This window comes from Porphyromonas sp. C0041D3, assembly GCF_056590575.1.
Genome location: NZ_JBWPWJ010000008.1, coordinates 1 through 81,011 on the forward strand (window position 1 = coordinate 1; position 81,011 = coordinate 81,011).

An 81,011-nucleotide genomic window follows, 5' to 3' on the forward strand; every position below is an offset into this window, starting at 1 on the left:
GTCGTAAAGGGCTCACATACAGATCTTCACAGATTTGACCCTCGCAGACCATATTCCATTAAAACAAGGATTAAGACTCCAGAAGCAGCCACTCTCCAAGATCTGGAGAGGGCTTCTCGCAGACCATATTCCATTAAAACAAGGATTAAGACAGCGATCGGCAATGTCGTTAGCCAACCACTCCATAACCTCGCAGACCATATTCCATTAAAACAAGGATTAAGACCCCACAACAGTATCAACAGAAGAGACCTGGATCTCCCTCTCGCAGACCATATTCCATTAAAACAAGGATTAAGACACATAGCGCACGTCTACTTCTGAACATATAGACTGTGCTCGCAGACCATATTCCATTAAAACAAGGATTAAGACTAAGTATGGTCTTCCATACTCAACATCATCTTTACACTCGCAGACCATATTCCATTAAAACAAGGATTAAGACGGAATGGAGGAAACAGGCTTCCCATCTAAGAGATGACCTCTCGCAGACCATATTCCATTAAAACAAGGATTAAGACCGGCTATATGCTTGACCATCTCGGCCGTCACGTCATAGCCTCGCAGACCATATTCCATTAAAACAAGGATTAAGACAACTTCTCCGCCTGCTCAAAGTCCTCAAAGCCTACGCTCGCAGACCATATTCCATTAAAACAAGGATTAAGACTAAATCTGTCCATCCATAGGACGGGAAAACTCACGGCTCGCAGACCATATTCCATTAAAACAAGGATTAAGACGCAATCTCAGCGATACGCTCATCGATTTCAGACTTCTCGCAGACCATATTCCATTAAAACAAGGATTAAGACGCTTGACGCCGTAGTAGTCTGTCAGGACCTTTATGGCCTCGCAGACCATATTCCATTAAAACAAGGATTAAGACTAGGTCTTCACCAGCCAAGATGGCCAGAAGGCCCTCTCAACCTCGCAGACCATACTCCATTAAAACAAGGATTTGGGAACGGGGGCAGGTCGTCCGACTTGTCCGACCCGTCCGACTTGTCCGACCTATCCCCGCAGAGCAAGATGTCACCTAATACCGGGATTAGCATTCTTTAATCTCAGAAAAAAGTGATATCTTAGTCGCAAGAAGAAACCGGTGGGGTGTCATCCCCACTCGGAGAAGAAACCCAAACCTATCGCCACAAGCTCCGGCAACGATCCTGATATGGACGAGGTGAATACACTACTAATGCGACTGGACACCCCTATCGAGAGATGGGAGATGCCTCTGCTCCGTGGGGCGGTCAACAGCCTGCTCTCTTGCCGGAGTACCCTCTTCCACAACCACACGACCGAGGGGCTTCGCTACAGCTATCCGCTGGTGCAGTACAAGCGTATCGGAGGTAAGGCGGCCCTCCTCTGCATCGGGCAGGGGGTGGACGCCCTCGGGGATCTCCTCAGCGTAGAGTCCCTCGACACCCACATCGGTCAGCGGCGTGTGGTCCTCAGGATCGAGTCGATCGATGCACTCGCCCACCCGGTGGAGGAGTGCACGCCCCCCGTCACCTACCGGCTGAGGGACTGGCTCCCGCTCAATGAGCGCAACCATCAGCTCTATCAGAGCGAGCCGAGCATGGCTGCCCGGCTCATCATGCTGGAGAGGATCCTGACCGGAAACATCCTGTCGATGCTCAAGGGGGTGGGCATCTTCATCCCCTTTCCGCTCCGGATCACCATCACCTCCGCCTCTCCCCTCCGGACGATAAAGTACAAAGGAGTGCCGCTGGCGGCGATGGACCTGCAATTTGAGTCCAATATCTCCCTCCCGGACCATATCGGCCTCGGGAAGCACGCCAGTGTGGGGTATGGGACGGTCACTAAAGTCAGAAATCACAATTCATCACGCCTATGAACTACTTATATGGTGCCTCAGTGCAGGGCATACAAGACTTTATCTTCCAGACAAATGAGCTGAAGGACATCGTGGGGGCCAGCGAGCTGGTGGCAGAGATCTGCACGAGGCTCTTCCGGGAGACCCTCGGGAGCTGCTATCGCGACGACCACCTATACATAGGTGCGGCGGGCAACGTGCGCTACCGCTTTGACGACAGAGAGTCCTGCCGGCGGGCGGTCCGGGACTTCCCCCGCAGGGTGATGACGGAGGCGCCGGGGATCACGATCAGCCAGGCAGTGGTGGAGCTCGACGGACGCGATGAGACGAGAGCCATCGATGACCTGGAGACGAAGCTCAAGGCGCAGCGCAATCGCCCGCAGCCCGACCTGATCATCGGCCCGCTCGGTGTGCGCCGATCGGGGAGGACAGGGCTGCCGCTTGTCTCGACCGAGGGCAAGGAGACCGACCTCACCACGGCAGCCAAGACGAGGTACAATAGATCCATCTACCTGGCACAGAATAGCTTCTACGGCAGGGAGAGCAAGGAGAGGGTGGAGGCGGAGCGCTTCCCCTTTGATGTCTCCCGCATGACCGAGGGCAACGACTGGCTGGCGATCATCCACGCCGACGGGAATGGTCTCGGGCAGGTGGTGCAGAGGGTGGGTCACGATCTCGAGCAGTACAGGACCTTCTCGCGAGAGCTTGACCGCGCCACGGAGCGGGCGGCGAATGATGCCTTCCGGGAGATTGAGGGGGAGATGGGCGGCACCTACCTCCTCCGACCGATCGTGCTGGGGGGCGACGACATGACGGCGATCATCAGCGGTCGGCTGGCGATAGACTATGCGACCGCCTTCATCCGGCGCTTTGAGTACCACACCGGTGAGGGAGTGCTCGGGCGGATCCTCCGACAGGAGACCGGCATGGATCGGCTGACTGCCTGTGCGGGGGTCGCCTTCATCAAGTCGTCCTACCCCTTCCACTACGGCTACCGGCTGGCGGAGGAGCTGTGCGGGGTGGCAAAGAATGAGGCGAAGCGCCTCAGGGGCGAGGGCGAGAGCGTCCCCGCCTGCCTGATGTACCATAAGGTGGAGGACAGCTACGTGCAGAGCTACGGCGAGATCGTCGATAGGGCTCTGACACCATCACCGGGCGTCTCACTGGTGTATGGCCCCTACTACCTCGATCCGCGCGAGGGCTACGCGACGATCGGTGAGCTGAGGGCGGCCTGCGACAGTCTGATGTCGACGGAGGGCGACGGCGTCAGGTCGGGGCTCCGTCAGTGGCTCTCTCTCCTCCATAGAGGGGAGGGAGCTGCGGCACAGCACCTGGAGCGGATGAGGATGGTCTATGGGGCTAAGGGCAGAGCTATGGTGGATCAGCTCACCCGGCCGACTGCAAGGAGGGTGACCTCGGCTGCCGGCAGGAGTGGCGTGAGGGCCTATCCCGCCTACGATGTGCTCTCCCTGTATGGGATACTCAACTTGGTCACAAAGAAGAGGTAAGAGATAGTATAAGAGATGAGGTACAAGATAGAATTCTTCTCCTACTGGCACTGCGGCTCCGGACAGACTGCAGGTGCCGATGTGGACGAATTAGTGGTCCGGGATGTGAGTGGTCTCCCCTTCGTCCCCGGCAGGACGCTGAAGGGACTTCTCCGCGAGGCTGTCACCAATATCCTACTCCTCCGCGGAGGCGAGGAGGGATCGGTGGAGGGGCTCTTCGGCAGCGAGAGCCGGCAGGGGCGGCTCTACTTCACCAACGCCTCACTGAGTGACGCCATGCGCCGGAGCCTCCTGACCACGCCGGACATCGACCCGGAGATGCTCTACCGCTCCCTCTCCTCCACCGCCATCGACGAGCGGGGGGTCGCCAAGGAGCACACCCTTCGCCGCATAGAGACAGCGATCCCCTGCACCCTCTACGGCGAGATCACCGGGATCGGCTCAGCGGAAGAGGAGGCGCTCCTCGAGGAGGCACTCAAGTATGTGAAGCGCCTGGGACTGGGCAGGAGCAGAGGCTATGGCCGCTGCGAAATATCAAGAATAGACGACTGACTATGGAGACCATAAAGCTCAAGTGTACACTCCTCTCCGACGTGGTGCTGCGGGACACCCCGACGACAGAGGGTAAGGCTCAGACGCTGACCTTCATCCCGGGGAATAACTTCCTCGGCGTGGTAGCGAGGAGCCTCTATGACAAGGAGGACGAGCGCACGCACCTCATCTTCCACAGCGGGAGCGTTCGCTTCGGCGACGCCCATCCCGGCATCAACGACATCCGGGGCGTGAAGGTCCCGGCCGCACTCTTTTACCCCAAGCTGAGCAGCATCGAGCAGGAGAGCTACGTCTACCACCTCATCCCTGACCTCTCAAGGCTGAGACAGAAGTCCCTCAAGCAGTGCCGCAGCGGGTACTACGCCCTTGACGGCAACAGGGGGACAAGGGTGAGCATCCGGAAAAACTTTGCCATCAAGTCCGCCTACGACTCGGAGAAGCGCCGCTCGCGTGACGAGCAGATGTACGGGCTGGAGTCTCTCTGCGAGGGACTGACACTCTACTTCTCCGTAGAGATAGATGACGTGGCGGCGCGCTACAGGGACGAGATCATGGAGGCGCTGGTGGGGGAGCACCACATAGGCCGCTCAAGGACGGCTCAGTATGGGCGGGTGGAGATCGCCCCCTGCGACTACAAGGAGCCGCTCAGCGGCGACCACGCCGTAGAGGTGCGAGGAGGGCGCTGCGTGGTGGTCTATGCCGACTCTCGGCTGATTTTCCTCGATGCCGAGGGGTACCCCACCTTTCGCCCCACGGCAGCAGACCTGGGGCTGGGGTCGGGCGAGATCCTGTGGGACCTTAGTCAGGTGCGCACCTTCCGCTACGCCCCGTGGAACTATACCCTCCACGCCTACGACACCGATCGGTGCGGGATCGAGAAGGGGAGCGTCCTCGTCGTCAGGACCGACGCCCGCGACCTCCGCACATCCTATGTGGGGTACTACCAGAGTGAGGGCTTTGGGCGGGTGATCTACAATCCTGACTTCCTCTCCGCCGACACCTCGGAGGGGAGGAGCCGCTACACCTTTACCCGCGAGAGGGAGGAGACAGAGCCGGGCGAGAGCAGGGCGGCGAAGCCGTCGGTGCTGACCGAAAGCGACCGGCAGCTGCTGACGGTGCTCCGGAGGAAGAGCAGTCACAGCAGGAGGATGCACCGGGTCTACGACTTAGTCAACAACTTTGCCAGGGAGCATGCGAGGCTCTTCATGGGAGACCAATTCGCCTCCCAGTGGGGCTCCATACGCAGTCTCGCCATGGTACACAAGGATGCAGATGCGCTGATCGAGGCGATCGAGGGCTACCTCAATCACGGGGTGGCCAAGGAGAAGTGGGAGAAAAACGGACGCCGGAGCATACTGATCGACTTCCTGAGCAGGGAGGCGGCAGTGCCGGAGTCAGAGAGCAGCTTCCAGGACCTGGTTATCAACCTCGCCTCCACGATGGGCAAGAAGAGCTCTAAGGACAACTAAGCAAACTCTCCAGAAATTATGGCATATACACTCTACCCGATCCGAAACATTGCACGGATCACCATAGAAGCAGACAGCCCGCTATCCATCAGCAGTGGAGAGAAGAGTCCCCTGACTGATGCGCCGGTACTGCGGGATGTCCACAGACTGCCCTTCATCCCCGGCACCTCACTCGCCGGGGTGATACGCCACGCGCTCCCCTCTGAGGAGCTGCAGCAGACCCTGATGGGCTGGCAGTCCCCCACGAGTGGCGAGGGATCGCGGCTCATCATCAGCGAGGCGAAGATCCTCGACAGCAGGGGCAGGGCGGTCGATGGCATTGCCCCGATAGAGGAGGATCCGCTCTTAGAGGCGTACAGCACCCTGCCGATACGTCAGCATGCGCGCATCGGGCACAGAGGCGCCACGGAGATGAGGGGAAAATTTGACGAGGAGGTGGTGCTGAAGGGGACACGCTTCTGCTTCGATATGGAGCTGATCTCCTCGGCCGAGGAGGCGGACTCGTCAGACGAGGTACTCCTCCGGATCATCGACACGATCGACTCGGACCTCTTCCGCATAGGCGGGGGGAGCCGCAAGGGCTTCGGCAAGGTACGGGTCGTGCGGGCACTACACCGCCGGCTCGACCTCCGGCAGCCGGAGGAGCTGTCACTCTACCTCGCCAAGTCCTCCTGCCTGAGCGCAGAGTGGGAGGGCTTCGCACCCTACACTCCGAGGGAGATCGAGGAGAGGGAGAGCGACAGGTACCTCCTCACACTCCGCCCGGTGGACTTCATCTTCTTCGGCTCCGGTCTCGGGGATAGTGATGCGGACAAGCGGTATGTGACCGAGCAGCAGATCGTGTGGGAGGGAGATCGCGCCACGATCATCGATGCGGAGCAGATGATCCTGATACCGAGCTCGTCGGTCAAGGGGGCACTCTCTCACCGCACCGCCTTCCACTACAATAAGCAGCAGGGCATAGCCGCCGACAATCTGCCTGAGGGAGCCGCCATCGAGGACTACATCGGGCAGAAAAACGGCGCCGTTGCCCTACTCTTCGGCACCGCCGGGGAGGAGAGCGGAGAGGGATGCAGCAGAGGGCACGTACTCTTCTCAGACGTGCTGCTCAAGCGCCCGGAGGCGGCCGAGGACCATGTATTCAATCACGTGCGGATCGACCGCTTCACAGGCGGGGCAGTCAGTGGAGCCCTTTTCTCCGAGAAATCCGTCTATGCTGCGGAGGAGGAGATCACCATGGAGATCACGATCGATAAGCACGCGCTGGAGAGTGAGGATCGGGATCGGGTCCATGACGCACTCTCGGCCCTTGAGAGTGCGATGAAGGATCTCTGTGGTGGCATGCTGCCACTGGGAGGCTCAGTGATGAAGGGGAACGGACGCTTCTATGGGTCCATCACCAAGAATGGAGAGACAATCTATGAGTACGATAGAGCTTAAGGAGATCGACACGACGATCGCCTACGAGGGATACCTCTGGATGAGCAATGCAGACAGGGCCGTCGAGTACCACTACGACAGGCCGTTGGATACCGCCCTGCTGAGCAGCGTCAACCCCTTTGTCAAGGAGGGCTACCTCTACAGCAGGGAGGAGGGGATCTCGATCAGCATCAAGTACATCGACGGACGCTATCTGGTGAGTAAGCACCGGGTGGATGAGAGCGACTATGAGGATCCGGAGGTGGAGAGCCTGCAATTGGTTGCGCTGAGGATGTCGAGGCCGCATCTAAAGTTTCTCCGCTACTGGAGAGAGGAGAAGGACCCGGCCTGCCTCGGTATGGGGGTGCTGGTCTTTGACCACATCGCTTTTGTCGGATTTGAGGATTAAAGAGCACAGAGTATAGGCTATGGCAGTAGAAGCACCTTTCAATTTCGTACCCCTGTCCGACCGGGTCTATCTCCCCGACTGGGCAGATCAGATCTCGCACGACATCCCTTTCTCAGACGGGGTGAGCGGGGTCATCAAGCTTACGATCACGACAGAGTCTGATCTCTTCATCCGCAACGGTCAGACCAAGGAGGCAGAGGACAATCGCTTCAGCCGAGTCAAGGGGCGGAGCTTCATCCCCGCCACCTCGATCAAGGGCGAGGTGCGCAGCCTGCTCGAGATCATGAGCTTCGGCAAGATGAGCGTAGACCCGAGGACAAAGTTTGCTCAGCGCGAGTGGGACAATGAGAAGCTCTATACGCTAAAAAAGGAGCAGCTGAGATTTCAGTGCGGCTACCTCAGGATGCGCGACGGGAGATATGAGATCGAGGACCACGGACAGCCCTTCCGCATCAGCCACAAGGAGATAGACGACCTGCTTGGCGAGGCGGTGATGGAGGAGCACTTCTCAGAGCATAGCAAGATCAACCTCAATAAGGAGGTGACCGAGGAGGTCGAGGGGCGCAAAAAAACGTACGACCCCAAGACCGCCGCCTACAAGTACCACCTCCTGGAGGGGTGGAGACTGGACGGCCACTTCTTCACATCTGTGGAGGGCGGCAACGGGAGGAGGGTGGTCCACGATGAGGAGGGCCCGATACGGGGGGATATCGTCCTGACCGGTCAGCCGGATAAGTGGAAGGAGGAGCGGGCAAAGAACGCAGGGAAGTACTACGAATTTGTCTTCCCCTCCGAGTCGACCGCGGCCTATCCCCTCACCACGGAGGAGCTGGAGCACTACGAATTTATCTACCAAGACTCGGACGACTGGACCCACTGGAAGCCTCAGCTGAGAGAGGGAGCGAAGGGGATCCCCGTCTTCTTCCGCACAGACGGACGGCAGATCAAGGACTTCGGTCTCGCCCTTCTCTACAAGCTTCCGTACGACAATACGCCCGCCGACCTCCTGCCCGCCGAGCACAGGGAGACAAAGCCCGACCTGGCGGAGTGCCTCTTTGGCTACACCCGCCAGACGGATAGTCTCAAGGGACGGGTACACTTCGGCAACGCCTTCTCCGACGATGCTCAGTCCGGAGACGAGGTGACATTAGTGCTGGCCTCCCCCAAGGCCTCCTATTACCCGATCTATATCGAGCAGCAGGGAGCGCAGGGCAAGACCCTCGACTACAAGACCTACAACGACGGGCGGCTCGCCGGATGGAAGCGGTACCACGTGAGAGATGGCCTCTGGCAGGCCAAGACGGGTAGTGCCGACACCGACTCCACACTGACCCCGATCCGTAAGGGTGCCACCTTCTGTGGGGATGTGGTCTTCCACAACCTCCGCCCCATAGAGCTGGGCGCCCTGCTCTCCGCCCTCACCTTCCACGGCAGTGACGGCTGCTATCACCAGCTGGGGCAGGGGAAGTCCTACGGCTACGGACGATGCCGCTACGAGGTACAACTGACGGGCGAGGAGCTCCGGGAGGCGGGTTACTATATGGGGCTATTTGAGCTGGAGATGGACAAGAGTCTCGGGTCCTGGATCAGCACACAGCAGATGCGGGAGCTCTTTGCCATCTCCGGGAACCCCGTCTCGAGGGACAGTCACCACTATATGAAGCTCTCCGTCTCACCTAATGTCAACGACTTTGCCGACGCCAAGAAGAGCAAGTCCTACCTCCGTCGCTACAGCGAGGAGGTGACTCCAGCCATGCCGGAGTCCCTCTCGGAGGGAGTCAGAGAGCAAGAGGAGCGGAAGCGGCTCGACCGGCTCACGGAGCAGTGCGAGACTCTCCTGCAGGAGGCAGACACGCTCGACCCCGCAGCGGGCGAAGAGAAGCTCACCGAGGTCATCAAGAGCCTCCGCGACGATCTTGACCACCCCGCAGTGCAGGCCCTCTCGGAGAGGATGCAAGCCAAGTGCGAGGATCTGAGGCAGCGACAGGAGCAACAGGCGAGAGAGGAGAGAGCATCGGCCGCCTATACCGAGGGACTGGGTGCCACTCTAAGCGCCGACAAGTCTTGGAAGGCCAATCTCCATGCAATCAAGAAGTGGCTCATTCTCACTGCCGAGAGAGAGGGACGAGACACACTCAACAGCGAGGAGCTGAGGCTGGTGATCGATACCTTCCAGCAGATCTACGATGGCGCCAAGAAAAGAGACAAGAAGGAGTGGCACGGCAAGGGCATCCGGAGGGAAGTCGCGAAGGAGCTCGGCAAGACCCAGATGCAGCAGATCTTTGACTCCCTAAGGATAGAGTGACCCATGAGCAAGACAATCGTATCGATCCTGAGCGAGCACCTGGTCCCCAACCTTATCTTCATCAGGGAGATGGAGGGGACCTACTCCGACCTCCTCTTCATCACCACGCCACTTATGGAGCAGCGCCGTAGCGGCATCCACCTTGAGACGGCGCTGGGGCTGGAGCCGGAGAGCGTCAGGCGAGTGGTGGTCCCCAATGACAACTACAGGGCGATCCTCAGGGAGCTCGAGGCGGCGGACCTGCCCGAGGGGCAGGAGTACTTAGTCAATATCACCGGCGGGACCAAGATGATGTCCCTCGCCGTGGCGCGATACTTCGACCGGTACGACTCACACCTCGTCTACGTCCCTCTCGGCACCAACGTCTACTACGACCTCTCCTCCGAGGAGCCATACGCCATCACCTACCGAGTGACCCTCGAGGAGTACCTCACCCTCTACGGCCTGCGCTACGAGTGCAACAACAGCCTCATCCACGGGCAGCACGAGCCCTTCAGCACCTTTAACTATATGCGTCAGAAGGACTTCGTCATACCGTGGCGCTACACCCATGCCAATGAAAATGACAGGCTGGAGCCCACCGAGCGACGCTATATGGCGGGAGAGTGGCTCGAGGAGTACACCTACCTGCGGATCAAGAGAGACTTCCACCTGAGAGACGAGGACATCGCCAAGTCGGTCAAGATCTATCGGGACGACTCCGCACATAACGACAACGAGCTCGACGTCACCTTCGTCAGAGACAACGCCCTCTACGTGATCGAGTGTAAGGTGACGATGTATGGGTATGGCAAAAAGCAAAAGGGGATGGTGGAGGAGTACCTCTACAAGCTGGCCGCCATCAGCAAGGACTTCGGGCTCCGGGTGAATTCCTACCTCTTCACCCTCCACAAGATCGGGGAGATGCCCCAGGAGACGCAGGATAATATCAAGAAGCGCATGCGCATACTCGGCATCCGGGGCATCGTGGACGGACAAAGACTGGCGGATAAGAACGTAGACCTATAGAGCAATGGATAGCAGCAGATCACGTAAGGTATTCATCTCCATATTGGGGACCGGCAACTACAACCTCTGCAGTTACCGGCAGGGCGACTTCACCAGCACCGAGACACGCTTCATACAGGAGGCAACGCTCGACCTCCTCAGGGAGCGTAGCGAGTGGAGCGCGGACGATGCCGCCTACATCTTCCTCACCCCCACGGCCAGGATCGCCAATTGGCAGGCAGTGCCGATCGACAGCAGAACCGACTCCCCCAAGGACTACGCCGGCCTCGAGCCGACGCTCAGTCAGATGGGTCTTCCCTTCCCCGTGGAGCCGGTCGATATCTCAGAGGGAGGAGACGAGGAGGCGATCTGGTCCGTCTTCCGCTCCATCTACGACCAGATCCACGAGGGCGACAGGCTCTACATCGACATCACCCACAGCTTCCGCTACCTGCCGATGCTCCTCCTCGTGCTCACCAACTACGCCAAGGAGCTGAAGGGTGCCGAGGTGGTCAGCATCACCTACGGTAATCTGGATGCCAAGCAATTAGTCGACCTGGGTGCACTCATCGAGCTGCAGGACTGGACCGTGGCGGCAGGCGAGTTTCTCCGCAATGGTCGCGCCTCCGGGCTGGCAGAGCTGACAAAGGAGAGAGTTACCCCCATCCTGAAAGCGACAAAGGGCAAGAGCGAGGCAGCCAAGGGTCTCCGCGACTTGGTTAATAAGCTGACGACAGTATCGCAGAGCCTCATCACCATCAGGGGCAAAGAGATCCTGAGCGGGGAGATATTTAAGGAGCTGGACGAGTGCACCCACGGGCTGGATGCCGGTCTCATCACACCGATGGTCCCGCTCATCGACAAGATCAAGGACTCCTTCGGAGACTTTGACACCAAGCCCTCTGTGAGCAACGGCTTTGCCGCTGCCCGCTGGTGCTATCGGATGCAGCTCTATCAGCAGAGCATCACCATACTGCAGGAGACGATGAAGGCCTACGTGGCCGCGAGCCACGGCTACCCTACCGACGAGGAGCACTACACGGAGCTCGCCGCTAAGGCCTTTCACATAACTAAGGGAAGCATTGCCGAAGACAAGTGGCAGCTGGGCGAGAGCGACCCCACCGATAGAGAGAAGAGGGCGGAGGTCGTCAGGCAATACCTCGCCGGCTCAGCCGTGAGAGAGCTACATCCGCTATATACCGAGATCGGTCAGTTGCGCAACGACTTCAATCACGCAGGGTTCCGACGCAATGCAGTCAATGGGAGAGACATCCCCGGCAGGATAGAGATGCTGATCAAGCGCACGGAGGAGGTGCTGAGGGGTAAGCAAGCCATCGAACCACTCCCGACACAGTCCCCCAGCGCTCCGCTGCTCATCAATCTCTCCAACCACCCCTCCACCGGCTGGGGAGCACGGCAGAGAGAGGCAGCGGAGATGTACGGGGAGATAGAGGATATGGACTTCCCCGCCATCCCGCCGGTGGCCGGAGAGAGAGAGATCACCGACCTCGCCGAGGAGTATGTCGCCCGGATCGAGGAGAGAGCCGAGACGAGAGACGTCACGGTACACATTATGGGAGAGATGACCTTCTGCTACGCCGTCATCACGAGGCTTCAGCCGCTCGGCATACCCTGCATCGCCTCCACCACGAGGCGACAGGTCACGGAGACAGCAGATGGTGTGAAGGAGGTCCGCTTTGACTTCGAGACCTTCCGCAAGTATCCCGGGGCATAAGAGTAGAGAGTGCGAGTGAGATGAGTATAGAGGAAGACTTCGTCCTGACAGAGGACCAGAGCAAGGCACTCCGGCAGATCCGCAACTTCGTCACCGACGACTCAGCCAGGGTGCTGATCCTCTCCGGCTACGCCGGCACCGGCAAGACCACGCTGGTACGGATGGTGGTAGACCGGCTTATGGAGGAGGAGAGCCTCCCATTCGTCCTCCTCGCCTCCACCGGCAGGGCAGCCAAGGTACTCAGCGACAAGGTGGGCGCCAGCCGTCACATAGAGGACCAACCCACTGACAGCCAGACGCTCAACACGAGGTTTGCCACCACGATCCACCACTTCATCTACAGCTTCTCCGGCTTTGACAAGGACATTGACAAGATGCTGGAGGAGATCGAGAGAGGTGGCGGAGAGGTGGATCATACAGGCGACCTGCTCCTGCAATTTGGGCTACGTGCGGGAGAGGATATGCATTGCCCCCTACTCTACATCATCGATGAGGCCTCTATGGTCTCCGATGTCCCTCCGAGAGATCCCACTCAGGCCACCTTCGGCAGTGGACGACTACTACAGGATCTGCTCAACTGCAACCCCCTCGGGAAGTTTATCTTCGTCGGTGACAAGGGCCAGCTGCCTCCCATCGGTCAGGTAGACTCCCCCGCCCTCTCTACGAAGTACTTCCGGGAGACCTTTGGTATAGAGGCGGAGAGTGTCGAGCTGACAGAGATAGTCCGCCAGGCCAAGGACAATGACATCATCGTGGCGGCGGAGAAGGTCCGGCGACTCTACGAGAGCCCTCCCGCCGTCAAGTGGGGCTCGCTCCCCCTCAGGCACCACAAGGACATCGAGCTGGTCGGCAACCAGATCGAGCTCGTGAATAGGTACATCGCCGAGATCCGGGACAGAGACTACGCCGGGGCGACTATGATCTGCAGGGCCAATAAGCGGTGCAGTCAGGTCTCCGGTCTCGTCAGACCCGCCCTGGGATTTACCGACCCGCGTCTGATGGTGGATGAGCTGCTGCTGGTGACGCAGAATAACCTACCCAGCGGGCTGAGGAATGGAGACCTCGTCAGGGTCACCGGCATCGGTCGGCGCGAGCAGCGAGCCTGCCTCACCTTCCTCACCATCGAGGTCTCGGAGCTCACCTCCGGGCAGGTCTTCAGGCTATTCCTGATCGAGGATATCCTCTACTCCGGGCTCAGCAACCTCGGCAAGCAGGCACAGAAGGACCTCTTCATCGACTTCCATAAGAGGATGCGAAAGAGAGGCATACTTCAGGGATCAGATGAGTACAAGGAGCAGATGTTCACCGACCCCTACCTCAATGCCCTCCGTGCGGTCTACGGGTATGCGATCACCTGCCACAAGTCGCAGGGCGGTGAGTGGCCCCACGTCTATGTGGATATGCCGCGCAACATCACCCTCGAGGCCACCCCCGCCAGCTACCAGTGGGTCTACACCGCCATAACACGCGCCGGCGAGCGGCTCTTCCTTACCGACGACTTCTTCATCAAGTAAGGGGAGATGGAGAAAAAAGCCCTAAAAGCGCAAAATTGTAAGGTGGAGATGGCACGTTGTACAATCAATTCAAAAAACCTTTGTATATTTGCACTCAGAGGTACATGTTTTCCCTCAAAATTTTAGGGTTCTGCGGTTTTTTGGTCGTAAAGGGCTCACATACAGATCTTCACAGATTTGACCCTCGCAGACCATATTCCATTAAAACAAGGATTAAGACACCCGTGGTGGTTGCTATCAGCTCAAGGTTGTACTCTCTCGCAGACCATATTCCATTAAAACAAGGATTAAGACGATTCCTGTTCTAACCAATTGAGCTACTTGCGAATATCTCGCAGACCATATTCCATTAAAACAAGGATTTGAGATCCGAGGCAGGTTGTCCGACTTGTCCGACTTATCCCCGCAGACCAAGGCATCACCTAATACCGGTAAAAGAATTCTCTAATACCGATATTAGTGATCTCTAATATCGGTATTAGATTTCGCCCCTATCCGCCAAGGGCAAAAGCCCTCAGCGATAGCTTCCTGCGGGGGAGCACTCTCGGGGGACTATTAGACCGGAGTGGGCACCCCTTTACGGGTGCCCGCTTCATAGGCACAGGTCGAGGGACGCAGCCCCGGCGACCCGTGGAACGACCTCGACCCCGCCAGGGTGTCGCACTATCAAGCCTCTCCGGGGAGTGTGACACCCTGGCGGGGTCTGTCTGGAAAGGGAATATCTGCTCGGCGACCCGCAAGGGGTCGAGGGGGAGGGGCGGGTCTTGGCACATCGGTCACCGCTTCGCGGATGACCGATGCCTATGGAGCGAGCACCCTTCGGGTGCCTCTCGGATGAGTCCACCTTGGTATATGACTACCCTAATGCTCAAGTGCGTCACCCTGGGTAGAGATAGCACGTTGTACAATCAATTCAAAAATCCTTTGTGTATTTGCACTCAGAGGTACATGTTTTCCCTCAAAAATTTAGGGTTCTGCGTTTTTTGGTCATAAAGGGCTCACATACAGATCTTCACGGATTTGACCCTCGCAGACAATATTCCATTAAAACAAGGATTAAGACCCCTACTTTGCGAGTATATCCTCGCTTGAGATGGCGTCAGGCTCGCAGACTATGCTCCATTAAAATATGGAGATGGTTAGTTCACCCGTTGAAGCCCTTTCACGCTTATACAGAGGGCTTCTGTTGTACTCCTTGCATTCCCTCCACGGGTATCTATGCCGGACGTTTTGAATAGCTCTACGCTATATGTGAGACGGTCGATCTCATCGAGCAGATTGTCCACCCTGATGGGAGAGACCAAATCACCCTCGGTCAAGGGATGGTATGGTCTTCAAAAGCGCTTGGATCTGTTTTAACAGCTCCTTCCTTATGCTCTCTTCTTGGATGATCCCTAAAGCTGCCAGACCTCTATCTAAAATAGGAAATACAATCCTTGGGTTCTGCAATTGAGCGTTTCGGGATGTCTCTATAATCTCGCCTGGCTTCTCGTTGATTGACCATTCCCCATTTACTCTTTTATAGTCAGCGATTAGGTCGATGCCAAAAATAGAATATAGGCGTATCCTGTCGATGTCCTTGTCCTCATACGCATCGTCCAAAGTCTTGGGTATGCCTATGCAAGCTTGGCGGTGACTCTCAAAGTCCGCCAACCTGCCATTACCTATAGACTGCACCTCACCTGCAAATCTTGAGAAGAGATTGATAGCCGTAAGTTAAGGGGCGGAGATGCATATAAGCTCTACCTTGTAGCCGGCTTTCTTGAATTGTTTTGCTGTATTAGCAACAACATCACTTCTCCTCATTGTCCCTTCTACCGAGACAGACAGCCTATTTCTGATTGCCTCGGCTATCAATCCCTCTGTGAACACATTGGAGAAGATCTGCGTCTCGCTAGAAAAAGCTATAGGGTCTGAAAGTAATTCATCGTACCTTGGGTGATGCACCCTATACTCATCACCATTTATGAGTAATAGATTAGGTTCTTCTGTTTGTGCTATTTTTGCCAGACTGCTTTTCCCTGATGATGGCTGCCCACCAAGTATATAGGCTGTTGGGGTTGAGTGCCCGGGCTTGGCACTTAAAAGTTGGTCTTTAAGCTGCTCGAAAAGGGCTAATACGCTATTTCTGTCCATACTTTGCTTTGAGCATCGGAGCGTATAGGCGAGTGACTTTGTCCTGAATGCTCTTGGCTATTTCATCGTCTCCCAATACTGCCATCTTTTCGTATTCCAGTAGCAACTGCCTTTCCTCCAGAGCCTTTCTTTCCTTATCGTCTGTTGTCTTTAGGAGTTCATTGAGTGTGAGTCCTCGAAGCGTTGCTATAGCATTAGACATTATCTCTTTGTCGGTAAACGTCCTGACCTGCTCTAATTGTCTGTCTGTCATAATAATTGCTTTTAGTCTAAATATTATAGTCTACGTAAATGTACGCATTTTTGTGTCTCGCAGACCTTATTCCATCAGGGGTGACGCATTTGAGCGGTACAGAAGCCTATCCACTCATTGTGAAGAGTGGTGAACGATGCACCCCGACAGGGGTGCTCGCTCCATAGGCATCGGTCATCCGCGAAGCGGTGACCGATGTACGGAGCCCCCGCCTTAATCCCCTCGACCCCTTGCGGGTCGCCGAGCACACATCTCCAATGCCGGCGACCCGCAAGGGGTCGAGGGATGATGTGTACGCTTATACTGAGATGCATAATAGTTCAACCTTGTAACCTGAGGATTTGAACTTTTTTGCAGTGTTTGCGATCACCTCCGAGCGCCTCATTGTCCCTTCTATGGAAACGGACAATCAACGTTTGATCGCTTCTGCAATCAGTCCTTCTGTGAATACGTTAGAAAAAATTCAAGTCTCAGAAGAGAATGTGAGAGGATCCTTTCTCAGTTCAATGTATTGCGGATGACATAGTCTATAATTGTCGCCATTGATGACAATGTCTATTGCCTCTTGGCACTCCTCTTCGATAATTTTGTTGAGGCTACTCTTGCCCGCAGATGGTTGTCCTCCTAATATGTATGCGATAGGTTGATTTCGGGAGGTGTGACTATCAATGTATAAGTCCTTTTTCTCCTCGAAAATTCGGACTACCTCATTCCTGTTCTTTGTATCTTTTCAAAATAGGGCTATATAGCCGAAGTACCTTGTCTTGTACGCTTTGTGCAATCTCATCATCGCCCAAGACGGCATTTGCTTCAAATGCGAGAAGTCTTTGTTGTTTCATAAGCTCCTGCCTCCTATCATCGTCCGTGACGGATGAGAGGTTCCTTATTATGTAACCTCGGAGCTCATTGATAGCACTAGACATCACTTCTTTCTTAGTAAACGTTCTGATCTGCTCTAGCTGTCTGTCTGTCATAATAATTGCCTTGAATCAAAGTGTTATAGTCTAAGCAAATGTACGCATTTTTGTGTCTCGCAGACCTTATTCCATTAAGGCAAGGATTTGGGATCGGGGGCAGATCGTCCGACTTGTCCGACCCGTCGGGATCCATCCCGCCGGGGGGATGAGATCGTTGACTCCGGTTTCCGGTCCACCGATGACACTCTCGGGTAACCCCGTTTGTCATCCGGGGGTGGTGCTTTTTGTGCAAATTGCAGTTTTTACGATAAAAAGGGGGCGAAATAGGGCTCTTTTGGTGGCTAATATTTGTATTTATTGGCAAGAGTGGCTAATATTACAGACGCAAAGGAGTGAAACGACAGAGCAGAGTACCATCATGACCGACAAGAAGCCTACCACCATACAGCCTGCATCGCCGAGCGAAGCGACCCTCGTGCGGGGAAATATCCTCCACCGCTGGTGGGTGATCGTCCGCGACGGCTTCCGGGGCATGACCTGGGGCAAGCCGCTGATCTGGCTGATCCTGATCAAGCTCTTCATCATGTTTGCGATCCTGCGTGCCTTCTTCTTCCCCGACTTCCTTGCCTCCAAGGGCGACACAGAGGAGGAGCAGCAGGACTATATCGTTGAGCAATTTGTCGAGCGATCTATCCCGTAGACCACCCGAGCAGCTGTTATATAAAAAATTCACAAAACCTCATCTACATTATCTTATGTTACTCAGTTCACTTGTTGACTGGTCTCGGATCATGTTTGCCATGACGGCGATGTACCACTGGCTTTTTGTCCCGCTGACGCTGGGTATGGGCTTGGTGATGGCGATCGCTGAGTCGAAGTATCTCCGCACGAAGGAGGACTTCTGGCGCGAGACGGCCAAGTTTTGGCAAAAGATCTTTGGGATCAACTTTGCCATCGGTGTCGCCACCGGTCTGATCCTCGAGTTTGAGTTCGGCACCAATTGGTCCAATTACTCCCACTTCGTCGGTGATATCTTCGGTGCGCCGCTGGCGATCGAGGGCATCTTAGCCTTCTTCCTGGAGGCGACCTTCTTCGTGGTGATGTTCTTCGGCTGGGGCAAGGTCTCCGACCGCTTCCACCACTTCGCCACCTGGATGACGATCCTCGGTGCCACCATCTCCGCATGGTGGATCCTCGTCGCCAATGGCTGGATGCAGAATCCTGCCGGCATGCACTTCAATCCCGACACCGTCCGCAATGAGATGATTGACTTCGCTGCCGTGGCGCTCAACCCCATGGCTGTGGCAAAGTTTTTCCACTCCGTCATCTCCAGCTGGCTCCTCGGGGCGATCGTCGCCATGGGTATCTGTGGCTACTATCTGCTGAAGGATAAGCGCAATCGCTTTGCGCTCGAGAGCATCAAGCTCGCCTCCACCCTCGGCATCGTCGCTTCTGTGCTCACCATCGCCACCGGTCACCTCTCCGCCAATCAGGTGGCTGAGTACCAGCCGATGAAGCTCGCCGCCATGGAGAACCTCCAGCGCGGTCAGCAGGGTGCGCCACTCTCCATCATCGGTATGCCCAATAAGGATGCCCACCCCGTGCTGGCTCCGGAAGAGGACGCCTGGAACTTCAATCTCGAGCTGCCCAATGTGCTGAGCTTCCTCGCCTTCAATGACTTCAATGCCTATGTCCCCGGTATGCGCGACATCATCGAGGGAGGCTACACGAAGCGTGACGGCACCATCGCCATGTCCGTCGATGACCGCATCGCCTCCGGTAAGGTGGCGATCCAGGCTCTCGCTGACTACAAGGCGGCGAAGAAAGCGGGCGACGAGGCTGCTGCTGCCGGCTACCGTCAGGTGCTGGACGACAACTTCGCCAACTTTGGCTACGGCTTCATCGAGAATAAGGCCGACCTGGTGCCCAATGTCAGTATGCTCTACTACACCTTCCGCATCATGGTCTACCTCTCCGTCTTCTTCCTCCTCGTCACGATCCTCGGATACATCTTCTCCAAGCGGACGATCACCAAGCCGGCGGAGTACGACATGAGGCGCCAGGGATGGTTCTCCTGGGTGATGCTCATCAGCATCCCGCTCGTCTACATCTGCTCTCAGTGCGGCTGGGTAGTCGCTGAGGTAGGTCGTCAGCCGTGGGCGATCCAGGAGGTGCTTCCTGTGGGAGCCGCCATCTCGGATCTCAATGCCGGCAGCGTGCAGGTGACCTTCTGGATCTTTGTCTGCTTCTTCACCGCCATGCTGATCGCTGACATCTGCATCATGGTCCATGCGGTCAAGAAGGGCCCCCGGACCGATGAGGAGCTGCCCGCAGCCCCTGAGCGCTAATGTATCACCACAGATAGATAAGAGACACTACTTACTATGGCATCATACGATTTCTTACAGAACTATTGGTGGTTTATCATCTCGCTCCTCGCCGGGCTGCTGGTCTTCCTGATGTTTGTCCAGGGCGGACAGTCACTCATCTTCAGCCTCGGTAAGGACCCGAAGTACCGCCGTATGCTGATCAACTCGACCGGCCGCAAGTGGGACCTCACCTTCACCACCCTCGTCACCTTTGGTGGCGCCTTCTTCGCCTCCTTCCCCCTCTTCTACTCCACCTCCTTCCCCGGTGCGTACTGGGTATGGATGCTGATCCTGCTCCTCTTCGTGATGCAGGCGGTCTCCTACGAGTATCAGCACAAGCAGGGAAATGTGTGGGGTTCAAAGACCTACCAGGTCGCTCTGCTCCTCAATGGCATCCTCGCCCCGATCCTGATCGGTACGGCGGTGGCCACTTTCTTCACCGGAGCCAATTTCAGCGTCAATCCTGAGGCGCTCACCAATCTCGATGGTGGCAGCCAAAACGTCTCCACCTGGCTCCCCTACGACGTCCCCGGCGTCGGCCCCGTGCAGCTGCGCGGCCTTGAGGCGGTGCTCAATCCGATGAACCTTGTCTTCGGTCTCGCCGTCTTCTTCCTCACCCGCGTCACCGCACTCCTCTACTTCATCAATAACATCACCGACCCTGAGGTGAGCCGTGTCGCCCGGAAGCGTGTCCCCGCCAATGCGATCTGCTTCCTCGTCACCTTCCTCGCCTTCCTCATCTACGCCCTCCTCGGCAAGGGCTTTGCCGTCGATCCGCAGACGTCGGAGGTCTATATGGAGCCGTATAAGTACTGGCACAACCTGATCCAGCAGCCCGCCCTCCTCGTCGCCCTCCTTATCGGCGTCGTCCTGGTGCTCTACGGCATCGGCGTGACGGTCTTCAAGAAAGACTCCACCAAGGGCATCTGGTACCACGGTGTGGGTGTCGTGGTGACGGTGACGGTGCTCTTCCTCCTCGCCGGGTGGAATAATACCTCCTACTACCCCTCCTTCGGAGACCTGCAGAGCTCGCTGACGATCCGCAACTCCTCCTCCTCGCAGTACACCCTCAATACGATGATGTACGTCTCCTTCCTGATCCCCTTTGTCCTCGGCTACATCATCTACGTGTGGCGCAAGATGGACTTCCATAAGATCAATGAGTCGGAGATGGCGAAGGACGAGAAATACTGATCCCGCGACCTCCCGATAAAGAGAGAGAGGGTGCAGCCTGATCGCCAGGCTGCACCCTCTCTCTATATACCTCTCAGTGAAGAGTTGGGGGGACGACGCACCCCTGCGGGATCGTTAGGCGGGGCGGACCTTATAGGCGAATACCGGGTGACTGTTGCGCTGTCCGACTCGTCCGATATGACAGTGCGCTCGGTTGCGTGGCACCCCGACAGGGGTGCTCGTTTCATAGCCTCGGGTCGAAGGGCGTAGCCCCGATGACCCGTGGCGTGGATCAGCCATTACAATCGATCACGACCCCGCCAGGGGGTCGCACCGGCAGCCTAATCTCCTGAGTGCGACACCCTATCGGGGTCGTGGGGATTAAGGGGATCCGTTGGTAACCCGGAGTCTTCGGGGCTGCACCCCTCGACATCCGGGCTAAAAAGCGATGATCCCTCCGGGGCTGCCCCCCTGCGGGATCGGCAGGCGAGATGACACCCCATCAAGGGTGCTTTCTTCTTAGTTGTAATGCTCAAAGGCGTCACTAATCGATGCGATGCGCGCACGGCTTAGGGATTGAGTGACAAAAAGGCTACATTTGTAGAGAGTATAACCAGTACCGTAATATAATGAAGCGGCTTTTTGACTTTGTCGTCGTCGGCGGCGGCCTTGCAGGCCTATACTCTGCCTACCATCTCTCCCGACGCGGCTCCGTAGCCTTGATCGCTCAGGGAGCGGTCGAGGACAGCAATTCGTACCACGCTCAGGGCGGCATAGCCGCTGTCAGTGCGCCGGGCGATACCACCGATGAGCACTATGACGACACCATCGTTGCCGGTGTCTACCTCAACGACCCCGATGCCGTCCGCGTCCTCACGGAGGAGGCACCGGCACGGATAAGTGAGGTGGTCGGCATGGGGATGACCTTTGACAAGACCCCCGATGGTCAGACCGCTCTCGGGCTGGAGGGTGGACATCACCACCATCGGATCCTCCACGCCGGGGGAGACGACACCGGGCATCGGATCTCTGACTTCATGATCCGTCAGGTGAGGGCGCAGGAGGCGATCACCCTCTTTGAGCACCACGAGGCGCTGGAGCTGATCGTCCGTGAGGGACGCTGCCGTGGCATCCTCGTGTACGACAAGGAGGCACACCGCATCGAGCCCTTCCTCGCCGGCAGCGTGATCCTCGCCACGGGGGGCTGCGGGGCGCTCTTCAGCCCCACGACCAATCCTCCCACCGCCCTCGGGGACGGCTGCGCACTCGCTCATGAGGGCGGTGCGGAGCTGCGGGATATGGAGTTTATCCAGTTTCACCCCACGGGACTATACACGGAGACGGACCACGCCTTCCTCATCAGCGAGGCGGTCCGCGGGGAGGGCGCGATCCTGCTCAATGATCACGACGAGCCCTTTATGAAAGGGCGTCACCCCCTGGCCGACCTCGCCCCGAGGGACGTGGTGGCGAGGGAGATCTTCCGAGAGATGAAGAAGAGCGGTGCCTCGCACGTGCGCCTCTCACTGAGCCACCTGGACCCGGAGCGCATCCGCCACCGCTTCCCCACCATCACCGCCTACCTCGACTCCCTCGGCATAGACATCACCCGTGAGATTCCCGTGGCGCCTGCCGCCCACTATACCGTCGGTGGTATAGCGACAGACCTGGAGGGACACACCTCCCTACCCGGGCTGTACGCCGTCGGGGAGGCGGCGAGCACCGGTGTCATGGGCGCCAATCGCCTCGCCTCCAACTCCCTCATCGAGTGCCTCGTCTACGGCAAGCGCGTGGCGGAGAGGGCCGAGGGAGACCCCGTCGACCTCACCAACCTGCCGGAGGAGAGCGTGCCGAGCCTCGGTCGGGAGCAGTCGGAGGAGTGGTACCGGAGGGAGGGAAAGCCGATCGAGGAGAAGTGCGCCCGACTGATGACTGCCTACTGTGGCATCATCCGTCGCGGGGACGAGCTACGGCGACTGATCGTGCAGCTGGGCATCGAGGAGGAGCGCGTGCGACCGCTGAGCCGGGACAACGTCTACGCCCTGATGACCCTCCGGAGGCTACACCTCTCCACACTGATCGCCCGCTCCGCCCTCTCCCGAGAGGAGTCGCGCGGCTGCCACTATAGGGAGGACTTCACTGCGACAAAGCCACAGGGCAGCGTCTTCCACACGCTCATCGACCGGGACGATACCATTCGTCAAGAGCCGGTCGCAGAGGAGTAAGAGCGAGTCATTTTTTTCATCACCATACTTTAGCACAATCATGCATACATACGACATAGAGGAGGAGAACTTAGATCGTCTCATTGACCTCGCCCTCGACGAGGATGGGGTCTCGCACGACCTCGCCACCCTCTCGATCATCCCGAGGGAGGAGCTCCAGACCGCCTTCATCACTGCCAAGGCGGACGGCATCATCTCCGGCATCGAGGTGGCCCGCCGACTGATAGAGGCGGTAGCCGACATCGACGAGGAGGTGGACTATGAGCCGCTCGTCGCCGATGGAGACCACATCACCAAGGGGCAGGACCTGATCCGGATCCGCTGCACCTACCACACCCTCCTCGGTGCGGAGCGGACGATGCTCAATTTCCTCCAGCGCATGAGCGGCATCGCCACGGCGACAGCACAGCTCGTCAAGCTCTGCGAGGGCACCCGGGCGCACGTCCTCGACACGCGCAAGACGCTGCCGGGGCACCGACTGACGGATAAGATGGCGGTACGCCACGGCGGAGGGTACAACCACCGCCTCGGCCTCAGCGACATGTGCCTCCTGAAGGACAATCACATCAAGCTCGCCGGCAGCATCACCGCCGCCGTAGAGTCAGCGCGTCGCTCCCTCCCGCTCTCCATCAAGATCGAGGTGGAGACGGAGACCCTCGAGCAGGTGGAGGAGGCCGCACGTGTCGGCGCCGACATCATCATGCTGGACAATATGTCCACCGAGATGATGACCGAGGCGGTACGCCTCATCGATGGTCGGGCCAGGACCGAGGCCTCCGGCAACGTCTCCGCAGAGACCATCCGCGCCATCGCCGAGTGTGGCGTCGACTACATCAGCGTCGGCGCCCTGACCCACTCCGTGAGGGCGCTCGACATCAGTATGAACTTTGGACACAAGGAAAAGGGAACCTCAGACCGGAAATGATGACTCAGGAACAGCTCTACAGCGAGATCAAGCGACTTAAGGAGGAGAGAAATGCGGTGATCCTATCGCACTTCTACCAGACGGCAGAGGTGCAGCGCGCCGCGGACCTGCTCGGAGACTCCCTCCAGCTCTCTCAGGAGGCGGGGCGGACCGATGCGGAGGTAATCGTCTTCTGCGGCGTAAAGTTTATGGCCGAGACCGCCTCGATCATCTCGCCGGAGAAGCGGGTGCTCCTCCCCGTCCGCTACGCCGGCTGCACCCTCGCCTCAGCGATCAAGGGCTCTGACCTGAGGGCGTGGAAGGAGCAGCACCCTGACGGCATCGTCGTCAGCTACGTCAATACCACCGCCGACGTCAAGGCTGAGACCGACTACTGCGTCACCTCCTCCAATGCCCTCGACATCATCCGCAAGCTCCCTAAGGACTGCCCGATGCTCTTCTGCCCCGACCGCAACTTAGGCAACTACATCCGCTCCAAGACCGGGCGCGAGATGGACATCTGGGACGGCTGCTGCGTGGTCCACGAGGTGGTCAATCGCATCGCCGTAGAGCGTTTCCTCACGGAGTACACCGATGCCGAGCTGCTGATCCACCCCGAGTCCCCCGTCGCCCGAGAGAGAGACTATCAGGACAATCCGCGGATCCTCTTCGGCTCCACGGCGGCGATCCTCAAGCGTCCCGCCGCCTTTGCCGAGCCGCATACCTTCTGCATAGGGACAGAGATCGGCATCATGACGGAGCTGGAGCGGCGCTATCCGCAGCACACCTTCGTCAGTATGATCCCCGAGAAGCACTGCCGCACGATGAAGCTCATCAGCCTCCAGGACGTGTACGAGAGTCTCCTCCACGACCAGTATGAGGTGAAGGTGCCCGATGATGTCCGTGAGCGGGCGATCGTCCCGATCCGCCGTATGCTCGAGATGAGCAAGTAGGGGTGACGCATTTGATCTTTACATAAGTCATCCAACTCATCGTGAAGAGTGGGGTACGAAGCACCCCGACAGGGGTGCCCGTTTTTTAGCCCGGATGTCGAGGGGCGCAGCCCCGAAGACTCCGGGTTACGATGGGGCTCTATCCCAGCGACCCCGCTAGGGTGTCGCACTGATTGCCTGACTGGTAAGTGCGACACCCTAGCGGGGTCGTGCATCTTAAAGAACGTCTTCTTACCCGGGGTCTTCGGCACTTCGTGCCTCGACCACCGGGCTAAAAAGCGATGATCCCTCCGGGGCTGCGCCCCTTCGGGATCGGCAGGCGGAATGGCACCCCGTCAGAGGTGCTTTCTTTTTAGCTGTAAAACTCAAATGCGTCACCCCTGGATGAGCAATTGAGCCTGAGGGGATAAGGAGAAATTTTCCCAGTACCGATGGCCCCATCCTCCGATTGAGAGAGGGGGCTTACGCTCCTCCTGCGAGGGAGGGAAGATCCATCGAGATACCGAGGGAGAGGCGTGGCGTGAGCCGGGGCAGCTCGGCACCCGGTAGCGCAACGCTCGGCGGGACGAGATCGTACGACACACCCGCTGAGCCGTACACCCTCAGCCCACGGCCGACCGATGCGGAGAGCCTCAGCCCGGCACGCAGGTCCACCATCATCCGCCTCTCTCGCTCACCCTCCACGAGGAGGAGGTCACTCTCCGTCTCACTCCGGAGCGGCAGAGAGAGTCCCACGGCACCATAGCCCGAGAGCTCTGAGGCACCTATCCGGAGTAGCCGGGCAGTCACGCCGGGGCTTACGCCTATGGCATGCATATCCTGCCTGTAGTAGCCCCGGACACCCTGCTCCGCCAGCTCAAGTCTCTGCCAGGAGTAGGAGACCCCGAGATCGGCATAGACCCTCTCACCCACGATCGGATGCATCAGGTGCGCCTCCACCTCCATGACCGGTCGGCGCGTAAGCCGGACTGCGGCATCCTCGTGCTCAGAGCGTGAGGTGGAGGTGAGCAGTGCCATGGGGCTCCCACCGCTTATCCCGCTGCGCCCGGGGATCAGTGCCGAGGCGAGGAGCCGGGCGGCGGGCGAAGGTCTCGGTACGACCGGAAGGGTACCCCTGCTACTTTGCCCCCCTACTTTGCCCCCCTTCGCCGGTCGATAGATGGCAGAGTGGCTTGTCTCTGGGAGGGTACCTTCGCTACTTTGCCCCCCTACTTTGCCCCCCTTCGCCGGTCGATAGATGGCGGGGAGACCTATCTCCGGGAGAGCATTCGTCGCGAGACGAACCTCCGTGGGGCGGAGCGGCTCGATGGGCTGCAGCCTCTTGCGGGCAGGGTGACTATGAAGAACGGATGGCGAGTTCGTCTCCCCGCTCTCCTCCGTCCCCCTCTGCGCCACAGGCGAGGAGGGCACCTCACGGAAGACCGGATCACCCGGCAGAGGCACCAGGCCCTCCTCCGTATGAGGTGTGACGAGCAGAGCAATCAGCAGTCCCGCCACCGCTGCGACCATACTCGCTGCAATCAAGATGCCACGCTGCCGCCTCTTCCTCGGGACAAGTGCCGGCACCACCGGTGCCACCTCGGCTGCAGGGAGCTCGACCCCCTTCAGCCTCTCTCTCAGAGCAGCCTCCCAGGCTCCCGGGGCGGCGCTCACTCTCTTTCTCTCTCCTTTATCCATTGCTCCAGCTTATCCTTTAGTCTCTTCTTGGCGCGGCAATACTGCGATGCAGAGCTACGCTCCCCGATCCCCAGCATCTCGCCTATCTCCCTGTGCGAGTGTCCCTCGATGGCGTAGAGGCTGAATACCTGCCTATACCCCTCGGGCAGCTCCCCGATCATCTGCAGCAGCAGCTCCGGGCTGACCTGCTCAAGGAGAGACACCTCCGCCTCGCTGTCCTCCTCCGCCGCCACCTCCGTCAGGTCATCCATCGGGCACATATGCGCCTCATGGAAGCTCTTGAGCGAATTGAGCGCCGTGTGGACAACAATACGCTTCACCCAGCCGTAGAGCGAGCCGTCCCCCCTGTAGGAGAAGGTCTCGGCGTGACGACACACCTTGATCATCGCCTCCTGGAGGACATCCTCAGCCTTGTCGCGGTCGCCGGTGTAGCGATAGGCCACCGCCAGCAGCTGACCGGCATAGCGCCGATAGAGGAGACGAAAAGCCGCCTCCTCGTCTGACCGCAGCAGATCTGCTATCTCTCTATCGCTCATGCGTCACAGGATCCATCTACTCTCCCAACAACCCTCCACCCGATATACTGCATCGAGGGAGGGTGCAAAGTTCCTATAATATCCCGATCCGCCATCCCCTGACGTCAGAGACTTTCCTAATACCGATATTAGTGATGACCAATACCGATATTAGTGAAGTCTAATATCGGTATTAGATTTCATCGACAGCGATGCAGTATTTCGTGGGGGTCGTTGTTAGGTAGGTGAAGGGGGGACGAGGCCACTGCCTCTCTGCCCCGGGAGATTAGTTTTTTTACACCCAATAAAAAGTATCAAGACATCATGAAGTCACTACTCAAGGTCGGCGCACTCGCCACCATCACCCTCCTCACCGCTGTCGGCGCCACCGGCTGCAAGGACAAGGATAAGCCGGTCAATCCCGACAAGATCACCGTCACCCTCGACGCCACCGCCAAGACCATCGAGGTAGGCAAGAGCGAGACCCTTAGGGCAACCATCAAGGGGAAAAACGTCAAGGGCGTCACCATCCTCTGGCAGAGCAGCGATCCGAAGGTAGCCACCGTGGACAAGAGTGGCACCGTCAAGGGCATCAAGGCCGGCACCGCCAAGGTGACCGCCACAGCCTCTCGCGGCAAGGCCTCTGCCTCCTGCTCCATCACCGTCAAGGAAGCCAAGAAGTAACCCATACATTTATTCACCATCCCTTCTGTGAAAAAATGCTGTGCCCTCCCGGCGCAGCATTTTTTGCTTGGTAGTAAAGAGGGGACCATCAGAAGAGCTTTCCACCCAAGAGAGAGCTATCGTAGGAGCCACACGGCGATAAACACTCTTGCGCTTCCTCCATACCGCAGTGACACAGAGGGTCATTTGACACACTTTTTTCCTCAAAGAGCGCCGCTATTATAAAAGTTTTTCGTATTTTTGCTCCGTTGGTAAGGATAAGATACGAAACTTACACTTAACAATTAGGACCACGAAGTCAGCCACCATGGTACCCTTGAGACCTATTCTGTGAGCTATCCGCGACGCGAGTCACAGTCCTTGTGACGACTGTTACGACAAGCTTACAGATCGGAGGGTGCAATAACCGGGACTAAGTGTCGCTACAAATATTCATCACTCAAGTAATCAGCATGAAACAGACCCTAAAAGCAAGACTGGCCTGGCTCCTCGTAGCCTGCCTGTGCTTATGCTCTACGGCTGCTCTCGCCCAGAAGACTGTCACGGTGACCGGAACGGTCGTCGAGACCTCCGGGGAGCCTATCATAGGTGCCACTGTGGCCGTCATTGGCCAGAGTGGACTGGGAGCAATGACCGACCTTGACGGCAAATTCACGATCAAGGGCGTCCATGAGAATGGGACCCTCCGCATCTCCTACGTAGGTATGAAGACCCAGGAGATACCACTCAATGGCAGGACCACCCTCACCATCACGCTGCAGGAGAATGCCGAGCTCCTCGATGGCGTGGTAGTCACCGCACTTGGTATCAAGCGCTCTGAGAAGGCGCTGTCGTACAACGTCCAGCAGGTCGAGAGCGATCAGCTCAATACGGTCAAGGACGCCAACTTCGTCAACTCCCTATCCGGTAAAGTGGCAGGTGTAAGCATCACCCGCTCCTCTGCAGGTATCGGTGGTGCGACCAAGGTGACGATGCGTGGATCCAAGTCTATCGCGGGGAATAACAACGTCCTCTACGTCGTCGATGGTATGCCCATAGGCAACCAGTCTCTCGCCGGTGATGGCAGCGAGTATGGCCGCCCCGGTAGCGGTGAGGGGATCTCGGACTTCAACTCGGAGAACATCGAGTCGATCACCGTCCTCACCGGTCCCTCTGCAGCAGCACTCTACGGAGCCGCTGCAGCCAATGGTGTCATCCTGATCAATACCAAGCAGGGCAAGGAGGGCTCCCTGAAGGTCAATTTCTCATCCAATACGGAACTCCTCCGGGCCGGGATCATGCCTGACTTCCAGAATACCTACGGCAATAGACCCGGTAGCTACTACAGCTGGGGAGACAAGCTGGCTCAGCCCTCCACCTTTGACCCCAGGGACTTCTTCCAGAATGGCTTCAATACCATCAACTCCCTGACACTGACCGGCGGGACCAAGCAGAGCCGCACCATCGCCTCCGTGGCAAGCACTCACTCCAAGGGTATCATCCCTAATAATGAGTACTACCGCTACAACTTCAGTGGACGTAACACCGCAGACTTCCTGGACAATAAGCTCCACATTGACCTTGGGGCTGACTACATCCTGCAGGGGGATCAGAACATGATGTCCGGCGGACGCTACTTCAATCCCCTCCGCTCGCTCTATCTCTTCCCGAGAGGAGAAGACTTTGAGAACGTAAAGATCTGGGAGCGCTACAATCCCGACCGCAATATCTACGAGCAATACTGGCCTTACGGCACTCAGGGAGAGGACTTTGAGAATCCCTACTGGGTCGCCAATAAGGAGATGTTTTACTCTAAGAAGCATCGCTATATCTTCAATGCTCGGGTACAGTATGACTTTGCAGACTGGATCAACCTCGCCGGTCGTGTCCGTATAGACAATACCTACAACTCCATCTGGACAAAGCTCCATGCCACCACGCTCTCACTACTCGCCGGTGACATCGCTGACAATCCGATGGGAAGCTTCACAGAGACTGAGAGTCGCTTCAAGCAGACCTATGCCGATGTGATCCTCAATATCAATAAGACCTTTGGGACAGACTGGTCGCTCTCTGCCAATATCGGTAGCTCCTTCGATGACCACTACGCCACCGGAGTCTCTGTGGGCGGACCGCTTAAGCTTATCCCCAACTTTTTCTCCACCTCTAATGTCGATCCCGACAAGACCGGAGGAGGCGGGCAGTCCTACAACCGTACACGCAATATTGCACTCTTTGCCTCAGGCGAGCTCGGGTGGCGCAATATGGTCTACCTCTCCCTGACCGGACGCGCCGACTGGGCCTCTCAGCTGGTGGCCAATGGCAAGACTCCTGCTATCTTTTACCCCAGTGTCGGTCTCTCCGGAGTCATCTCGGAGATGGTCGAGATGCCTGACTGGTGGAGCTTCCTCAAGGTACGTACCTCCTTCACCGAGGTGGGCTCACCCATCTCCATGACCGGTATTACCCCGGGGAGCATCACGTACGAGATGCAGCCCGGTAAGGTCAATCCGATCACCATCTACCCCTTCCCCGACTTCCGCCCCGAGCGCACCCGCTCGTATGAGCTGGGGATCAACTCCCGATTCTTCCGGGGTGACCTATCCATCGATGCGACCTTCTACGAGTCGCATACGTACAATCAGACCTTCCTCCAGAAGCTCTCCGGAGGATCGGCCTACTCAGGCTTCTACGTACAGGCGGGGGACATCCGCAATCGTGGTGTGGAGCTCTCTCTCACGGGGGGTCACACCTGGGGAGACTTTGACTTCAGGTCCACGCTCTCCTACACTCGCAATGTCAATCGCGTGATGCAGCTGGTGAAGGGCTACACCAATCCTATCGATGGGACGACCTTCGACATCGATGTGCTGGAGAACCCCAAGTATATGCGTGTCGGTGACTCCATGGATGACATCTTCGTCCGCGGGATCCTCGCTAAGGACGCTGACGGCAAGCTGATCGAGGAGGGCAACGGCTACCGCATCGATCGTACCCAGCTGCTCAAGGTAGGACGTGTGACGCCTGACTTCATCCTCGGGTGGAACAACCGCTTTGCCTACAAGGGGCTCTCCCTGAGCTTCCTCATCAATGCCAAGGTGGGCGGCAACGTCACCTCCAATACCCAGTCCTATATGGACGGCTTCGGCGTATCCAAGGTGACTGCAGACGCACGCGATGCCGGTGGAGTGGTCGTAGATGGTACCACCTACGATGCAGAGAAGTACTATACAACCATCGGTAACAACCACCTGATGGCGTACTATCTCTACGATGCCACTCAGGTCAAGCTCCAGGAGCTCTCCGTGGGCTACACGCTCCCCAAGAAGTGGCTCGGCAGCTATCTCCAGAGTGCCAGCCTCTCCCTGATCGGGCAAAATCTCCTGACGATCTATCGAGCTGCTCCATTTGACACCGACCTTGCAGGCGGTGTGGGCACTTACTCTGCCGGTGGCGACAACTTTATGCCCCCGAGCATGCGCAGCATTGGACTAAGCATCAAGCTGGGCATCTGATAGGTCATCCACTAACGATACAGAGATGAAAAATCATGAATAAGAATAACATCGGCAAAGTCCTACCGATACTTACAGCCGGACTCCTGACCCTGGGATCCGCCTCCTGTACGAGGGACTTCCAAGAGATAAATACCAACCAACTCCAGCCGACGGACGAGATCCTCAATAGGGACAATATCCGCAACAGCGTCTACCTACCCGACCTGCAATTCAATGTCGTCTTCACAGCGCTGGAGGGGACCAATGCGGTCAATGACTATCAGATACTCAATAATCTGACAGCAGACTCCTGGGTGGGCTATATGGCTCCGACTAATGATAAGTGGGATGGCAAGAATCTGGGTCAATTCTACTTCGACGTGGGGTGGAATAATATGGGATTCAATTGCATCATCCCCCGGATCCTCAATCCCTGGATGCAGACGCGCGACATCACCATGCGTGGTGAGACTAAGAATGAGGAGATCTTCTCCATCGCTCAGATCTGCAAGATCATGGGGATGCAGAAGGCTACCGACATGTTTGGTGCCATCCCCTACTCCGAAGCGGGTAATGGCTCCTTCACAGTGCCCTACGACTCTCAGGAGGCTGTGTACAAGTCTTTCCTCAAGGAGCTCACCGAGGCGGTGGACGTCCTCTATCGCGCCTCAGGTCGTAAGTTGGTAGTGAAGGACTACGTCTACAATGGCGATGCTGCCAAGTGGGCTCGTCTCGGCAACTCCCTTATGCTCCGAGTAGCGATGCGTACCCGATTTGTGGATCCGGAGCTGGCTAAGAAATATGTGGAACAGGCCTGCGCTCACCCGGCCGGTGTGATCACCAGCGTCGACGACCAGGCACAGATCGACCAGAATAGCGGCGTGCAGACGCTCAACTCTCTCCACGTGATCGCTGAGTCGTACGACGATACACGTATGGGAGCATCCATCTACTGCTACCTCACAGGCTACAGAGATCCTCGCCTGGACAAGTACTTCAAGCCCAGCTCCTACGGAGACTACGTGGCCGTCCCGCCGGCGCTGCCGAATACAGGAGACGCCTATAAGGTGGCCTCCAAGCCACTGACCAAGCAATTCGGTCCCACCGTATGGATGAGGGCCTCTGAGGTGGCGTTCCTCCGCGCTGAGGGTGCACTCGCAGGATTTGCCGTAGGAGGTAGTGCCAAGGAGCTGTACGAGGAGGGAGTCAAGCTCTCCTTTGCCGAGCAAGGTGTCGAGGGAGCGGATAGCTATCTCCGCTCCACCGCTCAGCCTGCTGTATTCAGTGACCACATCCGCTCGGAATACTCTGCCGGTGCTCCATCAGAGATCTCCCCGAGGTGGGACTCTGCAGCTGGTGAGGAGGTCAATCTGGAGCGCATCATCACTCAGAAGTACCTGGCACTCTTCCCCAATGGACAGGAGGCCTGGACCGAGTGGAGACGCACCGGGTACCCGAGGCTCCTGCCGGCGAATACGAATATCTCCAACTTCGATGTCATCACCTCTGACGGGCATAAGGATGGCGTACGCTGCTGGCCCTACCCTCTCGATGAGCTTAATCAGAATAAAGCTAATGTCCAGGAGGCCATCAATAAGTACAAGGGTGGCTCCAATGGTGCCAACATCAATGTCTGGTGGGACACCAAGGATAAGCGATAAGCACCGATCAATACAAGAAACCGTATCATGAAAAAAATAGTATTATCAAGCCTGCTCTGTGGCGTGGTCTTGGCGGGTGGACTCATCTCCTCTTGCTCACTCGCTGATGGCGAGGGGGACTCTCTCTACGGCAACGGCAAGACACCCAATGCGGTCTATATGAAGAATGCCACCCCGACCGGTGTCGTCTCCACGCTCATCAAGGAGGGGCAGGGTGGATTCGTAGACCTCACCCCTCAGCTCGCTGCCCCGGCAGAGGAGGATGTAGCTGTCACCATAGCTGCTGATGCTGAGCTGGTCAATAAGTATGCTGAGCGTAATGGCCTCAAGTTTAGAGGTCTGACTAAGGAGGACGTCCTCTTCATCGATAGCGATGGTAAGGAGCACGCGGGCGAGATCACGGTGACGATCCCCAAGGGGAGCGTCCAGACCAGCGTCAGCTGTGGCGTCAGGGCTCTGGATGACGACAAGTACCCCTTCAGTGGTAAGTGGGCCATCGGTGCAGAGATCACCAAGTGTGATGCCGGAGTAACCCTTCTCTCTCAGCCCAAGTCGACGATCATCACGCTTAATCGGCAATTCAAGACCTCAGTCATGCACTGGATCCACTCTGATGAGCTGGTAGTGCAGATGAATGAGCCTGTGCAGCAGGATGTGACCGACTGGACCTTCCAGATGCAGGTACACTTCTCCAGACTTGGTCGCAACGACTGCTACGTCGCCAGCCCCAATCAGACCGTCGCCAATCTCTTTGGATTCTCCGGATCGGAGTGGTACACCCGCATCTCTGAGGAGGGCGGACTGCAGCTCAAGATGGGCCGTGATGGTGGCGACACCTGGACCAATAAGCCTCTCCAGGCTAAGAAGTGGATGCAGATCACCTACACCTTCCACCGCACAGGGACCAATCGCGGTGTCGTCTCGGCTTATGTCAATGGTGAGCTGCAGAAGACGTGGATCTCCGATGACTACTCCTGGGCAAAGGGCACCAAGGAGGCCGGATGGCGATTTGGAGGCTGTCCATGGGGCGACGACTACGTACGAGAGGTCAAGATGTGGAATAAGGTGCTCTCTCCGGCGGAGATGCAGGAGAAGCTCTATCTCCCTGAGGACCCCAAGGACCCCAATCTGATCTTCTATGTCCCCCTCAATCGTGAGACCATGAATCCCGACACCAACGAGATCCAAGAGCTCACCGGTAACGCTCACGTGATCACCAAGGACAATACCTCCTTTGAGATCGTGGACAACGTGATCTTCCCCAACGACGACCTCGTGATCCTCTCTGAGGAGTAACCCCACACAGAATAAAAGTATTATGAGACTACATATATCCGCTACAGGCATCCTCGCTGCAGCCCTTACGCTCGCATCGGTCGCCTGCACCAATATTGTCCCCCTCGACGTGGACGATGAGGCTCAGCAGGAGCTGATCGATAAGCGCGAGAAGCCCAAGAAGGAAGCTGAGAAAAAGCTCCTCGACGAGAATAAGGCTGACTCTGCCCGGATCGCCGAGAGCAATAAGCTCAATCGCCAGAAGTACCTCGAGGACCTCAGAGCATACAAGAAGAGTGATCATATGATCACCTTTGGCTGGTTTGCCAACTGGAATCCCGAGAGCCCTGATCCGGTCTTTAACCTCGACCTCCTCCCCGACAGTGTAGACTTTGTCTCCAATTGGGGTCCCTCCTTCAACCTCTCACAGGCACACAAGGAGCAGCTCAAGCGCGCACATGAGCGTGGCATCGGCATGACCATCGGCTGGATCGTCGGCGATGTCGGTCAGGGCATCAATGCCCCGGAGGGCGGCTGGATGCAGTGGAGAGATCAGAGTGGCGAGGTAGACTGGCGCAAGTCCATCGAGGCTTATGCTCAGGCGCTCGCTGACTCGATCCAGAAGTACGACTACGATGGATTTGACCTCGACTACGAGCCCGCCTATATCTCTCCCGATGGCAAGAGACAGTCCTGCGGTACCTGGAGCAGCGATGACGTCGTGGCGATCATCTCTTGCAGCCAGTCCGGCAACAAGGAGCGGGAGAATTACTTCTTCCGTCAGCTGAGAGAGAAATTTGACGAGAAGGAGAAGGCTATGGGCAAGAAGCTTATGCTTAATGTCAATGGCGCTCTGCACTGGCTCGACCCCGATGCGGTACAGTACTTCGACTACTTCATCGCCCAGAGCTACAATAATACCGGCTCTCGATGGGCCTCCTCTGTCGATCGCTTTGCTGGCAAGGGCATCACGCGCAAGCAACTACTGATCACAGAGACATTCCAGACCAATGAGCCGAATGCCAATAGCTTTATCAATAACTACGCCCGCGTAGCTATAGCGAATGGCTTAGGTGGCGTGGGAGCCTTTCACATCAATGAGGATCACATCTATGGACCCAACTACGGAAACATCCGCGGTGCCATCAGCCTCATGAATCCCCCGATGATACCTGAGAAGAACCTCAAGTGATACAGATAGTTATGAGATCAATAAATAGACTATTTACTCCGCTCCTCTCGGCACTTACCCTGCTCGGCATGGCAGCCTGCAGTAAGCCCGACGTGGAGATCGTGGAGTCCAATTACGAATTTACGCCCAGCGAGAAAGCTACCTCGGTGGACAAGCCGGCACCCTATATCTTCGAGGGAGGTAATTTCGTTGCCCCCAAGAGTGGTCAAGAGCCCCTTACCTTCCTCATCAATGGTAAGGACGGGCACTTTGCCCCCAAGGGCGAGAGTGCTCAGGAGGCGATCGTGGAGGTGATCAAGGGCGAGACGCTCAGCGACGTAAGTATGTCTGTGCGTGTCAGCAAGGATAAGTTTATGAGCCTCGGGCTGAGCAGAGAGGGCTTCCTGGAGCTCCCCGAGGAGATCCTGACCTTTGACAAGACGGTGACCATCGCCAAGGGAGATAAGTCCGCCACTCTGCATATCAGCCTGCCTGAGAGCATTGAGGCAGACCTTAAGGACGGCAGCTACGCTACGGTCCTGGAGCTGGTGCCCTCAGGCGAGGACTTCCACACCGCTGAGGGACTCAATCAGATCATCGTCAAGGTCGCTGTCAATAGCCTTGACTACCTGAGGCCTAATGTCACGATGATCGACGAGATCCCGGCCGGAGCTGCGAGGATCCCCTCCCTCGACCTCTCCGCCTCCGCCAACTACTATGACGACCACACCGACTACGTGCTCGACGGCGACAAGAGTAACGATACCAGTCGCACATGGATCTCGGGTAGCGCAAGCAGCAATGCACTCACCCTCTCTCTCGGGGATGAGCCTCGCATGGTCGGCTATGTCTACATCTACAGCCCGATCTATCAGTATGGATCGAGACTCTACTCGACCGGATTTACCCGCTGTGGCGTGTGGATCTCCGACAATGGTGGCCGCAACTTCTACGATATGGGCACGATGGAGGGCATCGATCGGGGCAGGAACGAGTATGTGATCCGCCTCGACAAACCCGTACCGGTCACAGATATCCGTATCGATCGCTTCGGAATCATGTTCCGCGAGGGAGCATTCATCGGTGAGGTGGAGCTCTATGAGCCTGTCTCGGAGTAACCTCAGAGACTGAGCCCCAAGGGTCTCCTGCTTAAGACCCTATGAGAAAGGAGGTCCCGGCAGCAATCTGTCGGGACCTCCTTTTATTATTGGTCGCACTTTAACAATTACTCATACAGCAGATGGGGAGCGGGAAAGGACAAAAAGGCAGACAACTGAGGGACTTTTGTCATAGCGTGAGTGGATATCTTTGGCTAACTTAGTCGGCGAATAGGAGAGGAAAGTTTCCCACTACCTACTCTTACAAAACCATTACCTCACTTTATATCAGAGCTTTACATATGGAGACCGCTATGCTTAAGGAGGAAAGAGTTGTCCAGATGGACAATCCACAGCGCACAGAGAGTCACCCGTCAGCGACCACCATACTCGAGGTGATCAAGCGGGATGGGCGCAGAGTGCCCTTCGACAAGAGCAAGATCACCATCGCCATCGAGAAGGCGATGAACTCCTCCTCGGGGATCTACGAGGCGGGGCAGGCGGCGCAGATCGCCGACGAGATAGAGAGCTATGCCGCCATCGTACGCACGCCGATGACGATCCACTCCATCGAGGAGATGGTCTACTACAAGCTGACGATGTACGGCAACATCGCCACCGCCAAGGCATACGAGAGCTACCGGTCGGTGCAGGAATTTAAGCGGCAGAGCAATACCAACGACTCCAGCATCCTCGGCATCCTCAATAAGACCAACCGAGGCGTGATGGACGAGAACTCGAATAAGGATGCCAAGATCGTCTCCACGCAGCGCGACCTGATCGCCGGCGAGGTCTCCAAGGATATCGCCCGCCGCCTCCTTATGCCGGCAGACATCGTGATGGCGCACGACAGCGGGGCGATCCACTTCCACGACATGGACTACATCATCCAGCCGATGTTCAATTGCTGCCTGATCAACCTCGAGGATATGCTTCGCCGCGGCACTTGCATCAATGGGAAGAAGATCGACAGCCCCAAGAGCTTCCAGGTCGCCTGCACCATCACCACACAGATCATCGCTCAGGTCGCCTCGGGTCAATATGGCGGTCAGTCGATCAACGGCATCGACCGCATCCTTGCGCCCTACGTGCGCCGGAGCTTCGACAAGTATCTCAAGTACGCCCTCGATGACCAGGAGAAGATCTACGGCATAGAGCCCAATCTCGAGAAGGCCAAGGAGGTGGCGTGGAAGCGGACGAAGAAGGAGGTGAAGGACGGCATCCAGACGATCCAGTACCAGATCAATACCCTCATGACGACGAATGGGCAGGCTCCCTTTGTCACGCTCTTCATGTACTTCCAGCCGGGGTACGAGTACGAGCGGGAGGCGGCGCTGATCACCGAGGAGATACTCCGGCAGCGGCTCGAGGGGATCAAGAATGAGTCAGACGTCTACGTGACGCCCGCTTTCCCCAAGCTCATCTACGTCCTCGACGAGCACAACGTCCACCCCGACAGCAAGTACTACTACCTCACCGAGCTGGCGGCGAAGTGCACCGCCCGCCGTATGTACCCCGACTATATCTCTGCGAAGAAGATGCGGGAGATCTATAAGGGCAACGTCTTTGCCCCGATGGGCTGCCGCAGCTTCCTCTCCCCCTGGCAGGATGAGGAGGGAAAGTTTGTCTTCGACGGACGCTTCAATATGGGCGTCGTCAGTCTCAACCTTCCCCAGATCGGCATCCTCTCCGGCCGGGACGAGGAGCGCTACTTCACCATCCTCGAGAAGCGACTCGAGCTCTGCAAGCGGGCGCTCCTCTTTCGCTACGAGCTGCTGAAGGACGTCACCAGCGATGTTTCACCGATCCACTGGCAGTACGGGGCTATCGCCCGGCTCAAGCCGCACCAGCGGATCTACGACTACCTCCAGCGGGGCTACGCCACCATCTCGCTCGGCTATATCGGTCTCTACGAGGCCTCTATGCTGGTGACGGGAGGGCCGCACACGACAGAGGAGGGGCATCGATTTGCACTCCGGGTGATGCGCCGGCTGAGGCAGGCTGTGGATGAGTGGAAGGCGGAGACCGGGCTCGGCTTTGCCCTCTACGGCACGCCAGCCGAGAGCCTCACCAATCGCTTTGCCAAGATCGACCTCGCCCGCTTCGGCTCTATAGAGAATGTCACCGATAAGGGCTACTACACCAATAGCTACCACGTCGATGTGCGGGAGCCGATCAGCGTCTTCGAGAAGTTTGACTTCGAGAGCGAGTTTCAGGACCTCTCCACCGGCGGTATGATCTCCTACGTCGAGATCCCCAATATGACCAATAACATCCCCGCCGTGCTAACGATGATCCGCTACATCTACGACCACATCACGTACGGAGAGTTCAATACCAAGAGCGACTACTGTCACGTCTGCGGCTTTGACGGCGAGATCAAAGTAAATGACGACAACGAGTGGGAGTGTCCCCAGTGCCACAATAAGGACCGCTCCAAGCTCACCGTCATCCGGCGCACCTGCGGCTACCTCGGGGAGAATTTCTGGAACGAAGGGCGGACAAAGGAGATCAAGTCCCGCGTACTGCACATTTAGTACAGATGCCTCTCCACTACGCACAGATCCGCCGGTACGATGTGGCCAATGGCGAGGGGATCCGCACCTCCGTCTTCGTCACCGGCTGCACGCTACACTGCGTTGACTGCTTCAACGTCCTCTACCAAAACCCCGCCTACGGGACCGAGTGGAGCGAGGAGACGACCGCCCGGGTGATCGGCTACCTCCGTGACCCCAATGTCGCCGGGCTCACCCTCCTCGGGGGCGAACCGATGCAGAGCCCCGGGCTGGTGCCGGTGGTAGAGGAGATACGGTGCGCTCTGCCGGAGGGCAAGACGATCTGGGTCTACTCCGGCTACACCTACGAGCAGATCGTGGCGGACCCCGATCGGAGGCGCCTCTTGGAGCTCTGTGATGTCCTCGTGGACGGTCGCTTCGTCGCTCGGCTCCGGGACCTGCGGCTCCGCTTCCGCGGCAGCTCCAATCAGCGGATCATCGCCATCCGCCCCTCCCTCGCCGCCGGCACCCCGGTTCTCTACGATCCCGCATAGGCAGCTCCCAGACAATCCAAAGAGGTTTCGAGCGTAGTGACTCGAAACCTCTTTTTTATACTCCTTCGCAGAAGGATCGTTGATGAAGATGGGAGATAATGTCAGCGGTCGGCGAGGAGGCGGAGGGCGCTCTGCGCTGCCATCTGGTCTGCGGCCTTCTTGCTGGGACCGCTACCCCGAGAGAGGATCTCGCCCTCGGTCCCGATGCGGAGCGCGATGTGGTGGACCACCTCACCCGGTGTCTCCTCCGTCTCCCCGAGGTAGTCAAAGAGGTAGGGCGTGCCCTCCCGCTGCATCTTGATGATAAAGGCCGACTTGTAGTCCTCCTCCTGACGAGAGACCTTATCCATATTCTTCCGCGAGATCACCACCTGCTTCTTGACAAAGTCGGCAGTCGCCTCAAATCCCTTGTCGAGGTAGAGCGCCCCGATGAAGGCCTCGAGGGCATTCCCAGGCACATCGCTGTGCTCGAGGTCGACCCCGGGGGAGACCCTGAGGACCTTATCGATCCCCATATTGCGAGCCAGCTTATTGATCTGCTTGCGGCTGCTGAGGAAGGAGCGGATCTGCGTCAGGCCACCCTCATCCTCATCGGGATAGAGGCGGTAGGCGGCGGCAGCGATCACCGCACCGAGGAGGCTGTCGCCGAGGTACTCGAGCCGCTCATTTTGCTTCCCCCCGTTACTGCCGACATAAGAGGAGTGGGTGAGTGCCTGGGCAAAGGTCCTCCAGTCGGTCGGCATCTGTCCCGTCACCTCGTGGACAAAGCTCTCCACGCTGCGTCGATACTCCTCTGCAGGAGTGATCCTCCGCCTCCTTGCGGGGACTTGACCGAGAGTTCGGACCCTCTGCCTAAGCAGGTCCAGGAGGCGTCCCATGTGGCTCATCGCCATCTTACTTCCACTTCTTGAGTATGATGGTACCATTGTGCCCTCCGAAGCCGAAGGTATTGGAGAGCGCATACTCTATGGGGCGCTCCTTAGCGGTATTGAAGGTAAAGTCGAGCCTCGGGTCGAAGTCCGGATCATCGTCATCCGCAGCGTGATTGATCGTCGGGGGGATGATCCCGTCCCTGAGGGCGAGGATCGACAGCACCGCCTCGACGGCTCCGGCCCCACCGAGGAGGTGACCAGTCATCGACTTCGTGGAGCTGATGCTCATCTCGCTCACGTGATCGCCGAAGAGGTCGACGATGGCGCGCGCCTCACTGATATCCCCGACGGGGGTGGAGGTGCCGTGGACATTGATGTAGTCGATCTTGTCGGGCGTGACTCCCGCATCCTCCATAGCGCGCGTCATCACGAGGCGAGCGCCCAGCCCCTCGGGGTGAGAGGCGGTGAGGTGGTAGGCATCGGCACTCATACCGACACCGACGATCTCCGCGTAGATCCGTGCCCCGCGTGCCACGGCATGCTCCATCTCCTCCAGCACGAGGACCGCACCGCCCTCACCGAGGACGAAGCCATCCCTACTCTTGGAGAAAGGCCGAGAGGCGGTCTCGGGGCTGTCGTTGCGCGTCGAGAGCGCCTGGAGGCTATTGAAGCCTCCAAGCCCGCTGACAGAGATCGCTGCCTCCGCTCCACCGGCGAGGCAGATGGGCGTGCGACCGAGACGGATATTATCGACCGCAGAGATAATGGAGTGGGTCGAGGAGGCGCAGGCGGAGACGGTGCCAAAGTTGGGTCCCCGGAAGCCATACTCGATCGAGATCACCCCGGCAGCCATATCGCTGATCAGCTTAGGGACCATATAGGGAGAGAAGTGGGGTCCCTTCTCGGCATCGTAGTCGAGGATATTCTCCTCGAGAGAACCGATCCCTCCGATGCCACTGCAGACGATCACCCCGATCTCATCCTTATCCTCCCGCTCCAGATCGAGCTGAGAGTCCTCGAGCGCCTCCCTTGCAGCGATGAGGGCAAATTGGGTGTACCGGTCGCACTTCTTGGCCAGCTTACGGTCCAGGAAGTCGGTCACCCGGAAGTCCTTCACCTCGCAGGCAAAGTGTGTCTTGAAGTGCTCCGGGTCAAAGAGCGTGATCGGCCCGGCGCCACTACGCCCGGCCTTGGCTGCTTCCCACGTCGTTGGCACATCGTATCCGAGCGGCGTGATGGCGCCGACACCGGTGACGACTACTCTTTTTAGCTCCATTGTATATGATTGATTACACAGAGTGAAGTCCATATGGACATCCGATCTCCCCCGGTACCCCTACGAGCAAAGGGGATGGGTCCGCAGCTACGGACACACCCCCTATGATCTGTCAGGCGGACAGAGCCGTACCGGCATCGGGACAGCTCTCTCCGAGGCACAAAGCCCCTACGACAGAGGCTCCGTTGATCGATGATTAGCGATCCTTGACAGCCTCCAGGACGTGATCCACAGCATCGCCGACGGTCTGGATCTTCTGAGCCTCGTCGTCCTCGATCTTGATATCAAACTCCTTCTCAAACTCCATGATCAGCTCCACGGTGTCGAGAGAGTCTGCACCCAGGTCCAGGGTGAAATTAGCCTCATCCTTTACCTCAGAGGCATCGACATTAAGCTTGTCAACGATGATGTCCTCTACCTTCTTTGCGACTTCGTCACGTGTCATATTGGTATGTCTATTTAGTAATTAAGTATTGAAAAAACGTATCTTTGTCTCACAAGGATGGGAGCAACGCACGGCATACCTCACCCTTTGACAAAGCAAAGATACATATTATTTGCACAATGAAATAAGTTCGTGCATTTTCACGTTATGACTAAGATAGCAATATTTGCCTCCGGCAACGGGACCAATATGGAGCAGATCGCTGAGTACCTCGCCGCCCACCCGGAGGCAGCGCTCTCCGTCGCCTGCGTGGTGATCAACCGCCGAGAGGCCTATGTGCGCCATCGAGCAGAGCAGCTAGGGATCGAGGTGAAGTACTTCACCCGCGATGAGCTGGCCGACCCTGAGGTGCTGTTGCCCTACCTCCGTGAGCGAGGAGTGGAGGCGATCGTGCTGGCGGGGTACATGGCGCTCATCCCGCACTTCCTCCTCGAGGCCTATCCGGGTCTGATCCTCAATATCCACCCCGCACTCCTGCCCAAGTATGGGGGCAAGGGGATGTACGGCATGCACGTCCACGAGGCGGTCCACGCCGCCGGCGAGCGGGAGACCGGCATCACGATCCACGAGATCGATGAGCAGTACGACCGCGGGCGGACGATCTATCAGGCACGTACCGAGATCAGCCCCGAGGATACACCAGAGGATATCGCCGCCAAGATCCACCTCCTCGAGCGCGACCATTACCCCCGCATCGTGGCCCGCTGGATCGAGTCAAAGCGCGAGGAGCACCTCCTCCACCGATAGTCCCAAGGCAACCCTGTCCTCCCCCCCCCTTTTCTGTGGGAGAAATCTAATACCGGTAAAAGAAAACTCTAATACCGATATTAGAGATCACTAATACCGATATTAGTCGCACCTAATATCGGTATTAGATTTTTGCCCCCTCTGCGCTGCCTTATCGGACGAATCGGACAAGTCGGACCGGTCGGACGAGTCGGACAGCGCAAGAGACACCTGGGATCCGCCAAGGAGATCCGCCCCGCCTGCCGCGCTGCCTTATCGGACAAGTCGGACGAGTCGGACGAGTCGGACAGCGCAAGAGACACCTGGGATCCGCCAAGGAGATCCGCCCCGCCGGATGCGCTGCCTTATCGGACCGGTCGGACCGGTCGGACAGCGCAAGAGACAACTGGGATCCGCCAAGGAGGTCTGCCCCGACAGCCGATCCAGCAGGGGACCCCGGGAGGGGTCATTTTTTCATAGCCCGGTGGTCGAGGCACGAAGTGCCGAAGACCCCGGGTTTCCTGCGTCTCACCTTTATGATACGACCCCGATAGGGTGTCGGTCCCTCCAAGAGCTCTCCATTACGAGCGACGCCCTAGCGGGGTCGAGGGGATGAATAGGGCTATGATTTCCCGGGGTCGTCGGGGCTACGCCCCTCCGACCACCGGGCTACGAAAAACGCACCCCTCGGGGTGCCACGCCGGCCGACCCGTCGGTTGAGGGGGCGCTTCTTTTTATTCTCTCGGGGAAAATGGCTAATTTTACACTGTCGGAGTTTGGGCTCTGACCTTTTGCCACTAAAAATCATCTAACCAAATACTTACACAATCGATTCATGAATACAACTGACTTCAGCATCCGCGAGATCGGCGTCACCGACCCCGAGGAGAAGAAGAGGATGCTCGAGACCATCGGCGTCAAGAGCGTCGACGACCTCATCCATCGTGTCATGCCATCGGACATCCTGCTCGACAAGGAGCTGGACCTCCCCGAGCCGATGAGCGAGCGCGAGCTGATCGAGCACATCAATGAGCTGGGCGAGAAGAATCAGATCTTCTCCTCCTACATCGGTATGGGCTGGTACGACACCTGCACCCCCGCTGTCATCCAGCGTAATATCCTCGAGAACCCCGCTTGGTACACCTCCTACACGCCCTATCAGGCTGAGGTGTCGCAGGGCCGACTGGAGGCGCTCTTCAACTTCCAGACCGTCATCACCGAGCTTACCCGTCTCCCGCTGACCAATTGCTCCCTCCTCGATGAGGCGACCGCAGCTGCCGAGGCATGCGCCATGTTGCTGAATGTCCGTAAGCGGGCTGAGGAGAAGACCAAGACGAAGATCTTCGTCTCCAACAACCTCTTCACCACCACCCGCCGCGTCATCGAGACGCGCGCCTCGCAGTGGGACTGCGAGCTGGTCTACGGCTGTCCCGATGAGATCACCCTCGACGAGACCTTCGCCGGCGCTGTCGTCCAGTATACCAATGACAATGGTCAGGTGATCGAGCTTAAGAGCTTCCTCGAGAAGGCAAAGAAGGCCGGCGTCCGTGTCGCTGTCGCCGCCGACCTGATGTCCCTCGTGCTGATGACCCCTCCCGGTGAGCTGGGTGCCGACATTGTCTTCGGCTCCTCTCAGCGCTTCGGCGTGCCTATGTACTTCGGTGGTCCCTCCGCCGGCTACCTCGCCGCCACCGATGAGTACAAGCGCATCATCCCAGGACGCATCATAGGTGTGACCGTCGACCGTCTGGATCACAAGGCCTTCCGCCTCGCCCTCCAGACCCGCGAGCAGCACATCAAGCGCGAGCGCGCCACCTCCAATATCTGTACCGCTCAGGCACTCCTCGCCACCATCGCCGGCATGTATGCCGTCTATCACGGACCGGAGGGACTCAAGGACATCGCTGGGCGGATCCACACCTACACCGTGATCCTCGATCGCCAGCTCCGCAAGCTTGGCTACAAGCAGGCCAATACGCTCTACTTCGACACCCTCAAGATCGTCGACCTCTCCGAGGAGGAGGTGGCCGCCATCCGTCGCATCGCCGAGGAGAGTGGCTGCAACTTCCGCTACTTCGCCGACGGCACCTCCATCGGCATCTCCCTCGATGAGACCACGGAGGTGAGCGACCTCGCTACCCTCTTCTACATCTTCACTGAGGCGAAGAAGGCCGACTCTGAGGTCGACGTGCCGGAGATCCCCGCAGAGTGGCTGCCGATGGACGAGAAGGTCCGTCGCGAGGGCGACTTCATGCAGCAGGAGGTCTTCAGCCTCTACCACACCGAGACCGAGCTGATGCGCTACTGCACCCGTCTCGGTCGGCGTGACCTCTCCCTTGCCGACTCGATGATCTCCCTCGGCTCCTGCACGATGAAGCTCAATCCTGCCGCGTCCCTCTTCATCCTCTCCAATGCCCACTTCTCCTGCATCCACCCCTACGCTCCCTCAGAGCAGGTGGAGGGCTACCTCGAGATGATCGACAGCCTCGGCAAGATGCTCTGCACGATCACAGGATTTGACGACATCTCCTTTATGCCCAATTCCGGTGCCGCCGGCGAGTACGCCGGTCTGCGCACCATCCGCGAGTACTTCATCGACCACGGACAGGAGGACCGCAAGGTGATCCTCCTCCCCGAGTCGGCTCACGGCACCAACCCCGCCTCCACCTCCCTCGCCGGACTGGAGCCGGTGATCGTCAAGTCGACGGAGAATGGCGAGATCGACGTAGAGGACTTCCGCACCAAGGCGGAGCAGCACAAGGACCGCCTCGCCGGCACCATGATCACCTACCCGAGTACGTACGGCATCTTCGAGGTACACATCCGTGAGCTCCTCAAGATCGTTCACGAGCGTGGCGGTCTGGTCTACATGGATGGTGCCAATATGAATGGTCAGTGCGGCTGGACCAACCCCGGCTTCATCGGTGCCGACGTCTGCCACCTCAACCTCCACAAGACCTTTGCCATCCCCCACGGTGGTGGCGGTCCCGGTGAGGGCTGCATCTGCATGACGAGCAAGCTCGCACCCTACAAGCCCTCTCACCCGCTGATGCACGGCGAGGATCGCATCCCCGTCTCCGCAGCGCCCTTCGGTAGCGCCGGCATCCTCGGCATCACCTACGCCTACATCCGCATGATGGGCGCTAAGGGACTCAAGGCTGCCACCGCCGGAGCGATCCTCAACTCCAATTACCTCTCCGCCCGTCTGCAGGAGGACTACGGCGTCCTCTACCGCGGTGAGACCGGCTTCGTCGGTCACGAGTGCATCGTCGAGTGCCGCAACTTTGGCGCCGTCGGCATCACCGACCTCGACATCGCCAAGCGACTGATGGACTACAACTACCACGCCCCGACGCTCTCCTTCCCCGTCCACGGCACCCTCATGGTGGAGCCGACCGAGAGTGAGAGCCTCAAGGAGCTCGACCGCTTCGTCGAGGTGATGAAGCGCATCCGCGCCGACATCCAGGAGATCATGGATGGCAAGGCTGACGTGGAGGATAATGTCCTCAAGAATGCCCCCCACCCCCTCTACGAGGTGGCCACCGACGAGTGGAGCCACCCCTACACGAGGGAAAAGGCTGCCTTTGACCTCCCCTACCTCCACGACTGGAAGCACTGGGTCAATGTCGCGCGCGTCAATGACGGCTACGGCGATCGCAACCTCGTCTGCTGCTACATCCCCGCAGGCGAGCTTATCTCCAATGAGAATGCGATGAAGGAGGAGAGGTAATCCCTCCCGTCCCTGATACCTGAGGGGGCACAGCGCAGAGAGAGAGATCTGCGCTGTGCCCCCTCTCTGTATGCTAAGGAGAGCTGTCTTATCGGACGAGTCGGACGGATCGGACAAGTCGGACGGTGCTCTAAACAGCCGGCATTTGCCTAAAAGGTCCGCCCCGCCGACCGATCCCGTATGCCGATCCCACATGCCGATCCAGCCGACCGATCCAGCCGACCGATCCAGCCGACCGATCCAGCCTGGGACCCCGGTAGGGGTCCGCTTTTCCTAGTCCGGGTGTCGAGGCACGAAGTGCCGAAGACCCCGGGTTTCCTGCGTTCCACCTTTATGACACGACCCCGACAGGGTGTCGCTCCCTCTGGCGATCGCCATTACAAGTGCCACCCCTATTGGATGAGACGGCAAGAGGGGGCTTAGGCGGGGAAATTGTCTTATCTTTGTCATCTAAAGACAGATAACTACAGACGAGATATGTCGCACGAACTAAGCGCTAAGTACGATCCCTCCCAGGTGGAGGATAAGTGGTATGGATACTGGACGGAGCATAAGCTCTTCGCCTCTCATCCGGACAATAGACCTCCCTACACCGTCGTCATCCCCCCGCCCAACGTCACCGGCGTGCTCCATATGGGGCATATGCTCAATAACACCCTCCAGGACATCCTCGTCCGGCGGGCGCGGATGACCGGCTTCAACGCCTGCTGGGTCCCCGGGACCGACCACGCCTCCATAGCTACGGAGGCGAAGGTGGTGGCCAAGCTGGCGAAGCAGGGGATCAAGAAGAGCGACCTCACGCGCGAGCAATTCCTCGACGAGGTGTGGGACTGGACGCATGAGCACGGCGGGATCATCATCAGCCAGCTCAAGAAGATCGGCGCCTCCTGCGACTGGGATCGCATCGCCTTCACCATGGACGAGCAGCGAAGCGAGACGGTGAATGATGTCTTCTGCGACCTCTACCGCAAGGGGCTGATCTACCGTGGCATACGGATGGTGAATTGGGATCCGGCAGCTAAGACGGCGATCTCCGATGAGGAGGTGATCCATAAGGCGGAGCACTCCAAGCTCTACTACGTCCGCTACGCCATCGTGGAGGATCCGGAGCAGTACGTCCTCGTGGCGACGACCCGCCCGGAGACGATCTTCGGCGATGCAGCGGTCTGCATCAATCCCTCCGATGAGCGGTACACCCACCTCCAGGGCAAGCATGTCATCGTGCCGGGCGTGGGTCGCGAGATCCCGATCATTATGGATGACTACGTGGACATAGACTTCGGTACCGGCTGCCTCAAGATCACCCCCTGTCACGACATCAACGACTACGCCATCGGTGAGCGGTATCACCTGCCTAAGTACGACGTCTTCAGTGACGATGGGACGCTGAATAGCTTTGGTGGCAAGTACGAGGGGCGTGACCGCTTTGAGGTGCGGGACGCTTTTGCCCAAGAGCTGGAGGAGATCGGGGCAATGGACCACGTGGAGGACTACGACAATACGGTCGGCTTCTCCGAGCGGACCGATGTGCCGATCGAGCCGAAGCTCTCCACCCAGTGGTTCCTCCGGATGGACCACTTCGTCAAGCCAGCCTATGAGGCGGTGATGAAGGACGAGGTGAGCCTGGTGCCGCCAAAGTTTAAGAGCATCTACGCGCACTGGATGGAGAATATCCACGACTGGAATATCTCTCGTCAGCTCTACTGGGGGCACCGCATCCCCGCCTACTACCTACCTGATGGGCAGATCGTCGTGGGGGAGAGCCGCGCCGTGGCGCTCGAGGAGGCTCACAAGATCGACCCGGCCCTCACCGATGCTGACCTGAAGCAGGACGAGGACACGCTGGACACCTGGTTCTCCTCCTGGCTCTGGCCGATGAGCGTCTTCGCCAATCCGATCAAGGATCCGGAGAATGCGGAGCTCCGGTACTACTACCCCACCTCGACCCTCGTCTCCGGACCGGACATCCTCTTCTTCTGGGTCGCCCGCATGATCATGGCAGGGTATGAGTATATGGGGAAGAAGCCCTTCGGGGACGTCTACCTCACCGGCATTGTCCGCGATCACCAGGGACGCAAGATGAGTAAGCAGCTGGGCAACAGCCCGGACCCGCTCCTGCTGATCAAGGAGTATGGCGCCGACGGCGTCCGGATGGGACTGATGAGCTGCACCAATGCCGGCAACGACATCCTCTTCGATGAGTCTATGTGCGAGCAGGGGCGCAACTTCAGCAATAAGATCTGGAATTCGTACCGCCTCGTACAGGGCTGGCAGGAGAGCGAGACGGTGGAGCAAAGCGCTGCCCAGGCGGCCGCTGTACGGTGGTTTGCCGAGGTGCTGAGCGACACCCGCAAGACGCTCGACGACCACTTCGCCAAGTACCGCATCAGCGACGCGATGATGCTGCTCTACCGCGTGGTCAAGGACGACTTCTCCGGCACCTACCTCGAGCTGGTGAAGCCGGACTACGGCAAGCCGATCGACAGCGCAACGCTTACCGCCACGAAGGGCTATCTCGAGCAGTTGCTGCTCCTCCTGCACCCCTTTATGCCCTTCATCACCGAGGAGCTGTGGCAAAACCTTGCCGACCGCGCAGACGGGGAGAGCATCATGACGCAGCAGCTGCCTGCCGAGTCGGAGCCTGACCGGGAGATCCTCCACCAGATGGCGCTCTCGAGCGACATCATCACCGGCGTCCGCGGACTACGCGCCCACCACGGCGTATCACCCCGCGAGGCGGTGGAGCTGCTGATGCCGGAGGATCGCCTGAGCGATGCCTCCAAGGCGGTGATCCGCAAGCTCGCCAATATCTCCGACTTCACCGTCGCACCGACGAGCGGAGACGCTGAGGTGGAGACTTTCCTCGTGGAGACGACCGTCTATGGCGTCCCCTTCCGCGGGCTGATCGACATCTCGGGCGAGATCGAGAAGCTGAGGAAGGACATCAAGCACTACACCGGATTTATAGCCGGGATAGAGAAGAAGCTGAGCAACCCGGGCTTTGTCAACAACGCCCCGCAGGCTGTCGTCGATATGGAGCGGAAGAAGGTCTCCGATGCGACGGAGAAGCTGAAGAGCGCCCAAGAGCGTCTCGACCTCCTCGAGCAGCAGCAGTAAGCCATCCCCCCCCCTAAGTAATCAAGGCACGATATGGAGTCAGAGATTCATGACAAGGTGATGAGTACCGCCGCTATCGTGGCGGAGTTTTTCGGGCACTTCCGTGAGACGCTGCTGACGGGCGGCTGCCTGTCGGTCCACAAGGTGATCACCTCCTTTGACCTCGTCGAGGGGGAGATACTCCTCTCCTCGGATAGCGGTCAGAGCGATAGTGAGGTGGTCTATGGCTGGCTCTCCGAGGATGGGGAGCGTGCCGTGGTGACGGAGCAGGAGGCACTCCTGACCGTCCGGGAGGCACTCCGGCGGCTGGCGGCGGCAGGATTCTTTGAGCAGCACCCCTTTGCGATGGACGTCACGATCGTCTACCAGAGCGGCGGGGCTAAGGACAAGACACTCTACTCCCACAGCGACAGCACCTGGGACGGGATCCGGCACGACAAGCTCCTCAAGGGAGCGAGCGAGGAGCTGGACCTCTTCCTGACAGAGCTCCTCCGGAAGGAGGCATAGGGCGACCCACCCAACAAATCAAGTACCCCCTCTCACGCTAAGCTGATGGCGTGAGAGGGGGTACTTGAGTCGTACAGAAGCCACTTAACTCGTTGTGAAGTGTGGGGAGCGAGGCACCCCGGCAGGGGTGCTCCACCGGATGGGATCCTAAGAGATATTCCCGTATCGGACGGATCTGGAAATATATGGTCAATGCAGGCACCTCGGAGAGGTGCGTTCTTCATAGCCCGGCGGTCGGAGGGGCGTAGCCCCGACGACCCCGGGAAAAGCGATATCCTCCTCTCCCCTCGACCCCGCCAGGGGTCGGTCGTAATGGTGATCGCCGGAGGGACCGACGCCCTATCGGGGTCGGATAGATAAGGCGTATCGCAGGAAACCCGGGGTCTTCGGCACTTCGTGCCTCGACACCCGGGCTACGCAAAAGGCACCCCTGTCGGGGTGCTCCACCGGATGGCGAGGAGAGGGTGTGCAGGGGAAGCACCTCGGAGAGGTGCGTTCTTCTTAGTTGTACAGCTCAAATGCGTCACCCCTGCCATCAGCTTAGCGTGAATTTACTCGATGCGGTCGACGGACTTCACCCCCTTCGCCTGCCGGATGAGTCGGACAAGCTGCTTGAGCGACCGCTCATCATCAGCATAGAGGGTAAAGAAGCCGAGGAAGAGCCCGTCATTGGACTCGATGCGGAAGTTTTTGAGCTTGACGCCCTTCTCCAGCCCTATACGGGTGGAGATATTATTGACCACCGCGATGTCGTCCTCACCGACGACCCTGAGCGTCACCTCCCGGGCGGCTCTATCGGCGGCGATGCCCGCCCACTCCGCCTTGTGGATGCGGTAGCTGTAGCGGGTGAAGAGGTCGGTGGCATTGGGGCAGTCGTAGCTGTGGATCCTCATGCCGGTGCGAGAGGCGTAGGCAAAGATCCGGTCACCGTATATCGGGTGGCAGCACTGTGCCAGCTCGTAGTCGATGCCGGTGAGCTTGCCGTCGATGAGGATCACGTCCTTATCCGCCGTGGAGAGCTGCTCCAGCTCCGTCTCCCGCTCGTAGTCCTCTGCCGAGACCTTAGGCTTGCTCTCCTTGGCACTCTCGGTGCGCTCCTCGAGGAGTGCCTTGTAGTCGTCGAGCACCTGATTGACCTCGTAGCGCCCGTCCGCCACAGCGAGGAGGAAGTCACTCTCGCCCTTGTAGCCGTGGCGCTTCATGAGGCGGGCAAATTCGCCCTCGTCCCACTCCAGCTTCCGGTTACGGATCTTTCGCTCCAGATCCTCCCGTGCGAGTGCCACCCGCTCCTCGTCCTTATTGCGGAGGCAGCTGCGGATCTTGCTCTTCGCCCTCGAGGTCTGGGCGATGTCGAGCCAGTCGGCCTTGGGTGCCTGGCTGTCGGAGGTGATGACGCTGACGGAGTCGCCATTCTGCAGCACATACCGCAGCCCTACATTGCGCCCATTGACACGGGCGGAGACGCAGTGGCTGCCGACATTGGTATGGATGGAGAAGGCGAAGTCGAGTACCGTGGCGCCCTTAGGCAGCTGCAGCACCTCCCCCTTGGGGGTAAAGACGTACACCTCCTCGTCGTAGAGATCCATCCGGAAGTCCTTGATCACCTCGTCCTCGGGGAGCTTATCCCCCATCTCGAGGACCCGACGCGCCTCCGTCATCAGGTCATCCAGCCCAGTCTCACTCTTGATCCCCTTGTACCGCCAGTGCGCCGCCAGTCCCCTCTCAGCGATCTCATCCATCCGCTCAGTCCGTATCTGCACCTCCACCCAGCGGTGCTCGGGTCCCATCACGGTGATGTGGAGGCTCTGGTAGCCGTTGCTCTTCGGGATCGAGATCCAGTCCTTGAGCCGCTTGGGATTGGGCTGGTACATATCGGTGACGATAGAGTAGACGTGCCAGCAGTCGCCCTTCTCCTCTCTGGGCTCCGAGTCGAGGATGATGCGGATGGCAAAGAGGTCGTAGATCTGCTCAAAGGCACACTTCTGCACCTGGAGCTTGTGGTGAATGGAGGAGATGGACTTGGTCCTGCCCTTGATGTGAAACCTCAGCCCCGCCTCCCTCAGCCGCTTCTCCAGCGGCTCGATAAAGGCGGCGATGTAGGCGTCGCGGGCATCCTTCGTCTGGGCCAGTTTCTCCTTGATATAGGTGTAGACCTTGCGATCGGTGTACTTCAGCGCCAGGTCGTCCATCTCGCTCTTGACCGCATAGAGCCCCATACGGTGCGCATAGGGGGCAAAGATGGTGTGTACCTCGTCGGAGAGCACCCGCTGCTCCTCCTCGCCGAGGAGATGACCGGCCAGCCTCAGCCGAACCAGCCGGTCCGCTATTAGGATCAGGATGATCCGCACATCCTCGGCAAAGGAGAGGAGGAAGCGCCCGAGATTATCGCTCGTCATCACCTCCGTCGGGTCGTACACCTCGCAGACACGGAGGAGCAGGCGGTCCAGGTGAGCGGTGTCGGCACCAAAGCTATGCTCGATCTGCTCCTCCGTCACCACGCCGCAGCTGAGCGGACGCCAGAGGAGGATGGCAAGGAGGGAGGTGGAGTGGAGACCGATCTCCTCGACGGCCGAGACGGCGGTGAGGAGCTGCGTCTTGAGGCTATCGATGCTCTTCGTCTCGTAAGCACCCCGGTCAAAGGAGCGTCTCAGCACCTCCAGCACGCGGTGGATCTGCTCCCGAGAGAGACCGTGCTCCAGTGCCAGGAGGTACCGGAGGATCTCGCCGAAGCTGCTCTCGTACGATATGGCGCGATGACGGTACATGGCTTAGCGATCCCGGTGAGAGATGCGATCGGAGACACGCTGCTCGTAGTCGGCGCGACGGACCCGCCTCGGCCTAAGCACGAGGAGGACCATCACGATCACCGAGACAGCGAGGAGACCGATGGAAATCCAGAAGACCAGCCAATTAGTCGCCCTGAGGAGCCCCACGATGGATAGGATAGCGATGACACCGGCTATCAGCGTGGGAAGGGTAGTATTATTTTTCTTGCTCATGATCACGTACAGCTATAGTGGAGGGAAAAGGAAGGTGCTCCTCCCTTCCCCCTTGTCTGTAAATATAGCGCAAATACTCCAATACGACGCCGCTGGGGTGTCGGTCCCCAGGTGACGATACAGCAGAGGACCCCGGTAGGGGTCCGTTCTGCATAGCCCGGTGGTCGAGGCACGAAGTGCCGAAGACCCCGGGGAAACGAGGATGTATTTTGGGATAAACGACCCCGCCAGGGTGTCGGTCCCTCTAACGATCACCATTACGAGCGACACCCTGGCGGGGTCGTGGGATAAAAGAGGGCTATGCTTCCCCGGGGTCTCACCATTATGATACGACCCCGATACGGTGTCGCTCCCGCTCGGTGACCTTCATCCCGAGCACCCCCGGCGGGGTCCCGAAAATAGATCTCCAGGAGGGTAATCAGGAGAGGCAGCGTGAGCGGCGTTACTTCTGCTTCCTATCGTCGTAGGAGTAGACCTCGCGGATCTTCCCGTCCATGCCGTGGATGACGACCGAGACACCCCGGTCGATTGCGATATCACGGGCAGCCTGGATCGCCTCCTCCTGAGTGGGGCTGAGCTTGAGCGCCTTGGGCTGACCCTCGCTGAGGATCTGCCACTTCCCATCCGACTTGCGGTGGGTCACATGTAAGTCTTTTCTCTTGTCCATAGTCTTAGTACTTAGTATTAAGTGAGTGGGTCACACAAATGTAGACATATCCCTCCACAAGACCTAACCCTCCTCGACATCCCTTGCGGATGGAGTGCTGACGATGGTTGATAGTATGCGAGCTGCGCTGCCACGATCGAGGAGGGGCTCGAGGGTGACAGCGCAGATGGATTTTGGGTCCTTATATATATAGGAGTGGTGGACGGCTATGGGGTGCCGAGGTAGTGTGCGAGGACGGCAGTCTGTCGAGGGGTGAAGTTTCGCTTGGGACTAGTCCAGCCGACTAAGGATAGGGCATGGCTGAGGAGCGGATAGCTCTTGATAGACATACGGAGCGCCCTCGAGGCGCTCTGCGGATGGTAGTCGGGGTAGTACTGAAGCGCTACCTGCTTGACCGGAACGATGCCGCCCAGGTCCCCCTTGAGAGGTTCCCAGCTCTTGATCTCCTCCAGCAGTCGGAGATCGGAGGTGCTGAGCATTGGCTCCGAATGTTGTTGTTGTTTTTCTTCTGTCATAGTTTAGTTGTCGAGACATTGCAAAGGTATGCATTATTCATCCTACGTGCAAAACTTGACCATTTTTTCCTCGAAGAGACAGAAGGAGATCCTAAGAGACAATCACCCCTGAGGGGGATCGTACTTTTGCATCACGATCACCGACAACCCTCTCCGATCATAGCCTCCGAGAGATCAGTGCGGCTGCAGACGCTACTGTGAGGAGGAGAGAAGCCCGCTCGTTCGGGTGCCGAAGAGGAGCGGCGAATCGTCTATTAACTATTCATCTACTTTGCAATACAAAAACCAATTATGGCATTTATCTACAGTGTAACTGAGCGCAAGAACTCCATCCCCAACGCCAAGATGCCCCGCGTGGCTGTCGCCACCTCGCGTATGATGGGCGTCGTACCTCTCCATCAGATCGCCAAGAGCATCTCTGTGCGATCTACCGTCCACCGCGCGGACGTCAACGCCGTCCTCACCGTACTGCCGGAGGTGGTGCTGGAGTACCTCTCCCAGGGACTCTCCGTGCGCCTGGGCGAGCTGGGCTCCTTTGCCCTACGCTTCCGCAGTAAGGCGGCCGCAACGGAGAAGGACTTCACCTCAAGCAATGTGAAGAAGGTCCACATACGTTACACGCCCAGCCCGATCATGCTGGCGGAGATGGCTACCGTGCCGGTGCGGAGCTTCAGCTCCCTCATCGCCGAGAAGAAGAAGGCAGAGGAGGCCAATAAGAAGCCTGCCGAGAGCGTGACGCCTAAGGAGAATAAGGAGTCGGGCAATGGCGGGCTGTGACACCACTCCCGCTGAAGGGTCCTGAGACCACCCACCAGTAAGGCTCACAGGGGTGAGGAGGGTGACACCTCCTCGCCTCACCACTACAGCAACTCAACTTATAATAAGACAAGCGATATGACACAAGCTTACACTTCACCCATAGCGACCGAAAAGCTAACCCCCGACCCCATGGAGGACTATAATGGCCCCACACTACTCACCCGACCGGAGGAGATCAGGCGCGCTGAGAGAGCCATTCACTTCTTGGTGATCCACTGCAGCGCCACACGCAACTGCGACAACTACTCCCCCGAGCAGCTGATCCGGGATCACGTACAGCGGGGATTTAGGGGGTGCGGGTACCACTACTACATCACGAAGGACGGATCGCTGTATGGTATGCGTCCCGTAGAGCTACCCGGTGCCCACGTGAGGGGCTTCAACAGGCGCTCCATAGGCATCTGCTACGAGGGCGGGCTGGACCATAAGTACGTGCCTGCCGACACTCGCACACCGATGCAGCGACAGACGCTGACACAGCTGATCCACCGTCTGCTGGAGCTCTACCCCGATGCCTACGTCGTGGGTCACCGGGACCTGTCGCGAGACCGAAACCACGATGGGATCATCACTCCGGACGAGTGGACCAAACTGTGTCCTTGCTTTGACGCCAAGCTCTACAATAAGTCATGGGTCATCTCAGAGTGAGCATCGCCCTCCTACTCCTGCTGTGCCTGATGGTTAGCTGCAAGAGCAGAGAGAAGACGCTACAGACAGCGGTGCAGCATGAGGTGAGAGAGATCACAAATACGGACCTCCGGGACACCGTGACGATCGAGTGGTGGGACAATGCCCCTCCCACTCCTCTCGATACCCTGCTGAGGTCTGTGGCGCCTAAGAAACAAAAGGTAGTGCTGGCACGGCATCAGGTCACCAAGCAGGTGGGGAAGACCAAAGCGACGCAAGAGAAGAGGGAGACAACCATAAAGCAACCTATGAGTCGCCGGAGCCCTCCCATCCGGACCTTTATGGTAGGTCTCGGGGTGGGCCTAATGGTGGCGGTGCTGCTCTCGATGCTATGGCAACGACTAATCCACACAATACGACTATGAATGAAAGAAACAACCGATTCCGACTGATATGGGCCTCTATGCTCTGCGCCAGTGGCCTGACCCTGCTCTTCACCTCCCTCTGGCTGCCCCCTCAGGGGATCATCGACTCCAGTGTGCTGGTAGCCTACGGCGAGGTGATGACCTTCGTGGGCGGGCTCGTAGGCATCGACTACGTTTACCGCAATAAGGGAGAGTAGGACCTCGCATCAGCAATCCCTAAGAGGAATGAGAAACGGGGATGTGCTGAGAGATCATCTCGGCACACCCCCGTTTCTCACTGGGTATAGGAAGGGGTTACTCGGTGACGGTGACCGGGATCTCCTCAATCACCTTGGCACCACTGCCCCAGTCGCTGGTAGACAGTTGTATGATCGTCTTACCGGACTTGACACCTTTCACGGTGCAGGAGAAGGGCTCGCCCCATCCACCTCGTGGGGAGAGCGAGACAAGTGATCCGTCCTTGACACTCCACGTATAGTAGTCCCAGTCACTTGCGTTGAGGACCTCTATCTTGGCTGTCTCTCCCACGCTTATCGCTACGGAGGTGAGGGTGACCCTACCGGAGTGTATCAGGTCGCGGACTCGGACGGTGAGCTCCTTGGTCTCCCCGCTCTTCGTGTCCTTGATGATCAGCTTACCGTCGCCATTGCTCTTAGGCGTAAGGATGATGAGGTCCTCTCTCAGCTCAGCAGTGAAGAGTGCCTCGTCAGCGGTCAGCTCGTAGGCTCCGTTGCCGGAGATGATCCTGAGGGTGGTGTCGTAGCCCTGGAGCACCTCGACCATCTCAGCCTGGAAGTCAAGGAGGAGTGGCTTGAGCGTGATGACCACCTCCACCTCCCGGCTCTCGCCGGAGATGTCGTCGGTCAGGGTGACTGTCGTCTTACCGGGCTTGATGCCGGTGATGACAAACTGCCCCGACTGATACTCTACACCGGCGATAGCGGGGTCTGCGCTCTTGACGCTGTAGGTCCCATTGCCGCTGAGGATGCCGATGATGCGACTCTCACCGTATGGGAAGGTGAGGGGGAGCTCCGGCAGGTCGAGCTTGAAGGCTCTCATAGAGACGGTAAGCTCACACTTGCCTACTGCTCCGGTGGCATTATCCTTGACTGAGACCATGGTGTTGCCTTCCTTGAGACCCACGATGCGGATCCCGGAGGGTACTACCTTGGCGGAGGCAATGGCCTCATCGGCCACCTCTACGGTGTAGTCTCCGCTGCCGGAGAGTACCGACAGGGTAACGTAGCTGCCGATGGGTAGCCCGGCATCATACTGAGAGAGCCGGAGGAGCTGCTGTGCCGAGGTGACGGAGACCTTGAGCTGAGCCGTCATCCGGGACTGGTTGTCTCTCACCACGCCGCTCACCTGACCATCAGCCTTACCATGGAGTATGATCGTATCTCCATGTGTAACCGCAGTGGCGGTAGAGACCTGAGGGAGTACCACAGAGTAGTCTCCCGACCCTTCCGTGACGATGACCTGAGCGGTCCCGCCACAAGGGACGGTCACCTCGGTGCGGTCAAGTGTGATCGCAGGGGGAGCATCAGGGATGTCAACGCCGCAGTTGCAGGAGCCGAGGAGGGTCAGGGAGAGTGTAAGGGCAGTCAGTAGGGCTGCATTAAGTATCTTATTCATATCCATTGCTGTCTTGGTCATTTAGCCGGGCCCTTGTAGAGTGGTCCCACGAAGTCACAGGACTCTCCGTAGAAGATCTTGGTCACCTCGCTGAGGTATCCGAGCTGGCTGCCGTTGTGGAGCGCCTCGGGGTTAAGATTGAAGTACATAAAGAGCCCGAGCCCGGAGCTGAGGACCGCCCGAGCCGATGAGGCTGCTCCGGCCACTGCCCATGAGCGATTGGCCTCAATGGATCTATTGCCATACCTGAGCTTAGGCATATCGATGAAGCTGAGTGAGGAGACACTGTAGTCTGACCAGCTGTAGTCCACATAGTCCTTGGCGGACTTCCCGTCCTCGTCCGTCAGACCGGCACTGAAGGGGCTATTGAACTCGTAGTGCGTGATCAGCTTGTCGGGCATGACCTCCTTGAAGGCCTTGACCATCCAGAGGGCAGACATCTCGGTGTACCCGAGGGAGGGGAGCTTCCCGTACTCGGCATACTCCTCATCCACATCCCATCCATCGATACCGAGCTTATCGGTCCACATCTTCGCTTCCTTGGCGAAGTCGAGAGCCTCCTCGTAGCTCTGGAAGTTATTGTACCCCACGCCCTGGTGATTGGGCAGAATGTCGACGATCACCTTGATCCCACGGTCTGTCAGTGGCTTGATGTAGATCTCGGGGTGCTGTACGATAGGCTGGAGCTTGTCGTTGAAAGAGATGTACCTCCTTCCCTCGACAGCATCGTAATTCATATTGGCTGCAAAGAGCACAATGAAGTCAAATACAGGGAGACGGCTGCCCGTGAGGACGAGATTGCCGTAGTTCCTGATGTCATTATCATTCGTCTCGACATAGGCGACCATCTTCATCGGCTCCGTCCTCTCGGGACCGCCCAAGAGATCCGGGGGGAGTCTCTTGGTCGCCTCGCCCAGCGGGACCACATCGCCGAGGCGATTGACCAGTATGTAGTGGCTCATGGTGTACTCTGCGGCCTGTACCTTGATCGGCAGGACATAGTAGCCATACTCGAGATCCTCAATGCCGGTGAGGGCTACCTTGAGGTGCTTGATGAGAGGATCCTCGGCATCATCGACCCACTCGGTGGTGCGACACTCCTCCGGCAGGAGAGTGAAGGCACCTAAGTGCGTGAAGTGCTCCAGCTTATCGGTGATCGCGCCGACCTCCTCGTCTGTCGTAGGAAGCAGCTGCACCGTGCAGCCCTCATAGGGGAGGGCGACCCTCAGGTCCACCGTCCTGGAGTGGTAGACACTCGTGAATTGCTCATCTCCGTCCTGTGAGGAAATCGAGTAGGGCTTGAGGGCGGGAGTGGTGGCTGACTGCGTGGGAGCAGGTAGCAGGATGGGCTCCTGCTCGCTACACCCTGTCAGCAACGATGCCGTCAGCATCGCAAGAGCCACCAGCCCTGAGACAGTATATCTTCTTTTCATCGAAATAATCATCGTAAAGTTTCTCTTACTCAATAGTGATGGGCGAGGACTCCTCGTAGATCTCCACAGGCTGATCGCCACTCTTGGCGGCTTGGCCCTTCTGCAGGAGGTCGTAGTTGTTGCCGGTGGCATCGGAGACGACGGAGCCGTCAGCTGTGATCATGCGCCAGTAGGCGAGCAGCCCGCCGGACTTGGCGTCCACCTTGTACATATTATCCTTGATCTCCTCAGCACTCCTGGCGACTGACCATACACGGGTCTCGGAGAGTCGGGCCTGGATACCGCGTCCTTGGCTGAAGCTTTGGCCGATCAGGAAGGGATTGCCTCCGGACAGCGAGCCACGGCCAGGGAATGTCGCCTTGAGGTCACCATTGATGTACACCTTGGTGATCCCGTCGGCGATGGTCATAGCGATGTGGTACCACTTGCCGGTCTCAAAGGTGAAGTCGACCCTTGTGCCATTGGCCTGCAACTGATTGCCGGGGACACCACTATCGCCAAATCTCATGAGCGTGCCGCCCTCGACACCCATCAGGGTGGAGATGCTTGCCTCTCCGGGATCATCCGGGGTGCGGAACTTCTCCACGTTGATCAGCGTCTCTAAGGTCATGGCCTCGTCCCCCTTGTTGCCGAAGGGCTGTGCCAGGGTGAAGTAGAGGTCTCTCGTGAGGCGAACGGACTTAAGGATGTCATCGGACTCGACGAAGCGCTCTACGGTATAGAGAGCAATGCTGTGTATCGGGCGTATCACCTTGCTGCACTCAACCTCGGTCAGCGCGATGGCAAAGAGATACTTGGTATTAGGCTCCAGGGTCTCAGGGACACTTACCTTGACCGCGAAGTTGTCGGAGTAGGTTGCTCCCTTCTTCACCACGACCTGCTCCGGGAGAGTGATCATGGAGGGGTCGAGGAGCTTGTACGCCTGACCCTGTAGGTGCTGATAGCGGTCGGCAGCCTCCTTATCCACGGTGAGGGTCACCTTGCGGGTCTCCTCTGCGGGTCTGAAGAGCTGCACATTCATAATCACGTCCTGTGACGTGATCTCCGGGTCGCTGATCACGAAGCTGGTGATCCTGTAGGGGGAGGACTGACCCATCTTGCCATCGTCCTTCACCAGATTGAGCACCGCTGCGGTGTCGCCGGTGAGGGAGCCGGGCTCGAGTTCACTCTTGCTGTCGCATGCCGCCAAGCCGAGTGCCAGGAGGGCAGAGAGGAGAAGTGAGTTCAGAGTTATCTGTTTCATGGCATTCGGTTTACTTCGTTAGACTATTGGCGTTGATCAGATCCCTGAGGAGAGCAAAGCCCTCCTTGCCAGACTTATTGCCGGCGTCCACCTCGATGTGATCGAAGGCGACTCCGGCCTTATTGGCCGACGTCCAGTGGATAAGCTCCCTATCTCTCGAGATCCTGTCGGCAGAGAAGATGGGGCTGTCGGGGTAGCCGATGGCGTTTTTCTTATCCGAGAGATCGATGGTGGGGATAAAGCGACTGCCGGACCAGAGTGATGCCTGCTCGGTGAAGTGAGCGAGGGTGGGGTCGACAGCGGTGCAGCTGTAGAGCACCCAGGTCGCCTTCTCGACAAAGGAGGCAGCCTCAGCATAGGGGCTCTCGACGGCGATGAGGTAGTCAGCCCTCTGCGAGGAGGCACGCTTCTGGAGGTCAGAGAGGATATCGGTGATCTCGGCCTTGTCAAAGAGCGTAAAGTCCACGGGGAGCTTGATCGAGTAGCCGTCAAAGGGCGCCTTGGAGAGTAGCCCGAGACCTCTGACGATCTCCTGCTGAGCGGACCGGAGCCACTTGTCATGCAGCTCCTTGGTCACTCTCTCGGTCATGGCGGACAGCTCCTTCTCCCTCTCCTCGGGTGTCGGCTCAGTCTCAGCGGCAGCCCACTTGGTATTGAGGATCATTCGCTCCTTAGTGAGCTGTCGGTCGAGCTCCTTAGAGCCACTGACATCGTACTGGCTGAGGTCCATGCCGAGAAGCACCCTGGTATGCTTGGCACTCTGGGCGCTTGCGAGGTCGTAGCTCTGAGTGGAGGTGAGCTCCTCCGTCACCCCCTTGAGGATCACCACGTCAAGGCTGTCCGGGGTCTCCGACAGCCAGTGGAGTGGTTGCTTGCACCAGTCGTGCATCATACCGATGACGATGGGGCGAGAGAAAATATCAGCCTTGTACTCTCTGACGACCTTGTCTGCCGGACGGAGTACGGGAGCCTCCACGGGGATGGGCTCCTGAGTGGTCCAGTCCGCACAGCTGCCGAGGGCCAGCAGTGGCAGCAGGAGTGCGATGAAATATCTATTCTTATTCATACAATACTATCTTGATGTAGGGGGGATTACTTCTTGAGCGCCCACCAGAGATCGGTGGCGTGTGTATCCGGGCCATTCAGAGAGGGGAGGATGGCATTCACATTCTCCAAGTTATTGACCTTCTCATCATTGGAGAAAGCGAAGCGCCTCATGCCGCCATAGTCCTTACCATCGGCTCTGCGCACGATGTCCTGACAGTCCTTGCTCTCATTGACGGTAGCGGTGAGGAGATTGGGGTACCCGGTGCGGCGCCACTCGGACCACGCCTCGATGGTGTTGTAGGGGAAGAGCGCGATCCACTTCTGGGTGATGATCTGAGCTAGCTCCCGCTCCTTGTCACCGGCAGCAGCATCCCAGGAGACCGTGATATCGGACGAGAATGAAGGGACATCCGCAGAGGGGAAGACGGGATCCTGGAAGCCTCCTCTGGTCTCAGTACCGGAGAGATAGTCGCCTACCTCTACGCCCCACTGCTTGCAGGAGAGGCGGATCCCCTCCTCATAGTACTCGCGAGCGCTCTTGTCGCCGACGCTCCAGCCGAGCAGCTTACCCTCAGCTCTGAGGAAAGAGACCTCGGCGGCAGTAAACAGGTAGATGGGCGAGTCTTTTGCAACGTTCACACGAGAGTACTCATCCTGCTTAGGATCGCCCTTAAAGCCCTTAACGGGCGGCACGTGAAGGCCGAAGGGCTTCTCTCCACGTACGGCGGTGAAATAGGCGGAGGTGCGCGGATCGCCAAAGGCAAGCATATACTCCACGATATCAGCCCCTACGCGCGAGTCGTTCCAGTCATTCATCTTGACAGCAGGGTTGTCGATCGAGGGCAAGGCAGCCGTCAGGTCGTTGCTCTCGATGACGCCCTTCTGGACCGCATACTCTGCATACTCCTTGGCCATGGAAGGAGCCACACCGGAGATGCGGATCGCCATACGCAGCATCAGGGAGCGACCGTAGGTGGCCCACTTACGCATGTCGCCACCATAGACAGTGTCGTAGTCCTTGTACGAGAGATCCCCCACAGGAGTCTCATCGAGCGCCTCTACGGCAGTCTTGAGATCAGCAAGCATAGCAGTGTAGAGCTCCTCCTCTGTATCGTAGGGGACGCGGAGATCCACTCCGGTGACCTTGGAGTAGGGCACCGGTCCGTAGCAGTCCGCCACGCGGTGGACTATGGCGATGCGGAGGAGGGTGCCGAGCGCAAAGTAGGGCTTGGTCATATCGCCCTCGCTCTTCCGCTTCAGGACATTGTACTGAGTGTAGAGGTGTTTCCCGAAGGTGTCGTTAAAGGGGTAGTCATTCCATCCCTGTTGGGGGGCATATCGGGCAAAGTCGGAGGTGAAATTGGGCGAACCGACAAAGCCGGACAGGACACCCGGGAGGTCGTAGTCCATCTGGTAGCCGTTTTCCTGATTGGGGATGACCCAATTGATGAGCTGGCTCAGCTCCGCACCTCCGGTGGGGATGCGGGACATCTCTGCCTCCGTGATGCCTGAGAGATCTTTATTGTAGTCCTCAAACTTCTTCGTGCAGGCGCTTACGAGGAGCGTGAAGCCCAAAAAAGCAGTGAGGGTAAGATTTATATTTTTCATAAGAGCTCAAGTGTGTGACTTAGAAATTGAGACTTAGACTAAATCCGAGAGTCCTCTGGGACGGCAGCATGAAGTAGTCCATACCTTGGCTGTAATTGGCCGTCGAGGAGACAGACTCGGGATCGAAGGGAGCATTATTGTAGAGGAAGCACAGGTTCCTCCCATAGAGGGACAGCGTGGCATCGGAGATGAAAATGGATGCGGGGAACTTGTATCTGTAGGAGATGTGGAGGTCCTGCAGACGGAAGTTGGTGGCATCGTAGACGTAGTACTGCGCCAAGCGATTCTTACCCCGGGCGATGAAGTAGCTCTGAGGATCGATAGGTCTGCCATCGACCGGCACATAGCCGAGATCCCTGGCTGCGGCAGTCGCCTCAGAGACACCATAGTGGTCGAGCGCTGCCTGAGTCATGGATACGACCACGCCGCCGACACGGCCGGTAAGGGCAAAGCCCAAGCTCAGTCCCTTGTAGGATAGCTCGTTGGTCCAACCGAGGTTGTGACTCGGGAGCACACTGCCGAGCTTGACCATCTGGTCGTCCTTGAAGTTGGAGACACTCAGGGAGCCATTCTTATTGACCAGCACACGGCCCTTAGCATCACGCGTAAAGTCCTGTGTGGTGTAGATGTCGCCGAGTGAGCCGCCCTTCTTGAGGATATAGTGCATCGAGCCCATGCTATTCATGTCGAGGAAGGGCTGTGACTCCTGCTCCTTCGTGAGGGGGTTGTAGTAGTTATCGGCCAGCTCCACGATCTTATTGTGATTGTATCCGTAGGTGAAGTTGCCGTCGTAGCGGAAGCCCTCATCCTTGCCCAAGTGAAGTCCCAGGGCAAGCTCCACTCCTTGGTTGCGTACGCTACCGGTCTGGATGTAGACAGCATCGTAGCCGGAGGAGGGAGAGGCGGCGACGCGCAGGGTCTGATTGTTGGTGTCAGTCAGGTAGTAGCTCCCGTCGAGGGTGATGAGGCCATTAAGCCAGCGAGAGGAGATACCGACCTCGTATGAGTTGGTACGCTCCGGATAGAGCTGACCGATGGGGAAGTAGGTCTGGGTCTTGTACTTCTTACTGTCCTCATCGGGGAGGTAGACCGGAGTCGTCAGACCACGCTGGAATGGAGAGGCGACCGAGCTGTATGCGAGACGCACCTTGAAGTAATTGAGCACCGGACGGATCCTCTGGTAGGTCTCCTCATCCAGCATCTCGGTAATGACGCCTGAGAGACCCACGGAGGGGTAGAAGAACGACTTCTGGGGCGAATTGGCGAGCTGTGATGCCCAGTCATTACGTCCCGTGAGGGTCAGGTAGAGGTAGGAATTGAGTCCCAGCTCCACGCTCCCAAAGATACTCTGCGTCTGCTCGATCCATCCGTGAGGGATCGGCTTAGTCTTCTGGGCAGCCTGATCGATATTGAAGATATTGAAGACGTTGGGGATGCCGTCCTCTCGCAACGGACCGCCATACGTGGTGTCGTCGTAGCGGGTGTCCTGGATGGAGGCACCGAGGGTGGCATTGACATTGAGTCGCCAGTCATTCTGCAGCTCAAATCCCTTATTTACCGTCGTGAGGAGGTCGGCGTAGGTCTGGCTCTCGCTTCCCTTCAGCTCGCCATAGTAGCCATTCTTGCTGACGTCATGGGTCTTCTCGGTCGTCGCATAGCGCTTGTCCGTAGACTTGACGAGCGTACGATCCCACCGGACACGACCGGCGATGTTCCAAAAGTCTGACTCGGACCACTTCATGATGTCGTACTTAGCATTCAGCCCCAGGATGTAGCGCTCGCGCTTCGTGCCGCGGAGGTTTCTGTACGCAATCCAGTAGGGGTTTTGGAGGGTATAGTCTCCATTGCCGTACGCCCAGTTTTGGACATAAATGTTGCGGCTGGGATCGGCTTTCTCAAAGTTCTTGACCGACTCCAAGCTCTCACTCCTCGGCATGAGGTAAGCTGCCACAAGGGGGTTCATGTACTCACCCTGGTTGATGAGGTTCATATGGTCCTCGAATATAAGGCTCGCTGAGGTGCCGATGGTCAGGCGATCCTCGAGGAAGGAGGTGTTATTGCGTGCCGAGAGATTGTATCTATTGTAGCTGTTATTAGGCACGAGACCTTTCGTCGTGGTCACACTGCCGGAGACGTAGGTCTGGTTGCGCTCCGTACCTCCGGAGACGGAGATGGAGTGCGTCATATTGGATGCCGTGCGGAAGAAGTCGCCTACCTCCCATCTCGGGTCGCCCTCCGGGATCAGTGAGCCCCAGGAGAGGAGGTTGCCCTGACTGCCGTAGCGATTCTGAAACTCCGGCAGGATCATCGGTCGCCCGAAGTCCATATTCATGGCATAGGAGACCTTGGGCGCTCCCGCCTGACCCTTCTTTGTGGTGATGAGGATGGCACCATTGGCCGCTGCCGATCCATAGAGGGCGGCTGCAGAGGCGCCGGTGAGGACAGAGATCGAGGCGATATCGTCAGGATTGATGTCCGCAGCGCTCTCCGTAGAGCCGGAGGAGGAGAAGCGACCTGAGCCTTGCTCCTGGGTCAGAGAGTAGATCGGCACACCATCGATCACGTAGAGGGCGTTGTTATTGCCCTGGATGGACTTGGTTCCTCTCATGACCACTCTCGCGGCACTACCCATACCGGCGGAGCTGGTATTGATGGTGACGCCGGCGATCTTGCCGTTGAGAGAGTTGACAAAGTTGGGGTCCTTACGGGAGCTGAGCTGGTCTCCCTTGATCTCCTGGACATTGTAGGCGAGAGCCTTGGTCTGGCGCTTGATGCCGAGAGCGGTGACGACAACCTCATCGAGGAGCTCGCTATCCTCCTTGAGGACCACCGTCAGAGAGGTGCGTCCATTCAGAGGGATCTCGAGCGTCTTATATCCCACGTAGGAGAAGCGTAGCGTAGCGTCGGAGGGGACGTCGGCTATCTGGAAGTTTCCATCAATGTCAGTCATTGCTCCCATATTGGCCTGCCCGATGACGACCACCGTGGCGCTGATGATGGGCTCATTCTGTTCGTCCACTACATGGCCCTTCACTGTGAGTTTGCTCTGCGCCGACAGCGGAAGAGCAAACACCAAGCACATGAGCAGCAGAAGGAAATGCCTGCTTTGGAGTGATAGTAGATTCTTCATTATAAAGTTGTAAAAGGTAAAACTCCGGTTCTTATGCAGAGTATCCGGCAGGGACTGTGGTGATGACTCATACCGGGCCTACATATAGTCTACTGAGGGGTGGTGACCCTCTTTGGCGCAAAGTTAATCAATCTTTTTCCTAACCCACAGACTTAACGTCTCTTTTGCAGCAGAGCAGGAGTACAGGGAGTCGGGGAAGAGTGGGACTACGTGGGATAGGGCGGAATGTAGTACCTTTGGGAAAAGTGAATGCGATAGAGTATGACTACAGGTAAGACGATATTTCTCCCACAGATCAAGCGGAGCCTCGCGACGGAGGAGCTGCTGAGCCCGGCAGAAGTTTTTGACCGCTTCCGCGAAGACTTCGAAGCGATCGGCATCAGCGATGCCTATGCCACCACGATGAATAATCACCCGTGGGCGCTCCAGCGACCCATCGTGGAGTCCTGCAGGCTCACCTATGCAGACTACTCCTCGGAGGAGGGCAGCAGAGCCTACATCAGGACCCTGGCACTGCTGCTGACTGCTGCCGCAAGGGAACTTAAGCTACCTACTCTGAAGCTCGAATTTGCCCTCGCCAAGGGCTACTACGGTACCATAGGTGACCGACGGCCGACGACGGAGGAGATGGATCGGGTGCGCGCCTGCATCCAGAGGTACATCGATGCCGACCTGCCGATAAATAGGGTGAGGCTCTTTGCCGAGGAGGCGATAAAGTATATGGAGGAGAAAGGGGACGTCGACACCGCAGCGCTCATCAGCGACTCCGGGCGCTACTCCGTGGTCCTCTGGGAGCTGCAGGGCGACTACTACTATATCCTCCATCAGGTGCTGTCGCGGACGGGGCAGCTCCACCTCTTTGACCTCGAGCCGGCCAATGACGGCTTCCTGATCAGGGTGCCGGATCGCCGGGATCCCACGAGGCTCGCTGAGAAAGAACTGCAGCCCAAGCTCTTCAAGGCACTCGACTCGCAGCATCGACTCATCACCGGACTGAGTGTGGAGGATGTGACACCGCTCAATCTCCTGATCCGCTCCGGCAAGGCAACGCAGATGATCCAGGTGGCTGAGGCACAGCAGGAGAAGCAGATCGCTGCCATCGCCTCCCACATCGCTCGCCTGCATCGGGACAAAGGGGTGTCGGCAGTGCTGATCTCGGGGCCCTCATCGTCGGGGAAGACCACCTTCTCCCGCCGCCTGACGACCCAGCTGCTGACCCACCTCATCCGGCCCTACCCGATCTCTCTCGATGACTTCTATGTCAATCGGGCGATCACCCCGCACAACGAGGCGGGACAGCCGGACTACGAGTCGGTCTATGCGCTCGACCTTCCCTTCCTCAGGGAGACGCTGCGGGGGCTGGTCCGGGGGGAGGAGATGCCGATGCCGCGGTACGACTTTGTCCTCGGTGAGCGGGTGATGGACCCGAGGAATACCCTTCGGCTCACTGAGCAGGATATGATTATCATCGAGGGGATCCACGGGCTCAACCCGATCATCCTGACCGATGCCGTGGAGGACTCGTCGTACAAGATCTACGTCTCCGCCCTGACAGCTATCTCTTACGACAAGCACAATTGGCTCAGCACAAGCGACAACCGCCTGCTACGGCGGATGGTGAGGGATGTGAAGTATCGAAATAAACCGCCCGAGGAGACGCTTACCTCCTGGCCTGATGTGCGTGCCGGTGAGGAGAAGTGGGTCTTCCCCTACCAGGAGGAGGCGGACGTGATCTTTAATAGCGCTATGGTCTACGAGCTCGGTGCGCTGAGACAGCAGGCAGAGCTGGCGATCAGTCGGGTGCCGGAGATGAGTCCGGTCTATCCGGTGGCGGCTCGGCTCCTGCGGGAGCTGCGCTTCTTCGATCCGATCCCGGAGAGACTGCTCCCTCATGGGTCGCTCCTGAGGGAGTTCATCGGTGGCAGCAGCTATCGGGATAGGTAACCTACTTCTCTTTTCCTATGACACTGAAAGCAACGGCAGGCGATCTCGTCTTCCACTCCAAGCATATCGACATCCTGCGCTACCGGGTCCCCGGCTGGGAGGCTCTGGAGCCACAGGCTCATCGCTACGTCTACCACCTCGCCGAGGCGTGCCTCTACGGTCGGGACATCCTCTACCTGCAGCACCACCCGATGGCGCTCGCCGCACGGGTGATCCTTGAGGCGATCTGGGAGCAGGGGACCTTCCGCAATCACGATATGGAGGACTACCTGACGCAGCTCTGGATGTACTCCGGCTTCCACCACCACTACAAGGAGACGAAGACGGTCCCCGCCTTTAGCCGGACCTACTTCCACGAGGCGGTGCTGCAGCTGCCTTACGATGTGGAGGCGTACCTCGAGGCGCAGGGCTTCACCCTTGACGCCCTGGAGGAGATGATCTTCGACCCGAGTAAGGACCCCCTTCGCCGAGCGGACGGGGATCGGGAGACCTTAGTGGAACGGTCAGCGGTCAATTTCTACGGCCCCGGCGTCACCACAGCGGAGGCGCTGGAGTTTTACGAAAAGCGAAAAGACAAGTACCGCATCGCCCCGGGACTCAATAGCCGGCTCGTGAAGGATGAAAAAGGCGAGCTACGGGAGCTGACCGCCTATACCGACGGGCTCTACGGCGACGCCCTGCAGGCGATCGTCCGGCAGCTCACCGCGGCGCTCTCCTACGCCCCAAGCGAAGCGGCAAGGGAGACCCTCCGGACGCTGATCGCCTACTACGAGAGCGGGGACATCGATGCCTTTGCCGACTACAGCGAGGCATGGGTGCGGCTACTGGAGCCGGTGGACCTGATCCACGGATTCATCGAGACCTACGAAGATCCGCTCGGGCTGAAGGGCTCCTACGAGGGGATCGTGGAGCTGGAGGATCCCGAGGGCACCGAGCGGGTGCGCCGGATCGTCGAGCTGGCGGGCTACTTTGAGCAGCAGTCGCCCATCGACGAAGCTTACAAGCGGACAGAACCCCTCGGGCGTGCGGCCCGCGCCATCGACGTGGTGATGCTGGCGGGAGACAGCTACCCCGCCTCGCCACTTGGGATCAACCTCCCCAATGACGAGCGTATGCGGGCCGAGGTGGGGAGCAAGAGTGTCACACTCTCCAATATCTCCCTCGCCATCGACCGCTACCGCAGTGCGGCGTCGATCGACCTTTTCTATCACGGTGAGGAGGTGAAAGAACGGCTGAGACGCTATGGTGCCGAGGCGGACATGCTCCACACCGACCTCCACGAGATCATCGGTCACGGCTCGGGGAAGCTCCTCCCCGGCGTCTCGGGTGCCGACCTGAGGGAGTACGACTCCTGCATCGAGGAGGCACGGGCGGATATCAATGCCCTCTACTTCATCGCCGACCCGAAGCTGGTCGAGCTGGGGATCCTGCCCTCGCCTGACGCTTATCGGGCGGAGTACGACCGTTACCTTACCTCTGCCCTCATCACTCAGCTCTCCCGCCTCGGGGAGGACACCGTGCTGAGGGAGGCGCATATGCAAAACCGTGCCCTCATCGCCCGCTACGCCCTGCAGTACCCGGAGGCGGTGACCCTGGAGGTGATCAATGGGGAGCACTTCGTCCAGATCCACGACTACGACCGGCTGAGAGAGATCTTTGGTGAGCTACTGCGAGAGCTGCAGCGCATCAAGAGCCGGGGCGACTACGAGGCGGCCGCCGACCTCGTTGCCCGCTTTGGCACCGAGGTGGATCCGGAGCTGAGGGAGGAGGCGATCCGTCGCGACCGAGCCACCGGCATGGCACCCTATCTCGGCTTTGTCAATCCCAGACTCTCGCTCCGTGGGGAGAGCGTGGAGATCGACTACACCGAGGGATTTATCGAGCAAAATCTCCGCTACAGCGAGCAGTACCGCACGCTGGCATTGCCCCTGGAGGGCTTCCTCCGCAAGGAGCACAAGGTCTACGGCGAGGGGAGGTGGCACGACCGGCTCAATGCGATCCGGCAGCGACTCCGCAAGCGGATGAGTGGCGACGTCTCCAAAAGTATGCGCGACAAGGGGCTGCAATACGGGATCAACTTTGGCGTCAGCCTGCCCGACCTGCGGGAGATCGCTGCGGAGCAGCCCCGCGACCGCTCCCTTGCCGACCTGATGTGGACGAAGGAGGTTCGCGAGATGCGCCTTCTCTCCCTGATGATCCGCCCCCGGGAGGAGCTGACCCGCAAGGATCTCCTCACGCTCGCCGGCGAGTGTCGCACGATCGAGGAGGCGGAGCAATTTGTCACCCTCCTGCTGATCGGCTCCGGTGAGGAGGAGCGGGTGGCTACGGAGGTGGCGAAGCAGTCTCCCGAAGCAGTCCTGCCGTGGGTCGTGCTGACTCGACTCGCCGTCGCTGGTAGCGCCTCGCCCCGCTTCGTCAAGCACTCTCTCGACAGCGCCGAGGAGGTGCTCTCCGAGGAGCGACCACTCCAGGCGACCTACATCCTCCGCGCGCTCTCCCGCCTCGCCGAGCGTCAGCCCGAGATGCGACAGCGCATCGCACGCTTCGCCAATGCCCGTGCCAAGGAGGAAGACCCACTCCGCAAGGGGGTGGGGGAAGAATTGACCGAACTGCTGGAGTACCTCAGGCAATGAACGTACAGATAGAGCCCTCGTGGAAGGAGGTGCTAAGAGAAGACTTCGAGCAACCCTACTTCCGTCAACTGACCGACCGAGTACGGCAGGCCTACTCCGAGGGGCAGTGCTTCCCGCCCGCTCCCCTGATCTTCAATGCCTTCAACCTCTGCCCCTTTGACCAGGTCAAGGTGGTAATCGTCGGTCAAGACCCTTACCACAACGTCGGGCAGGCGATGGGTCTTGCCTTCTCCGTCCCCCGCGGAGTGATGATCCCGCCGTCCCTTGACAATATATATAAGGAACTGGCCGACGACCTCGAGGTTAAGAAGCCCCTCTCCGGGGACCTGACCCACTGGGCGCGACAGGGCGTCTTCCTCCCCAATGCGACGCTCACCGTCACCGCCCACCAGCCGCGCAGCCACCACGGCTGGGGCTGGGAGCACTTCACGGACCGGGCGATAGAGCTCCTCGCTGAGCGGCGGGAGCATCTTGTCTTCATCCTCTGGGGGTCAGATGCGCAGCAGAAGGCGCGCCTCATCGACCCCGAGCGCCATCGTATCCTCCGTGCGCCACATCCCTCGCCCCTCAGTGCCTACCGAGGCTTCTTCGGCAGCAAGCCCTTCTCCAAGACCAACGACTACCTCCTCCGCCACCACCTCCCCCTCATCCGCTGGGTAGAGGACTAAAAACCGCCATCCACAGTTCAGAGAGATTGATTGGAATAAATCTCTAACGGATGGATATTGGGAAAGAAATGCTGCACCCTTCGGGCGTGCCGCAACTCCAGCCCAGTATCCGCCCCCATCTGATCTCTCAAAAAGGCGTGCTCTAAAGGTTTTTTGCCCTTGGGGAATACGAAAGATTTCTAGTACTGATCAAAGAATTGCTTAGCATCTCCTTGTCATTCCCTCCGGGGACTTTAGTAAAGGGGGCCCTCCCCGACTCTTCGCACTGCAAAGATACTACCTCGACAACCACACAATGTCTCTTTGTGTCTCGACCGATCTCCTAAGTGCAACTCTAAGCACAACTGGTCTGCATCTGAGCATACAAGCCACTATAGCAATGCTCCCACCATAGACTTTAGGCACTCGGGGACCTCCCCCACACCAATCCCGATCAGGTCAAGACCACCTTCATCCAAGAGCACCGCTTCGTCCCCTACACCGAGGAATCCGTTTCTGCCTTCATTAGCGAGGGTGTGTCGTCCTATCAAGATGAAATGCCCTCTTTTTTAAGGGGCTCCTAAGGACTATAGTATAAGAGAGAGGTATAGTTCAAAGGAGACCTGTGGAGGGGGGGGGTACCTACATAAGCCTTACAGCGGTCTATGTCGCCTAAGGTGGGGATCAGTAGCGGCGGGTGTCTTGGCGCATACCACCGAGGGCACCTCCGGGCATCTGACCACCGAAGGGATTGCCACCGGGCTGGTCTCCGCCACCCTCTCGGCGCCGACGGAGCTCTTCCTCGCGCTCTTTGTTGCGGTCCTTGCGCTTCTCCTCATTAAACTTTGTCTGGATCATCGTCCGGGGCTTCTGCGTGAGGAGCGGTGTCAGGAGAGGGTAGAAATTCTCCTTCACCTCCCAATTCTTCATAAGCTCAAAGACCTTGGGGGCGTAGTAGACCGCTTCGGGCTGGGTGGAGGCATCGTAGTCCCCAGGGTCCCAGCGATGATTGCCGTTTCGGTCATAGATGATGCGGAGACCGTACTTCCCCGGATCGAGGTCCGGGAAGAAGAGTTCGCAAGCCTTGCTGTAGGAGGTCCAGACGAGCTTGTCATCCGGCGTAAGGAGTTCGCCTATGATCGAGTCCGGCAGATCGTGGATGGTGACGCGGAGGGAGGAGAAGTCGCTCTTCTCTTTTACCTTAAAGGCATCGACAACGGTTTTATTGAGCCGGTGACCATAGATATCGGCGATCTCAGCGCTGTCGACGTGGAGCTCGTACTGACCGCCATAGCTGAGGCGGGCGCTGATCAGCCCCGAGGTGACGCTGCCGTCAAAGAATGCGATGGTGTCGATCCGCATCGGCTGGAGGATCGAGTCCTTGGCATCGTAGAGGGTGAAGGCGCGGAGCATCGAGGTGTCGATCGGGAGGGTCGAGGCGAAGAGGATCGAGTCGGAAATACCGCCCTTACCCTTGTGCTCGATCTTGATGGAGAAAGGACTCTCGACAGCATGAGCGATGGAGTCGCTCTGGGCACTCTTCTGTTTCTTCTCCTCCTTATCGATCTTGGGCGCCTTGTAGGCGATGCGCAGGGTGTCGCTCTTGTAGGCGGGGAGGCCGAGGCTATCTACGGAGAGATAGGTGAGCGCAAAGGTGCTGTGGGCGCTCCAAGTGGTGTCGGTGAAGAAGAAGTTGACGACCCCATCCTTGCTCTTGTCCATGACGTAAGGGGGCTTCATCGTGTCGGTCGGCAGCGCGAGGGAGTCGACCCGGGCGAGGTTGATGGCGCTGTCAGGTAGGGCGTTGAAGGTGAGTCGAAGCTGATAGGGAGCGGGGCGCTCGCGCTTCTTCAGGAAGCGCTTTGGGTCACGTGGCTCGTAGTAGAGCAGGACAAGATCATCGGGGTAATAGTGGGTGAAGGGGACCTGCTTGATGGTGTCGATGGTGAGCGAGTCAACCCAGAGGGTGTCGGGGCGAATGTCGGGCTTGCAGGTGGTGAGGACGGCACTATCGAGCCAGGCAACGCCCTCGGTTCCAACCATGTCGTTGCGGTAGTTCCCATCACTCTCCTTCAGAGCATAGACGTGGTAGCGTCCCTCACGGACGTTGCGGATCACAAACTTCGCCTTGTCGGACGTGCGACTGGTGCGGAGGAAAGTGGTGTCGTGGAAGGCACTCCTCGGGGCGGTGTCGGGATGAAGACCTACGAGGAGCCCCTGCATAGGCTCGTGTGTGCGAGCGTTAAGTACCGTCCCTGCTATCTCCATGGTGTCGATTCGATCGCCTGTGCTGAAGGCAAAGGAGAAGTTCTCCAGCGGATTGCCCTCATTATTATCGACAATCGCATCGGTGAAGTCGATCGTGTAGGTGGTATTGGGCGTAAGGGTGTCCTTGAGGTTGACCACCACTTTCTTCCCATAAGAGATGATCTCCGGCTGCTGCAGCTGAGGCGGGGAGACGATGATCTTCTTAAGCGGGTCCTTGACAGTGACAAATTCGTCAAACCAGAGGGACACCTTTCTGGACGAGATATTGAGCTCTCGCTCAGCCGGGTTACTCCGGACGAGCTTCGGGGGCTGGTCGTCATAGGGACCACCATCGGGGGCCACCCTATTGGCGCATCCGTAGATTATGGCAATCGTTCCGCCTATCAGGAGAGAGAGGTGGAGCCAAGGAGATCGACGTCTGTACTTCATCATAAGTTCAACGGGCTTGCCTGCAAAGGTCGGTAAAAAAGTGGGGATAACTCCGTACCGTCACGGCGACATCATCCGGTATCATCACCTGCGTCCCCTCCAGTGCGGTAGCAAGGACGCCAAAGGCCATAGCGAGGCGGTGATCCCCTCTATGATCGAGCGTCACACTACCGGGAATTGTTTCACGTGGAACGCCCGTGTAGGTAACGCTGTCAGGGGAGTGAGAGACAAACGCCTCACCGGACCATCCCAGCGAGTGAGCGATAGAGAGCGAAGCGCTGAGGCGATCCGACTCTTTGTAGACCAGTGAGGATAGTCCCGTAAATGTGGCAGGCACTCCTAAGCCAATTACTGTGGCAAAGAGGGCGGGGAAGAGGTCAGGATTCTGAGACAAGTCAAGATTGAGCGGCTGGTCTACCTCAGTCGGTTCAAGACGTCGGATCAGTCGCACAGAGTGATCAGTAGTAACGACATCCAGAAATGGTCCAAAAAAGTCAAGCACACGAGCATCCGGATGGGATGAATTAGGATCCAGCCCCTTCAAAACTAATTTTTGGATCTCCGGGTGGAGCGCTTGCAACTCCAGCCAAAAGGCAGCGGATGAGTAATCGGCAGGGAGTGTCAGATCATAAGAATCAAGAGTAGTCAAACCTATCTTCCGACCAGGCTCAAACTTGATCCGCTCCGCTTCCCAAGTGAGATTTACACCGATCTGACTCAGGTGGTCGATCGTCAAGGCGATATACCTTGAGCTGGGATCAGAATGCTGCCTCCGGATACTCACAGGGTAGTTTTGAGCTACCGCAAAATAGATTATCGCAGAGATAAATTGACTTGACTCCCACGCTCTTGCGTCAATCTCTGTTTCACGTGGAACCAACTGACGTCGCGCATCGACGACCCACCGGTCATCCGTCAGGTCGATCGTGACACCACAACTACGCAGATAGTCGAGGAGTGGACCCATAGGGCGTCGGAGCAACTGAGCATCGGTGAGGTGAAAGGTAGTCTGACGACGCTCTGCAGCAGCAAGTGCCAAGAGGAACCGTGCGACACTCGCAGAGGCAGTGAGGGTAATATCAGAGTGTCCCGAGAGAAGCGCCTGGAGACCATCGTACATAGCGTAGAGGTCCTCCGGGGCATCGGTACCCAAGAGATCACAATGGGGCATCTGAGTAACTCCCCTACCCCGCCGAAGGAGGTAGCAGGAGATCAACGCACGAATGCCCTCACTCTTCGACAGAGGGAGGTTTACCTCAATAGACGAGGCAAAAACCGTTTTCGTGAGCAACTTCATAGTCACAAATATAGCAGAAAGTCCCGTCCCATCCTTGACTATATGCGACTAAAATAGGGGCGATAGAAAGGAGCTTTTCAGATAGAAAGCAGGCACATACACAGGGGTGGTAAGCGCACCACTATTCACGATGATATGAAAGGCTTCGGCAAGACTCCGGCACGTCACCCCCGGGGCCATAGGATATGGTGCCATCCCCAATTCTTCGCACTGCAAAGATACGACCTCAACCACTACCCAATGTCTCCTTTTGTTTTAATTGGTCACATAGGTCAACTCAAAGCACAATTGGTCAGTATGATGGGCATTCGAGCCCCCACAGCCATTCTGTGGTGCCTTCCCTTTTAATGCGCTATTAAATCGGACGAGTCGAACGGTTCTGCACGCCATAGTAGATACGACTCGTATAGAGTGTCACACCCCCGGATATTCGCATTACAAGCGACACTAAAGAGAGGGACGTGGAGTTAAGAGGGCATCCGATTAGGATAAAAAAAGACCCGCAAGCTCCACGACAGGGTAAAGCTTGCGGGTCTATTAGGATGTGCGAAAAATATCAGAGGAGATGCTTGAGCGTGTCCGCCTCCAGGGAGCTGGCACCAAAGCGGAAGAGGTCGGGGGTCAGCCACTCGTCGCCAAGGACCTCCTTGAGGATACAGAGGTACTTGAGCGCCTCCTCCGTCGTACGCACGCCACCAGCGGCCTTGATCCCTCTCTTAAGACCAAACTGATCGTAGTACTGCTTGACGATAGAGGCCATAATGTAGATCGCCTCGGGCGTGGCACCGGGATACCCCTTACCGGTAGAGGTCTTGATGAAGTCTGCATCACAGAAGAGAGCGAGGATGGACGCCTTGACGATATTCTCGGGGGTCTGCAGGGCGCCGGTCTCAAGGATCACCTTTAGGATCACATCCTTGGCGGCCTGTCTCTGCTCCTGCAGCTGGTCACAGACGGTCTCGTAGTCACCAGCGAGGAAGGCGCCGACCGGGAGTACAATGTCGATCTCCTCCGCCCCATCGTGGATCGCCAGAGCGATCTCAGCCACCTTGATCTCGGGGAAGGTCTGCGACGAGGGAAAGCCACCTGCCACGCAGGTGATGTGGCACTGCTCGACGGTGAGGTTTTCCTTGATCACCTGAGCGAAGTTAGGATAGACACAGATACTCGCCACAGGGGTAATGTCAGGGTGGTCGTCATCCAGCTTATTGACCTGCTGAGTCAGCTTATAGATCTTATCCTCGCTGTCCTCAGAGGTAAGCGAGGTGAGGTCGATCATACTGTGGATAAGGTTGATATTATCTCTGGTATCAAGCTCCTTATAGTGCTTGTCGACACACTCCTGCACCTTGGTCGTCACCTCCTCCATACTGAGGTCAAAGGTAAACTTTCCGAAGGCCTCACTGTACTTATCCTGTGAGGGGAAGAAGTCGTTATCGTGGTGATTATGACTCATGGTTGTATAATTTGGGATTGGATAAATGTCTGAACTTGTCGCGAGCTGTCTTCTTCGCTATATTCCTCTCAAGGGCCTCCGTAAGATCGCAATCGGTCTGATTGGCAATGCAGGCGAGGACCCAGAGGACATCAGCGAGTTCGTCTGCCAGATGCTCCTTGGAGAGGTCGTCCGTGGACTTCGCACTCTGATCCCCATAGGTTCGAGCGATAATGCGAGCCACCTCGCCCACCTCCTCTGTGAGCTGCGCCATATTGGTGAGAGGCGAGAAGTACCGGACCCCGTAGTCGTGGATCCACTGGTCAACCACGGTCTGGACCTCTCTAAGTGTGGGGCTGGGTGTGTCGGTCATCTGTTTCGCGAATCTATGCAAATGGTCACAGGACCATCGTTGAGTAGCCGGACCTTCATATCGGCCCCGAAGATCCCCTTCTTCACCTCTGACCCGAGCTCATCGGAGAGAGCCTGCGCCATAAGGTCGTAGAGTGGCTCTGCCTCGGGTCCCTTGGCAGCATGGACGTAGGAGGGTCTATTGCCCTTCTTCGTCGATGCAAGGAGAGTAAATTGGCTGACCAGCAGGATATCCCCACCGATGGACAGGATGTCCTTATTCATCACCCCATCCTCGTCGTCAAAGATGCGCAGGGCAATGATCTTGCGGACCAAGTAATCCATATCCTCGGCGGTGTCGCCCACCTCCACTCCCTGTAAAACCAGCATCCCGATACCGATCGACGAGACCAAAGACCCATCAACCGTCACGGACGCCTCGCTCACACGCTGAATAACTGCTCTCATAGACCAAAGATACCACTTTAGGAGAAATAAGAGGTCGGCACGGAGGAGAAACCAAAAAGCAGTGTGGCCCAGGCGTGCTGAGAGGGCGTCAGGCCTCGCTGTCGGGGTGAAAGTAGTCCCAGACGAGGCGAGCCTTGGCAGGGCCAATGGCCTCTGTCAGTTCGTCCAAAGAAACAGACTCGCGGATCCGCTTCACCGACTTGAAGGTGCGGATCAGCTTCTTCTGAGTAGCAGGGCCGATACCTGCAATAGCGTCGAGCTCAGAGGAGATCGACCTCTTAGCATGGACATTTCGGTGGAAGGTGATGGCGAAGCGGTGAACCTCATTCTGTATCCTCTCTAAGAGGTGAAAGACCTGCCCGCGCTGCATAATGCCGATCACCTGAGGCGGATCTCCATAGAGCACCTCGCTGGTGCGATGGCGGTCGTCCTTGGCGAGACCGAGGATCGGTATCTCTACCCCCACTTCGTCAAGAGCCTTTCGCACCACCCCCATCTGTCCCTTGCCACCATCGGTGATGATGAGGTCGGGGAGCTCCTCCCCCTCGTCACGCAGGCGACTGTAGCGACGTACCACCACCTCGCGCATCGAGGCGTAGTCATCCGGCCCCTCGACGGTCTTGATGTGGAAGAGTCGGTAGTCCTTCTTGGAGGGGACACCGCCCTTAAAAACGACACAGGCGGCCACCGGCTCCGCTCCTTGGATATTGGAGTTATCGAAGCACTCCACGTGCCAGGGAAGCTTAGGCAGACCGACTGAGCTCTGCAGGTCTCGCAGGATCTGCATATTGTGCTGGGCGGGGTTGAGCTTCTCCGCCTGCAGGTCCTTATCCTTGATGAACTGATCCACATTGTGCTGGCTCAGGTCGAGGATATGCTTTCGGTCACCCCTCTGAGGGATCGTGACGCGATAGGCAGAGAGGTCGAGGTACTCCGGCATAAGGGGGAGAATGAGCTCGCGAGTGCCCTCCAGAGGCAGCGTATCGAGCAAGTCCTTCAGGACGGAGGCAAAGAGCTCCACATCCTCCTCCTCTATCCCTCGACGGTACTCCATGGTGCGCCCCGAGATGATCCGTCCGTCCCTCGTCAGGAGATAATTGACGAAGAAGGAACGCCTCGAAGAGCCATAGGTGGCCACCAGCGCATCACCGATGACGTTGCTCATGATGGTACTCTTCCCCTGGTAGTTCTCCAGCGTATAGAGCATATTCTGCATCTGCAGGGCGGTCTCAAAGTCCAGCTCCTCAGATGCTCTTGCCATCACCTCCTTGATGTCCCGCTTCACCTCCGTGATATGCCCTCGCAGGATCTCCTTAGCCGCCCGGACGTCCCTGTCGTAGTCCTCCTCCGTCTGCAGACCTTCGCAAGGCCCCTTGCAGCGGCCGATGTGGTACTTCAGGCAGACCCGGAATTTTCCCCTCTCGATATTCTCCGGAGAGAGGTTAAAAGAGCAGGTGCGAAACTTGTAGAGCCGACGGAAGAGCTGGACCAGCTGATAGGCCATCGACTTATTGGGATAGGGACCATAGTACTCCGTGCTGCCGCCCGGCTCTGGCTTGTGCGTGGTCCCAAAGCGCGGGAAGCGCTCCCTCGTGACGTAGATGTAGGGGTAGAAATTACCATGCTTGAGCATGATATTGTAGGGTGGCTGGTGCGTTTTGATGAGGTTATTCTCAAGCAAGAGCGCATCAGTCTCCGTCTGGACTACGATATACTCCACGGTCTCAAAGACGCGCAGCATCGCCCGAGCGTTGGGTCGGTCGGACTCGCGCTGGAAGTACTGCCCCACCCGCTTGCGGAGATTTTTTGCCTTACCGACGTAGAGCACCTTATCCTCCTTGTCGCGGTAGATGTAGACTCCGGGCGACTCGGGGATCACGGATAGGCTGTTGCGTATGTCTTTCTTGGCTATCAGCATGGCGTTCCACGTGAAACAAAGAGGACTATCGTCCCATGAGTATCAGGAGGATATTGATATCCGTGGGGCTGATGCCGGGGATGCGGGAGGCCTGACCGATGGTCGCCGGACGGATCCGGTCGAGCTTCTGCCGAGCCTCAGTCGAGAGCGACTGTATGGAGAGGTAGTCAAAGTGGCCGGCGATGCGGATATCCTCTAAGTGGCGAGCCTTCTCGGCTGCCTGACGCTCGCGGGCGATGTAGCCGGCATACTTCACCTCCACCTCGATGGTCTCCTTAACCTCCTCCGCAAGCTGACCCTGCTCTAAGAAGTTCGCCAGCTGTGGGACAAAGGGGACCAGCCCATCCAGCGTGATACGGGGGCGAAGGATCACCTCACGGAGCCTCTGCGGATGCCTCAGCGGTGTCTCCCCTACCCGCTCGAAGTATGCCGCGAGGTCGGGCGTGTCGGCCACGGAAGTGTCCCTGAGCAGCTCCTCAAAGCGATCGATCAGCGCCAGCTTCGCCTCCAGTCGCCTCTCTCGACACACGCCGACCGTCCCCAGCTCTATCCCCTTGGGCGTAAGTCGTCTGTCGGCATTATCCTGCCTTAGGAGGATACGGTACTCGGAGCGACTGGTAAACATCCGGTAGGGCTCGTCCACCCCCTTCGTCACTAAGTCATCGATCAGAACCCCTATGTAGGCTTCGTCCCGAGCGAGGGTAAAGGTCTTGGCAAGAGACTGAGCAGCGAAGTGAGCATTGACCCCGGCGACGAAGCCCTGACCTGCCGCCTCCTCGTAGCCTGTCGTGCCATTGACCTGACCGGCGAAGAAGAGCCCCTTGACCAACTTCGTCTCTAATGTGTGGTGCAGCTGCGTCGGGTCGAAGAAGTCGTACTCGATCGCATAGCCGGGCCGCATAATCGTCGCATCCCGCAGCGCAGGGATCTGCCGGATCGCCTCCTCCTGTACCTCTATGGGGAGCGAACTGCTGAAGCCATTGAGGTAATACATCGTCGTGTCGGCGCCCTCCGGCTCGAGGAAGAGCGGGTGGTGATCCTTCCCGGCAAAGGTGACGATCTTCGTCTCTATGCTGGGGCAGTAGCGCGGCCCAATGCTGTGTATCTGACCATTATAGAGCGGTGCCTCATCGAGATGACGCCGCAGCACCTCGTGGCTGGCAGGCGTCGTCTCCGTCAGGAAGCAGGGCCTCTGGGGCGTCTCCAGTCGGGACACCTCCGGGAGGAAAGAGAAGTGGTGCCACCCCTCCTCACCATCCTGACGCTCGCAGAGGTCAAAGTGGATCGTGCGACCATCCAGCCGCATCGGCGTGCCGGTCTTCATCCGATCGGTCCTGAAGCCTAGCCCGGCGATCTGCTCCGAGAGGCGGAGCGAGGCCGGCTCGGCGATGCGTCCCCCCGGGATCTTCACGCTGCCAATATGCATCAGGCCATTGAGGAAGGTCCCATTGGTGAGGATCACAGACTTCGCCTTTATCGTAAGCCCCATGGCGGTGACTACGCCGGTGACCGCCCCACCCTCCCCAC

The 81,011-nt window shown here is 58.1% G+C and carries 62 protein-coding genes and 1 CRISPR repeat array; of the genes, 35 read left to right on the plus strand and 27 right to left on the minus strand.

The genetic code is table 11. The annotated features are described in order from the left end of the window. Positions 1–40: 40 nt before the first annotated feature. Positions 41–970: a CRISPR direct-repeat array (repeat unit 37 nt; unit sequence CTCGCAGACCATATTCCATTAAAACAAGGATTAAGAC). A gap of 207 nt (positions 971–1,177) precedes the next feature. From AC1EKE_RS06725 to AC1EKE_RS06770, 10 genes are read left to right on the plus strand one after another with little or no spacing between them, the layout of a single operon-like run. Beyond that, a complete protein-coding gene (locus tag AC1EKE_RS06725) occupies positions 1,178–1,864 on the plus strand; it encodes a CRISPR-associated endonuclease Cas6 (protein WP_480308777.1) in 687 nt (228 codons plus the stop codon). Next, on the plus strand, positions 1,861–3,351 hold the full coding sequence (locus AC1EKE_RS06730) for a Cas10/Cmr2 second palm domain-containing protein (protein ID WP_480308778.1): 1,491 nt from the start codon (positions 1,861–1,863) through the stop codon (positions 3,349–3,351). The genes AC1EKE_RS06725 and AC1EKE_RS06730 overlap by 4 nt, the downstream gene beginning before the upstream one ends. Before the next feature lie 15 nt (positions 3,352–3,366). Continuing rightward, positions 3,367–3,903, plus strand: coding sequence for an RAMP superfamily CRISPR-associated protein (locus AC1EKE_RS06735; protein WP_480308779.1), 537 nt, complete (start codon positions 3,367–3,369; stop codon positions 3,901–3,903). Positions 3,904–3,905: 2 nt separating this feature from the next. Then, entirely contained in the window at positions 3,906–5,372 is a 1,467-nt protein-coding gene (locus AC1EKE_RS06740; RefSeq protein ID WP_480308780.1) for a hypothetical protein, read from the plus strand. A gap of 18 nt (positions 5,373–5,390) precedes the next feature. After that, entirely contained in the window at positions 5,391–6,812 is a 1,422-nt protein-coding gene (locus AC1EKE_RS06745; RefSeq protein WP_480308781.1) for an RAMP superfamily CRISPR-associated protein, read from the plus strand. After that, on the plus strand, positions 6,793–7,200 hold the full coding sequence (locus tag AC1EKE_RS06750) for a TIGR04423 family type III CRISPR-associated protein (protein WP_480308782.1): 408 nt from the start codon (positions 6,793–6,795) through the stop codon (positions 7,198–7,200). The genes AC1EKE_RS06745 and AC1EKE_RS06750 overlap by 20 nt, the downstream gene beginning before the upstream one ends. Before the next feature lie 19 nt (positions 7,201–7,219). Beyond that, positions 7,220–9,505, plus strand: a complete 2,286-nt coding sequence (locus AC1EKE_RS06755) for a TIGR03986 family type III CRISPR-associated RAMP protein (protein ID WP_480308783.1) — start codon at positions 7,220–7,222, stop codon at positions 9,503–9,505. 3 nt (positions 9,506–9,508) lie between these two features. Next, a complete protein-coding gene (locus AC1EKE_RS06760) occupies positions 9,509–10,513 on the plus strand; it encodes a Card1-like endonuclease domain-containing protein (protein WP_480308784.1) in 1,005 nt (334 codons plus the stop codon). Positions 10,514–10,517: 4 nt separating this feature from the next. Then, entirely contained in the window at positions 10,518–12,227 is a 1,710-nt protein-coding gene (csx2, locus tag AC1EKE_RS06765) for a TIGR02221 family CRISPR-associated protein (protein ID WP_480308785.1), read from the plus strand. 20 nt (positions 12,228–12,247) lie between these two features. Beyond that, positions 12,248–13,741: an ATP-dependent DNA helicase gene (locus AC1EKE_RS06770; RefSeq protein ID WP_480308786.1), complete on the plus strand. Its 1,494-nt coding sequence runs from the start codon at positions 12,248–12,250 to the stop codon at positions 13,739–13,741. 1,305 nt (positions 13,742–15,046) lie between these two features. Here AC1EKE_RS06770 and AC1EKE_RS06775 read toward each other — a convergent pair. The 5 genes from AC1EKE_RS06775 to AC1EKE_RS06795 form a co-directional block, all read right to left on the minus strand. After that, positions 15,047–15,343, minus strand: coding sequence for a hypothetical protein (locus AC1EKE_RS06775; RefSeq protein ID WP_480308787.1), 297 nt, complete (start codon positions 15,341–15,343; stop codon positions 15,047–15,049). A 114-nt stretch (positions 15,344–15,457) separates the two neighbouring features. Next, positions 15,458–15,877: a zeta toxin family protein gene (locus AC1EKE_RS06780; RefSeq protein WP_480308788.1), complete on the minus strand. Its 420-nt coding sequence runs from the start codon at positions 15,875–15,877 to the stop codon at positions 15,458–15,460. Next, entirely contained in the window at positions 15,864–16,130 is a 267-nt protein-coding gene (locus tag AC1EKE_RS06785) for a hypothetical protein (RefSeq protein WP_480308789.1), read from the minus strand. The genes AC1EKE_RS06780 and AC1EKE_RS06785 overlap by 14 nt, the downstream gene beginning before the upstream one ends. Positions 16,131–16,593: 463 nt before the next feature. After that, positions 16,594–16,827 (minus strand): zeta toxin family protein, encoded by a 234-nt coding sequence (locus AC1EKE_RS06790; protein ID WP_480308826.1) that lies wholly within the window; start codon positions 16,825–16,827, stop codon positions 16,594–16,596. A gap of 10 nt (positions 16,828–16,837) precedes the next feature. Next, positions 16,838–17,104, minus strand: coding sequence for a hypothetical protein (locus tag AC1EKE_RS06795; RefSeq protein WP_480308790.1), 267 nt, complete (start codon positions 17,102–17,104; stop codon positions 16,838–16,840). Between the two features lie 361 nt (positions 17,105–17,465). Here AC1EKE_RS06795 and AC1EKE_RS06800 point away from each other — a divergent pair, with 361 nt between their 5' ends. From AC1EKE_RS06800 to nadA, 6 genes are all read left to right on the plus strand, one after another. Beyond that, positions 17,466–17,747 carry a DUF4492 domain-containing protein gene (locus tag AC1EKE_RS06800; protein ID WP_480308791.1) on the plus strand — a complete coding sequence of 94 codons (282 nt, stop codon included), beginning with the start codon at positions 17,466–17,468 and terminating at the stop codon, positions 17,745–17,747. A gap of 55 nt (positions 17,748–17,802) precedes the next feature. Continuing rightward, positions 17,803–19,395: a cytochrome ubiquinol oxidase subunit I gene (locus tag AC1EKE_RS06805; protein WP_480308792.1), complete on the plus strand. Its 1,593-nt coding sequence runs from the start codon at positions 17,803–17,805 to the stop codon at positions 19,393–19,395. Between the two features lie 36 nt (positions 19,396–19,431). Next, positions 19,432–20,610: a cytochrome d ubiquinol oxidase subunit II gene (locus tag AC1EKE_RS06810; RefSeq protein WP_480308793.1), complete on the plus strand. Its 1,179-nt coding sequence runs from the start codon at positions 19,432–19,434 to the stop codon at positions 20,608–20,610. Between the two features lie 608 nt (positions 20,611–21,218). Beyond that, complete coding sequence (gene nadB, locus AC1EKE_RS06815) at positions 21,219–22,811, plus strand: L-aspartate oxidase (RefSeq protein WP_480308794.1); 1,593 nt, start codon at positions 21,219–21,221, stop codon at positions 22,809–22,811. 40 nt (positions 22,812–22,851) lie between these two features. Next, positions 22,852–23,736 (plus strand): carboxylating nicotinate-nucleotide diphosphorylase, encoded by an 885-nt coding sequence (gene nadC, locus AC1EKE_RS06820; protein ID WP_480308795.1) that lies wholly within the window; start codon positions 22,852–22,854, stop codon positions 23,734–23,736. Then, positions 23,736–24,668 (plus strand): quinolinate synthase NadA, encoded by a 933-nt coding sequence (gene nadA / locus AC1EKE_RS06825; protein WP_480308796.1) that lies wholly within the window; start codon positions 23,736–23,738, stop codon positions 24,666–24,668. Before nadC ends, nadA begins: the two co-directional genes overlap by 1 nt. 462 nt (positions 24,669–25,130) lie before the next feature. On the opposite strand, the gene AC1EKE_RS06830 is transcribed toward nadA, so the two are convergent. Beyond that, complete coding sequence (locus AC1EKE_RS06830; protein ID WP_480308797.1) at positions 25,131–26,345, minus strand: hypothetical protein; 1,215 nt, start codon at positions 26,343–26,345, stop codon at positions 25,131–25,133. Beyond that, positions 26,318–26,881, minus strand: a complete 564-nt coding sequence (locus AC1EKE_RS06835) for an RNA polymerase sigma factor (protein WP_480308798.1) — start codon at positions 26,879–26,881, stop codon at positions 26,318–26,320. The genes AC1EKE_RS06830 and AC1EKE_RS06835 overlap by 28 nt, the downstream gene beginning before the upstream one ends. A gap of 303 nt (positions 26,882–27,184) precedes the next feature. On the opposite strand from AC1EKE_RS06835, the gene AC1EKE_RS06840 reads away from it, so the two are divergent. The 8 genes from AC1EKE_RS06840 (at position 27,185) to nrdG (ending at position 39,273) form a co-directional block, all read left to right on the plus strand. Further along, positions 27,185–27,544, plus strand: a complete 360-nt coding sequence (locus tag AC1EKE_RS06840) for an Ig-like domain-containing protein (protein WP_480308799.1) — start codon at positions 27,185–27,187, stop codon at positions 27,542–27,544. Between the two features lie 452 nt (positions 27,545–27,996). Further along, complete coding sequence (locus AC1EKE_RS06845) at positions 27,997–31,038, plus strand: SusC/RagA family TonB-linked outer membrane protein (protein WP_480308800.1); 3,042 nt, start codon at positions 27,997–27,999, stop codon at positions 31,036–31,038. Between the two features lie 35 nt (positions 31,039–31,073). Next, a complete protein-coding gene (locus AC1EKE_RS06850; protein WP_480308801.1) occupies positions 31,074–32,681 on the plus strand; it encodes a SusD/RagB family nutrient-binding outer membrane lipoprotein in 1,608 nt (535 codons plus the stop codon). 27 nt (positions 32,682–32,708) lie between these two features. Next, positions 32,709–33,977, plus strand: a complete 1,269-nt coding sequence (locus tag AC1EKE_RS06855) for a LamG-like jellyroll fold domain-containing protein (RefSeq protein WP_480308802.1) — start codon at positions 32,709–32,711, stop codon at positions 33,975–33,977. 22 nt (positions 33,978–33,999) lie between these two features. Next, positions 34,000–35,148, plus strand: coding sequence for a glycoside hydrolase family 18 (locus AC1EKE_RS06860; RefSeq protein WP_297128357.1), 1,149 nt, complete (start codon positions 34,000–34,002; stop codon positions 35,146–35,148). 11 nt (positions 35,149–35,159) lie between these two features. Beyond that, positions 35,160–36,245: a hypothetical protein gene (locus AC1EKE_RS06865; RefSeq protein ID WP_480308803.1), complete on the plus strand. Its 1,086-nt coding sequence runs from the start codon at positions 35,160–35,162 to the stop codon at positions 36,243–36,245. A 281-nt stretch (positions 36,246–36,526) separates the two neighbouring features. Continuing rightward, a complete protein-coding gene (gene nrdD, locus AC1EKE_RS06870; RefSeq protein WP_480308804.1) occupies positions 36,527–38,761 on the plus strand; it encodes an anaerobic ribonucleoside-triphosphate reductase in 2,235 nt (744 codons plus the stop codon). Between the two features lie 5 nt (positions 38,762–38,766). After that, positions 38,767–39,273: an anaerobic ribonucleoside-triphosphate reductase activating protein gene (gene nrdG, locus AC1EKE_RS06875; protein ID WP_480308805.1), complete on the plus strand. Its 507-nt coding sequence runs from the start codon at positions 38,767–38,769 to the stop codon at positions 39,271–39,273. A 101-nt stretch (positions 39,274–39,374) separates the two neighbouring features. Here nrdG and AC1EKE_RS06880 read toward each other — a convergent pair whose 3' ends face one another. The 3 genes from AC1EKE_RS06880 to AC1EKE_RS06890 all read right to left on the minus strand — a co-directional run bounded on the left by AC1EKE_RS06880 (position 39,375) and on the right by AC1EKE_RS06890 (position 41,866). Beyond that, entirely contained in the window at positions 39,375–40,151 is a 777-nt protein-coding gene (locus AC1EKE_RS06880; RefSeq protein ID WP_480308806.1) for a ribonuclease III family protein, read from the minus strand. Between the two features lie 16 nt (positions 40,152–40,167). Next, on the minus strand, positions 40,168–41,421 hold the full coding sequence (gene fabF / locus AC1EKE_RS06885) for a beta-ketoacyl-ACP synthase II (RefSeq protein ID WP_297128342.1): 1,254 nt from the start codon (positions 41,419–41,421) through the stop codon (positions 40,168–40,170). Positions 41,422–41,617: 196 nt separating this feature from the next. Continuing rightward, a complete protein-coding gene (locus tag AC1EKE_RS06890) occupies positions 41,618–41,866 on the minus strand; it encodes an acyl carrier protein (RefSeq protein WP_070466942.1) in 249 nt (82 codons plus the stop codon). 147 nt (positions 41,867–42,013) lie between these two features. On the opposite strand from AC1EKE_RS06890, the gene purN reads away from it, so the two are divergent. The 4 genes from purN to AC1EKE_RS06910 all read left to right on the plus strand — a co-directional run bounded on the left by purN (position 42,014) and on the right by AC1EKE_RS06910 (position 49,946). After that, entirely contained in the window at positions 42,014–42,613 is a 600-nt protein-coding gene (purN, locus tag AC1EKE_RS06895; RefSeq protein ID WP_297128337.1) for a phosphoribosylglycinamide formyltransferase, read from the plus strand. Between the two features lie 814 nt (positions 42,614–43,427). Then, positions 43,428–46,322, plus strand: coding sequence for an aminomethyl-transferring glycine dehydrogenase (gene gcvP / locus AC1EKE_RS06900; RefSeq protein ID WP_480308807.1), 2,895 nt, complete (start codon positions 43,428–43,430; stop codon positions 46,320–46,322). A 477-nt stretch (positions 46,323–46,799) separates the two neighbouring features. Further along, positions 46,800–49,439, plus strand: a complete 2,640-nt coding sequence (locus AC1EKE_RS06905) for a valine--tRNA ligase (protein ID WP_480308808.1) — start codon at positions 46,800–46,802, stop codon at positions 49,437–49,439. A gap of 33 nt (positions 49,440–49,472) precedes the next feature. After that, a complete protein-coding gene (locus AC1EKE_RS06910; RefSeq protein ID WP_480308809.1) occupies positions 49,473–49,946 on the plus strand; it encodes a hypothetical protein in 474 nt (157 codons plus the stop codon). A 551-nt stretch (positions 49,947–50,497) separates the two neighbouring features. On the opposite strand, the gene AC1EKE_RS06915 is transcribed toward AC1EKE_RS06910, so the two are convergent. The 4 genes from AC1EKE_RS06915 to AC1EKE_RS06930 form a co-directional block, all read right to left on the minus strand. Beyond that, positions 50,498–52,711 (minus strand): RelA/SpoT family protein, encoded by a 2,214-nt coding sequence (locus tag AC1EKE_RS06915; RefSeq protein ID WP_480308810.1) that lies wholly within the window; start codon positions 52,709–52,711, stop codon positions 50,498–50,500. A 3-nt stretch (positions 52,712–52,714) separates the two neighbouring features. Continuing rightward, a complete protein-coding gene (locus AC1EKE_RS06920) occupies positions 52,715–52,945 on the minus strand; it encodes a hypothetical protein (protein WP_296160326.1) in 231 nt (76 codons plus the stop codon). 442 nt (positions 52,946–53,387) lie between these two features. After that, positions 53,388–53,612: a DUF2188 domain-containing protein gene (locus tag AC1EKE_RS06925; RefSeq protein ID WP_480308811.1), complete on the minus strand. Its 225-nt coding sequence runs from the start codon at positions 53,610–53,612 to the stop codon at positions 53,388–53,390. Positions 53,613–53,818: 206 nt separating this feature from the next. After that, the gene (locus AC1EKE_RS06930) at positions 53,819–54,127 is read right to left on the minus strand and encodes a DUF4248 domain-containing protein (protein WP_297129164.1); all 309 of its coding nucleotides are present in this window, start codon (positions 54,125–54,127) and stop codon (positions 53,819–53,821) included. Positions 54,128–54,418: 291 nt separating this feature from the next. Here AC1EKE_RS06930 and AC1EKE_RS06935 point away from each other — a divergent pair, with 291 nt between their 5' ends. The 4 genes from AC1EKE_RS06935 (at position 54,419) to AC1EKE_RS06950 (ending at position 56,195) form a co-directional block, all read left to right on the plus strand. Further along, positions 54,419–54,904 (plus strand): HU family DNA-binding protein, encoded by a 486-nt coding sequence (locus AC1EKE_RS06935; protein ID WP_480308812.1) that lies wholly within the window; start codon positions 54,419–54,421, stop codon positions 54,902–54,904. A 171-nt stretch (positions 54,905–55,075) separates the two neighbouring features. Continuing rightward, positions 55,076–55,594 carry an N-acetylmuramoyl-L-alanine amidase gene (locus tag AC1EKE_RS06940; protein ID WP_480308827.1) on the plus strand — a complete coding sequence of 173 codons (519 nt, stop codon included), beginning with the start codon at positions 55,076–55,078 and terminating at the stop codon, positions 55,592–55,594. Next, positions 55,576–55,998 carry a hypothetical protein gene (locus AC1EKE_RS06945; RefSeq protein WP_480308813.1) on the plus strand — a complete coding sequence of 141 codons (423 nt, stop codon included), beginning with the start codon at positions 55,576–55,578 and terminating at the stop codon, positions 55,996–55,998. The genes AC1EKE_RS06940 and AC1EKE_RS06945 overlap by 19 nt, the downstream gene beginning before the upstream one ends. Next, the gene (locus AC1EKE_RS06950; RefSeq protein WP_296160234.1) at positions 55,995–56,195 is read left to right on the plus strand and encodes a hypothetical protein; all 201 of its coding nucleotides are present in this window, start codon (positions 55,995–55,997) and stop codon (positions 56,193–56,195) included. The genes AC1EKE_RS06945 and AC1EKE_RS06950 overlap by 4 nt, the downstream gene beginning before the upstream one ends. A 97-nt stretch (positions 56,196–56,292) precedes the next feature. On the opposite strand, the gene AC1EKE_RS06955 is transcribed toward AC1EKE_RS06950, so the two are convergent. Genes AC1EKE_RS06955 through AC1EKE_RS06980 form a run of 6 tightly spaced genes read right to left on the minus strand, consistent with a single transcriptional unit; the run spans position 56,293 to position 65,998 of the window. Continuing rightward, positions 56,293–57,633 carry a hypothetical protein gene (locus AC1EKE_RS06955; protein WP_480308814.1) on the minus strand — a complete coding sequence of 447 codons (1,341 nt, stop codon included), beginning with the start codon at positions 57,631–57,633 and terminating at the stop codon, positions 56,293–56,295. A 17-nt stretch (positions 57,634–57,650) separates the two neighbouring features. Continuing rightward, positions 57,651–59,066: a glycoside hydrolase family 18 protein gene (locus tag AC1EKE_RS06960; protein WP_480308815.1), complete on the minus strand. Its 1,416-nt coding sequence runs from the start codon at positions 59,064–59,066 to the stop codon at positions 57,651–57,653. A gap of 25 nt (positions 59,067–59,091) precedes the next feature. Next, complete coding sequence (locus AC1EKE_RS06965) at positions 59,092–60,309, minus strand: DUF1735 and LamG domain-containing protein (protein WP_480308816.1); 1,218 nt, start codon at positions 60,307–60,309, stop codon at positions 59,092–59,094. A 10-nt stretch (positions 60,310–60,319) separates the two neighbouring features. Continuing rightward, complete coding sequence (locus tag AC1EKE_RS06970; protein WP_480308817.1) at positions 60,320–61,375, minus strand: hypothetical protein; 1,056 nt, start codon at positions 61,373–61,375, stop codon at positions 60,320–60,322. Positions 61,376–61,401: 26 nt separating this feature from the next. Further along, positions 61,402–62,964: a SusD/RagB family nutrient-binding outer membrane lipoprotein gene (locus AC1EKE_RS06975; RefSeq protein ID WP_480308818.1), complete on the minus strand. Its 1,563-nt coding sequence runs from the start codon at positions 62,962–62,964 to the stop codon at positions 61,402–61,404. Between the two features lie 19 nt (positions 62,965–62,983). Further along, complete coding sequence (locus AC1EKE_RS06980; RefSeq protein ID WP_480308819.1) at positions 62,984–65,998, minus strand: SusC/RagA family TonB-linked outer membrane protein; 3,015 nt, start codon at positions 65,996–65,998, stop codon at positions 62,984–62,986. Positions 65,999–66,355: 357 nt separating this feature from the next. Here AC1EKE_RS06980 and AC1EKE_RS06985 point away from each other — a divergent pair, with 357 nt between their 5' ends. Genes AC1EKE_RS06985 through ung form a run of 3 tightly spaced genes read left to right on the plus strand, consistent with a single transcriptional unit; the run spans position 66,356 to position 71,339 of the window. Next, a complete protein-coding gene (locus AC1EKE_RS06985; RefSeq protein ID WP_480308820.1) occupies positions 66,356–68,038 on the plus strand; it encodes a nucleoside kinase in 1,683 nt (560 codons plus the stop codon). Positions 68,039–68,055: 17 nt separating this feature from the next. Then, positions 68,056–70,671: a dipeptidyl-peptidase 3 family protein gene (locus AC1EKE_RS06990; protein ID WP_480308821.1), complete on the plus strand. Its 2,616-nt coding sequence runs from the start codon at positions 68,056–68,058 to the stop codon at positions 70,669–70,671. Beyond that, entirely contained in the window at positions 70,668–71,339 is a 672-nt protein-coding gene (gene ung, locus AC1EKE_RS06995) for a uracil-DNA glycosylase (RefSeq protein ID WP_480308822.1), read from the plus strand. The genes AC1EKE_RS06990 and ung overlap by 4 nt, the downstream gene beginning before the upstream one ends. A 663-nt stretch (positions 71,340–72,002) precedes the next feature. Here the strand turns inward: ung and AC1EKE_RS07000 are convergent. The 7 genes from AC1EKE_RS07000 to mnmG form a co-directional block, all read right to left on the minus strand. Continuing rightward, the gene (locus AC1EKE_RS07000; RefSeq protein WP_480308823.1) at positions 72,003–74,018 is read right to left on the minus strand and encodes an Ig-like domain-containing domain; all 2,016 of its coding nucleotides are present in this window, start codon (positions 74,016–74,018) and stop codon (positions 72,003–72,005) included. A gap of 4 nt (positions 74,019–74,022) precedes the next feature. Continuing rightward, a complete protein-coding gene (locus AC1EKE_RS07005) occupies positions 74,023–75,186 on the minus strand; it encodes a hypothetical protein (protein ID WP_480308824.1) in 1,164 nt (387 codons plus the stop codon). Positions 75,187–75,868: 682 nt separating this feature from the next. Next, positions 75,869–76,768 carry a deoxyribose-phosphate aldolase gene (gene deoC, locus AC1EKE_RS07010; RefSeq protein ID WP_296158987.1) on the minus strand — a complete coding sequence of 300 codons (900 nt, stop codon included), beginning with the start codon at positions 76,766–76,768 and terminating at the stop codon, positions 75,869–75,871. Next, positions 76,758–77,120: a nucleotide pyrophosphohydrolase gene (locus AC1EKE_RS07015; RefSeq protein WP_296164062.1), complete on the minus strand. Its 363-nt coding sequence runs from the start codon at positions 77,118–77,120 to the stop codon at positions 76,758–76,760. The genes deoC and AC1EKE_RS07015 overlap by 11 nt, the downstream gene beginning before the upstream one ends. Beyond that, entirely contained in the window at positions 77,117–77,566 is a 450-nt protein-coding gene (dtd, locus tag AC1EKE_RS07020; RefSeq protein ID WP_296164074.1) for a D-aminoacyl-tRNA deacylase, read from the minus strand. Before dtd ends, AC1EKE_RS07015 begins: the two co-directional genes overlap by 4 nt. 88 nt (positions 77,567–77,654) lie before the next feature. Further along, positions 77,655–79,484: an excinuclease ABC subunit UvrC gene (uvrC, locus tag AC1EKE_RS07025; protein WP_296164076.1), complete on the minus strand. Its 1,830-nt coding sequence runs from the start codon at positions 79,482–79,484 to the stop codon at positions 77,655–77,657. Positions 79,485–79,509: 25 nt separating this feature from the next. Further along, positions 79,510–81,011, minus strand: a 1,502-nt coding sequence (gene mnmG, locus AC1EKE_RS07030) for a tRNA uridine-5-carboxymethylaminomethyl(34) synthesis enzyme MnmG (RefSeq protein ID WP_480308825.1), incomplete at its 5' end; no start/stop codon positions are given.

Bases quoted from the DNA above. Each gene is read 5' to 3' on its own strand.
- nrdD (WP_480308804.1), top strand. From the start codon at position 36,527: ATGGAGACCGCTATGCTTAAGGAGGAAAGAGTTGTCCAGATGGACAAT.
- AC1EKE_RS06840 (WP_480308799.1), top strand. From the start codon at position 27,185: ATGAAGTCACTACTCAAGGTCGGCGCACTCGCCACCATCACCCTCCTC.
- nadA (WP_480308796.1), top strand. From the start codon at position 23,736: ATGACTCAGGAACAGCTCTACAGCGAGATCAAGCGACTTAAGGAGGAG.
- AC1EKE_RS06880 (WP_480308806.1), bottom strand. From the start codon at position 40,151: ATGGGACGCCTCCTGGACCTGCTTAGGCAGAGGGTCCGAACTCTCGGT.
- nadB (WP_480308794.1), top strand. From the start codon at position 21,219: ATGAAGCGGCTTTTTGACTTTGTCGTCGTCGGCGGCGGCCTTGCAGGC.
- AC1EKE_RS07015 (WP_296164062.1), bottom strand. From the start codon at position 77,120: ATGACCGACACACCCAGCCCCACACTTAGAGAGGTCCAGACCGTGGTT.
- AC1EKE_RS06920 (WP_296160326.1), bottom strand. From the start codon at position 52,945: ATGAGCAAGAAAAATAATACTACCCTTCCCACGCTGATAGCCGGTGTC.
- AC1EKE_RS06960 (WP_480308815.1), bottom strand. From the start codon at position 59,066: ATGAAAAGAAGATATACTGTCTCAGGGCTGGTGGCTCTTGCGATGCTG.
- AC1EKE_RS06760 (WP_480308784.1), top strand. From the start codon at position 9,509: ATGAGCAAGACAATCGTATCGATCCTGAGCGAGCACCTGGTCCCCAAC.
- AC1EKE_RS06930 (WP_297129164.1), bottom strand. From the start codon at position 54,127: ATGACAGAAGAAAAACAACAACAACATTCGGAGCCAATGCTCAGCACC.
- AC1EKE_RS06750 (WP_480308782.1), top strand. From the start codon at position 6,793: ATGAGTACGATAGAGCTTAAGGAGATCGACACGACGATCGCCTACGAG.
- purN (WP_297128337.1), top strand. From the start codon at position 42,014: ATGACTAAGATAGCAATATTTGCCTCCGGCAACGGGACCAATATGGAG.
- nadC (WP_480308795.1), top strand. From the start codon at position 22,852: ATGCATACATACGACATAGAGGAGGAGAACTTAGATCGTCTCATTGAC.
- AC1EKE_RS06755 (WP_480308783.1), top strand. From the start codon at position 7,220: ATGGCAGTAGAAGCACCTTTCAATTTCGTACCCCTGTCCGACCGGGTC.
- AC1EKE_RS06890 (WP_070466942.1), bottom strand. From the start codon at position 41,866: ATGACACGTGACGAAGTCGCAAAGAAGGTAGAGGACATCATCGTTGAC.
- AC1EKE_RS06860 (WP_297128357.1), top strand. From the start codon at position 34,000: ATGAGACTACATATATCCGCTACAGGCATCCTCGCTGCAGCCCTTACG.
- AC1EKE_RS06730 (WP_480308778.1), top strand. From the start codon at position 1,861: ATGAACTACTTATATGGTGCCTCAGTGCAGGGCATACAAGACTTTATC.
- AC1EKE_RS06985 (WP_480308820.1), top strand. From the start codon at position 66,356: ATGACTACAGGTAAGACGATATTTCTCCCACAGATCAAGCGGAGCCTC.
- AC1EKE_RS06945 (WP_480308813.1), top strand. From the start codon at position 55,576: ATGGGTCATCTCAGAGTGAGCATCGCCCTCCTACTCCTGCTGTGCCTG.
- AC1EKE_RS06805 (WP_480308792.1), top strand. From the start codon at position 17,803: ATGTTACTCAGTTCACTTGTTGACTGGTCTCGGATCATGTTTGCCATG.
- csx2 (WP_480308785.1), top strand. From the start codon at position 10,518: ATGGATAGCAGCAGATCACGTAAGGTATTCATCTCCATATTGGGGACC.
- AC1EKE_RS06975 (WP_480308818.1), bottom strand. From the start codon at position 62,964: ATGAAAAATATAAATCTTACCCTCACTGCTTTTTTGGGCTTCACGCTC.
- AC1EKE_RS06965 (WP_480308816.1), bottom strand. From the start codon at position 60,309: ATGAAACAGATAACTCTGAACTCACTTCTCCTCTCTGCCCTCCTGGCA.
- AC1EKE_RS06905 (WP_480308808.1), top strand. From the start codon at position 46,800: ATGTCGCACGAACTAAGCGCTAAGTACGATCCCTCCCAGGTGGAGGAT.
- AC1EKE_RS06970 (WP_480308817.1), bottom strand. From the start codon at position 61,375: ATGAATAAGAATAGATATTTCATCGCACTCCTGCTGCCACTGCTGGCC.
- AC1EKE_RS07000 (WP_480308823.1), bottom strand. From the start codon at position 74,018: ATGATGAAGTACAGACGTCGATCTCCTTGGCTCCACCTCTCTCTCCTG.
- AC1EKE_RS06915 (WP_480308810.1), bottom strand. From the start codon at position 52,711: ATGTACCGTCATCGCGCCATATCGTACGAGAGCAGCTTCGGCGAGATC.
- gcvP (WP_480308807.1), top strand. From the start codon at position 43,428: ATGAATACAACTGACTTCAGCATCCGCGAGATCGGCGTCACCGACCCC.
- AC1EKE_RS06725 (WP_480308777.1), top strand. From the start codon at position 1,178: ATGGACGAGGTGAATACACTACTAATGCGACTGGACACCCCTATCGAG.
- AC1EKE_RS06865 (WP_480308803.1), top strand. From the start codon at position 35,160: ATGAGATCAATAAATAGACTATTTACTCCGCTCCTCTCGGCACTTACC.
- AC1EKE_RS06810 (WP_480308793.1), top strand. From the start codon at position 19,432: ATGGCATCATACGATTTCTTACAGAACTATTGGTGGTTTATCATCTCG.
- AC1EKE_RS06745 (WP_480308781.1), top strand. From the start codon at position 5,391: ATGGCATATACACTCTACCCGATCCGAAACATTGCACGGATCACCATA.
- AC1EKE_RS06955 (WP_480308814.1), bottom strand. From the start codon at position 57,633: ATGAATAAGATACTTAATGCAGCCCTACTGACTGCCCTTACACTCTCC.
- AC1EKE_RS07005 (WP_480308824.1), bottom strand. From the start codon at position 75,186: ATGCCCCATTGTGATCTCTTGGGTACCGATGCCCCGGAGGACCTCTAC.
- AC1EKE_RS06795 (WP_480308790.1), bottom strand. From the start codon at position 17,104: ATGACAGACAGACAGCTAGAGCAGATCAGAACGTTTACTAAGAAAGAA.
- AC1EKE_RS06845 (WP_480308800.1), top strand. From the start codon at position 27,997: ATGAAACAGACCCTAAAAGCAAGACTGGCCTGGCTCCTCGTAGCCTGC.
- AC1EKE_RS06735 (WP_480308779.1), top strand. From the start codon at position 3,367: ATGAGGTACAAGATAGAATTCTTCTCCTACTGGCACTGCGGCTCCGGA.
- AC1EKE_RS06950 (WP_296160234.1), top strand. From the start codon at position 55,995: ATGAATGAAAGAAACAACCGATTCCGACTGATATGGGCCTCTATGCTC.
- AC1EKE_RS06910 (WP_480308809.1), top strand. From the start codon at position 49,473: ATGGAGTCAGAGATTCATGACAAGGTGATGAGTACCGCCGCTATCGTG.
- deoC (WP_296158987.1), bottom strand. From the start codon at position 76,768: ATGAGTCATAATCACCACGATAACGACTTCTTCCCCTCACAGGATAAG.
- fabF (WP_297128342.1), bottom strand. From the start codon at position 41,421: ATGGAGCTAAAAAGAGTAGTCGTCACCGGTGTCGGCGCCATCACGCCG.
- AC1EKE_RS06780 (WP_480308788.1), bottom strand. From the start codon at position 15,877: ATGGACAGAAATAGCGTATTAGCCCTTTTCGAGCAGCTTAAAGACCAA.
- AC1EKE_RS06740 (WP_480308780.1), top strand. From the start codon at position 3,906: ATGGAGACCATAAAGCTCAAGTGTACACTCCTCTCCGACGTGGTGCTG.
- uvrC (WP_296164076.1), bottom strand. From the start codon at position 79,484: ATGCTGATAGCCAAGAAAGACATACGCAACAGCCTATCCGTGATCCCC.
- AC1EKE_RS06850 (WP_480308801.1), top strand. From the start codon at position 31,074: ATGAATAAGAATAACATCGGCAAAGTCCTACCGATACTTACAGCCGGA.
- AC1EKE_RS06925 (WP_480308811.1), bottom strand. From the start codon at position 53,612: ATGGACAAGAGAAAAGACTTACATGTGACCCACCGCAAGTCGGATGGG.
- AC1EKE_RS06935 (WP_480308812.1), top strand. From the start codon at position 54,419: ATGGCATTTATCTACAGTGTAACTGAGCGCAAGAACTCCATCCCCAAC.
- AC1EKE_RS06800 (WP_480308791.1), top strand. From the start codon at position 17,466: ATGACCGACAAGAAGCCTACCACCATACAGCCTGCATCGCCGAGCGAA.
- ung (WP_480308822.1), top strand. From the start codon at position 70,668: ATGAACGTACAGATAGAGCCCTCGTGGAAGGAGGTGCTAAGAGAAGAC.
- dtd (WP_296164074.1), bottom strand. From the start codon at position 77,566: ATGAGAGCAGTTATTCAGCGTGTGAGCGAGGCGTCCGTGACGGTTGAT.
- AC1EKE_RS06785 (WP_480308789.1), bottom strand. From the start codon at position 16,130: ATGACAGACAGACAATTAGAGCAGGTCAGGACGTTTACCGACAAAGAG.
- AC1EKE_RS06830 (WP_480308797.1), bottom strand. From the start codon at position 26,345: ATGGATAAAGGAGAGAGAAAGAGAGTGAGCGCCGCCCCGGGAGCCTGG.
- AC1EKE_RS06770 (WP_480308786.1), top strand. From the start codon at position 12,248: ATGAGTATAGAGGAAGACTTCGTCCTGACAGAGGACCAGAGCAAGGCA.
- AC1EKE_RS06990 (WP_480308821.1), top strand. From the start codon at position 68,056: ATGACACTGAAAGCAACGGCAGGCGATCTCGTCTTCCACTCCAAGCAT.
- AC1EKE_RS06940 (WP_480308827.1), top strand. From the start codon at position 55,076: ATGGAGGACTATAATGGCCCCACACTACTCACCCGACCGGAGGAGATC.
- AC1EKE_RS06855 (WP_480308802.1), top strand. From the start codon at position 32,709: ATGAAAAAAATAGTATTATCAAGCCTGCTCTGTGGCGTGGTCTTGGCG.
- AC1EKE_RS06835 (WP_480308798.1), bottom strand. From the start codon at position 26,881: ATGAGCGATAGAGAGATAGCAGATCTGCTGCGGTCAGACGAGGAGGCG.
- nrdG (WP_480308805.1), top strand. From the start codon at position 38,767: ATGCCTCTCCACTACGCACAGATCCGCCGGTACGATGTGGCCAATGGC.